This window comes from Plantactinospora sp. ZYX-F-223, from assembly GCF_039649625.1.
Lineage (GTDB): Bacteria > Actinomycetota > Actinomycetes > Mycobacteriales > Micromonosporaceae > Plantactinospora.
The window spans coordinates 1-98,645 of sequence record NZ_JBDJAV010000037.1 but is presented as its reverse complement, the minus strand read 5'-3'; the positions used below and the strand labels follow the sequence as shown (position 1 = coordinate 98,645).

Genomic DNA, 98,645 nt, shown 5'->3' with positions numbered 1-98,645 from the left:
TCAGCTCCCACCGCGACCGTGACCGTGTCGTCAGCGTCATGACAAGAGGACACGACGTTCAGATGGGCAACAACGCCACCCGAGCAGCACCCGGCGTCGGGTCGTAGCCGGATCTGCCTTCGAAGTTGAGGATGCCGTCTTGGGTCTTGCCGGCCCAGTCCCGCAGAGCCTCATGCGGGTCGCGGGCGGCGAGCAACAGCTGTTCGACGCGGGCCTGCGCCTCCAGAATCTTTTCCTTGAACCTCATGCACTCTTCCTCGAGTTCGTTGATTTTCCGAACGATCCTCTTCACATCGTTGACGAACTCTTTCAACTCGTCGGCCACGTCCCACGTCACGACGTCCCAGAGAAGCGACAACTGCCCTATCACCGGAGTCAGCCTCTTGCCAACCTTCTCTAGCAACCGGTTGAGCAGTTCCAAGATTTCCCTGAACTCTTTCGACACCACCTCATAAGCTTCGAGGTAGAGCTTCGCTATGAGATGATGTGCGTCCCCCAGCCCACCCAGCCCCATGTGCCATCGGAACATGCACAACTCGAACGCCCGGCCTGACTCACCGTTCCAGTGCGGTGCCGCATTGAGCGTGCCGGAGCGCAAGTTCCACGCGACCTCGTAGGTGCAGGTGCCGAGCTGGCTGTACGCGGACGACAGCCAGGCCAACCGGCCCGGGTCACCGAGGATCGGATGGAAGATCTTCGCCAGGACGCTCTCGCCGAAGGCGGACCGCCATAGGTCGTCGAAGGTGCCGAGCAGGCCCCCGGGGTCGATGCCGTCAGCGGTGTACTTCTCGCTACTCGTCGCGGGCAGCCCAGGACAGGTGGAGGTTACGTCGTCGTATCCATGCACCGAGCCTGGGAGGGTGGTCAGGTCCGGAAAGGGAACGGACTTCGGTACCGGAGGGAAGGCGGCGCCAATCCGCTGGGCGGCCGCGACATCCGTCTGCTCGACCAAGTCGACGGCCAGGGTGATGTCGTCGGCGGTCCGCGACAGAGCATCACGGGACCGCTTCAACACGATCATATTGACCTCGGCCACGTCCTCGGTCAGATCGGCGAAGACGGCGAGCAGGTTCTCTAGTCCGTCTGTCTCGGCGCACGCGATGCCGGCGTACGACCGGAGCACGTCCACGTGGGTGGCCGCCCGCTCCACCTGTACGGCGAAGCGCCGCAGCTGCTCGGGATGCATGTCAATCTGATTTGTCACGTTCCACCATTGCCCGTTCGTCGACACAATGACTTTGATGACGTGCGTAACTATGTACTACCGGACGGATCGACCGAGCACTGTCGGGTGAAGAACCCACATGTGCCGCAGGTGCTCGTCGGTGGGAGACGGCCGTCTGACGGCTAATCGACCTTGAAGTTGGACTCCTGCCCCGGTTGGGCTAGAGTTCATCAGGCGACGCGGGGTGGAGCAGCTCGGTAGCTCGCTGGGCTCATAACCCAGAGGCCGCAGGTTCAAATCCTGTCCCCGCTACCAGGCGAAACGGCCCCTCGGAGGATCATCCGAGGGGCCGTTTCGCGTATGGGTGCAAACAGAAACGTAACCGGCGCTGGTGTAGCTGTCCGTCGGATCGGGCCGCGTCTGTGTCGTCCGGTCGGGCAATGGCGCTGTCGAGGCATACCTGGCCGCGATGACGGAGCTGAGCGTGATACCACCGAGTCATCGTGATGACATGGTGGTATCACGCGGTCCGGGGTTGGTGGACGGGCGCGATCGGCCCGAGTGTCTGCACCGGCAAGCGCCCTGATCGGAGCGGACGGCCTGCACTGCGAATCAGCAGAGGAGGCAGCTCGCGTTGACGCGGCGTGCCGGCGTGCTTAACTGTTGAGCGATGACGCTGAGCTCGCGCGAGGTTGATCTGTTCGAGCGCTCCAGGGGCCGCTTGGAGGCGATCGCCTACCGCCTGCTGGGCTCGGCGGCCGACGCCGAGGACGCGGTCCAGGACACGTTTCTGCGTTGGCAGGCGGCGGATCGGGAACACATCGAAACGCCCGAGGCGTGGCTGACGAAGGTACTCACCAACGTGTGCCTCAACCAGCTCACGTCGGCGCGGACCAGGCGCGAGACGTATGTCGGGCAGTGGCTACCGGAGCCGGTTCTCGCCGGAGACCGGATGCTCGGTCCGGCCGAGACCGCCGAGCAGCGTGAGCTGGTCTCGATCGCGGTGCTCACCCTCATGGAGCGGCTGTCGGCCAACGAGCGCGTGGTGTACGTGCTGCGCGAGGCATTCGGCTATTCGCACGGCGAGATCGCCCAGATCCTCGACATCACCGAGACGAACTGCCAGCAGATCTACCGGCGGGCCAAGCAACACGTCGCCACCGACCGGACGCGCGTGGAGATCGACGCTGCCGCCGCAGGAAAGATCGTCGAGGAGTTCCTCGCTGCGGCCCGGAGCGGCGACACCGAGCCACTGGTCAGGCTGCTGACCGACGACGCGCTGAGCATCGCCGACGGCGGCGGCCGGGTCCCGGCCCGTGGCACGCCGATCATCGGCGCGCTCGGTATCGCGCGATTCCTGCGGGGCGTGTTCACCCCGACCGACGCCAAGCGGGCGATCTTCCGGAGCATCGTCGGCGGCAGCTTCGCCATGTACGGCGCCGTCGTCAACGGCGGCCCCGCGGTGCTGGTGGTGGCCGGTGACCGGGTGGTCGGTGTGATGTCGCTCGACCTGACGCCCGACGGCGTGGCTGCCATCCATACCCAGGCCAACCCCGACAAGCTGGAACGCATCACGCGGCACTGGGCCGCATCCGAGCACGGGGAGCCACTCGCCACCGACTGGTGACCCAGGTTACAAGCAACTCCTGTCAGGGATCGCGGCGCTGTCCGGTTCAGGAAGCGAGCAGGCCACACCAGACAGGAGGCGGAACATGAAGCACCGCATCGTCGTCCTCGGGGCCGGATATGCCGGAGCCCACGCCGCCGGGCGTCTCGCCCGGCGACTGCACTCCGACGACACCGAGATCACCCTGGTCAACGCCGAACCGGAGTTCGTCGAGCGGATCCGGATGCACCAGCTCGCGGCCGGGCAGGAACTGCGGCGGCGGCCGTTGCGGGACGTCTACGCGGGTACGGGTGTCGCGGTGCGACCGGCGTGGGTCACCGCCGTCGATGTCGACCGCAAGACCGTCGATCTCGTCGACCAGCACGGCGCCGACGGGATCGGGTACGACACCCTGGTTTACGCCCTCGGCAGTACCGCCGCCGACGACAGTGTTCCCGGGGCCGCCGAGCACGCCTACCACGTCTCCGGCGAACAGGGTGCGCTGCGGCTGCGCGAGCGGCTGCACGACCTCGCCGCGGGCGGGACCGTGCTGGTGGTCGGCGGTGGCCTCACCGGCATCGAGGCAGCCACCGAGATCGCCGAGAGCAGGCCGGACCTCGACGTCGCGATCGCCGCCCGCGGTGGTGTCGGCGACTGGCTGAGTGACAAGGCCCGGCGACACCTGCGCACGGTTTTCGACCGGCTCGGCATCACCGTCCAGGAGCACACCGACATCACGCGCGTGGACGAGACCGGCGTACTCACCGGCGCCGCCGGGCGGATCCCGGCCCAGGTGACCGTGTGGACAGCGGGCTTCGCCACGCACCCGATCGCCGCCGCCACCACCCTGGAGGTCGCCGCCACCGGGCAGATCGTCGTCGACGGCACCATGCGCTCGGTCTCGCATCCCGACGTCTACGCCGTCGGTGACGCCGGGATTGCCCAGGGAGCGGGCGGCAAGCCACTGCGGATGTCCTGTGCCTCGGGGATCCCGATGGCCTGGCAGGCCGCCGACGCCATCGCCGCACGCCTGACCGGTCGCCAGGTTCCGGAGAAGACGATCGGCTACTTCCTGCAGTGCATCAGCCTCGGCCGCCGCGACGGCATCATCCAGTTCGTGACCCCCGACGACCAGGCCAAGCCGTCCGCCGTCACTGGCCGGCCGGCTGCCCGGATCAAGGAGTTCGTCTGCGCGGGCGCGGCCTGGAGCATCGCCCACCCGACGGTCATGGTGCCGACCCGCCGTCGTCATGTCAGCGCGACCGTCGAGACCGAGGCACTCCCGGTAACTGCCCGCTGAGCCACCCTGCTCGGATCGGGCGTCTTCCCCGGCCCTCCAGCGATCATCTGGAGGGCCGGCGCCGAACGCGCCGACTCGCCGAGCGGCGCGATGCCGGCCCGGTCCGGCCGGGCACGTCGCCGGGCGGTCGAGCCGGCTGGCGGACGGTTGGCCGGGCGATGACCGTAAATTGAAAGGGTCGCCTGTTCTGCTCTTCCCACACGTCCGACCGGCGGGGAGGGGTGCGGTGCTGGGACCACCACCGGGGACGCCGGCGGAACCGACGGGAGGCGGGCGAATGTTGACCGGGCTGGTGCTGGGGGCCGCCGCGATGACCGCCGGGCTGGTGGCCGGGGTGTTCATCCTGTACGCACACACGATCATGCCCGGGCTGGGCCGTACCGACGACCGTACGTTCGTGGGCGCGTTCCAGGCCGTCGATCGGGCGATCATCAACCCGTGGTTCATGTCCTGCTTCTTCGGGGCGCTGGTCCTCACCGGTGTCTCCGCCGCCCTGCACCTGCGGGCGGACGGGCACGGCGGGCTTCCGTGGATCGCCGTCGCGTTCCTGCTCTACCTGATGGTGGTCGTGATCACGCTGACGGTGAACGTACCGCTGAACGACGCGATCAAGGCAGCCGGCGACCCGGAGCGGATCGCCGACCTCGCCCGGGTACGCCGGGACTTCGACGAGGCGAGGTGGCGGGCGTGGAACCTGGTCCGCGTCGTACTCAGCTCCACGGCGTTCGGCTGCCTGCTCGTCGCGCTCGTCATGTACGGCCGTCGGCGCTGATTCCCCGGCATCCCGGCGAGCGGGCGTCCCGATGATTGGCCGCGTTGCCGGCGGGACTTGCGAGTAGCCCCGAGGATGTAGCCATGGAGATTTTCCGGAACTGGTGGGTCCGCCTGACCGCAGTGCTCGGTACGGCGGCGTTGACAGTGTTCGTACCGGCCGTGGCCTGGGCGTCGAGCGGGCCCGGCGAGATGGTGCTGGAGGCGGCCCGGGGGCGCCGGGCCCGGGGCAGCTTCGGGATCTGGGGGCTGGTCTGCTGCCTGATCGTGGTCGGCGTGATCGTCGCCGTCCTGGTCGTCGTGATGCGCAACCGCAGGTCGGGGGGGAAGGGCTGAGCAGCCCAATCGGGTGACCCGACCTGGCGCTCCGGCTGCTCGTCGATCGCCGGGCGGGTCCCTTCCCGGCGGCTCAGCTGGTCAGCGCGGCGTTTGCCTGGCTGATGAAGGACGCCGCGGCCGTACGCGGGGAAGCCCTGCCGAACTGGACGTTCTCGGCCGCCTGGATCAGCAGTTGCTTGACCGTGGCGTGCCCCTTCGGCGGCGGCACCGGAGCCGGTCCGAACTTCTCCGTCATGGTGGTCTCGAAGGCGACCGACTGCTTCATGCTCTCGTCGGTCAGCGACGCCTCCACGGCCCGCCGTACGTCCAGGTTGGCGCTCAGCCCTCGCTCGGTGCCGAGGATCTCGCCGGCCACGGCGTCGTTGACCAGGAAGTCGATGACGTGCACGACGGTCTCCGGATGGCGGGTACCCCGGAAGGCGGCCCAGTAGAGCGAGGCCCGGGCCCACTGCGCGGCCGGCTTGCCGGGATAGCTGACCACCTTGAGCCGGTCCTTGGTGAGCTTCTGCAATTCGGGGAGTTGGTTGGACCAGACGAACGAGGTCGCCGCCTGTCCGGTGGCCACCAGTTGCTTGGTCACGTCACCGCTGTTCGCCGGTTGGATCACCTGGGCCGGCGGGGCCGCCCCGCGCTCCCGGGCATCCGCCCACAGCTCGAACCAGCGGGCCAGGTCGCTCTCGGTGAAGCCCACCTGCCGGCCCCGGTAGAGCTCCTTGTCCTGGGAGCGCAGCCAGACCCAGAGCGCCTTGTAGTCCGCGGACGGGTCCATGGTGCCGTAGACCTCGCCGTCGGTGCGCTCGGTGATCCGCTCGGCCCACTCCAGATAGTCCTCGTAGGACATCCCGATCTGCGGTTCCGGCAGGTCGTGCCGGTCGAGCAGGCTCTTGTTGTAGATCAGGCCGGGGGTGTTCTCCGCCGCCGCGGCGGCGACCGTACGACCGGTCACCTGGCTGGACTGGGCGAGACCGGTGGGCAGCTTCCGCATGTCCAGCACGTCGGCCCGGACGTAGTCGGTCAGGTCCAGCAGGATCTTCCGCTGCGCGTACTCGGTGAGGTAGTTGTCGTCGATCTGGAAGATGTCCGGGGCGTTCCCGGCGGCGGCCTCGGTGGAGAGCCGGTCGAAGTAGCCGGCGTTGCCCTGGTAGGTGAACTTGAACGTGACGTCCGGATAGCGCTTGGTGTAGATCGCCAGCGCCTGCTTGGTCAGCTCGGCCCGGCGGTCGCCGCCCCACCAGAAGACGGAGAGTTCGACCTTGTCGTCCTGTGGCGCGGCGTTCTCGGCGGTGCACCCGGAGAGCGCGGTGACGACGACGAGTAGCGCGGCACCCAGACGCCGGCCGAGTCGGCCGGCCGGCGGTCTCTGGGCCACGGGGGAGGGGAGGGGAAGAGGCACGACAACTCCTGACGACACCGGGTCAGCTGTGACGGCAACCGGATCATTTACACAGCCGACCTCGGCGGGTGTCAACGCCCGTACGGGCAAGATCGTCCCAACCGCTGCCCGGAACGGCCCGGGTGTCGGGGTCGGGCCGGCGACCCGGGCCGACTCGGGCCGCACCCGGCCCGGCCCGGCCCGGCGACCGTGATGTACTTGGGCACGTGGAACTGCTGCATTCGGGCAAGGTCAGGGACGTCTACGCCGACGGCGACGACCTGATCCTGGTCGCCTCCGACCGGGTGTCGGTCTACGACGTGGCGCTGCCGACCCCGATCCCGGACAAGGGCAAACTGCTCACCGCGCTGTCGCTCTGGTGGTTCGAGCAGCTCGCCGACCTGGTGCCCAACCACGTCATCTCGGCCACCGACGTGCCGGCCGAGTGGGCCGGGCGGGCGATCCGGGTCCGCCGGCTGGAGATGATCCCGGTCGAGTGCATCGCGCGGGGCTACCTGACCGGTTCCGGCATCAAGGAGTACGACAAGACCGGCGCCGTCTGCGGCGTACCGCTGCCGCCGGGGCTGGTGGAGGCGTCGATCCTGCCCGAGCCGATCTTCACCCCGACCACCAAGGCACCGCAGGGCGAGCACGACGAGGCGATCACCTTCGCCGACGTGGTGGCCAAGGTCGGCGCCGAGACCGCCGAGCGGCTCCGCGAGGTCACCCTCGCGGTCTACCGGCGCGGCGCCGAGCTCGCCGCCGACCGGGGCATCCTGGTCGCCGACACCAAACTGGAACTCGGCTGGGCGCCGGACGGCACCATGGTGCTCGGCGACGAGGTGCTGACCTCCGACTCGTCCCGGTTCTGGCCGGCCGCCTCCTACCAGCCCGGCCGCGACCAGCTCTCCCTGAGCAAGCAGTTCGTCCGGGACTGGGCGGTCGGCACCGGCTGGGACAAGACCGGACCGGCCCCGGAGATGCCGCCGGAGGTCGTCGAGGCCGCCCGGGCCCGCTATGTCGAGGTGTACGAGCGGCTCACCGGCCGCCGCTGGTAGCCGGCACCTCGGCCGGCTGGACGCGTACCGGAAGGTCGTGTGCGGCCAGGAAGCCCGCCACCGCCGCCGACCACGGAAAGCGTTCGGCCTGCCGGCGGGCCGCCGCCCGGCGTTCCGGGCCCGGCCGGCCCGCCAGCTCCAGCACGGCGTCGGCGTAGCCCGGTCCCTCGCCCGGTGCGGCCAGCCCGGCCGGGCCGACCACCTCCGGCAGCGCGCTCTCCGCGCTCGCCACCACCGGGGTACCGCTGGCCAGCGCCTCCAGGGCGGCCAGGCCGAACGTCTCCACCGGCCCCGGCGCCAGCACCACGTCGGCGGTGGCGAGCAGCCGGGCCAGCAGGTCGCGGTCGGCGACGTAGCGCAGGAACCGGACCGGCAGGTCGTCCCGGGCGGCGGTCGCGCGCAGCCGCTCCCGGCGCGGGCCGTCGCCGACCACCACCAGCACCGCGGGTACGCCCCGGTCCCGCAACCCGGCCAGCGCGGCGAGGGACCGCTCGGGCCGCTTCTCCGGCGACAGTCGGCCGCAGTGCAGCAGGAGCAACTCGTCCGGCTCGGCGTAGCCGGCGCGCAGCCGGGGGTCGTACCGGTCCGGCCGGAAGTGGTCGAGGTCGACGCCGAGCGGTACCTGGCGGAGGTTGCCGGCGCCGATCCGCCGGAACTCCGCCGCCGCCCACGAGGTGGTGCAGACGATCTGGTCGTGCCCGGCGACGGTACGCAGGTTGAGCCGGTCGGCCACCCGGCGGAGCTGGCCACCGGGGAGCAGCCGGAGCAGCCCGTCGAGGCTCTCGTGCGACACCATCATGCTGCGTACGCCGTGTCGGCGGGCCCAGGCGCCGGTCCAGCGCAACGTCGTACGGTCGGAGATCTCCAGCCGGTCCGGGCGCAGCTCGCGCAGCAGCCGGGACAGCCGTACCCGGTCGACGATCACCCGGTAGCCGCCCATCCCGGGTACGGGCGGACTGGCCAGTGTGATCACCCGGCCCTGCTCGGTCTGCTCGTCGGTGTCGCGCCGGCCGGGCGTCACCAGCACCGGTTCGTGCCCGGCGGCGGCGTACCCGGCGCCGAGCTGGCGCAGTGCGGTACGCAGCCCGCCCGAACTCTCGGTGATGAAGTTGGCCAGCCGTACGATCCGCACGCCGTCTCCCTGCTCTGTCCGTCGGCGGCCCGAGGTTCCACACCGAAGAGATCGATCCGCTCGCCGCCCTGCCCGGAGGTCACCGGTTTCCCCGTGGAAAGGCCCGGTCACGCGGCCGCCTGCCGCAGCCGGACCAGCAGGCCCGGCCGGGGACTGCCCACCGCCGGCGCCTCGGCGAGTACCGCCGTGTAGTGCCCGATCAGCTCGTCACCGATCGCCGCCCAGGTACGCCCGCGCACCGCGGCCCGCCCCGCCCGGCCGTACTCCGCCCGGCGGTCCGGGTCGGCGACCAGCCCGGCGATCGCGGCGGTGAACGCGTCCGGATCGTCCGGCGGGACCAGGTGACCGGTCCGGCCGTCCCGCACCAGGTCGAGCGGCCCACCGGCGGCCGGGGCCACCACGGGTAGCCCGCTGGCCATCGCCTCCTGCACCGTCTGGCCGAACGTCTCGTACGGGCCGGTGTGCGCGAAGACGTCGAGGCTGGCGTAGATCCGGGCGAGCTGCCGGCCGTGCCGAGGGCCGACGAAGAGCGCCTGTGGCAGCGCGCGGCGCAGCGCCGGCCCGGCCGGGCCGGCGCCGACCACCACCACCCGGACCCCGGGCAGCGTGCTCGCCCCGGCCAGCAGATCCACCCGCTTCTCCACGGCCAGCCGGCCCACGTAGCCGACCAGCACCTCCCCGCCGGGGGCGAGGGCACGGCGTAGCGCGGCGCTGCGCTGCTCCGGCCGGAACCGCTCGCTGTCCACGCCGCGCTGCCACAGCCAGATCCGCTGGATGCCGTGCTCGTCCAGCGCGCTCGCGGTGGCGCTGGACGGGGCCAGGGTGCGGTTCGCGGCGTTGTGCACCCGGCGCAGCCAGCGCCACGCCGCCGCCTCGGTCAGCCGTACCCGGTACGCCCGCGCGTACGCGGCGACGTCGGTCTGGTAGACGGCCACCGAGGGCAGCCCCATCGCCCGGGCCACCGCGACGCCCCGGGCGCCGAGCACGAACGGGCTGGCCAGGTGCACCACCTCGGCGTCGTGGGCGCGCAACGCCGCCGCCAGCTCCCGCCCGGGCAGGCCGAGCCGGAACTGCGGGTAGCCGGGCATGGGCACCGACGGCAGCCGTACCACCGGGTAGGGCAGCGCGTCGGTACCGTCCCGGGCGCCGGCCGCCGGCTGCGGTGCGATCACCAGGGGCCGGTGACCACGCCGTACCAGGTGCTCGGCGACCCGTACGACCGAGTTCGCCACCCCGTTGACATCCGGCGGAAAGGACTCCGTGACGATCGCGATCCGCATGCGCTCACCGTCGTGCAGGTCCCCACCGTCCAGGTCACGGCATCATGACCTGCCGGCGAACTGTCAGCGACGAAGCGTGGAGCCGGCTGCCGGGCGGCGGATCAGCTCGACCCCTCCGGACTGCCGGCGCTGGCTCAGGGCTGGCCGGCTGCCGGCACGGCGCTGGGGAGCGGTGCGGCGCTGGAGACCGGTGCGGCGGTGGGCGACGGGCGGCCGCTCAGCCCTGGTCGGACCGGTCGCCGTCGAGCAGGAACGTCCGCCGCTCGTCCGGGGTGAACGGCCGGGTGGCCCGGGCGGCCGCCGTGCCGAGCAGCTTCTCGACCGGACCGCAGACGTCACAGCTCCAGATCCGTACCGAGCCGTCGGAGTGCACGGTGGCGACCCGTTCGCCGTCCGGGGCGAACGCGAAGCCGAGCGGCCCCGGGCCGAGGGTACGCAGGGCCACCGGCTCGGTGGCCCCGCCAGCGGCCCAGAGCTGGATCCCGGTCAGCTCTTCGCCGCCGCCGAGGATCGCCAGGTGCCGCCCGTCCGGGGTGTAGCCGAGCCGGGTGGTGGCGGCGCCCTGGCCGGCGGAGGCGAGCACCACCCGGGCGGCCCCGCCGGTCGCCGGCCAGATCCGGATGGTGCTGTCCCGGCTCAGCCCGGCCACCGAACCGCCGTCGGGGCTGAACGACACCGAGCTGACCGGATCGGCCCCGCCGTGCAGGGTGGTGACCTTGTCTCCGGTGACGGTCCGGATCCGTACGCCGCCGTCCTCGGCGCCGGTCGCCACCCGGGCGCCGTCCGGGCTGAACGCCGCACCCGAGCCGGTCGGCGCGAGGTCGACGGCGACCGGTTGGCCGTCGAGCCGGTCCCAGAGCCGGATTCCGCCGCTGCCACTGGTCAACAGCCGCCGGCCGTCCGGCCCGAACGCGACCCGGGTCGCCCGGCCGGCCTCGAAGGCGACCAGTTGCCGGCCGGACGGCCAGTCCCAGAGCCGGACCGTACCGGCCGCGTCGAGGCTGGCCAGCCGCCGCCCGTCCGGCGCGAACGCGACGTCCATGGTCATCCCGGCATGCCCGGGCAGTACGACCGGGGCGGCGGCACCGGTGGCGAGGGTCGGGCCGGCCCGGTCGACCGGTACCGGCCAGATCCGGACGGTACCGTCGAAGATGCCCGCGCTGGCCAGGTGGCTGCCGTCCGGGCTGAACCGCGCGGCGTGCACCAGGCCGTCGTGCGGTTGCACGATCGTCGGGTCGAACGGGCCGCCGATGTCCCAGCGCCGGACGGTGCCGTCCTGCCCGACGCTGACCAGCCGGCCGTCCGGGGTCAGCGTGACCGCGCAGACCGTACCGGCGTGCCCGCGCAGCGGCAGCGGGTCGAAGGCACCGGTCGGGTCCCAGATCGTGATCACGCCGTACGCGTTCTTGGTGACCAGCCGGCGCCCGTCCGGGCTGAACGCGGCGGGGAAGGCGCTGCGCAGCCGGCCCAGTACCGTCGGCTGGCCACCGGAGGTCGGCCAGATCCGCAGTACGCCGCCGTCCTCGGTGGTGGCGTTGTCGACGCCGACGATCCGCTCGCCGTCCGGGCTGAACAGCAGGCCGTCGGCGGTACCGGTGGAGTCGGCGAGCAGCGTCGGCGCCCGGCCCGGCTCGGCCGTCCGCCAGATCCTCGTCGGGGCGTCGCTGGTGGCGGCGGCCAACTGCCGCCCGTCGGGTGACCAGGCCAGCGAGTGTACGGCGCCGGTGGCGGCGGGCAGCGGGCGGGCCCGGGGCGGGCCGGTCAACTCCCAGATCCGGACCACGCCGGCCCCGTCGCCGGTGGCCAGCCGCCGGCCGTCCGGGCTGAACGCGACGTCGCGGACCGGCTTGTGGTGACCGGAGAGCAGCAGCGGGGCCCGGTCGGGGTCGGCGGTGTCCCAGAGCCGCACCGACGCGGACTCGCCCGCGCTGGCGACCCGCCGCCCGTCCGGGCTGATCGCCAGGGCGGTGAGCAGCTCCGGGCCCGGCTCGGCCAGCGTCACCGGTGGCCGGTCGGGTGCGGCCGGCTGCCAGAACTGCACGGACTTCCGCTCCCCGGCGGCGACGGCGTACCGGCCGTCCGGGGTCAGCGCGGCCTGCTTGACCGGCGCGGCGAAGACCTGCCGCCCCTCGATACCGCGCCAGCTCAGCGTCGCCTGCCGCAGCACCGTCTCGGCCTCGGCGTCCGGCCGCACCTCGAAGGCCCGCCGGGCCAGCAGGAACGCCAGTTGCGGATCGCGGGACATCTGGGCCCGCGCCCCGGCGACCAGTTGCCGGTGTACGGCGAGATCCCGCTGCCCCCGCGCCTGCCGGGCCTGCACCACCGCCACCGAGGCCAGCACGGTCACCACCGAGACGACGGCCGCCAGCGCGGCCCCGAACAGCCGTCGGCGCCGCCGCCGACCGGCCGCCCAGCGGTCCTCGGCCCGCCGGCTGGCGTCGAGGTAGTCCCGTTCCGCGCTGGTCAGGCTCTCCGGGTGCGCCTGCGCCCACGCCTGGGCCCGGGACAGGGCCAGCCCCCGGTAGAGCCCGCCCGGGTCGTGGCCGAGCGACCGCCACCCCGCCGCGGCCTGGGTGAGCTGCCGGTGCACGCGTACGCCGTCGAGGTCCTCCTCCAGCCAGCGGTGCAGCCGGGGCCAGGCGTCGAGCAGCGCCTCGTGGGCCAGCCGTACCGAGCGGTCGTCCAGGGTGACCAGTCGGGCGGCGGCCAGCCGTTCCAGTACGCCCGAGGTCAGTGCGTCCGTCTCGGCCAGTTCGGCACGGTCCACCCGGCGGGCGGTCGGCAGCCCGGGCCGGTCCAGCGGTGCCGCCGGCTCGTCCCCGGTGCCGATCTCCACCATCCGGAGCAGTACGTGCCGGGCCGCCTGCCGCTGCCCGGGATCGAACTCCTGCCAGACCCGTTCGGCGGTCTGCGCCACCGCACCGTCGATCCCGCCGGCCGCCTGGTAGCCGGCCAGGGTCACCGCGCTGCCCCGGCGCCGCCGCCACGCCTCCAGCAGGACGTGCGAGGCGACCGGCAGCGCCCCGGCCCGGCCGGCGACCTGGGCCACGATGGTGGAGACCAGGGCACCCTCGACCATCGCCCCGGCCCGCTCGGCGGGGCGTACCACCGCGTCCCGGACCTGGGCGGCGGTCATCGGCCCGACCAGGACCTGGGCGTCGGCGAGCGCCGCCACCAGCTCGGGCAGCCCGGCGCAGTGACCGTAGAAGTCGGCGCGTACCCCGAGGACCACCCGCAGCCGGCTGTCCGGTGCGGTGACGGCGGCCAGCAGCGCGGCCACGAACCCGGCCCGGGCGCCGGCGTCCCGGCAGAGCGTGAAGACCTCCTCGAACTGGTCGACCACCAGCCACAGGTCGGCCTCGGCGGGGGCGTCGGCAAGCAGTTGCCGGACGGTCAGGTGTAGCCGTGCCGGGTCGGCGGCGAGGTCCGCGCGGAGCGCACCGGCCGGGATCCGGAGCAGCCGGGCGAGCTGCACCGCCAGCTCGCCGAGCGGATCCGCCCCGGGGGTCAGCACCAGCACCGGCGGCCGTTCCGGGCGGGCCGTCACGCTGGGCACCAGCCCGGCCCGGAGTACCGAGGACTTGCCGCTGCCGGAGGCGCCGAACAGCGCCACGAACCGCCGGCCGGCGAGCCGCTGCCGCAGGTCGCCGACGACGTCCTCGCGGCCGAAGAACCACTCCGCCCGCTCCGGCCCGTACGCCAGCAGGCCCTGGTAGGGGGCGTCGTCGGGATGGGGTGGGCTGGGGGTCGGCGGCTCGTCCCGGGCGATCCGGCGCCAGCGGGCCTCCCACTCGGCCGGGTCACCGCCACACGCGGTGACGTACGCCAGGGTGACGGCGAGGGTCGGCAACCGCCGCCCGCCGGCCGCCTCGGAGAGGGTGGTCGCGGAGAAGTGTGCCCGGCGGGCCAGTTCCCGGTAACCGGGGAGGCCGGCCTTCTCCCGCAGCAGGCGCAGCCCGGCGGCGAACTCCCGCACCTGGGGAGTTCCCGGCCCCAGTACGCCCTCTGGTCGCGGCACTTTCGTCCTCGCTCGTCGTCGTCCGTCGGTCGACTGTCCGGAGTTGATTGTCCGGGTCGGCGGGCCGAAGCCGGACAACGAGTCGGCGACTAGACATCTCCTCAACGGGGGTGCGACCGGCGCCCCACCAGCCAGATCACGAGGTGATCAGTAATGCGATCCATCTTCTTCCGCAGTCCGCTCCGCCAGCTCTTCGTGCGGTCGCCGGGTGCGACAGTTTCCCGGGCGCCGGGCCGGCGGATCGGGGCGGTCGCGGTCCTGCTCGGACTGACCGCGGCCCTGCTCGCCGGTACGGCATCGCCGGCCAGCGCGGCGATCATCACCGTCCAGGACGGCTTCGAGGGCAACCAGGCGGCGAACTGGAGCTTCACCCACGTCGGTGACGGCACCGGCGGGATCAGTTCGCTGCAGACCCACAACGGGGTCAAGGACGGCTTCATCTCGATGCGCAGCGCCGGCTTCTCCTCGGTCGGCCGGCGGGTCTTCCTGCCGCCGACCACGAGCTGCACGGCGGGCATCTGGGTCAACCCGGTGCTGGCCACCCAGCAGATCAACTTCGAGATCATCGAGCCGAACAGCTTCACGTACGTGGCGCTGAAGACGGTGGTGCTCAGCGGTGCCGCGCCGTACACCTTCGTCTCCACCTCGTGGAACCACGGCCCGACGGACATCCTGGTCCGGGTCTCGCTGATCGGCGTCAACGGCGTGACGCTGGGGACCTGGGTCGACGACCTGGGCATCCTCTGCCACACCTGAGCCGTCGCCGTATGACGCAATCGGGTGCCGTCCCTGCCAGGGGCGGCACCCGCCGTCGGTCGACTGTCGAGCTGCCCCGTCCGTGCGCCCAGCCGCCCGGCTCACCGTGTGGTCAGCCCGGTATCCCGGCCGCGACCCAGCGCCGGATCTGGGCGGCGGCCTGATCGGCGACGGGGTTGCCGGCAGGGCGGGTCACCAGGTCGCTGAGCGCGAACATGTCCAGGATCCGGCCCAGGTACGCCCAGTCGTCCGGCAGCGGCAGGTCGGCCGGCTGGTGACCGGCGAAGCCGGCCCGGAAGCCGTCGACGAACTCGGCCGGATAGTCGGGGCCGAACCGCAGCATGTTGCCGGCGTCGGCGTACGGGCAGCCGGCGTAGCTGAACTCCCAGTCCAGTACGGCGGCCACCCGCCAGCCTCCACCGTTGACGCTGACCAGGATGTTCTTCGGGTTGATGTCGGCGTGCACCAGTCGGGCGTGCGCGTCCACCCGGGTCAGCGCCGGGGCGTGCTCCGCGCAGAGCTTCACCCAGTCATCCCGGGTGGCCCGGTCGAGCCGACCCGCCTGAACCGCGTCCATGCAACTCGCCGCGACCTCGGGCAACTGCGCCGACCACGGGCGTTCGCCGCGTACCGTGAGCTGCCCGTCGGCGAAGAACCCCGGCCGGTCGTACGGCACCGTGCCGATGCCGGCGACCACCCGGCCCACCTCGGCGCCGAGGTCGCCCAGCGGTGGCCCGGTCGACCCGTCGGCGCCGAGCACCTGCTCCAGCGGGGTGCCCGAGACGTATTCGAGCACCATCGCGGGGCGGCCGTCCGGCTCCCCGGCGGCGGCCGGTACGACGAGCAGCACCTCGGGTACCGGGACGTGCCGACGGGCCGTCGCCATCACCGCCGCCTCGACGGCCGGGTCCGGGCCGCCCAGCCGGACGACGACCTGGCCGTCGGAGAGGGTGACCAGGCAGGTCTCGTGGGAGAAACCGCCGGCCAGCCGCCGGGTGGTCAGCACCGTGCTGCCCAGCGCATCGGCGATCGTGTGGATCTCGTCCCAGGTCTGTCGACGGCGGCTGGGCTTCCGCGCCGTCACTCGTCCTCGACCCAGTCCAGGGTGCGGGCCACCGCCTTGCGCCAGTTGCGCAGCTCGCGCTCCCGGTGCGCCGGGTCCATCGCCGGGGCCCAGTCGGCGTCCTGTCGCCACTGGGCCCGCAGCGTCGCCAGGTCCGGCCAGAAGCCGACCGCCAGGCCGGCGGCGTACGCGGCACCGAGGCAGGTGGTCTCGCTGACCTTCGGGCGGACCACCGGTACGTCGAGCACGTCGGCGAGGAACTGCATCAGCAGGTTGTTGGCGGTCATCCCGCCGTCGACCCGGAGCCGGCGCAGCGCCACGTCCGAGTCGGCGTTCATCGCGTCGACCACCTCGCGGGTCTGCCAGGCGCTCGCCTCCAGCACGGCCCGGGCGAGGTGGCCCTTGGTGACGTAGCCGGTCAGGCCGGCGATGACGCCCCGGGCATCGCTGCGCCAGTGCGGCGCGAACAGCCCGGAGAAGGCCGGTACGACGTAGCAGCCGCCGTTGTCCTGCACGGTCCGGGCCAGTTTCTCGATCTCCGGTGCGCTGGAGATCAGCCCGAGGTTGTCCCGCAGCCACTGCACCAGCGACCCGGTGACCGCGATCGCCCCTTCCAGGGCGTACGTCGCCGGCTGGTCCCCGATCCGGTAGCCGACCGTGCTGAGCAGCCCGTGCCGGGAGGTCACCGGGCTCTCGCCGGTGTTGAGCAGCAGGAAGCTCCCGGTGCCGTACGTGCACTTGGCCTCGCCGGGGTGGAAGCAGGTCTGCCCGAACAGTGCCGCCTGCTGGTCGCCGAGTGCGCTGGCCACCGGCACCCCGGCCAGCGGCCCGGTGCCGGAGGGGCCGTCGGCGGTGCCGGAGAGGCCGTCGGCGGTGCCGTAGACCTCCGCCGACGAGCGGATCTCCGGCAGCATCCCGGCCGGGATGCCGAGCACGTCGAGGATCTCCGGATCCCAGTCGAGGGTCCGCAGGTCCATCAGCAGCGTCCGGCTGGCGTTGGTCACGTCGGTGACGTGTCGTCCGGTCAACTTCCAGATCAGCCAACTGTCCATCGTGCCGAAGAGCACCTCGCCCCGGCCGGCCCGGTCCCGCAGACCGTCGACGTTGTCGAGCAGCCAGCGCAGCTTCGGCCCGGAGAAGTAGGTGGCCAGCGGCAGCCCGGTGCGATCCCGGAAGCGCTGCTCGCCGTACTCGGCGTCGAGCCGGCGCAGCAGCGGCGCGGTGCGGGTGTCCTGCCAGACGATGGCGTGGTGCACCGGCCGACCGGTGGCCCGGTCCCACACCACCGTGGTCTCCCGCTGGTTGGTGATGCCGATCGCGGCGAGCCGGTCGGCGCCGATTCCCGCCTCGGCCAGCGCCTCCGGCACCACCTGGCAGACCGCGGCCCAGATCTCCTCGGCGTCGTGCTCGACCCAGCCCGGTCGGGGAAAGATCTGCCGGTGTTCCCGCTGGGCCATCGACACGACGCCGCCCTCGGAGTCGAAGACGATGCAGCGGGACGAGGTGGTGCCCTGATCGATCGCGGCGACGAACTGACCGGTCATGCGCAGCACCGTACCCGCCGCCGGAGCCGCCGTCACCCGGCCCCGGAGCCGCCGTCACGCGCTGCTGGAGTCGCCGTCACGCGCCGCTGGAGCCGCCGTCACGCGCTGCTGGAGTCGCCGTCACGCGCTGCTGGAGCCGCCGTCACGCGCTGCTGGAGCCGGCGCCAGCCGGCCGTGCCATCGCCCGCGCCGGAGCTGGCCGCAGCTGCGGGAGGCGGGGTCACCCCGTCGGCTGTGCGGGGCCGGCGGGGCTCAGGTTGGCGCTGATCCGCACGGTGGTGCCCTCCGGACCGCTGCGCACCAGCATCTCGTCGCTGAGCTGCCGGGCCAGCCAGAGCCCCCAGCCGCCGGCGATCTCCGGGACGGGTCGCCGCCGGTCGTCGAGCCGGTCGGCCCCGATGCCGGACCCGGTGTCGGAGACGAGGCAGTAGAGAACCCCTCCGGTACGCCACAGCCGCAGCCAGCCCCGCCCGCCGCCGTGCCGTACCGCGTTGGTCATCAGTTCGTTGATGGCGAGCACGAAGTCGTCCAGCCGCGCGCCGCCCAGACCGGCTGCCTCGGCGCAGCCGGCGACAGTGTGTCGGACCTCGGTCACCCGGTCGCCGTCGAAGGTCTCGGCGAGCAGTGGCGGGGATCCGCTCGACGCGACAGCGGTGGGCGCGAGGGGATCTATGTCGCTCATGGCCGTCCCACCGCTGGTCGTCGAGTCCTTTCGTGGCTTTCCCACCCTACGTCAGGGTATGTAGCTGCGCATCCGAGCGCCGAGGTCGGCGCGGCCGGGTGTGCGGGGTCGTCCCGCCGGGGAGGCTGTGCGATGGTCGGTCGGTGCCGGACTCGTCGAGCGACGCGCCGGGCGGCCGCCGCCGCGACCCGCCGGGCAGTCTCCAGGCGCCGCTGTGGCGGTCCATCGCCGTCTACCGGTTCGCCGCCCTGGCGTACGTCGCGGTGCTGGCGGTACGGAACCTGAACGACTACACCCATCCGGTGTCGGGTGCGGTGCTGCTGCTGGCGATGACCGGCTGGACGGTGTTCAGCGGCTACGCGTACGCCGATCCGGTCTGGCGGCGCTGGCCACTGCTCCTGGCCGACCTGGCCGTGGTGCTGGCGGTGGTGGTCGCCGCTCCCCTGGTGGTCGGCCGGGACGTCATGGACGACGGCGGGATACCCCCGCCCAGCGTCGCCTGGCTGGCCGGGCCGGTACTCGCCTGGGCGGTCTCCGGCGGCCGGCGGCGCGGCGTGGTGGCGGCACTGGTGATCGGCGGTACCGACCTGGTGGCCCGGGAGCGGTTCGCCCAGGCGTCGCTGACCGGCGCCGCGCTGATGCTGCTGGCCGGGATCGCCGTCGGGCACGTCGTCCGGCTCGCCGTGGTCGCGGAGGAGCGGTTGCAGCAGGCCGTCGAGTTGGAGGCGGCGACCCGGGAGCGGGAGCGGCTGGCCCGGGGGATCCACGACTCCGTTCTCCAGGTGCTGGCGCTGGTCCAGCGCCGGGGCGCACACCTCGACGGCGAGGCCGGTGAGCTGGCCCGACTCGCCGGCGAGCAGGAGGCGGCGCTGCGGTCGCTGATCGCGAGCCGGGCCCCGACCGGGCTGGACCGGCAGGAGATCGACCTGCGCTCGCTGCTCGGCCGGTACGCCTCGGCCACGGTTTCGATCGCCGCCCCGGCGACGCCGGTGCCGCTGCCCGCCGGAGTCGCCGGCGAGATCGCGGCGGCGGTGGGCGCGGCCCTGGACAACGTGGCCCGGCACGGCGGCGGGCGGGGCTGGGTGCTGGTCGAGGACGACCCGGCGGCGGTCACCGTCTCGGTCCGCGACGACGGGCCCGGGATCCCGCCGGGGCGGCTCGACGAGGCAGCCGGTCAGGGGCGGCTCGGCGTGGTCCAGTCGATCGAGGGGCGGATCGCCGACCTCGGCGGTACGGTCCGGATCAGCACCGCCCCGGGCGAGGGGACCGAGGTCGAACTGCGGATACCCCGTGGCCGCGCGATCCCGGAGCAGCGCACGGACCGGTGACCACTCGGCCGGACGGCCCCCGAGCAGCGCACGGACCGGTGGCCGTACGGCCGGACGGTGCCGGGGCGGTGGACGGATTCGTGACGGTGCGGACAGGTCGGGCTCGTCTAGGCTCGCCGGTGTGACCGACGAGGGCGTGCCGGCAGTCCGGGTGATGGTGGTCGACGACCATCCGATGTGGAGGGAAGGGGTGGCCCGCGACCTCACCGAGGCCGGCTACCACGTCGTCGCCACCACCGGTGAGGGGAGGCAGGCGGTCCGGGTCGCCCCGGCCACCCGGCCCGACGTCGTCGTACTCGACCTGCAACTGCCGGACGTCTCCGGCGTCGAGGTGCTCCGGGCCCTGCTGGCCGAACTGCCCGGGGTGCGGGTGCTGATGCTCTCGGCCAGCGGCGAACAGCAGGACGTGCTCGACGCGGTGAAGGCCGGGGCCACCGGCTACCTGCTCAAGTCGGCCGGGCCGGTGGAGTTCCTGGACGCGGTCCGGCGTACCGCCGCCGGGGACGCGGTCTTCACGCCGGGGCTGGCCGGTCTGGTGCTCGGGGAGTACCGGCGGATCGCCGCCGCGCCGGCACCCGGCGACGACCTGCCCCGGCTGACCGAACGGGAGACCGAGGTGCTCCGGCTGGTCGCCAAGGGGTTGTCCTACAAGCGGATCGCCGACCGGCTCGGTCTGTCGCACCGCACGGTGCAGAACCACGTGCAGAACACGCTCGGCAAGCTGCAACTGCACAACCGGGTCGAACTCACCCGCTACGCCATCGAGCAGGGGCTCGACGACTGAACCTTTTCCACCTGGACCGCGCGGCGCTTACGCACCGCGTCCGGCCTTGCGGTCCGTCGGACCGCATGGGGAGGTTGAAAAAGGTTCACTGATCTGCGGGGCGAGGCCGGGCACGGCGGTCCGCGCGGGAGGCCGGGTCACGGCGGCGGCTGGGTCTCGTTGATCGCCAACTCCTCGGCGCTCGCGCCGCCGCCCGCCGCACCCCGGTCGAAGGCGACGGAGTCGGTCTCGTCGTCGTCCCGGGCGCCCTCGTCCGGTTCCACCAGCCGGCCGATCGGACCGCCGCCCGGCGCGTCGCCGAGGTTGCCGTGGTCGTAGATCGAGACCGCGGAGTGCGGGTCGGAGGTGGGACCGGGATCCAGCACATCCGCGTCGAGCTGTGCCTCGGCGGCGGCCTCGTCACTGTCCGCCTCGCCGGAGATCGCCTGGTCGACCGGGCCGGCCCGCGGATCGTCGACCGGCAGTTCGGGTTGCTCCTGGGCGAGCTTGTAGTCCAGCGGCTCGCCGTCGGCCTGCTCCTCGGCGGTGTTGCCGTACCGGTCCAGCGCCAGCGGCCGGTCGGTCGGAAGCGCGGCGGGATCCCAGCCGTCCGCCTCTCGACCGGTCGCGACGTCGTCACCGGCCGTCGAGTCGTCGTCGGCGGTGCCGGGCAGGCCCTCCGCCTCCGGGTCGGACACGGGCGTCGGAAACTCGTCATCGCGCATGACAGATCACTACCCGCTCCCGGGGTAACCGTAACCGGGCGAAGGTGGACCAGGCGCCCGGCCGACCGCTGCCGCCGCGCGCCGTTTCCCGGATCGGCGGGCGGGGATGGGATCGGCGACCGCTGGCGTCCGGCCGACGCGGACCGGGCGGGCGGGTGCGGACAGGCGGGGTGGGCCGGCGGATCCGGTGCGAGCTGATCCGGTGGGAATCGCGCGCTTCACGGTCGGCCGGCCCGGTGCGGATTAGCCGGCGACGAAACGGGAAGGACGGCGACGGCACGGTCGGTGACCGGCTCCCGCGACGCCGGCCGTCGGCGACGGGTGGCCGGGCCGGTGGGGTCGGCGGACCGGTTTGCCAGGTTTCCGCTCGGTCCGCCGTGGTTAATGGGAGCCTCTGATCGAACGGCCCTAGCCCGCCCTAGCCGTCGCTGGAGGTGACCCATGCGCGTTGGCCTCGTCTGCGCACACGCCGGCCCGCCGCAGGAGCGTCGCGGCCAGTTCGCCGGCACGCACCAGCACGTGGCCCGGGTGGCCGCCGAGCTGACCGGACGCGGCCACGACGTACGGGTGTACGAGCGGCTCGACGACCCCGACGCACCGCCGACCACCGAGATCGGCGGGTACCGGGTGGAACGGGTGCCGGTGGGTCCGTCCCGGCGTACCGCCACCGGCGAACTGGTGCCGCACGTGCCGGAACTCGGCCGCTGGCTGACCGACCGCTGGGCCGGGGACTGGGCACCCGAGGTGGTGCACGGGCACTTCTGGATCGGCGGGCTGGCGGCGGCGAGCGCCGTCCGGGACACCGTCATCCCGGTCGTGCAGACCTTCCACTCGCTCGGCGTCGAGCAGCTCCGCCACCTCGGCGAGGCGTACCGCGGGCCGGGCGAGCGGATTCCGCTGGAGCTGGCGCTGACCCGGGCGGTCGACATGGCGGTGGCGCAGTGCACCGACGAGGTCGACGAGCTGACCCGGATGGGGTTGCAGCGCGCCTCCGTGGTGGTGGTGCCGGCGGGCGTGGACACCGAACTGTTCGCCCCGGAGGGCGAGGCGGTGTCCCGGGACAGGCGACCGCGCATCCTGGCCGCCGGCGGCCTGGAGCCGGGACACGGGCAGGAGGATCTGATCCGGGCGTTGCGGCTGGTCGGGGACGTCGAGCTGGTCATCGCCGGCGGCCCGCCCGCCGACAACCTGGGCAACCACGCCGAGGCCCGGCGGCTGCGGGAACTCGCCGAGCAGAGCGGGGTCGCCGACCAGATCAGGCTGGTCGGCTCGGTGCCGCACGACCAGATGCCCGCCTGGTACCGCTCCGCCGACGTGGTGGCCTGCACTCCCCGGTACGCCTCTGCCGGCCGCATCCCGCTGGAGGCGATGGCCTGCGGGGTGCCGGTGGTGGGCTACTCGATGGGCGGCATCGTGGACACCGTCGTCGACGAGGTCACCGGCCGGCTCGTCCCGCCCGGCGACGTACGCGGGCTGGGCGTGACGCTGCGCCGGCTGCTCGCCGCCGACGCGGAGCGGTTCGCGTACGGGCACGCGGCGGTGGACCGGGTGCGGTGCAGCTACACCTGGGACCGTACGGCCGGCGCGCTGGAGCGCCTCTACGAGCGGGTGGTACGCCGCCGCCAGCCCGCGCCGAGCTGATCGACCGGCCCGGACCGTAGCCGCCGGCCGATCGGGCCGGAGGGTCGCCGCTGGCTGGCCCGCGGCGAGCCGACGGTCAGCGCCGGGGGACCGGTGCGATCGAGGTGGACCGGGGCCGGCTCGGCGCGGTCGACCTCGGCGGTCGTGCGGCGGGGAGGGCCGGCAGCGCGGCCGGGGATCGCGCGGGCAGTTCCCTGCCCCGCTGGTCGGGCAGCAGGGTGTGCTGGTGCTGCGGCTCGGCGTACCGGGTCAGGCCGAGCACCGCGACCAGGGTGATCAGGAAGCCGACCCCGGCCAGCCACTCCCGGCCCGGCCAGATCCGGTCACCGAGCAGCAGCAGGCCGACGATCGCCGCCGGTACCGCCCCGGCGGCGTCCATCGCGGCCACCGCCGCGGTGGTCGAGCCGCGCTGCATCGCCAGGCCGAGCAGCAACTGGCCGACGATCGAGTGCACGATCAGCAGGTAGAGCAGGGGATCCTGGAGGAAAGCGTCGAACGAGTGCACCGAGGCGAGCGGCCGGGCGGCGACTGCGGCGGCCGAGAACGCCAACCCGGCCAGCGCGCCGAGCGCCACCGAACCCGGCACGCCGTGCAGGCGTACGGCGGGAAAACCGAGCGCGCCGATCACGCCGAGCGCGGCGACCAGGGCGACCACCCCGGCGGTCCCGAGCTGCCGGGACGGCGCCGGTTTCGCGGCCAGCACCAGCGCGGTGATCCCGGCCAGCAGGAGCACCAGCAGCAGGACCTCGGCGGCCGGCAGCCGCCACTTGAGCACCAGCACCCCGAGCAGGGCGGTGACGCCGAGCCCGGCCGCCACGCTCGCCTGGACCAGGAAGAGCGGCAGGTCGCGCCGGGCCAGGAAGGCGAGGACGAAGCCGAGCATCTGGCAGGTCAGCCCGACCAGATAGCTGCGGTGCCCGACCAGCCGCAGCAGCAGCCCGGGGTCGAAGGTGTGGTGCAGGGCCGTCCGGGTCGCGGCCACCGACTGGAGCAGGTTGGCCACGCCGTACGCGGCGATCATGGCCGCGAGGAAGCACCAACCGGTGGACACCACCTGGCGAGGATAGAGGCTGCCGCGCCGCTTCGCTCGGCCGGCTAGCCGAGCCGGTCGAGCAGATCCTGGTGCAGTTTGCCGTTGCTGGCGATCGCGCTGCCGCCGCCCGGGCCGGGGCGTCCGGCCAGGTCGGTGAAGGTGCCGCCGGCCTCGGTCACGATCGGGATCAGTGCGGCCAGGTCCCACAGCGACAGCTCCGGCTCGGCCATCGCGTCGACCGCCCCCTCGGCGACCAGCATGTAGCCGTAGAAGTCTCCGTACGCCCGGCTCCGCCACACCGTCCGGATGATGTCGAGCATCGGGTCGAGCCGGCCGGTCTCCTCCCAGCCGTTCAGCGAGGAGTAGCAGAAGCTGGCGTCGGCGAGCCGGCCCACCCCGGAGACCCGGATCGGGGTGGCCGCCGCCTGGTGCTTGCCCGCGTACGCCCCGAGGCCGGTCGCCGCCCACCAGCGGCGACCGAGGGCCGGTGCGGAGACCAGGCCGACGACCGGGACGTCGCCGTCCATCAGCGAGATCAGGGTGGCCCAGATCGGCACTCCCCGGACGAAGTTCTTGGTGCCGTCGATCGGGTCGATCACCCACTGCCGAGGGCCGGCTCCGGCGGGTGCGGCGGAGGCGCCGTACTCCTCGCCGAGCACGCCGTCCCGGGGCCGGGTGCGGGCCAGGGTGGCCCGGACGGCCCGCTCCACGGCGGTGTCGGCGTCGGTGACCGGCGTCAGATCCGGTTTCGCCTCCACGTGCAGATCCAGGGCCCGGAACCGGGCCATCGAGATCGAGTCGGCGGTGTCGGCGAGCATGTGCGCCAGGGACAGGTCGTCCGCGTACCGGGCCATGGCGGAAACCTACTCGATCCGGTCCAGCCGGGTGCGCTAGCATCCCGCGCCGTGGCCACCGAACCGATTTCCGACGCGTCCCCCGAAATGCTGATCGGCCTGCTGGCCGAGCCGGACCGGCTGGCCGCCTTCGCCGCCGTGGTGCTCGGCGCGGGCGAGGTGGTCGAGGTGGCGGAGCGGACCGGGCTGCCCGCCCGGACCGTGCTCGCCGCGCTGCGCCGGCTGGAGTCCGGCGGCCTGGTCGAGACGGTGGACGGCCGGGCGGTCGCCCTGGTCGGGGCGTTCAAGGAGGCGGTACGCGCCCATCCGCCCGCCTCCGGTGAGCCCGACGCGGAGTTGGACCCGGACCGGGCCACCGCCACGGTGCTCCGGGCCTTCCTCCGGGACGGCCGGATCTCCCAGATGCCGGCCGCACACGGCAAGCGCCGGCTGCTGCTGGAACACGTGGTGACGACCTTCGAGCCGGGCGTGCGCTACTCCGAACGGGAGGTGAACACCCTGCTCCAAGCCTGGTACGACGACTACGCCGCGCTGCGCCGCTATCTGGTCGACGAGGTGCTGCTGACCCGCCGGGACGGCGTCTACTGGCGCAGCGGCGGCCCGGTCGACCTCGACCCGGGCCCGACCGCGAGCGACCCGGACGGGCTGCCCGGCTAGCCGCCCCGGCGGAGCCCCTCGATGTCGGCGGAACTACTCGATTTCGCCGGCCCGGGAGGCCAGCAGCCGGCGGTACGACGCCAGCCGGCGCGGGTCGGCGTTGCCGGCCGCCACCCAGGCGTCCAGCGCGCAGTCGGCCTCGTCCGGGGTGTGCTCGCAGTTCGGCGGGCACTCCACGGTCCCCTCGACCAGGTCGGGGAAGCCGTGCAGCAGGCTCTCGGCCGAGACGTGCGCCAGGCCGAAGCTGCGGATCCCCGGAGTGTCGACGATCCAGCCGGGATGCACCCGCCGGTTGCCCCGCAGCGACGGTAGGCGCAGCGCGACGGCGCTGGTGGAGGTGTGCCGGCCCCGCCCGATCGCGCTGACCGTGCCGACCGCCCGGTCCGCCTCCGGCACCAGCCGGTTCACCAGCGTCGACTTGCCCACCCCGGAGTGCCCGACCATGACCGAGATCCGCTCGGCGAGCAGCCCGCGCAGCTCGTCGAGGTCCGAGCCGGGTCCGACGAGTACGTGTCGCAGGTCCAGTTCCGTGTAGTAGCCGAGCACCTCGTCGGGCGGCGCCAGATCCGCCTTGGTCAGGCAGAGCAGCGGCTCGATGTCGGCGTCGTACGCCGCCACCAGGCACCGGTCGATGAACCCGGTCCGCGGCGGCGGGTCGGCCAGCGAGCTGACGATCACGAGCTGGTCGGCGTTGGCCACGACGACCCGTTCGAGCCGCCCCTCGGCGGTGGTCTCGTCGTCGTCGGCGGTACGCCGCAGCACGGAGGTCCGCTCGGCGATCCGGACGATCCGGGCCAGTGCTCCCGCCGCCCCGGAGGTGTCCCCGACCAGTGCGACCCGGTCGCCGACGACCACCGACTTCCGGCCCAGTTCGCGGGCCCGCATCGCGGTGACCGTCCCGCCGTCGGTCCGGTCGCCGCGCCCGGCCCCCGGGTCGTCACCGACCACGCAGGTGTAGCGGCCCCGGTCCACGGCGATCACGAAGCCGTCGACCGCGTCGGAGTGCCGGGGCCTGGTCCGGGTACGCGGGCGCGACGAACGTCCGGGTCGTACCCGTACGTCCTCCTCGTCGTACTCCCGCCGTTTGCCCGCCAGCTCCGCTCCCCGTCTCGTCTTCCGGCGGCGGCGATCAGCGAGGGGGACGGATCGGTCCCGGCTACCGGCGCCCGTCGCCGCCGGTCACCATCGTCGACCATAGTGCCGGGAACTCGGGCATGGTTTTGGAGGTACACGCCACATCGTCCAATTCGATACCCGGCACGGCGAGCCCGATCACCGCCGCCGCGTGGGCCATCCGGTGGTCGGCGTAGGTCCGGAAGGCGGCGCCGCGCAGCGGCCGGGGCCGGATCTCCAGCCCGTCGGCGGTGTCGGTGACGTCGGCACCGAGCCCGTTCAACTCCCGGGCCAGCGCAGCCAGCCGGTCGGTTTCGTGGCCCCGGATGTGTGCCACGCCACGCAGCCGGGACGGCGAGTCGGCCAGTACGGCGAGCGCGGCCAGCACCGGCGTGAACTCGCTGACGTCGGAGAGGTCGGCGTCCAGCCCCCGGATCACCCCGGTGCCGCGCACGGTGAGGCCGTCGGTGCCCAGGATCACCTCGCCGCCCATCCGGGAGAGCAGTTCGCGCAGCGTGTCGACCGGTTGCAGGCTGCTGCGCGGCCAGCCGAGCAGGGTCACCGCGCCCCCGGTGACCAGCGCGGCGGCGAAGAACGGCACCGCGCCGGAGAGGTCCGGCTCGATGTCCCAGCCGCGCCCGGAGAGCCGACCCGGCTCCACCGCCCAGACGTCCGGGCTGGCGTCGTCGACCGCGGCACCGGCGGCCCGGAGCATCTGCACGGTCATCCGCAGGTGTGGCGCGGACGGGACCGGCGGGCCGACGTGCCGGACCACGATCCCGTGCGCGAACCGGGCCCCGCCGAGCAGCAGCCCGGAGACGAACTGGCTGGACGCCGAGGCGTCGATCACCACCTCGCCGCCGCGCACCTGACCGGCGCCCTGCACGGTCAGCGGCAGGCTGGCGCCCTCGGTGGTGTCGATGCGTACCCCGATGGAGCGGAGCGCCGCGACCAGCGGGCCGAGCGGGCGGAGTCGCGCGTGCGGGTCGCCGTCGAAGGTGACCGGCCCCTCGGCCAGCCCGGCGACCGGCGGGACGAACCGCATGACCGTGCCGGAGAGGCCGACGTCGACGTGCGCCGGGCCCTGGAGCGGGTGGGGCCGGACCAGCCACCGCTCGTCGTCCACGGTGGAGACGTGCGCGCCCATCGCACGCAGCCCGCCGGCCATCAGCTCGGTGTCCCGGGCGCGCAGCGGGTGACGCAGCGTGGAGGGGCCGTCGGCCACCGCGCTGAGCACCAGCGCCCGGGCCGTCAACGACTTGGAGCCGGGCAGCCGCAGCGTCGAGGCGACCGGGTCGGTCGCGGTCGGCGCGGTCCAGGGCTCGAGCGGGCGGACCGCCGTCAGGTTCGGCACCGGTACATTCTGCCCCGACAGCGGGCGTACCGGATCGGAGCCTCGGCCCCTCCCGCCTGACGGGACGGCCGGCCGGCACCGGAGGCGGGCTGAGCGGGACGGCCGGCCGGCGCCGGAGGCGCTAGCGTGGCCACCATGTGCGGCAGGTACGCGACCACCCGCAGCGCGGCCGATCTGAGCGCTCTCTTCGAGGCGTTCGACGAGACCGGTGGCCGGCTCGCGGCCGACTACAACGTCGCGCCGACCGATCCGGTGCCGATCGTGCGCGTCTGCGCCGACTCGGGCGGTTCGCTGCTCTCCGTGGCCCGTTGGGGCCTGCTGCCGCACTGGGCCAAGGACACCCGGGGCGCCGCCCGCATGATCAATGCCCGCGCCGAGACGGTCGCCACCACCCGGGCGTACGCGCACGCGTTCGCCCGGCGTCGCTGCCTCGTCCCGGCCGACGGCTGGTACGAGTGGGTCCGCCAAGATGGCGGCAAGCAGGCGTACTTCATGACTCCGCGCGACGGCGGGGTGCTCGCCTTCGCCGGCCTCTGGTCGGTCTGGCACGGTGCCGGCGACCCGCTGCTCACCACCAGCGTGGTCACCACGGCCGCGCTCGGCGAACTGGCCCTGGTGCACGACCGGATGCCGCTGCTGCTGCCCCGGCAGCGCTGGTCCGACTGGCTCGACGGCGACGACGACCCGGCCCTGCTACTCGCACCGCCGGACGAGAAAACGCTGGCCGCGATCGAGATCCGGCCGGTCGGCAGGGCTGTCGGAGACGTCCGGAACGACGGCCCGGAACTCGTCGCCCGGGTCACCGCCGCGCCGCTGCGGGCGTTACCAGAAGAGCCGGTCGCATCGACACTGTTCTGACTCCGGAACCGGGTATTTGCCTGCACCGATTTGCCACTGTTCGGGGTGGATCGTCAGCCGGAGTTTTCCACACCTTTGCTGAGAGCCCTTGTCACGCATAGTGGTGGTGCGATAGAACACAGCGCCGGCAGTGGGTGTCGGCTCGCACCGGGCGAGCGGCACTCATCGATCTTCGTCGGTCCCACGGGGGAGGTGGGTGAATGACACGGGCGCGGATGCCACGCCCGCACGAGGTCGCCGCGGCGCGTCGAGACCCGAGGTTGCTTCGGGCACTCAGCGAGCGGCGCCTGGACGATGCCTGGCGTACCCGGGGGGTGTGCCAGAGCGTGGACCCGGAGACATTTTTCCCGGCACCCAGCGAGCCGGCCGACTCGGCCGTCGCGCTGTGCCGGACCTGTGACGTGCAGGGACCCTGCCTCGCCTGGGCGCTTGAGGTGGGTGACTGTCACGGGGTATGGGGAGCGACCACGCCGCGTGAACGCCGGGCGATGCTGGTCGCCTGGCGAGACCAGGTGGAGCGTGACCCGGATGCGGTCGTCGACGCCGGGCCACCGGTCCGGGACCGCCTGCTGACCCTCGTACCGCTCAGCTCCAGCCGCCGCTGACCCGGCCACCGACCGGGCAGCACCGGTCGCCGGCAGGTCAGGTCAGGTCGGGCCGGACCGGGTCGACACCGTCGATCGGGCGCGGGTGGTGGCACCGGACCAGCTAACCGGTGGTGGCACCGGACCGGCTACCGGCGGTGACACCGGGCGACCCGGCCGGGTTGCCATACAGTGGCGCCGTGCAGTGCGGAGACGAGATCGACACTCCACGCGGCCCCGCCCGGGTGGACGTCGACCTGCCGCGTCCCGAGCCGACCACCCTGCTGGTGCTGGGGCACGGCGCGGGCGGCAGCGTGGACGCACCGGACCTGGTCGCGCTCCGGGACGCGGCGGTCGGGGCCGGGGTCGCGGTGGCCAGGGTGACCCAGCCGTACCGGGTCGCCGGGCGGCGGGCACCGGCCCCCGCCGGCCAGCTCGACGAGGCCTGGGTGGCGGTCGTCACCGAGCTGCTGGGCCGCCACCACGCGGCACCCACCCTGGTCGTCGGCGGCCGGTCCAGCGGTGCCCGGGTCGCCTGCCGCACCGCCGGCATCCTCGGCGCGTCCGGGGTCGTCGCGCTCGCCTTTCCGCTCCATCCGCCCGGCCGGCCCGAGCGGTCCCGGGCGGCGGAGCTGCGTACCGGAGTACCGACCCTGGTGGTGAACGGCGATCGGGACCCGTTCGGCGTACCGGCCGCGGAGCCTGGGGTCCGGGTGGAGGTACGGCCGGGCGAACGGCACGACCTGCGCGTCGACCCGGCGGGAACGGCCGAGCTGGTGCTCGGCTGGCTGCGCGAGCGCGGCTGGGCGGGCTGAGGCGGTGGCCGACCGGCCGTTTCTGTCCTGCCGGCGTGATCGTTGCTCCAACTGATGCCGGACACCGCCTGCGATTCTGCGAATCGGACGTGGCGCCCGGTTTCGTCCTCCCAGGCCCTTCCTGGTCCCAGTCGTGGGTAGTCCGAACGGATTGGCCACGGCCGGGGCCAGGGATGGGCGGTGGACGGAATGCCTCGCCCGGTACGGCGGTTACAACTCCCGGAAGCAAGTGGAGCCACAAGGGGGTTTGCCCGGTGTCGACCGAGACACGGAGCCTGGAGCACGACCGCGAGGCGCGGTGGCCCGACCGGAGGCGGAACGGTCCTCCCTCCCGGTCGTCGGGTGACCGGCCCGGGGTGGGTACCGCCACCGCCCGAACCGAGTCGCCGGGCCGCGCTTTCCGCGTATCCTCGGCGGGACAGCCGAATAACGCTGCGGTGGTGGGGAAGAAGATCACCGCGCCGGTTCGGTACCGAGGCGAGGGAGACGGCCGGTTGACAGCGGAGAAGACGGACGAGCGTAGGGCCCGGTTCGAACGTGACGCGCTGCCCTTCGTCGACCAGTTGTACGCCGCCGGCCTGCGGATGACCCGCAACCCCGCCGACGCGGAGGATCTGGTCCAGGAGACCTTCCTGAAGGCGTTCGCCGCGTTCCACCAGTTCGAAGAGGGTACGAACCTCAAGGCGTGGCTCTACCGGATCCTGACCAACACCTACATCAACTCCTACCGTCGGCGGCAGCGGCAACCCGTGCAGGCGCCTACCGAGGAGATCACCGACTGGCAGCTCGCCGAGGCGGAGTCGCACACCTCCAGCGGGCTGCGCTCGGCCGAGACGGAGGCGCTGGACCGGCTTCCGGACAGCGACGTGAAAGAGGCGTTGCAGCAGCTTCCGGAGGAGTTCCGGCTCGCCGTCTACCTCACCGACGTCGAGGGGTTCTCCTACAAGGAGGTCGCCGACATCATGGGGACGCCGATCGGCACCGTGATGTCCCGGCTGCACCGTGGCCGGCGGAACCTACGGAAGCTGCTTGAGCGCTACGCTGCCGAGCGGGGCTTCTCGTCCGCCCCGTCGACCAGGTCCGCTGCCGCTGGCCGGGAGGTGTGAGCGAATGAGCTGCGGTGAACCGCACGAGACGGACTGCCGTGAGGTCCTCACCGAGGTATATCTCTACCTCGACCTCGAATGCGCGGACGAGCGGCGCAACCTGATCCGGGACCATCTCGACGAGTGCTCGCCCTGCCTGCGCGAGTACGGCATCGAGCAGGAGGTCAAGGCGCTGGTCGCGCGCTGCTGCGGCAACGAGACCGCGCCAGCCGACCTTCGGGAACGGCTGCGGGTCCGACTGGCCGAGCTGGTCTTCGAGACCGACTCCCGGGAATATCTCGCCGACTGAACCGTCCTGAACCGTGCGGCGGTTACGCACTGCGTCCGACCCTGCGATCCGCCGGACCGCAGGGGGAGGTTGAAGGGTTCACTGAGCGGGCGATCCGTCGGGGCACTGCCGCCGTGGCGGATCGCCGGGCGGGCCGGGATCTGGCGAGCGCGATGTCGCGATCGCCGACGGTCCCGTGCCCTGCCCGGCCGCCCAGGCTGGCGCCGAGCTCAGGAGTTGGGGCGCTTGCCGTGGTTGGCGGCGCTCTTCTTCCGCGCCTTCTTCTTCCGTGACTTCTTCGCCATGCTGACCTCCGTCCGTTTTCGTGGGCGGCGCCGACCACCGTCGTCGACCGCCCGTTTCCGCTCGCGCCGGGCAATCCTCCCATGGTCGCCGCGCGGCCCTGCCGAGGCGGTGTGCCCGGCACACCCCGCGGGTGCACGCCCGCCCGCGAACGCACGCCCTTTCGGTAGCGCCCGCCCCCTGGTGCTCGGCGGACCCGGCCGGCGACTGACCGCCACCGTGCCGGCCTTGGCGGCGATCAGTCGCATGATTGGATACGTCGCAGGGCAACAGTCACGACGAGGGGGAACCCATGGCCGAGGAGATCCGCGCCGAGATGGTGGCGAACGTCTGGAAGGTCGTGGCCGCGGCCGGCGATACGGTGTCCGAGGGCGACACGCTGGTGATCCTCGAATCCATGAAGATGGAGATCCCGGTGGTGGCCGAGTCGGACGGGGTGCTCCGGCAACTCGCCGTGCACGAGGGCGACGTCGTGCAGGACGGCGACCTGATCGCCGTGATCGAATGAACCTTCTTCAACTTCCCCCTGCGGTCCGTCGTGGCCGCAGGGGGAAGCCGGGGCGCACGCGCCGCGCGGTTCAGGTTGAAAAAGGTTCAATGACCGGCCGCCGGGCAGGTCGCCCGGCGGGACCCGTCCGGGGCAGCGACCCGGGCGACGGCATGACCCGACGGAGCGAGGAAGCGGCATGACCAACCTGGTGGTCCGGATCGCCGAGCCGGCCGACTTCGACGCGATCGCCCGGCTCACCGTGGCGGCGTACCGGGCGGACGGGCAACTCGACGGCGACCACACGTACGAGCAGGTGCTCACCGACGTACCGGCTCGGGCCGGCGCCGGCGAGCTGCTGGTCGCCGCCGACGAGGCCACCGGTGAGCTGCTCGGCGCCGTGCTGTTCGTGCTCCCCGGTTCGGCGTACGCCGAGCTGTCCGGGCCCGGCGAGGCGGAGTTCCGGATGCTGGCGGTGGACCCGGGCGCGCAGGGCCGGGGTGTTGGCAAGGCGCTGGTCCGGGCCTGCCTGGACCGGGCGAGGTCGCTCGGCTGTGCCCGGGTGGTGATCTGCACCCGCAGCTTCTCCACCCCCGCGCACCGGCTCTACGCGGGGTTCGGTTTCGTCCGTACGCCGGACCGGGACTGGTCGCCCGCCCCCGGGGTGGACCTGCTCGCGCTCCGCCTCGACCTGACCCCCGCGCCGACCGTGCTGCGGGAGCCGAGCCGGGGCTGAGACCCGGAGCCGGAGGTTAGCCGGCTGCGGCGGTCGGAGTGCTGTCCGCCTCGGGTTCCGGCTCGTCGGGCCGGGTGGGGTTCTCGCCGATCCGGTCGAGCAGCTCGTTGGCGATCTCCAGCGCGAGTTCCTGCCGTTCCCTGGAGCTGATCTCGCCGCGTAGCGCGAAGAGACTGCCGTGTACGGAGAAGAGCGCCAGCGTCGCCCGGAGCTGTCCGGCCGGCGACGGGTCGGCCCGGGCGAGCAGCTCGGCGATCCGCAGCATCCGGTCCCGCATCATCTGGCCGGCGGGATGGTGCTTGACCACCGTCCGGTTCTGCTCGAAGAACTGCATCACGTTGCGACCGTCGTCGCCGAAGAACTCCTCGCAGTAGCGGCGCAGCGTCGTCCGGCGGCCGACCGCGTCGACCGGCTGCTCCGCAGCCCACTCGATCAGCCGGTCCAGCCGCTCGACTCGGTCGGACACGAAGCTGTCGACGATGTCGTCCTTGCTCTTGAAGTGGTAATAGAGGGCCGCCTTGGTGACGCCCAGCCGTTCGGCGATCTCCCGTAGTGAGGTCTTCTCGTAGCCCTGCTCGGTGAAGAGTTCCAGGGCCACGGCCTGGATCCGGGACCGCGTGTCACCTGTGCTGCCGGTCACCCGGACCACCTCTCGTAATCGCTTGACGTGAACCCGGCGCCCAGCTTACCGTACGGCAGGTAGAATCACTAGCCGGTCGGCAAGTAAGCGGTTGCACCCAGGGGGAGAGCCTACCGATGACCACGATGGCGGATGCGCCGCAACGACCAGTCAACATCAGAGTCGTCCTCGGCGGCCTGATGATCGCGATGATGCTCGCGATGCTCGACAACATGATCGTCAGCACCGCGCTGCCGAGGATCGTCGGCGAGTTCGGCGGACTCAACCACTTCACCTGGGTGGTCACGGCCTACGTGCTCGGGTCGACCGTCTCCACCCCGATCTGGGGCAAACTCGGCGACCTGTACGGCCGCAAGACCGTCTTCCTCAGCTCGATCGTGCTGTTCCTGTTCGGGTCGGCGCTCTGCGGGATGGCCGGTTCGGCGATGCTCGGCGGCCCCGGCGACGGGATGATGGAGCTGATCGCCTTCCGCGCGGTGCAGGGCCTCGGCGCGGGCGGCCTGATGGTCGGCGTGATGGCGATCATCGGTGACCTGGTCCCGCCCCGGGAGCGGGGTCGCTACCAGGGCATGATCGCCGGCATCATGGCCATTGCCATGGTGGCCGGTCCGCTGGTCGGCGGCTTCATCACCGACCACCTCTCCTGGCGGTGGGCGTTCTACGTCAACCTGCCGCTCGGCGGCGTGGCGCTGATCCTGCTGGCCACCAGGATGCACCTGCCGAAGTACCGCACCGAGCACCGGATCGACTGGCTCGGCGCCGCGCTGCTCTCGGTCGGGATCACCGCGATCGTGCTGGTCACCACCTGGGGCGGCAACGAGTACGACTGGATCTCCGGCCAGATTCTCGGCCTGGCCGCCGTCGCCGCGCTCTCGCTGATCGCCTTCGCCGTGGTCGAGCGGCGGGTGCCGGAGCCGATCCTGCCGCTGAGCCTCTTCGCCAACCGCAACTTCGCGGTGATCTCGGTGATCGGCTTCCTGCTCGGCTTCGCGATGTTCGGCTCGATGAACTTCCTGCCGCTGTTCCAGCAGACCGTGCAGGGCGCCTCCGCGACCAACAGCGGGCTGCTGCTGCTGCCGCTGATGTTCGGCATGCTGGTGGTGTCGATCGTGGTCGGCCGGGCGATCACCAGGACCGGCCGCTACCGGGCCTTCCCGATCGTCGGCGGGATCGTGATGACTGCCGGGATGGCGCTGCTGGCCATGCTCGACGTCGACACCGGCAAGCTGGAGTCCTCGCTCTACATGATCGTGCTCGGTGTCGGGATGGGCTTCCTGATGCAGACCTCGATGCTGATCGCGCAGAACAGCGTGGAGCAGAAGGACCTCGGCGCGGCGAGCGGCGCGGCCACCTTCTTCCGGTCGATCGGCGGCTCGTTCGGGATCTCGCTCTTCGGGGCGGTCTTCGCCAACCGGCTGGCCGACTCGCCCGCCGGGCCGATGATGGCCGGCGGCGAGGGCGCCGGAGTCGACCCGGCCGCGTTGCGGGCGCTGCCGCCGGAGCAGCAGCACGCGGTGCTCAGCGGTCTCGCCGACGCGATCGGGGTGGTCTTCGTCTGGGCGGTACCGTTCGCGCTGGCTGTGGCCGTGCTGGCCTGGTTCGTCAAGGAGATCCCGCTGCGCGGCGGTCCCGCCTCCGCGGCCGACACTCCCGAGGAGCAGGCGGAGACCGCCCTGGCCAGCCCGCCCGTACGCTGACCTCCGCCCCGGCGCCGTTCCTGTCGACAGGGACGGCGCCGCCTTCGTCTCCCAGACCCGACCCGCCCTGCGGAACTCGGGCCCCGGCGACCGGCCGTGCGGAGTTTCAGCCGTGGGACCCGACCGGCCGTGCGGAGTTTCGGCCGCGGAACCCGGCGCGCTGTGCGGAGTTTCAGCCGTGCCGGGTGAACCGCCGCCACATCCGGTCCAGCAGCCGGCCGAACCGGCGCTGCCGGGGCGCCACCGCAGTGCCGTCCCGGCCGAGCAGCAGCCGGGCGGTGTCGACTGCGGTCGGCTCGGCGGCCGGGGTGGCCAGCACGAGCTGGGCCAGCGAACGCAGCACGGTGACCGGCCGCCGCTGTGCCACCTCGACCGCGTCACCGAACCGACCGGCGGCGACCCGGGCCACCTCGGTACGCACCGACGGGTCCACCCAGGCGGCGGTGACCAGGGCGAACAGGGCCGCCTCGGTGACCCAGTCCTCGACGCCCCAGATCAGGTCGAGCAGTACTCTGCGCCGGGTCGAGTCCGGCCACGGCTCGTCGGTGCGGTGGTGCAGCAGCCCGAGGCAGACCCAGACCTGGACACAGCGCACCCAGAGTGTCGGGTCGTGCCGGCTCAGCGTACGGCCCAGTTCGGTCGGTGGCGGTGCCGGCGGATGGGCCAGCAGGCCGAGCAGGTCGTCGAGTTCGAGCGTGGCGAGCCCGACCGCCGCGTCGTAGGCGGCCGGCGGATGCGGCCAGGCGGGGTGAGCCAACTGCTGGATCCGGCGTACCGCCGCGTCGGTCGGCTCCGGCACGGCCGGTACGGCGGTGATGCCGGCGTACCGCCAGAGCTGGTGCCCGACCGGGCGGCGTGGCTCGCGCAGATCCGGCTCCGGGGTGGCGGCGACGGTGACGACCAGGGCCGGGGCCGCCCCGTGCAGCGTACGCATCGCGCTGGGCGGCTCCAGCCCGTCCAGCGGCAGCCGGGCGCCGTCGGCCGGTTCGCCGGTGGCCAGCCGCTGCCGCAGCGCCACCGCCACCGTCTCGGTGGCTGGCGGGACCCGGCCCAGCCACGGCTGGTTCTGGCAGCACTCGGCGAGGTCACTGTGCTCGTGCGAGTCGTCCGGATGGTCCCGCTGGAAGTCGGCCAGCGCCACCAGGTGGCCGAGGTCGCCGTCCCGGCGGTAGCGCAGCCGGTGACCGGTGTGCACCGCGCAGTCGAAGGACGGGTCCCGGGCCAGCGCCCGGTCGATCCAGTCCAGCGCCTCGCCGAGCCGGCCGTGGTCGGCGAGGGTGCCGGCGATGTCGGCGTACACCGAGAGGTCGTCGGGGTCGTGGTCGACGGCCCGGCGCAGCGCGGCGAGCGCCTCGGTGGTCCGCCCGGCGCTGCGGTAGGCGTAGCCGAGCCACACCTCGGAGAGCTTCGACGGCAGTTCCCGGGCCCCCCGGCCGGCCCATTCGACGGCCTGGCCGACCGCGCCGACCCGGCGGGCCAGCGCGGATGCCGCGCCGAGCAGCAGGCCGTGCCGGGGATGTGCCGCCACGGCGTGCCGGGCCAGCCGCAGGTAGGGCCAGAGCGGTTCGCGGGCGGTCTCCGGCACCGGGTCGGAGATGCCGGCGCAGACCTGCATCAGCACCCGGGCGATCCGGTCCGGATCGAGCAGGCCGGGGAGTTCGGGGGCGCTCACCCAGGGCACGCCGGCCCAGTCGGCCGAGGGGACGTGACCGGTGGCGGCGGCGAGCAGTTCCAGCCCGTCGCCGGGGCGCCCGGCGGCGGCGAGCAGGTGCGCGCGGGCCACCACGGTACCGATGAACGGGTGCTGGTCGAGCGGGAAGAGCTCGACCCCGCCGCCGGACCGGGCGGCGAGCTGGGCGAGCGCCTCGTGCACCTCCGGCATGGTCGGGGCGTACGCGATCGCTCCGGCCAGGTGACCGGCGGCGTGCCGGAGGTCGCCCTCGTCCAGCGCCAGCCGGGCCAGCGCGAGTTCCCCCTCGGCCGAGAGCCGGGGGTCGTCCGTTCCCTCGGGCACCGAGTCGACCCTTCGTACGTGGAATTTCCCCTGGGTTGGGGAGCCTAGGGCATGGTGACGGCGGTTGGTGATCTACTGCGCAAAGCTGATCGTTAGATTGCTCTGAAGCGTCCAATCGTGCAAGGCTGAGCATGGAACGCGCGGGAAACGCGCATGAGGAGGTCATCGTGGCGCAACCGGGAGCCGGCATGGCGGCGGACATCGCCGAGCAGCCGGAAGGCTTCGCGCGACTGCTGGAACCGGCCTCGACGGCCGCGATCGCGCAGGTGGCGGCCGTGATCGCGGAACGCCGGCCGAAGCACGTGGTGTTCACCGCACGCGGCACCTCGGACCACGCGGCGCTGTACGCGGCGTACCTGACCGAGATCCGGCTCGGGCTTCCCGCCGGGCTCGCCTCGCCAAGCACCATCACCGTCTTCGGCGCCCGGCCTGACCTGTCCGAGGCTCTGGTCGTCGGGGTGAGCCAGAGCGGCGGGTCACCCGACCTGACCGAGGTGCTGCGGGTGGCCCGGGAGGCCGGTGCGCTGACCCTGGCGGTGACCAACGCGCCCGACTCCCCGCTGACCGGCGCGGCCGAACTCGCGATCGACGTGGCCGCCGGGCACGAACGGGCGGTCGCCGCGACCAAGACGTACACCGCCGAACTGCTCGCGCTGCTGCTACTGGTCGAGGGGATCCGGGCCGGGGACGGGGTGGTGCCCGCCGAGGAGCGGGCCGGGCTGGCGGCGCTGCCGGAACTGGCTGCCCGTACCCTCGCCGACCCGGCGCCGGGGCAGCTCGCCGCCCGCTACCGCTTCGCGGACCGGATGGTCACCACCGGCCGGGGGTACGCGTACCCGACCGCCCGGGAGGCGGCGCTGAAGCTGATGGAGACCTCCTACCTGCCGGCGCTCGCCTTCTCCGGCGCCGACCTGCTGCACGGCCCGCTGGCGATGACCGATCCGGACGTACCGGTGCTGGCCGTCGTCGGTGCCGGGCCCGGCGGCACCGCCATGCGCGAGGTGGTCGCCAAGGTCGGCGAACGCGGCGCGGACCTGGTGGTGGTCGGGCCGGCCGGGGTCGCCGGAGCCGCCGCCCAGCTACCCGTGCCGGAGGTCGACGAGCGGTACGCCCCGCTGCTGGACATCCTGCCGGTGCAGCGGCTCGCCCTCGCGCTGGCACTGGCCCGGGGCGAGGATCCCGACGCCCCGCGCGGACTGCACAAGGTGACCGCGACGCTCTGACCCGCTCGGCGAACCCGTGCTGCCGCCGGTCTCGGGAGCGGGTCAGGCGCGCCCGCCGGTGCGGGCATCCGGTGGTGATACCCGCACCGGGCGTGGTCGTGGCAGGCTTGCCCCGTGTCCACGCTGCGCGATCTCGCCGAGGAGCACACCGGCCTGCGACCGGTCGACATCGACCACCTGCACCGGGTGGCCGGCGACTGGCAACTCCTCTCCGACCTGTCCTTCGCCGACCTGCTGCTCTGGGTACCGGTCAGCGACACCGACGGGTTCGTCTGTGTCGCCCAGGTGCGCCCGACGACCGCGCCGACCGCGTACCAGGACGACCAGGTGGGGCGGATCGTCGGCGGACCCGAGGTGGCGCACCTGGCCATCGCGTACACCCAGGGGCGGATCTGGCGGGAGGGCGACCCGGTCTGGTATGGCGACACCCCGGCCCGGCACGAGGCGATCCCGGTCCGGCTGCGCTCCGGCGACGGCGAGTCGGGCGAGGTGATCGCCGTGGTGGGCCGGGACACCAACCTCTCCACCGCGCGTACCCCGAGCCAGCTCGAACTGAACTACCTGACCACCGCCGACGACCTGGCCCAGATGCTCTCCGACGGCACGTTTCCGCCGGTACGCCACCCCGGCGAGACCACCACGGCACCCCGGGTCGGCGACGGGCTGGTCCGGCTGGACGCCAACGGCAAGGTCACCTACGCGAGCCCGAACGCGCAGTCCGCGTACCGGCGGCTCGGGTTCGCCTCGCACCTGGTCGGCGAGGACCTGGCGGCGCTGAACGGCCGGCTGGCCGCCGATCCGCTGGAGGGCACCGAGGCGGCCAACCGGGTGCTCGCCGCGCTGCGCGGCGAGGCGCCGCCGCGCCGGGAGATCGAGGCTCGGGGCGCGACCGTGCTGACCCGGGCCCTGCCGCTGATGCCCGCCGGGGTGCCGATCGGCGCGCTGGTGCTGGTCCGGGACATGACCGAGGTACGCCGCCGCGATCGCGCCCTGATCACCAAGGACGCCACCATCCGGGAGATCCACCACCGGGTGAAGAACAACCTCCAGACCGTCGCCGCGCTGCTCCGGCTCCAAGCCCGCCGGGTCGGCATCCCGGCCGCCCGGGCCGCGCTGGAGGAGTCGGTACGCCGGGTCGCCTCGATCGCCCTGGTGCACGAGACCCTCTCGATGTCCAGCGACGAGGCGGTCGAGTTCGACGGCATCGTGGACCGGGTGGCGGCGGCCGCCGCCGAGGTGGCCGCGACCGAGGTCCCGGTACGGGTACGCCGGCAGGGCAGCTTCGGTGTGCTGCCGGCGGAGATCGCCACCTCGCTGGTGATCGTGCTGAACGAGCTGCTGCTCAACGCGGTCGAGCACGCCTTCCCGGAGCAGGGCGAGAACGGGGCGGTGCCGCCGACCGCCGTCCTGGACGGGGTCGCCCTGGACATGCCCGCCCCGGACGGAGCCGCCCCGGCGGAACAGCGGCCGGCGGGCGCCGAGGAGAAGCCGGACCGGCCAGCCGAGCCGGCCGAGGTGGTCGTCTCGGCGCACCGGTTCCGCAAGCAACTGCACGTCACGGTCGCCGACAACGGCCGGGGCCTGCCGGAGGACTTCGACGCCGACCAGGGCAGCCGGCTCGGCCTCCAGATCGTCCGCGCGCTGGCCACCGGGGAGCTGCGCGGCACCATCGAGCTGCGCAACCGGGCCGGTGCCGGCACCGAAGCGCTGCTCGTGGTCCCACTGGCCCGATAAAGCAGCTGTGCGTATCTTCGACAGATCTTGACGACTTGTTGTCGTCCCAGGCGCAAGAAGTCGTCAAGATCTACTCGTGTACGTCGGGCTAGGCCGAGCGGCGGACCAGCAGGTCCACGGTGAGACCTCGCACCGTCCAGTGCCGGTTGATCCGGAAGGCGGCGCGCAGTGGGTCCGCTCGACCGGCGGGCATCGCGGCCAGCGAATCCGCCTGTGCTCCCCAGGAGAGCAGCCAGAGTCGGTCGACTGGGGCCAGGCACTCCGCCGGCCGGGTGCACTCGGTCGCCCAGAAGTCGGCCCGGCGGATCTGGTCCTGGGCCAGCAGGACGTCCCGGGGGCGGTCAGTCCGCAGGTAGTACGCGGTGGCCAGGTCGAGGAACGCCCAGCCGTCCCGAGGCGCGTACACGATGCCGTCACCCGGTCGCTGATGTGCGGCGATGATGCGTACCGCTGCCGGGTAGTCCACCGGGGCGGTGCGCGGCCACTCGTGTGTGCGCCGTAGCGCCGCCTGCTCGGGTGCGCCAAGCAGGCCGGCGACCAGCACGATCGTCAGCCCGGCGGCCGGCCGGAGCGGGGCCAGGGTCGCGGCGGCCAGCAGGCAGGCGAACGGGACCACGAAGAGCAGGTAGCGCGGTACGAAGAGTGGGGTGACCTGCCCGGCGACGAAGAGCAGCAGCCCCGGCAGCAGGACAGTCAGGCCGAGTACGACACCCCAGCGCCCGCGGGCAGCGACGGCGACGGCGGCGAGCCCGACCAGCAGCCCGCCGACCACCCCGGCCTGCACCACACTGCCGGGCAACCCGAGCAGGTCGCCGAACCCGGGGCGGCCCACCCAGTCGAGCTGCCGGCCCTGCTGGCTCCGGCCGAGCACGGCCAGCGGCACCAGCAGCAGCCCGGCGAGACCGACCGCGAGCAGCCCGCGCAGTCGTACCGGGTCACGTCGACCGAGCAGGACGGCGAACGCGTGCCCGGCGACCAGGCTGACCGCGAACAGGTTGGCCAGGCCCAGCCCGAGCACCGCCGCCGCGTAACCAACCCAGCGCGGCCACGTCGAACGCTCCACCGCCCGGCGCAGCAGCAGGGTTGCCAGCACCGCGAGCAGCGTCGCCAGGGCGTACGGGCGGGCCTCCTGGCCGTACCGGGAGGTGCTCGGCAGTATCGCGAAGAGCAGCCCGGCGAGCAGCCCGGCCCGGCGGCCGAAGAGCCGGGCGCCGAGCACGGTGGTCAGCGCGGCGGCCCCGGCCATGGCGAGCGCGGACGGCAGCCGCAGGGCGACGACGGAGTCTCCGGCCACCGCCAGCCAGCCGTGCATCAGCAGGTAGTACGGGCCGTTGACCGCGTCGATCGTGCCGATCAGCCGGAGCAGGTCGGGCAGCGGCCGGGAGGCGGCGCTCCAGGTCGCCAGCTCGTCGCGCCAGAGCGGGGCGCGGTCGAGCTGGACGGCGGTGACGAGCAGGGTGGCCAGGCCCGGCCAGAGCCAGATCGCCCGGCGGAACCGACCCGGCAGGACGATCCGGCGAACGGGTCGAGCCGAACCGCGATCTATGGCCGATGAGATGCCATCTGTCGCATTAGTTCCAATATTCGAAATCGTAGCGTGAAGCTGACCACAGCGGGTCCGCCAGGCGGGATCAGTGGTCGCGGCGGTGGTCCGGCCGATACGGATGTGGCAGCATGACGGGTATGACCGCCGCCGTGCGCCGCTTCGCGAGGCCGGGATTCACCTCCCGCCGCCACGTGGACTACGGCCGCGTTCGCAGCGCGATCTGTCCGGCCCACTGACGCCGCCCGGACCTGTTCCGTCCCGGGCGTGCAGTGCGCCGGCTTCCCCGACACCGTCGTTTCCGACACCGTCGTCTCCGGTCCGCCCTGGGCCGAGGCCGTCGCCCTGCGCGTCCACCGAGTCACACCGAACAACGGAGGACGCCGCGATGGCGGTCAGCGACACCCCGTCCCGACCCGGCGCCACCAGCGCACCGGCGGGCAGCAGCGCACGCGCGGCCCGACCGGCCCGTCGTCCGCGAGGCGAGGGGCAGTGGGCGCTCGGGCACCGGGAGCCGCTCAACCCCAACGAGCGGACCAAGAAGGACGACAACCCGCTGAACGTACGGGCCCGGATCGAGAACATCTACGCGCACCGGGGCTTCGCCTCGATCGACCCGCAGGACCTGCGCGGGCGGTTCCGCTGGTGGGGGCTCTACACCCAGCGCAAGGCCGGCATCGACGGCGGCCGGACCGCCGTGCTGGAGCCGCACGAGCTGGAAGACGAGTACTTCATGCTCCGGGTCCGGATCGACGGCGGCCAGCTCAACCTGGAGCAGCTCCGGACGATCGCCGAGGTCTCCCAGAGGTACGCCCGGGACAGCGCCGACATCACCGACCGGCAGAACATCCAGCTGCACTGGATCCGGGTCGAGGACATGCCGGAGATCTGGCGCCGGCTGGAGGCGGTCGGCCTGCAGACCACCGAGGCGTGCGGCGACTGCCCCCGGGTGGTGCTCGGCAGCCCGGTCGCCGGCATCGCCGAGGCGGAGCTGCTCGACCCGACCCCCGCGATCGACGAGATCGTCCGGCGCTACGTCGGCGACCCGCAATACTCCAACCTGCCGCGCAAGTTCAAGTCCTCGATCTCCTGGCTGGCCGACACGCCGTACGAGGTCAACGACATCTCCTTCCTCGGCGTCGAGCACCCCGAGCACGGCCCCGGCTTCGACCTCTGGGTCGGTGGCGGGCTGAGCACCAACCCGATGCTGGCGCAGCGGCTCGGCGTCTGGGTGCCGCTGGACGAGGTGCCGGACGTCTGGGCCGGGGTGGTCGGGATCTTCCGCGACTACGGCTACCGCCGGCTGCGGCACCGCGCCCGGCTCAAGTTCCTGGTCGCCGACTGGGGCGTGGCCAAGTTCCGCGAGGTGCTGGAGAAGGAATACCTGGGCCGCAGCCTGCTCGACGGGCCGGCGCCGGAACTGCCGGCCAAGCCGATCGACCACATCGGAGTGCACCGGCAGCGGGACGGGCGCCACTACGTCGGCGCCGCCCCGGTGGTGGGGCGGATCTCCGGCACCCAGCTCGCCGAGCTGGCCGACGCCGCCGCCGAGCACGGCAGCGGCCGGGTGAGCCTCACCCCGTACCAGAAACTCCTGGTGCTGGACGTGCCGGCCGAGCGGACCGACTCGCTGGTCGCGGCGCTGCGCCGGATCGGCCTGGAGGCGTTCCCGTCGGTCTGGCGGCGCGACACCATGGCCTGCACCGGCCTCGAATACTGCAAGCTCGCCATCGTCGAGACCAAGGCCCGGGGCCAGGAACTGGTGGCCCGGTTGGAGGAGCGGCTCGCCGGCGCCGACCTCGGCGAGGGGCTGAGCATCCACCTCAACGGCTGCCCGAACGCCTGCGCCCGGACCCAGACCGCCGACATCGGCCTCAAGGGCCAGCTCGTGGTCGGGCCCGACGGGCGCCAGGTCGAGGGCTTCCAGGTGCACCTCGGCGGCGGCCTGGGCATGGCCCAGGGCCAGTCCGCCGGCTTCGGCCGCAAGCTGCGCGGCCTGAAGACCACTGCGGCGGAGCTTCCGGAGTACGTCGAGCGGCTCACCCGCCGCTACCTGGACGGTCGCACCGAGGGCGAGAGCTTCGCGAACTGGGTCGTGCGAGTCGACGAGGAGGAACTGCGATGAGTGGGGATACCCGAGCCGCACCCCTCTACTGCCCGTACTGCGGCGAGGAGGACCTGCGACCCAACGAGGCGTCGCACGGTGCCTGGGAGTGCCGGGCCTGCGCCCGGGTCTTCACGGTGAAGTTCACCGGCCTGCTCGCCACCGCGCTTTCGACCGAAGGAGAGCACCGATGAGCCCGGTTGCCGCGGCCAACCTCGGGTTGGTCAAGCTCGGTCCCGACGTGCCGGCCTCCCCGTCCCGGCGGGACCCGGCGGAGCTGCGGGCGCTGGCCGAGGAGGCGAACCGCGAACTGGACGGCGCACCGGCCCAGGAGATCGTCCGCTGGGCGGTCGGCGAGTTCGGCGACCGGTTCTGCGTCACCAGCTCGATGGCCGACGCCGTGCTGGCGCACGTGGTCTCCCGGGTGGCGCCCGGGGTGGACGTGGTCTTCCTGGACACCGGCCTGCACTTCCCGGAGACCCTTCGGGTACGCGACGCCGTGGCCCGTACCCTGCCGGTCAACGTACGCTCCGTCCGGCCCCGGCAGACCGTCGGCCAGCAGGACGGCGAGTACGGTCCCCGGCTCTTCTCCCGGGCACCCGACGAGTGCTGCGCGCTGCGCAAGGTGGAGCCGCTGGAGCGGGCTCTGGCCGACTACGACGCCTGGGCGGCCGGGCTGCGCCGGGACGAGTCGCCGACCCGGGCCAATACCCCGGTGGTGGGCTTCGACCCGCGACGCGGCAAGGTCAAGGTGAACCCGATCGCCGCCTGGAGCCAGGCCGACGTCGACGCCTACATCTCCCGGTGGAACGTGCCGGTCAACGAGCTGTTCCGGCAGGGCTACACCTCGATCGGCTGCTGGCCCTGCACCCGGCGGACCAAGGCGGGCGAGGATCCCCGGGCCGGCCGCTGGGCCATGTTCGAGAAGACCGAGTGCGGCCTGCACGTGTGACCGCCGAGGCCGCCGGAGCACCGGTGGCCGGGTCCGCCGCGACCGCCGCCGGAGTACCGGTGGCCGGGTCGGCCCCGGCCCCGGTCGTGCTGGTGGCACATGGCAGTGGCGATCCCCGGGCCGCCCGAGCCACCGAGGCGCTGACCCGGGCGGTGGCGGCGGCCCGGCCCGGTCTGCTGGTCCGGGCCAGCTATCTCGACCACGGCCCACCCCGACCCGGTGCGGTACTGGCCGAGCTGGAGGCGGCCGGGCACCGGCGGGCCGTACTGGTGCCGCTGCTGTTGACGGCCGCGTACCACGGCCGGGTCGACATCCCCGGTGCTGTCGAGGCGGCCCGGGAGGCGGGGCTGCGCATGCCGGTGCGTACCGCCGAGGTGCTCGGCCCGACCGCGCGGGGGGTCGACCCACGGCTGCTCGCCGGGCTGCTGCGCCGGCTCACCGAGGCCGTCGACCCGGGATACCCGGACGGCGTCGTCGACGCGTCCGCGCTCCGGGAGGGCGGGGTCGACGGCGTGGTGCTGGCTGCCGCCGGTACCCGGGACGCCGCCGCCCGGGACACCGTCGGAGAGGTGGCCGAGGCGCTCGGTCGCGTGACGGGGCTACCGACCCGGGTCGGCTACGCCTCCGCGGCCCCACCGACGGCCGGTACGGCGGTCTGCGCGCTCCGCGAGGCCGGCGCCCGACGGGTGGCGGTGGCCACGTACTTCCTGGCTCCGGGCCGGCTCTGCGAGACGGCCCTGGCATCGGCTCGGGAGGCCGGTGCGGTGCTCCTGGCCGCCCCGCTGGGCGACGCACCGGAACTCGTCCAGCTCGTGCTCGGGCGGCTGGACGCGGCGCTGGCCGCTGACCCTCGGTAACCGTCGCCGCTGTTGCGTGGCGACCTCGGGCGAGTGACGCAGAGTAGTTGCCCGCCGCAACGTACCGTAGTCGTCGGCGGCCGGCGCTGCCGTCCGGCGCGGCACGGGGTCCCGGCGGTGTTCCGACCGGCCGGCCCCGGCGCCGGTAATCGTCGTCGGAATCGCGGTCGACGGATGGGAATCGCCTTCGGATTCGGCGTCGGCGAATTGATCAGCGGAATGTCGTCGATCCACTATCCATCGTCACGACAACAGCAGAACGCGTTCCAGGAACAACAGAACGTGTTAACGCCGAACAGCAGAACGCCCCGGGGAACGAGCCCCAGGGCGTCCGATGCGTAGTGCGGTCGGTCAGGCAGAGTGAGCGCGCAGGACCCGAAGGCCGCCACGGCGCTTGACGGCGCGCCGCTCCTCTTCGCTCATTCCGCCCCAGACTCCGGCGTCCTGACCGGATTCGAGCGCCCACTGCAGGCACTCGTCGGTCACGGAGCAACGCCGGCAGACGGCCTTGGCCTGCTCGACCTGCAGGACGGCCGGACCGGACGTTCCGATCGGAAAGAACAGCTCCGGGTCTTCGTCGCGGCAGGCAGCATGGTGGCGCCAGTCCATGGCGGCAACACTCCTCAATCTGGGTGGGCGGCAGTGCTTCGTGGATCTTTCCTATATGCGTCCGCGGTGTCGATCGCGACGGTGTGGAACCCATCGGTTCGGCAGCGCGAGAGCAGGCTTTGTGTTGTGGGACCCGCGGGGCGGCGGTCGTTGGTCGAACGCGCCCACGCAATGTCCCGGTAACTCAAGTTCGCTTGTGAATACTTTCACGAACTCCCGCGATGTCAAGGGTAGCGCCCGGAAAAACTCTGGGCAGGTGAGACAGGTCACGGCCCATATGTCCGGATTTCCGCCCTCGCCGGCACCCGGTGCGCCACAGCCGAGAATCAATATAGTACAGTCCGCCCGACATTGCTGGCATTTCCGGCACCGCCCTCGTTGGAGGCTTCAGAGGTTCGCTACCGGTCGCAGTACCCCAGGCTCAGCAGATTACTCGCAGTGCCGCCGGGACGGACGTGAATCGGACTTTGTTTCGCTCGCCGAGGTAGTCGCCGTCTAGCTGGAACGCCTGGGGCTGCTCCGCGACCAGGGTGAACTCCTCCAGGTCGTGCAGCCGCAGGATCTGCCGGCCACGCGGATCCGGCCGCCGGGACAGGCTCTGGGTCACCATCCGGGTGGTGCTCGGTACCCGCAGCCGACGCAGCGCCAACACGTCCAGGCCCAGGTCGAACGAGGCGTCCGGATTCGGGTTGACCTCGCGGTCCCCGACGTACGTCCAGGGTGCGGTGTTCTGGATGACCACGGTGGCCAGCTCACCCTCGGTGATCTCGCCCGGCTGCTCCAGCCGGATCGCCGGGTGCCGCCGCTCCGCCCCGACGAGGTACTGGCTGACGATCGAGCGCAGGTACAGGCTCGGGGTGGAGACCCGGCCCCGCCGGCGGGCCCGCTCCACCCGGTGGATCACCGCCGCGTCCATGCCCAGCCCCGCGCAGAAGGTGAAGTACCGGTCGTCGGCGAGACCGAGACCGATGGTGCGGACCCGCCCCACCCGCAGCGCCTCCAGGATCACGCTGGTCGCCTCCGGCCACTCCCGGGGCAGCCCCAACGCCCGGGCGAAGACGTTGGTCGAGCCACCCGGTACGGCCGCGAGCGCGGGGAGTTGCCCGGCCGGTGGCCGGTCGTCGGCGGCGTGCGAGGGCCCGGCGGTCATCAGGCCGTTGACCACCTCGTTGACGGTGCCGTCGCCACCGAGCGTCACGACCAGCTCGACGCCCTGCCGGGCGGCCTCCCGGGCCAGCGTGACCGCGTGCCCGCGCCGCCGGGTGTACTCGACGGTGAGGTCCACCTCGCTGCGGAGCGCGCGGACGAGAACGTCCCGGCCCCGGCCCGTCGTGGTGGTGGCCTTGGGATTGACCACCAGGATGGCCCGCATGGGCGGCACTGTACCGCGAGCCGCCGGGGTATCGTGGCGGCCGTGACGAGGGACCCCGAACCGGCACCCGGCCCGCTGCGCTGGGCCGTGTGGCTGCTGCGCGCCGAGGGGGTCGGGCTGGCCCTGTTGACGCTCTTCCTGATCTACGAGCTGTTCACCGCTACCGCGACCGACCTGCTCTCCGCGCTCCTGGTCACTCTCTTCGCGGCGGGCGGCGCGGTGCTGCTCTGGGTGATCGGCACCGCGCTGGATCGGCGCCGACCGGCCGCCCGGGCACCGGCGATCGTGTTGCAGCTCATGTTGCTGCCGGTCGGCTACTTCATGATCCTGGGCGGGCTGGCCTGGCTGGGCGGGCCGCTGATCGCGCTCGGTCTGCTGGTCGTCGGCCTGCTGATCAGCACCGCCACCAACCGGGCGCTCGGCTTCGACACCGAACGGGCCTGACCGGGAGACCCGAACCGACCGGGTTCAGACCTCGGCGGCGCGTCGGGTCAGCAGCGTGATGGTGGCCCGGTCGCCGGTCGCGACCGCCCTGGCGGAGGTGGTCAGCGCGGTCAGCACCTTCCAGGCGAACGACGACTCCGCCGGCAGCCGCGCTCCCCGGGCGGTGGGCACCGAGACCTCGACGGTGAGCGCGTCGTCGGTGACCGAGAAGCGGCAGTCCAACTCGGCGTCCCGGGTGGTGACGGCGAGCAGCATGGCGCACGCCTCGTCGACGGCGATGCGCAGATCCTCGATCTCGTCGAGGGCGAAGTGCAGGCGGGCGGCGAGGCCGGCGGTCGCGGTCCGTAGTACCCCGAGGAAACCACCGTCGGCGGGCACGGTGAGCAGGACGACGTCGTCGCCGGTCGTCGGCGGTGTGCTCAGCGAAGTCACCAGGCCAGTCCCCCCGTCTCGGACTCTACCGGGCCGTCGCGCCGACGTGCCGGCCGGATCCGTGGATCCAGCCGGCACGTCGCCGGCACCGTCCCGCCGGGCCGGTGGCCGGCGGGGTGGTGGTACTCACGCCTGCTTGGTCTCCCAGAAGATCTTCGCGATCTCGTCGATCTTCTGCAGCAGCTCGTCGGCCTTGGACCCGTCGGTCGTGGCCTTGGTGCCCCCGCCGCCACCGGCGAGCTTGGTGGCCTCGTTGAACAGCTGGTGCAACTGCGGGTACTTCTCGAAGTGCGGGGGCTTGAAGTAGTCGGTCCAGAGCACCCACAGGTGGTGCTTGACCAGCTCGGAGCGCTGCTCCTTGATGATCAGCGCCCGGGTGCGGAACTCGGGGTCGGTGTTCGCCGCGTACTTCTCGTCGATCGCCTTGATCGACTCGGCCTCGATCCGGGCCTGCGCCGGGTCGTAGACGCCGCAGGGCAGGTCGCAGTGGGCGTGCGCGACAGTTCGTGGTGTAAGGATGCGTGGAAGTCGCATGGGACCCTCCAAGGCACGTCTGTGATGATCCAGGATGACAGTACTCCTGCGATATGTCCCCGAAGGGGTGGAGGTGAAACTCGGTGTCCACCAGCCCCTCCACCGGCCCTTCCGCGACCGGTGGCCGCTCCGGCGCGCCGGTGTTCGCCGTACTCGTGGTCGGGCCGTCGATGGTGCCGACGCTGCGGCACGGCGACGCGCTGCTGGTCCGGCGTGGCGGTCGCGCCGTCCGGCCCGGTGACGTGGTGGTCGGCGTCTTCCGCACCCGCCCGGACCTGCTGGTGGTCAAACGCGCGGTACGCCCGCTCGACGGTGGCTGGGAGCTGCACGGCGACAACCCGCTGGTGACCGACGACTCCCGGGCGTACGGCGTGGCCGACGTCCTGGGCCGGGTGGTGGCGCGCTACTGGCCGCGCCCGAAGTGGTTCTATTACCGCTCGGTATGACCCTGCGGGGCAACCGTCGTCCCGAACGCCACTATGCTCTGTAGTCCATACCCGGGTGACCCCCGCACCGCTGCCGGCGATCGCCGATCTCGCGTCCAGCCGGCCGCCTCTCGAATGGAATGCATCGTCGCGATCCTTGGAGTCACCATGTCATCCGCCGCCGCCGTGGACCCGTCCGATCCCGCCTTCCAACTGCACCGGGGCGGCAAGCTGGCGGTCGCCTCGACCGTGCCGCTGGCCACGCGGGAGGACCTCTCCCTCGCGTACACCCCGGGGGTGGCCCGGGTCTGCGAGGCGATCGCCGCCGACCCCGCCCTGGCCGACGACTACACCTGGGTCTCCCGCACCGTCGCGGTGGTCACCGACGGCTCGGCCGTGCTGGGGCTGGGCAACATCGGGCCGCGTGCGGCGATGCCGGTGATGGAGGGCAAGGCGGTGCTCTTCAAGCAGTTCGGCGGGGTGGACGCCGTGCCGATCTGTCTGGACACCCAGGACGTCGACGAGATCGTCGCGGTGGTGACGGCGCTGGCTCCGTCGTTCGGCGGCATCAACCTGGAGGACATCAGCGCGCCCCGGTGCTTCGAGATCGAGCGCCGGCTGGACGAGGCGCTGCCGATCCCCGTCTTCCACGACGACCAGCACGGCACCGCCGTCGTGGTGCTCGCCGCGCTGCGTAACGCCACGACGCTGCTCAACCGCAAGCTCGGCGACCTGCGGGTGGTGGTCAGCGGTGCCGGTGCGGCCGGCGTCGCGGTGACCAAGATGCTGGCGGCCGGCGGGGTGAACCCGGCCGAGGTGGTGGTCTGCGACTCCCGGGGCATCCTGCACGGCGACCGGCCGGACCTGACCCCGTCAAAGGCCGAGCTGGCCGAGCTGACCAACGCCGCCGGCCGGGTCGGCGGGATCACCGAGGCGTTGCGCGACGCCGACGTGCTGATCGGGGTCTCAGGTGGACAGATCCCCGAGGACGCGGTGGCGGGGATGGCGCCGGGCGGTGCCGTCTTCGCGCTGGCCAACCCGACGCCCGAGGTGCACCCCGAGGTGGCCGCCCGGTACGCGGCCGTGGTGGCGACCGGCCGCAGCGACTATCCGAACCAGATCAACAACGTGCTCGCCTTCCCGGGCATCTTCCAGGGCGCGCTGGCGGCTCGGGCGACCCGGATCACCGAGGGCATGAAGGTGGCGGCGGCGGACGCGATCGCCGCCGTCGCGGTCGAGGCGGCCTGGTCGGACGGGACGCACCAGGCCGGCTCCGAGGCCGGACAGCTCCGGGTCGACGCCATCGTGCCCTCGCCGCTCGACCCCCGGGTCGCGCCGGCGGTGGCCGAAGCGGTGGCGGAGGCGGCCCGTCGCGACGGCGTGGCCCGGGCCTGACGGGGCGACGCCGGGGGTCGGTGTCCTGCGCCGGGCCGGTGGTTCGGCGGAGAGCGGCGGTTATCGACCGGGTGTAACGTGTCGATCATGCGTGCCGCCTACGCCTCGACGTTCGATGCCGACGATCCGCTCGCCGCGTTGGTCGTCGGGGATCGGCCCGAGCCGGCCCATCCGGAGCCGGACTGGGTGACGGTGGAGGTGCGGGCCAGCTCGCTCAACCACCACGACGTCTGGTCGCTGCGCGGGGTCGGGCTGGCGGCCGACCGGCTGCCGATGATCCTCGGCTGCGACGCCGCGGGTGTCGACCCGGGCGGCAACGACGTCGTGATCTACCCGGTGATCCCGGATCCGGCCGACCCCCGTGGGCTGTCGCTGCTCTCCGAGCGGCATCCCGGCACGCTCGCCGAGCGGGTCGCGGTGCCCCGCGCCAACCTGGTGCCCAAGCCGTCCGGGCTCTCCTTCGCCGAGGCGGCCTGCCTGCCCACGGCCTGGCTGACCGCGTACCGGATGCTCACCACCCGGGGACGGGTGGACGCCGGGGAGTCGGTGCTGGTGCAGGGGGCCGGCGGCGGCGTGGCGACCGCCGCCGTGATGCTCGCGGTGGCGCTCGGCAAGCGGGTGTACGCGACCAGCCGTCACCCGGGCAAGCGGGAGCGGATCGCCGCGCTGGGCGCGACCGCGCTGGAGCCGGGGGCCCGGTTGCCGGAGCGGGTGGACGTGGTGATCGAGACGGTTGGCGCCGCGACCTTCGACCATTCGCTGAAGTCGGCCGCCCCGGGCGCCCGGATCGTCGTCTCCGGCGCGACGGCGGGGTACGAGCCGCCGGTGAACCTCCGCCGGGTCTTCGCGATGCAGTTGGAGATCCTCGGCTCGACCATGGGCACTCCGGCGGAGCTGGCCGAACTGCTCGGGCTGCTGGTGCGGCGGGGGATCCGGCCGGTGATCGACGGGACGTACCCGTTCGCCGAGGCCCGTACGGCCTTCGCCCGGCTGCTCTCCGGGGACGTCTTCGGCAAGGTGGTGCTGGAGCACACCGCGTAGCGGGGCGACCGGTGCCCGCCCTGAGCTGGCGTGATCACGACTCGAACACGCGCGGTGACAGGATTTGAAAATCCGGACGTTTTGCCCGCGCCCAAAACGGACAGCCGGGCAGGATAAGTCCAACGCAATGCACCGGAAAGTCGGGGTAAAGCCTGACTTTAGGAAAAATAAAGGTTGGGTTTTCGCCCTTTCCTTCGCGTCTCCGTCCGCTTGGGGTCGGCGGGTACAGTCGTCCCGTTCCGCCCCTCTGATCGCGGACGAATCTGTACGGCGAAGGAGTCGGATCTTGATGAGTTTCTCTGTGGCGGGTCAGCACAATCGGCAAAGACCGCCATCCCGTCGCGTCCCTGGGCGCGGCTGGCGTACCCCGCGATCTCTGGTGGTGGGTTCGGCCACGTTGGGGATCATCCTCGCCGGGATCGGCGTGGCCGTCGCCAGCAGTGGCGACGGGTCGATGACCATTACCCGGGACGGGACCATGCTGGACGGCCGCAAGATCAATGGGTACGTGCACATCAAGGCGGACAACGTCACGATCAGAAATAGCACGATCAAGTACGGCGGAGCGCACGCCGTACGGATTTTCGACGGCTTCACCGGGGCGCTGGTCGAGAACACCAGAATCCAGTGCACCCGGCCCGAGACGAATGGCCTCGTCTTCGGCAACTACACGGCCCGCAAGGTGCGCGTCTCCGGATGCAAGAACGGTTTCATGCACTCGCCGGAAGCGCCCGCGACGATCATAATGTCGACCTGGAACGGGAAGCCGGTCGCCGCCGGTGACCTGCCGTCGGCCGCCCGTCCGGAGCCGACCCCCGACCCCACGACCCCGGCGCCCGAGGACTCACCGGACGAGCCGGATCCGGCCGCCGCGGCGACCATGACCAGGGCGCCGGCCAGCCGGGCACCCTCCTCCTTCCCGGGCCCCGACAACACCGGTGTGCCGGCCGGTACCAAACTCCGGGCGTCGGGTTCGATCAAGGTCACCCAGGACGGTCAGGTGCTCAGCGGGCTGAACATCACCGGCTGCGTGACCGTCACCGCCAAGAACGTCGTCATCCGGAAATCCCGGATCACCTGTGATGGGATCTATTCGATTCGTACGATCGACGCCGTCAACCTGCTGGTGGAGGACGTCGAGATCAATGGCAAGGGAAAGAACTCGGCAGCGGTCTGTTGTGGCGAATACACGCTGCGCCGGGTCGACATCAGCAACGTCATCGACGGGCCCCGGCTCGGCAGTGACGTGGTTGTCGAGGATTCCTGGATCCACCATCTGACCCGCGGGCCCGGATCGCACAACGACACGCTCCAGACCACCGGTGCCTCGAATATCGTGGTCCGGGGCAATACGCTGGAGGCGTACAACCCGGTGACCAGAGATCCGTTCAACGCCTGCCTCATGATCGGATCGACCACCGGGCCGATCGTCTCGAATCTCGTCTTCGAGGGCAATTACTGTAACGGTGGAAACTATTCCATCGGTGTGCGTACCGATCTCAATGCCGCCAACATCCGATTGAGCGGCAATGTCTTCGGGCGAAACTACCGATATGGCGTGATAGCCCGACCCGACCAGCGCGGCATCAGTTGGGATCGGGCGACCAACCTCTACGCGGACAACCGGAGGCCGGTGGTGGGCTAGCCCCATCCCTCGCGGGTGCGGCCGGTCGGGCCAGGACCGGCCGCGCCCGGCCGGCGGTAGCGGGCACTCGGGACGAGTTCAGAGCCGCTCGTCGAGGGTGGCCAGCCCGCCCTGGGCCGCCTGGGTCGGCAGCCGCCGCAGCGCCCGACCGTCGCCGTAGAGGGTCCAGCGGAGGAACTCGATGGTGGTGCCGGCGACCACGTCGAGGGCCTGCTCGTCGCTGCCGAGCAGCGCGCCGACGTGGTCGCCGTCCGGCAGCGTCAGCATCGCCTTGGGCCAGGGGACCCGGTCGTACGCCGCCTTGCCGGCCCGGTACGACACCACGTCGTCGCGCTGCCCGTGCACGAAGAGCTGGGGCGCGGCCGTCCCAGTGAACGCGGTGCCGACGCCGAGAGCGGTGCCGGCGAGCACGATCCCGGCGTCGAGCCGGACGTCCCGCCCCGCCGTGAAGAGCCCGATGGTGGTGACGCCGCCCGCCGAGTGCCCGGCCGCGGCCACCCGGTCGACGGCGAGATGGCTACGCAGCGGGTCACCGGCCTCGCCGTCCAGCGCCAGCACCCGGGTCAGCACGTACGACGCGTCGGCCGGCTGGTTGACCACGTCGAGCACCTGGAGTTCGGACGCGCCCCGACTCGTGTGCGGATAGGCCGGCGCCACCACCACGAAGCCCGCCGCCGACCAGCGCACCAGCAGCGTCCGGTAGTCCGACGGCCGGCCGGTCAGGCCGTGGCTGAACAGCACCACCGGAAACCGTCCGTCAGCGACCCGGGCACCCCGGTCCGGGGAGCCGCCCGGCGCGCCGTCGGCCGGATACCAGACGGTGACCGGGAGCCTGCGGTCACCGCCCCGGTTGTAGCTCAGCTCCCGTACGCCGACCGCGAATCGACGGTTCGGTGCGGCGCCGACCAGCGGCGGGCTGGCCGGGGCGGTGACGCCCGGAGTCGGGCTTCCCGGCGGAGCGGGCCGTTCGGCGACCGGGCGACCGGAGCCGGCGGAGCAGCCGGCCAGGGTCGCGGCCAGAGCCGTGCTGACGGTCGCGGTGGCGAGCGCGGCACGGAGGGGATGTCGGGGCATGACATCGATTCTGCCTCGCCCGCCGACCGGTCGAGCGGTCCTCGGCCGGCGGCGCCAGGGTCGTCCACCGCCCCGGTGTACGCGGTGAGCCGCTGCAACCACCCTGCGGACCGCCGTGGCTGCCGTGGCCGCCGGGGACGCCGGGGCGGGTGTGCCGTGCTGTTCGGGTCGGGAAGGGTTCGCCTCAGTCGAGACGGTCGGCGAAGACGGTGGTGCCGGGTGCGGCGGCGCCGGTCGGGAGGTCACGCCGGGCCCGGGCGTCGCCGTAGAGCGTCCAGCGCAGGAACTCCGTCGTCGCGGTCAGGGTCTGGGTGAAGCCGCGCCGGCCCGGGACGAGGTATTCACCGTGTCCCTGGCCGCGTACCGTGAGGAACGCCTTGGGCCACGGCACCCGGCGGAAGGCGTCCCGACCCCGGGTCACGGGTACGACGCGGTCGGCGTCGCCGTGCACGAAGAGCAGCGGTGCCGGCGGCCCGCCGAAGGTGGCTCCGGGCATCCCGGCGCCGCCGATCACGATGCCGCCGCGCAGCCACTCCGAGTGCCCCGGCGCGAACAGCCCGGCGGTGGTGTAGCCACCGGCGGAGTGTCCCACCGCGCCGATCCGGGTCACCGCCAGATGACCGGAGAACCGGTCGCCGGAGACCTGATCGAGCCGGCTGACGTACTGGATCACCCGCCAGGCGTCACCCGGCTGCCGGCGGATGTCGTTGCGGTCGAACCGGCGCGCCGCGCGTTTGGTGTGCGGATAGGCCGGGGCGGCGACCACGAAGCCGGCCGAGGCCCACCGGGTGGTCAGCGGGGCGTGCAGCTCGGGCAGGCTGTGCAGGCCGTGGCTGAACAGCACGATCGGAAACCGGCCGGCCGCGACCGGGGCGTCCCGGCGGGGCACCGTCGGCTTGGCCGCGGGACTGGCGGGCCGGTCGTCCCGGGCCGGGTACCAGACGGTGATCGGGAGCGGGCGGGCGGTGCCGCGACCGAGATCGAGCGTACGCACGCCGACCGCGTACGTCCGATTCGGGGCTGAACCGGGCATTGCCGCGGGAGCCGGAGCGGCGACCACCCACCCGCTGGCGGTGAGCGCGATCGGCAGTAACAGGGCGAAGAGCCCCGCGACCTTGGGGTTCACGCGCACAGCATCGACGCTAGACGGCGGAACGCCGTACGAGGCCAGCTTTCCGGTCCTCGTACGGCGGCCACCCGGACGGTTTGTCCCGCCGTCCGCCCCCGATCCGGGTTGCCCGGCAACCCGTCCCCCCGCTTCGTCGTCTCAGCGCGCCGGCAACCCGACCGCGGTGGGCCCGCCCGGCGGCAGCCCGCCCGGCGGCAGCCCGCCCGGCGGCAGCCCGCCCGGCGGCAGCCCGCCCGGCGGGGCCTCGTCCGGCGAGAGCCGGGGCAGCCAGCCCAGCCACCGGGGCAGGTACCAGTTCCGCTCCCCGAGCAGCACCATCACCGAGGGCAGCAGTACCGCCCGGACGATGGTCGCGTCGATCAGCACCGCGATCGCCAGGCCGAAACCGAGTTCCTTCATCGACACCACCGTCCCGGTGGTGAAGAGGGCGAAGACCGCGACCATCACCACGGCGGCGCTGGTGATCACCCCGGCGGTACCCCGGATGCCCCGGGAGACCGCCAGCTTGCTCGGCCACCCCCGGTCGTGCCCCTCCCGGATCCGGCTGAGCACGAAGACGTGGTAGTCCATCGACAACCCGAACAGGATCACGAAGAGGAACAGCGGTACCCAGTTGGTGATCGAGCCCACCGACTCGAAGCCGAGCAGCGCCTCGCCCCAGCCGTGCTGGAAGACCAGCACCAGCAGCCCGTACGCGGCGGCCACCGAGAGCAGGTTGAGCACGATCGCGGTCACCGCCACCACCAGGGACCGGAACGACACCAGCATCAGCAGGAACGCCAGCCCCAGCACGAACCCGAAGACCAGCGGCACGCTGCGGCCCAGCGCCGCGTTGAAGTCGACCGAGTCGGCGGCCAGGCCGGTCACCAGTACCTCCGCACCGTCCACGCCCTGCACGGTGCGCGGGATGACCTGTTCGCGCAGGGTGCGTACCGCCCGCTCGGAGACGGCGTCGACGCCGGAGCCGGAGAGTCCCACCTTGACCACCGCGACGGTCCGGTCCGGGTTGACCTCGACGGTGACCGGCTCGTGCAGTTGGCCGGTGGCCAGCGCCCGGGTCTTCAGGTTGTCGATCGCGGCGGTCAGGGCCGGGGTGGTCACGTCGTCCGCCCTGATCGCCACCACCGCCGGTTCGGCGCCGCCGGGGAAGGCGGCCTTGACCCGGAGGAAGGTGCTCAGCGCCGGGGCCGGGTTCTTCAGCGCGGTGATGTCCTCCTCGGCGGTCCGCATCCCGAGCAGCGGCACGGCCAGGGTCAGCAGGGTGGCGGCGGCCAGCACGGCGGAGAACCCGGGCCGGCGCAGCACCACGCCCATGGTCGTGCGCCAGAACCGGCCGCTCGACTGCCGGCGGTAGAGCCCGGGTACCCGGCCCAGGTCGATCCGGTCGCCGAGCTTGCTCAGCACCGCCGGCAGTACGGTGAGCGCCCCGACGGCGGCGGTGGCCACCACCAGGATCGTGCCGGTCGCCAGGCTGATGAACGTGGTGTCCTGAGTCAGGAACATCCCGGACATTGCGATGATCACGGTCAGCGCCGAGATCAGCACCGACCGGCCAGAGGTGGCGGCGGCGATCGCGAGCGCCTGCTCCGGGTCGGCGCCCCGGGCCCGCTCCTCACGCTCCCGACGCAGGTAGAACAGGCAGTAGTCCACCCCGACCGCGAGCCCCATCAGCAGCATCAGGTGCATCGTGGTGTCGACCGCGGGAGCGAACCGGCTGGCCACGGCGAGCAGCCCGAGCGAGCCCAGGAACGCGGTCAGGGCCAGCCCCATCGGCAGTACGGCGGCGAGCAGCGCCCCGAACGCCACGATCAGGATGCCCAGCGTCACCGGGATGGAGAGCATCGACAGCCGGTGCATGTCGGCGTCCAGGGTCTTGCCGATCGCCTCGCCGATGCTGGCCCCGCCGGTCTGCGCCACGTACAGCTCGGGATGGTCGCGTTGCACGGCGGCGACCGCGTCGCGTACCGGTCCGACCCGGTCGGCGGCGTCGTCGGCCGGTCCGGTCAGCGCGAAGGTGACCAGTACGGCGTGCCGGTCGCCGGAGACCGCGTCCGACCGGACGTCCAGCACCTGGCCGGTGCCCTCGACGGCGGCGACCGTGTCGGTGACCGCGGCCCGGAAGGCGGGATCCTCCGCGACCAGGCGGTCGCTTTCGATGAGTACCATCTCGGCGGCCCGGTCGGGGAAGCCGGCGGCGGCGATGATCTCGTCTGCCCGGCGGGAGTCGCCGTGCCCGGACTCGCTGCTCTTCGCCTCGACGGTGCCGATGACGGCGCTGAGCGCGGTCGCCGCGATCACGAACAGCAGCCACCCGAGGACGGCCATGCCCCGGTGCCGGGCGCTCCAGCCGGCGATTCTCGCGGCTAGGTTGCCCTTGCGAGAGGTCGCCAGGCCGGCGTCGGAGCCGGTGGCCGGCGGCGGCAGAATGGTCGACGTGGTCATGCACCGACGCTATGAGCCGCACCGATCCGGTTCGATCCGGCGAGCACCCTGGTCCTAGGTAGGGGCGGCCCCTGGTCCTAGGTAGGGGCGGCCACGCCGCGAGGGTAGGGCGAGCCTGACCGTGCGCCGGTTCGCTATCGTGCTCGGCATGGCTGATCAGCACCCTGACCCCAGCGGCAACACCGAGGCGTTCCGGGCCTTCGTCCACTCTCCTGAATCGGCGACCGCCGAACCGCCGTCCAGGCTGCCGCTGATCATCGGGATCGCGGTCGCGGTCGTCGTGGGCGCGCTGGTCGGCTGGCTCGCGTTCGGCTGAGCTGCCCCTTGGGGCTCGCGGTCATGCGTCCGTGCCGTCGTCGGTGTTCGGCGCCCGCCGCATCAGGCAGATCCGGCTACCATCCGGCACCGGGATGGCGTGCACGGGCCGATATCCGAGGGTCCGGTAGAACTCCCGGTCGTTGCCGCGTCTGAGTACGTCGTGATCCCGGTCCTGTCGAGCCTGGCCAGGTGATGCCGCACCAGCTACCGGCCACGGTCGGCTCCCCGGCACCCGGCCGCCCGGACCGGTTGCCGCTGCTGTGCCCGTCGTGGCTCAGCGACTCGGGCTCGACGCCGGCCAGGTTCGGCCCGTTGTGGGTGCGTGATGCGGCCACGCTCCTGCTGCGGGCTTCGGCGCCGAATTGCGTCGCTACGTGATGATGGCCGAGCCATCCGATCGAGCGCAGTATGAGCCCCAATCTGAGGGCTGAGCAATCAGACCCCTACTTATTCCAGGTCCTGGATTTCCTTGGGGATGTCCTTGATGGTCTCGGGTGTGATGGATGTCTTGGTCCAGGTGGAGCCATCACTCTGCACGTAGGACGTGCCAATGTCGCTGGAGAGGATCCATAGCTGGTCCTTGGACGACAGCCAGGTCACGCCAACGCCGTGCCGGAGACTGTAGGGCGTGTCGTCGTGGAACACTTCCTTGCCTACGCTGTCGGTGATGACCACGATTCGCGTCTTCACGCCGTTCTGCTGGGGGCCGGCGATCACCGACGCGATGTACTGGCCGGACGGAGATTTGTGAGGTTTGTTTGGCAGGACGAAGCGTTCGTCGTACTCCGCCCGATCGGGGTCGCTCTGGCTGACACCGAACAGGCCACAGCCGGTCGTGGTGGTAAGTACCGTGAGAGCAACGGTGACGGCAAGGATGATCACTCGTCGGCTCACGATGCGGACAATCCCTTCATGTCCAGAACATTGCCGTTCGCGTCGATGATGACGATGGCCTGGGCGTGCCACGTGATGTGCATGTCGTACGGGTCAGCCTGATACACCACGCCAAGCTCTCCACAGTCGCCCGGGTCAATCGAGCGTGGCCGGACACGGGCGAAGATCCGCGCTTCCGAGCCGCCGACCGCTGGACGTGGTTGATCATCGCCGCCCACACCCAACTCCGCCTCGCCCGGCCCCTCGCCTTGCCCGCCAGCGCGCCGAAACCCACCCGACCCCGGCGGCCACCCGGCTCACGCAAGAGCAGACCGGCACCCAGGTACGACGTCGGAAACCATCGAGCGTGACCTGACGATCATCGCCCGCAAGCAATGCGCAGGTTTGAAGAACCAGCTTGGTAAGGATCATGGTCGAGCTGGACCCTCACTCCGGAACCAGATACCCGATGACCACTGTGGCCTCAGCCCTGGCAACGGAAGCGGCCGCTCGACGGCCGTCAGAGGTCGTCCTCGTCGTCGAGCCGGGCCAGCCAGGTGGCGAACCGCTCGACCGGCGTCTCGAAGTCGGGGTTCAGGTCGACGAAGTCGCGCAGCCGCGCGCCCAGCCACTCCAGGGTGACCGTCTCGGTACCCCGGCGCTCGACGAGTTCCTCGATGCCTCGGTCGGTGAAGTACACGACGTCCTCTCTCGACGGTGCCGGAAGGGCCCCTTCATATCGCTTTCCGTATATGGAGGGGCCCTTCCTTACCTACTTCAGGGGCGGGGCAGTGCCGCCTCGATCAGCGCGGACTGCTCGACGTCGTGCATCTTCGCCGAGCCGACCGCCGGGGCGGCCGCCGCTGGCCGGGAGATCCGGCGCAGGCGTACGCCCTCCAGGTGCTCCAGCAGGTTGAGCGCGACGAACGACCAGGCGCCCTGGTTGGCCGGCTCCTCCTGGACCCAGGCGAAGTCCTCGGCGTTCGGGTACTGCGCCAGCGTGGCCCGGACCTCCTCGACCGGCAACGGATAGAGCTGCTCCATCCGGACGATCGCGGTGTCGGTGATGCCTCGCTCGGTTCGGGCCTGGAGCAGGTCGTAGTAGACCTTGCCGGAGCAGAGCAGCACCCGCTTGACCGCCTCCGGCGCCACGCCCGAGCTGTCGGTCAGCACCGGCTGGAAGGTGCCGGTGGTGAAGTCCTGCACACTGGACACGCAGAGCTTGTGCCGGAGCAGGGACTTCGGGGTGAAGACCACCAGCGGCTTGCGCTTCGGCGAGAGCGCCTGCCGGCGCAGCAGGTGGAAGTAGTTCGCCGGGGTGCTCGGGATGGCGATCCGCATGTTGTCCTCGGCGCAGAGCTGGAGGAACCGCTCCGGCCGGCCGGAGGTGTGGTCCGGACCCTGGCCCTCGTGCCCGTGCGGCAGCAGCAGGGTCACCGCCGACTGCTGGGCCCACTTCACCTCGCCGGACGAGATGAACTCGTCGACCACGGTCTGCGCGCCGTTGGCGAAGTCGCCGAACTGCGCCTCCCAGAGCACCAGCGCCTCGGTGTTCTCCACCGAGTAGCCGTACTCGAAGCCCATCGCGGCGTACTCGCTGAGCAGGGAGTCGTGTACGAAGAACCGGGCCCGGTCCCCGGCCAGGGTGCTCAGCGGGGTGTGCTCGGCACCGGTCCGGGAGTCCACGATGACGGCGTGCCGCTGCACGAAGGTGCCACGCCGGGAGTCCTGGCCGGCGAGCCGGACGGTCACCCCGTCCTGGAGCAGCGTGCCGAACGCGATGATCTCGCCGAGGCCCCAGTCGATGTTGCCGGACTCGGTCATCTTGGCCCGCCGGTCCAGTAGTTGCTGGATCCGCTTGTGCGGGGTGAAGCCGTCGGGCAGCGAGGTGTGCGCCGTACCGACCGCGCGGAGTGCGGGGACGGTGGTGGCGGTCTCCACCTGCGGCTCGGGCTCCGGCTGGCGGCGGGGCCGGGTGGCCGGCCGGGCCGACGACGCGGCGTCCCGGGTCGCCTTGAAGACCCGCTCCAACTGGGCCTGGAAGTCGCGCAGCAGCTCCTCCGCGTCCTCCACGGTGATGTCACCGCGCCCGATCAGCTCCTCGGTGTAGAGCTTCCGGACCGACCGCTTCGAGTCAATGATCTTGTACATCAACGGGTTGGACATGGCCGGGTCGTCGCCCTCGTTGTGCCCGCGCCGCCGGTAGCAGACCATGTCGATCACGACGTCCTTGTTGAACGCCTGCCGGTATTCGAAGGCCAGCCGGGCCACCCGGACCACGGCCTCCGGGTCGTCGCCGTTGACGTGGAAGATCGGCGCCTGGATCATCCGGGCCACGTCGGTGCTGTAGAGGCTGGACCGCGAGTATTCCGGTGCGGTGGTGAAGCCGACCTGGTTGTTCACCACCACGTGCACGGTGCCGCCGGTGCGGTAGCCGCGTAGCTGAGACAGGTTGAGCGTCTCGGCGACCACGCCCTGGCCGGCGAAGGCGGCATCGCCGTGCACCGCCACCGGCAGCACGGTGTAGCCCTCCAGCTTGAGGTCGATCCGGTCCTGCTTGGCCCGGACGATCCCCTCCAGCACCGGGTCGACCGCCTCCAGGTGGGACGGGTTGGCGGTCACCGACACCTTGATCGAGTGCTCGCCGTCCGGCGTGGTGAACTTGCCGGCCTGGCCCAGGTGGTATTTCACGTCGCCGGAGCCCTGCGTCGAGCGCGGGTCGAGGTGCCCCTCGAACTCCGAGAAGATTTTCTCGTACGGCTTGCCGACGATGTTGGCCAGCACGTTCAGGCGGCCCCGGTGAGCCATTCCGATCACGACCTCGTCGAGGTCGTTCTCGGCGGCAGACTCCAGCACCTCGCCGAGCAGCGGGATCAGCGACTCGCCGCCCTCCAGCGAGAAGCGCTTCTGGCCGACGTACTTGGTCTGGAGGAAGGTCTCGAACGCCTCGGCCGCGTTGAGCCGGTTGAGCACGTGCTTCTGCTCGTCCGGCGCGGGCTTGGTGTATTGCCGCTCGATCCGCTCCTGGATCCAGCGCCGCTCCTCCGGGTCCTGGATGTGCATGTACTCCACGCCGACCCGACGGCAGTAGGAGTCCCGGAGCACCCCGAGGACCTCGCGCAGCTTCATCTTCTGCTTGCCGGCGAAGCCGCCGACCGGGAAGGTGCGGTCGAGGTCCCACAGCGTCAGGCCGTGCTGGAGTACGTCGAGGTCCGGGTGCTTACGGATCTTGAACTCCAGCGGATCGGTGTCCGCCATCAGGTGTCCACGGACCCGGTACGCGTGGATGATCTCGATCACCCGGGCGGTCTTGTCGATCTGCCCCTCGGAGCTGACCGCCACGTCCCGCATCCAGCGCACCGGCTCGTAAGGAATGCGCAGCGAGGTGAAGATCTCGTCGTAGAAGCCGTGCTCGCCGAGGACCAGCTCGTGGATGGTCTTGAGGAACTCGCCGGACTGCGCGCCCTGGATGATCCGGTGGTCGTACGTGCTGGTCAGCGTGATGATCTTGCTGACCGCCAGCTCGGCCAGGGTCTCCTCGGACATCCCCTGGTACGGCGCCGGGTATTCCATCGCGCCGACCCCGATGATGGTGCCCTGGCCGACCATCAGCCTCGGCTGGGAGTGCACGGTGCCGATCCCGCCCGGGTTGGTCAGCGAGATCGTCGTACCGCCGTAGTCCTCCATGGTCAGCTCGTTGCGCCGGGCCCGCCGGACGATGTCCTCGTACGCCTGCCAGAACTGCCGGAAGTCCATCTGCTCGCCGGCCTTGATCGACGGCACCACCAGGGTGCGCGAGCCGTCCGGCTTGGCCAGGTCGATCGCGATGCCCAGGTTGACGTGCTCCGGCTTGACCAGTGCCGGCTTGCCGTCGACCTCGGCGAAGGAGTTGTTCATCTCCGGGTGCTCGGCGAGCGCCTTGATCAGCGCCCAGCCGATCAGGTGGGTGAAGCTGACCTTGCCGCCCCGGCCCCGGGCGAGGTGGTTGTTGATGACGATCCGGTTGTCCACCAGCAGCTTGGCCGGGACCGCGCGGACGCTGGTCGCGGTCGGCACCGCCAGCGAGGCGTCCATGTTCTGCACGATCCGGGCGGCCACGCCGCGCAGCGGGGTGGTCTGGGCGCCGGCGGGCTGGGCAGCGCCCTTGCCGGCGGGGCTCGGCGCGGCGGCCTTCGGTGCACTCGCGGCCGGCTTCGCCGGGGCAGCGGCCTTGCCGTCCGGCGCCGGGGTGCTGCGCTTGGCCGGCGCCGGGGTGGCCGGCGCGGTCTCGGTCTTCGCGGAGGTGCGTGCGGTCGCGGGGGGCTGCTCGACGGCTGTGCCGGAGCGGCCCTTGGCGCCGGTCACCGTGGCGTCACCGGCGTCGCCACCGTCCGGGCCGGGCTGCCCGGCCGCGGGTCGGTAGTCGGCGAAGAAGTCGTGCCAGGCTGAATCGACGCTGGCGGGGTCGGCGAGGTAACGCTGGTACATTTCCTCGACGATCCACTCATTGGGGCCGAACCCCGCCAGTGGATTTTCCTGCGAAGTCTGCTGGGTCGACACGGCCGGTAATCGCCTCTTTCACGCGGGTTGTGTGTCACGCGGTCTCCTGCCACCCGGTCCGGGGGGCTGCGTCGAAAGACGGGTCCAAGGCTACGCCGTGCGGTAACCGACAGCATTGTCGCATCGGGCCCGTGTCGCGTTTCACAGGTTTTGCGAGTTGTCGGTCGTTCGGTAACGCCGGAACCCGGCCGGGGCCACTGACCCCGACCGGGTTCCGACGATCCGACGATCCTGTCCGCAGGGTCAGGAGACGTCCCGCTTGCGCATGATCAACGTGCCGATCGTGCCGGTCACCACGGCGTACGCGATCATGACCAGCGCACCCGCCCACCGGGGCGGGCTGCCCGGCAGGTCGGTGCCGGTCGCCATCAACTGAGAGGCGAGCGACGGGACGATCAACTGAAGGTTGTTGATCCAGTCGCCGAACCGGTCGGCCAGGATCCCCAGCACGATGATCGCCCCGATGTAACCGGCCAGGTAGACCAGCAGCGCCGTGACGGTGGCGCCGATCTGGCTGCGGATCAGCACCCCGAACCCGATCCCGAAAACGGCCCAGAGCAGGTACGCCAGCCCGTTCAGGCCGATCGCCTGCCAGATGGCGCCCTCGCCGAGCTGGCTCGACACGTCCAGGCTGCCCAGGATCAGCGGGGTGAAGATCAGGTTGAGTCCGGTGGTGATCACCCAGAAGATCAGCCCGAGGATGCCGGCGGCGACCAGCTTCGCCACCACCACGGCGGTGCGGTGCGGCGTGGTCAGGAAGGTCGTCGTGGCGGTCTGGTGGAAGAACTCGTTCGTCACCACCAGTACACCCAGCAGCATCACGATCAGTACGCCGAAGAACTGGCCGTTGGTGTAGAGGTTCGCCGCGATGTTGACGTGCTCACCGGCCGCCTGGAACTGCGCGTCCTGCGCGTCGGCCTCCGGTACCCCGACGCTGGCCGGGTCGAGCAGCGCCTGGGACTGGAAGTAGTTGATCAACAGGGTCAGGCCCCACAGGGGCAGCGTGATGAGCCCGAAGACCCACCAGGTGTTCGTCGTACGGATCTTCAGCAGCTCGGATCGGACCAGGTTCATCGGATCCCCGCCTTTCCGGCCGTCAGCTCCAGGAAGACCCCTTCGAGGTCGGGTCGCTCCGTGGTCAGCTCGTGCAGCTCGACCTTTGCCGCCAGTGCGGCCCGGCCCACCGCCGGGGCGTCCGTCCCCTCGACCAGGAGCACGCCGTCGTCGCCCCGGGTCACCCGGGCACCGTTGTCGGTCAGCGCCGTGGTCAGCTCGTCACTCTGCGGGGTCCGGACCCGGACCCGGCCCGTCTGCGCCATCGAGCCGACCACCTCGTCGACCCGGCCCTGCCGGACCAGCTTGCCGGCGGCGATGATCACCACGTCGTCGGCGAGTAGCTGCATCTCGGAGAGCAGGTGGCTGGAGACCAGCACCGTACGCCCCTCGGCGGCGAGCGCCTTGAGGAAGCCGCGCATCCACCGGATGCCCTCCGGGTCGAGCCCGTTGGCCGGCTCGTCGAGGATCAGCACCCGGGGGTCGCCGAGCATCGCGGCGGCGATGCCGAGCCGCTGCTTCATGCCGAGCGAGTAGCCCTTGAACTTCCGCTTCGCCGCCGGCGTGAGCCCCACCAGTGCCAGCGCCTCGTCGGCCCGCTGCTTCGGCAGCCCGGCTGCGGCGCAGGTCACCCGCAGGTGGTTGATCCCGGTGCGGCCCTTGTGCGCGCTCGACGCCTCCAGCACCGCGCCGACGTGCCGGATCGGCTGCGACAGGTCGGCGTAGCGGGCGCCGCCGATCGTCGCGGTGCCCGCCGTCGGAGTGACAAGGTTGAGCAGCATCCGCAGTGTGGTCGTCTTGCCGGCACCGTTGGGCCCCAGGAAGCCGGTCACCCGGCCCGGCTCGACGGTGAACGACAGATCGTCGACCGCTCGGACATTGCGATAGACCTTCGTGAGACCGGAGACCACTATCTGGCCACTTCCGGCTGTTGGGCTTAACCGCCCGTCAGACATCTCTCTCCCCTCCGTGAGGCGCCGCCGTGCCGGCCACGCCGTCACCCAGCGTCGACATTGTGGGCCGCGCGGTCAATCGGAATGATTGCGGAACCGGTTGTCATACCTGGGCAGGAGCCCGTCCTCCTACAGCACGAGCCGCGCGGCATCTGGGGAGGAGGGGCGAATCTACCAGTTCGGGCGAGCTGCCGGGGGGGGGCGGCACGCGAAGCCGGCCGTGCCGGGCTGATACCACATCCCGTTCACCGGATCGACACGCCGTCGGCCGTCGGTCGACACGTCCAGGGCAGTCCGGGGGCCTACACAGAGACCATGGCCGTTCTGCTCACCGCCCCGGCACGAACCGGGACCAGCGGATACACCCTGCTGATCGCCGACAGCGCGTCGCAGGTAGCCGCCGCACAGCGCCTCCGGCACACCGTGTTCGTCGAAGAGTTCGGCGCGAACCTCCACTCGCCGGTGACCGGGCTCGACATCGACGAGTTCGACCCGTACTGCGAGCACCTCGTCGTCCGGGAGGACGAGTCGGGTGCGGTGGTCGGCACGTACCGGATGCTGACGCCGGACCGGGCCGCCCGGGCCGGTCGCCGGTACGCCGAGGGCGAGTTCGACCTCTCCCCGCTCGCACCGCTGCGCGACGAGCTCGTCGAGATCGGCCGGTCCTGCGTCGACCCGGCGCACCGGACCGGTGCCGTGATCAACCTGATGTGGGCGGGGATCGCCCGCTACCTCCAACTGCGCGGTTTGCGCTGGCTCGCCGGCTGCACCTCGGTGCCGCTGGACGACGCCGGAGCGACGGCGGTCGGGGTCTGGTCGGAGGTCCGGCGCCGGAACCTGTCGCCGCCGCCGATGCGGGTCCGGCCACACCGGCCCTGGCTGGCCGAGCCGGCCGGCGCGGCCGCGCTGGCGGCCGCCGAGGCGGAGGTACCGTCCGGGGCGCCGGCCGCCGCCCGGGGCCGGGTGGCGATGCCGCCGCTGCTCCGCGGCTACCTGCGGCTGGGCGCCTGGGTCTGCGGGGAGCCCGCGTACGACCCGGAGTTCGACGTGGCCGACTTCTACGTCCTGCTCTCGATGGACCGGATGCCCGGCCGGTACCGCCGGCACTTCCTCGGTCCGGACCAGTGAACCTTTTTCCACCTCCCCTTGCGGTCGTCGGAGGGCGAGGTCCGACGCGGTGTGTGAGCGCCGCGCGGTTCAGGTTGGAAAAGGTTCAGTGAACACCCGCACCCGCACGGTCCCGGGCCGGTCGCTGCACACCGGTGGATCACTCTGGCGGCCGCACTCGATCTGCGGGCCGGACTGCCTGCCCGACCCGGGCCAGCTGCCGAGGGCCTCCGGGCCGCGCCAACTCGGTCGGCTGGTGGCGCTGGTCGGGGCCCTGCTCTTCGGCGTTCTGCTGCTGCCGGTACTGCCGGTGCTTCCCCGGTCCGGCCGGGAGGTCGCCGGGCGGGCCTGGGCCCGTACCGTGTTGCGGGCCGGTGGGATCCGGCTCGACGTGCGGGGCCGGCCGCCGCTGCGGCGGGCGCTGCTGGTGGCCAACCACGTCTCCTGGCTCGACGTGGTCGCGATCCTCGCGGTGACCCCGGCCCGGCTGTTGGCCAAGCACGAGGTGCGGAGCTGGCCGCTGATCGGGCCGCTGGCGGCGCTCGGCGGCACCATCTTCATCGACCGGACCCGGCCGCGCACCCTCCCGCAGACCGTGGCCGAGGTGGCGGAGGTGCTCCGCGCCGAGGGGGTCGTCGCGGTCTTTCCGGAGGGTACGACCTGGTGCGGCGTACCGCGGGCGGCCGGAAGCTGTGGCTGGACGATCCGGTTCCGCCCGGCCATGTTCCAGGCCGCCGTCGACGTGGCGGCCCCGGTGGTACCGGTGCATCTCGGCTACCGCATCGAGTTCTCCGCCGGCCGCCGCGCGACCGGTACACCGGTCGGCCCGACCGGTGCCTCGACGGTCGGCCCGACCGGTGCCTCGGCGGTCGGTGCGGCGACCGGCCAGGTCCGGGCCGTCGACACCACGGCGGCGGCCTTCCTGGCAGAGGAGAGCCTCTACACCTCGGTACGCCGGGTGCTGGCGCTGCGCGGCCTGGTGGTGACCCTGACCGTGGTCGACGAGCCGTGGTTCGACGGCCCGGCGGACCGTCGACGGCTCGCCGCGGCGGCCGAGGCGGCGGTGCGGGCGGCCGGTCCAGCCGGCCCGCCAGAGCGTCCGGCCGGCGGGGTGCCCCTGGAGCTGGCGGCCTGACAACGCTGCCGGGTCGGCCGGGCGGGCGTTCCGGAAACGCGATGTATCGCGTTATCGTGGCAGTACGCACGTCCGCCGTCCGTGCCCGCGCCTCCCGCCGGCCGGACCGGCCAGCACCAGGGGAGTCGCCATGCCGAGCTGGACCGTGGACGGGCCGCGCCGGCTGACCCTCACCGACTCGGTCGACCAGCTCGTCGTCCGAACCATGGAGACGGTCTCCGGTGAGCTGATCCTGGCCGACGGGACCGCCGAACGGGTCCGGGCCAGTACGGTCTCCGGGGCGATCACCTGCGACCTGGGCAACCCCGGCCGGAGCGAGATCGAGCTCGGCGCCACCTCGGGCAGCGTGACGGTACGGATACCCGAGGAGAGCGACCTCGACGTGCACCTGCACACCACCTCGGGGCGGATCACCACGGACTTCACCCAGCTTGAGGTGGGCATCGCGCCGCGCTTGTCCAGCGACCGCCGGGGGACCCTCGGCGCCGGGGGCGGTAGTCTCCGCGCCACCACTATGTCCGGGAGCACCGTGTTGCTGACCCGGCGGTCGGCGGAGTGAGGGCGAGATGACGACGGTGTTCGGCCACGGCCGGCTCCGGCTCTATCTGCTCAAGCTCCTGGACGACGGGCCGAGGCACGGCTACGAGCTGATCCGGCTGCTGGAGGAGCGCTTCCTCGGCCTGTACGCGCCGAGCGCCGGCACCATCTATCCCCGCCTCGCCCGGTTGGAGGCGGAGGGATTGGTCACGCACGACGCCGTCGGCGGCCGGAAGGTCTACCAGATCACCGAGGCGGGCCGGGCCGAACTGCGGCAGCGCGCCGACGAGGTGGCCAGTCTGGAGTCGGAGATCCGCGCCTCGGTCTCCGACCTGGCGAAACTGGCCGGTGAGATCCGTTCCGAGGTACGCGGCTCGGTGCGCGACCTGAAGCAGGAGCTTCGGGCGGCCGCCCGGGAGAGCCGCCGGGGTGACCGGCGGTCCGCCCCGGGTGCGGCGTACCCGGGCGCGGCGTCGGGTGCCGCGGCGGCCGGCGGTGACTGGTCGGCGGGGCAGCATGCCGAGGAGTGGATCCCGGGCGGCTGGTCGGCGGGGGCGCGTGCCGGGGAGCAGCCGCCGGGCGGCTGGTCGGCGGCACAGGGGGACGACCCGGGCGCCGAGTTCGACCGGCAGTTGCTGCTCTTCGTCACCGAGGTGCGGGCGCTGGCCCGCAGCGGCAGGTTCACCGAGACCCAGTTGCGTACGGCGGCCCGGGTATTGCACGGCGCGCTGGACGGGCTGCGCCGGCTGCTCCGCTGATCCCGGCAACCGCTCCGCCGGTTGCTCGGCTGGCGCTGCTGGCCGCTCCGCCGGTTGCTCGGCTGGCGCTGCTCCGTGGCGAGCGGAGGCTGTTCGGGCGCTCTCAGAAAGTTTTCAGGGGATGCTCAGCCGAGCCGCAGCGGAGGCGCGGATGATGGCCAGATGGCAGCGACAACGCAGAGCGAGGCACGGCTACTCGTCGTGGAGGACGACCCGAACATTCTCGAGCTGCTCTCCGCCAGTCTGCGATTCGCCGGCTTCGACGTGGCCACCGCCACCAGTGGGAGCGCGGCGGTCAGCGCGGCGAAGGAGCGGCGACCCGACCTGGTCGTGCTCGACGTCATGCTGCCCGACCTCGACGGCTTCGAGGTGATCCGGCTGCTCCGCGAGGGCGGTACCCGTACCCCGGTGGTCTTCCTCACCGCCCGGGACGCGACCGACGACAAGATCCGTGGGCTGACCCTGGGCGGCGACGACTACGTCACCAAGCCGTTCAGCCTGGAGGAGCTGACCGCCCGGATCCGGGCGGTGCTGCGGCGTACCGCCACCGGCGAGCACGCGCCCTCCCGGCTCACCTTCGCCGACCTGGAACTGGACGAGGAGACCCACGAGGTGCACCGGGCCGGCAAGCGGGTGCAGCTCTCGCCGACCGAGTTCAAGCTGCTGCGCTACCTGATGCTCAACGCCAACCGGGTGCTCTCCAAGGCACAGATCCTGGACCACGTCTGGAACTACGACTTCCGGGGCGACGACAACATCGTGGAGTCCTACATCTCCTACCTGCGGCGCAAGATCGACACTACCCAGCCCCGGCTGATCCACACCCTGCGCGGGGTCGGGTACGTGCTCCGCAAGCCGGCGGCGTGAATGTCGCCCTGCCGCTGAAGGGGCGGCTCCGCGCCACGCCGCTACGGGTCAAGCTGGTCGCCGCCGTACTCGTCCTGGTCGCCGCCGCGCTGGTGGTGATCAGCGTGATGACCGCCTTCTTCCTGCGCAGCTACCTGGTCGGCCGGATCGACGACGAACTGGCGAGCTTCGCCCGCGACGCGAACGCGCAGGAGGTCCAGCGGCTCTACGACGACGTGGCGGCCGGCCGCGGCGCGCTGCCGACCGACTACCTGATCGTGCGGGCCGACCGGGAGGTCGGCATCTTCAATCCGCTCTACGACCGGACCCTGAACGAGAACAACCTGCCCGCCCTCGACGACGCCACCTGGTACGAGCGGCACGCCGGGGGCGACTTCTTCACCGTCTCGTCGATCGACCACAGGTTCCGCTGGCGGATGATGGTGGTGCAGTGGCCGAGCGGCACCTACCTGGCGGTCGGGCAGCACCTCACCGACGTCGATCTGGCGGTCAAGGAACTGATCTGGATCGACGTACTGGTCGGCGGCTCGGTGTTGATCACGCTCGCCGCGGCGGGGGCGGCGATCGTGCGTACCAGCCTGAAACCACTCGTGGAGATCGAGCGGACCACGGCGGCCATCGCCGGCGGAGACCTGTCCAGACGGGTACCCGATCCGGAACCGGGTGAGGTCGAGGCGAAAACCGAACTCGGCCGGCTGTCCCGGGCGCTGAACACGATGCTCAGCCAGATCGAGGTGGCCTTCACCGCGCGGGCGGCCTCGGAGTCGGCCGCCCGGGCGGCCGAGGCGAACGCCCGCAGCGCGGCGACCGCGGCCCGCAACGCCGCGATCGCCGCCCAGGCGTCGGAGTCCCGGGCACTGCGCTCCGAGGAGCGGATGCGGCAGTTCATCGCGGACGCCTCGCACGAACTGCGTACCCCGCTGACCACCATCCGGGGCTTCGCCGAGCTGTACCGGCAGGGCGCCGCCGGCTCGCCCGAGGACACCGCCCGGCTGATCCGCCGGATCGAGGACGAGGCGGCCCGGATGGGCCTGCTCGTCGAGGACCTGCTGCTGCTGGCCCGGCTCGACCGGGAACGGCCGCTCACCCTGGCGCCGGTGGAGCTTCCGGTGCTGGCCAGCGACGCGGTGCAGGCCGCCAAGGTGGTCGCGCCGGACCGCTCCATCAGCCTGGAGATCGAGCCGGGGGCCGGCTCGCTGGTGGTGCTCGGCGACGACGCCCGGCTGCGGCAGGTGCTCGGCAACCTGATGACCAACGCGCTCACCCACACCCCGCCGGAGGCGGCGGTGACGCTGCGGTTACGAGCCGAGCGGGAGGATGCGGTGATCGAGGTCGCCGACACCGGCCCGGGGCTCTCGGCGGAGCAGGCCGAGCGGGTCTTCGAGCGGTTCTACCGGGCGGACGCCGCGCGGACCCGCCAGGCGGGCGGTGGGGTCAGCACGGGGCTCGGCCTGGCCATCGTGGCGGCCCTGGTGGCGGGGCATAACGGCAGCGTCGAGGTGGTTGACACCCCGGGCGGCGGCGCGACCTTCCGGGTCCGGCTGCCGCGCGCACCGGAGGTCACCGAGGAACCGGAGGCCGCCGAGGAACCGGAAATCGCCGAATCAATCGACGTAGAGTAATTCTCAGCCAATATCCAGGCGGGCTCCAGGTACGTCGCAGAGCGAGGGGGCAAGGTAAGGACATGAGCGACTTCGAGACCGACCCGCAGCGGCGGCCGGTGACCGCCGACCGCGAGCACTCGCACCCCACCGCCGAGCTGCCGCGCGACGACCGCGGGCAGTCCGACTCCGGCGCCTCCACCGCCGACGCGGCCACCCCGGCCGCCGCCAGCCCCGCCGGCTCGACCGACTCGACCGCCAGCTTCGCCGCGACCGGTGCCTCGGACGGCACCCCGTCCGGCGACCGGTCCGAGCCGGCGACCGCCGTACAGCCCGCCGCCGACCCCTACGGCGCCGGGGCGTACGGAGCGACGAGGCCGACCGCCGAGCAGCCCCACAGCGGGGTGCCGGCCTCCGGCCAGCCGTACGCGGGCGCGCCGGCCGCGGGCCAGCCCTACGGTGGCGCCCCAGCCTCCGGACAGCCCTACGGCGGCAACCCCTACGCCGCCGCGCCCGCCTCCGGCCAGCCCTACGGCACCGGCCCGTACGGCACGGCGCCCGCCTCTGGCCAGCCGTACAGCTTCCCCCCGACCGGTCGGACCGGTGGCGTTCCGGCGCAGGCCGGCGGCAGCCCGTGGCAGGCGCCGACCACCGGCCAGCCCCACTCGGCATGGTCGCCGGGTCACCCCGGAGCCGGGGCGCCGCCCCAGCCGCCGCACCTCGGCGGCCCGGTGCCGCCGCCCTGGGCCACCCCGGGCAGTCCCGCACCGGCCTCCTCCGGTGGCCGGGTCGGTAAGGCGGTGGCGGTCGGAGTTGCCGCGCTGGCCCTGATGGTCGGCTCCGGGCTCGCCGGCGGGGCCATCGCGACGGCGCTGGACGACTCGCCGTCGGTGACCAACCGGACCTACACGGCGGCCCCGGTGATCAACGCGGCCGACCTGCCGAAGATCGCCGCGCAGGTGCAGGACAGCGTGGTGTCGATCAGCACCAAGAACACCGAGGGCTCGGGCGTGGTGATGAGCGCCGACGGCTTCGTGCTGACCAACAACCACGTGGTGGCCAGCGCCAACGGCGGCACCGTCAAGGTGTTCTTCGCCGACGGCAAGACCGCCGACGCCAAGGTGATGGGCACCGACCCGAAGACCGACCTGGCCGTGGTGAAGGCCGAGGGTGTCTCGGGGCTGTCCCCCGCGAAGTTCGGCGACAGCGACGCGATGCAGATCGGCGACCAGGTGCTGGCGCTGGGCAGCCCGCTCGGCCTGCAGGGGTCGGTGACCGCCGGCATCATCAGCGCCCGGGACCGGACCATCCGGTCCGGTGGCGAGGGCGAGCAGCCGCAGAACCCGTTCGAGCAGCCGCAGCAGCAGGGCGCCGCCAGCTCGATCTCCGGCCTGTTGCAGACCGACGCCCCGATCAACCCGGGCAACTCCGGCGGCGCGCTGGTCAACACCAGGGCGGAGGTGATCGGCATCAACACCGCGATCCTCACCGCCGGCCAGGGCAGCGGCAACATCGGCGTCGGTTTCGCCATCCCGAGCAACAAGGCCACGGCGGTCGCAGGCGCGCTCCAGCGCGGCGAGAAGGTCAGCCACCCGTCGCTCGGGGTCCAGGTCACCCCGGCGGAGAACGGCGGGGCACTGATCAGCGGTGTCGTGCCGGACAGCCCGGCCGCCCAGGCCGGCCTCCAGCAGGGCGACGTGGTCACCCAGTTCGGCGACACGAAGATCGGCGACGCCGACGATCTGGTCGGTGCCGTACAGGCCGGCAAGGTGGGTGACCAGGTGCAGGTGACGTACACCCGAAACGGAGTCGAAAAGACGGCAACCGTGACGCTCGCCGAAACGTCGTAAGGAAAGAGCGACCGTACGCTTTCGGGGCAGACCCTTCCGCAGGACGGAAGTCAAGCCTCCTCCCCAGAGCGGCGGGCGACGTGACCAAGGGGGTTGGTCAGGTCGCCCGCCGCTCCCCCTTGTCCCCGGCACCCGCCGCTCCGCCGCTCCCGCCCCGGCCCCGGCCCCGGCCCCGGCTCGGATCCTCGCCCCGCTTCACCTGCTCCAGGTGAGCCCGGCTCACCCGGAGCGGGGCGAATATCGGGGTTGGTCTGGCAGGCACGGACTCGGGTCTCGACCGTGGGTCGGTGACCGCGAGGACCCGGGGAGGAGCGGCGATGAGTACCGCGACCATGGCGCGCAGCGACACTGACATCCAGCGTGACGTGCTGGCCGAGCTCGCCTGGGACGCCCGGGTACGGGCCAGCGAGGTGGGTGTGTCGGTCTCCAGCGGCATCGTGACCCTGACCGGCTGGGTGGACAGCTACGCCAAGAAGTGGGCCGCGGAGCGGATCGCGCACCGGATCCGGGGCAACCGGGCGGTCGCCAACGACATCGAGGTACGCCTGCCGGGCACGGCCGAGCGCACCGACACCGACATCGCGACCGCGGCGAGCCGGGCCCTGGAGTGGGACGCCTTCGTGCCGGTCGACCGGATCCAGGTGACCGCCGCCAACGGTTGGCTGACGCTGCGCGGCGAGGTCGAGCGGGGCTACCAGAAGCGCGCCGCCGAGCGGGCGGTACGCCGGCTGACCGGGGTACGCGGGGTGACGAACCTGATCGCCGTGGCGCCGGCCGGCGACCTGAACGAGGAGGACCTCAAACGGGACCTCCGCAGCGCTCTCGCCCGGCGGATCGACATCGACGCCGACCTGATCGAGATCGATGTCGACGAGGGGACCGTGGTGCTCACCGGCGAGGTGCGGTCGTGGTTGGAGCGGGAGGAGGCGGAGCGGGTGGCCTGGGCCGCGCCCGGGGTGGGCGAGGTCGAGATGCGGCTCCGCCTCGCGACCTGACCCGTGTCGGCCTCCTCGCGACCTGATCCGGGTCGGCCCGGGCCGACCGCGGGCAGAAGAAGCTTCCACGTCGATCCGCGGCGCCGGACGGCGACCATCCGACCGGCCGGCCCCGAGGGGAGGACCCCTCCGTGAGCACGAACCCGTCCGAGCGGGCACAGCCGGAACGCCGGCTGCGCATCGCGATGATCGTCCCGCCCTGGTACGAGCTGCCGCCGCCCGGCTACGGCGGCCTGGAGCAGGTCTGCTCGGCCCTGGTCGACGGGCTGGCGGCAAAGGGGCACGAGGTGACCCTCTTCGGCGCGGGGACCGGGACGGGTACCGCGGCGCACTTCGTCGGGACCGTCCCGGAGTTGCAGCATCACCGGCTGGGCCAGACCCTGCCGGAGCTGGCCCACCTGACCCGGGTCAACCGGATGATTTCGCCGGAGTCGTTCGACATCGTGCACGACCACACCACCGTCGGCCCGTACGCCGCCGACCGGTCGGTGCCGACGATCGCCACCGTGCACGGCAAGCCGACCGGCGAGTTGCGGGAGGTGCTCGCCGACGTCGACCCGAAGGTCGGGCTGGTGGCGATCTCGCACACCCAGCGCCGGCTGGCTCCGGAACTGCCCTGGGTCGCCACCGTGCACAACGGAATCTCGACCGGCAACCTGGTGACCAAGTCGGCGCCGGGGATGGGCCCGGTGCTCTGGCTCGCCCGGTTCAGCGCCGACAAGGGCCCGGACCTGGCCATCGAGGCGTGCCGGGCCGCCGGCCTGCCGCTGGTGCTGGCCGGCAAGTGCGACGAGCGGTCCGAGCGCCGCTATCTCGAACAGGTCGTCGAGCCGATGCTCGGCCCGGACGTGACGGTGCTGCGCAACCCGGACCGGGACGCCACGGTGCGGCTGCTGCTCGCCGCCCGCTGCCTGATCATGCCGATCCGCTGGGAGGAGCCGTTCGGCATGGTGATGGTGGAGGCGATGGCCACCGGTACCCCGGTGGTCGCGCTCGACCGCGGAGCCGTGCCGGAGCTGATCCGGCACGGTGAGACCGGGCTGATCTGCGAAGACCCGTCCGAGCTGGGGCCGGCGCTGCGGGAGGTGTCCCGGCTGGATCCGGGGGCCTGCGTGGCGCACGTCCGCCGGGAGTTCTCCGCCGAGCGGATGGCCGGGGACTACGAGCGGGTCTACCGGGCCGTCGTCGAGCCGGGCCTCGAACCGCCGGTCCGGCCGGCGTCGGCACCGACCGTCGCCTGGTGACACCGCCGGGTCCGGCCGCCGTCGCCGTGGCCACCGCTTGATTTCGGGTACGACCTGAGCCACGCTCTGCGTCGGGTAGTGGACGCAGGCGCGTCAGGGTGGCATCGAACGCCTTACTCTGCATGCCGCAGCGGGACGCGGAGGGCAGGGGTCGGTGGCTGTCGTCGAGAGCCGGGTGAGCGTCTGGGAGGCCCTGGCCGGCCGTGCCCCGGGCAGACCGCTGGGACCGGCCGACTCGGGGCTGTGGACCGCCGTCGTCGAGCGGCTGAACCCGGCCCGGGCCCGTCCGGTACTGCGCCCCGGCATCGAGCGCGCCGAGCTGGTCTCGGTACGCGGGGTCGCGTACGTGATGCTCCGCTCGCCGGATTCCCGGGGCGACGCCTGCTATCTGCGACTCTCCCCTGAGGAGTGGCGGCTGGCCGAGCTGATGGACGGGTCCCGTACGGTCGCCCGGCTGGTCGCCGAGTTCGCCCGGATCGCCGGCCGGCTCGCCCCGGACCAGGTCACCCGGGTCGTCGCCGACCTGGCCGGCAACCGGATGCTGGCCGAGCTGCCGGTGGACGCGTTCCGGCCGCTGGATCGGGTGCACCGTCGGCCCTGGCCGCTGCGGCTGGGCCGGGGGCTGGTCGCCGCCGCCAAGGGACAGCGCACGGTGGTGGCCGACATCGACTGGCTGGTCGATCTCGCCTACCGGGCCGGTGGGCGGCTGCTCTTCACCCGGGTCGCCGCCGGGCTGCTCGGCGCGGTGGCGGTGACCGGGCTGCTGCTGTTCGGCTGGACGTGGTGGGCCGGCGACCAGTCGCTGTTCCTCACCGACGGCTCGTACGCGGCCGGCGCGGCGGTGCTGGTCGGGTTGAACGTACTCGCGCTGGCCTGCCACGAGCTGGGTCACGCGCTCGCCACCAAGCACGCCGGACGCCGGGTACCGGCCGCCGGCTTCCTGGTCTACTTCGGCATCCCGTCTGTCTTCGTCGACACCACCGACGTCTGGATGGCCGGTCGTCGGGCCCGGATGCTCACCACGGCGGCGGGCCCGGCGGCCGGGCTGATCCTGGCCGGTCTCGCCCAGCTCGCCGGCCTGTTGGTGCCGGAGTGGGCGCCGTGGACGTTCAAGCTCGCCTTCGCCTGGTATCTGAACGCGCTGTTCAACCTCAACCCGTTCCTCGCGCTGGACGGCTACTACCTGCTGATGGACTGGTTGGAGATTCCCAACCTGCGCGCCCGTGGCCTGTCCCATGTGCTGGCCCGGCTGCGCCGCCGGCCGCCGAGCTGGGCGCAACTGGACCGGGAGGGCCGGATCGTCGCCCTGTACGGCACCCTGGCCGTGCTCTGGGTGGTCATCGCGGTCAACCTCGGCTGGCGGATCTGGACCGACCGGGTCGCCGGGTTGGTGCTCGGGCTGTGGCGGTCCGGCTGGCCAGCCCGGCTGCTGCTGGCCGCCGTGATCGCCGGCCTGGCCGCCCCGCTGGTCTACCTGGCCGCCGGCTGGCTCGCCCGGCGGGTCCGGCGGGTACGCGCCGGTCTGGCGGAGCGGCGGCAGCGGCTGGACCTGCCCCGGCGACTGGACGCGCTGCGGAACTCGCCGCTGGGCCGGCTGCCCGAGGCGACCCTGACCGAGCTGGCCCAGCGGTCCCGTTGGGTACGGCCGCGGAGCGGATCGCAGCTCGTCTTCGCCGGTGCCGCGCAGTCGACGGTCTTCCTGGTGGTCGACGGCGCGATGGAGGGCCGGCGACCCGGCGACCCGGGTGGCCTGGTCCGGCAGCGGCTCGGCCCGGGTGGGGTGATCGGGCTGGCCAGCGCGCTCACCGGGACGCCGGCGGCCCTCGACTGGCACACCGCCGGGACCGTGCTGCTCGGACTGCCCACCTCGGCGGTGGTCGCCGGGGTCGGGCCGCTGCCCGGCCCGCCACCCGCCGACCGGGCCGAGGCCGAGGCGCTGTTCGCCGAGGCGCCGGCGCTGCGCGGGCTGAGTCACGAGGACCGGCTGGGCCTGGTCGCCGGAGCCCGGGTGTCGGCGGTCGCCGCCGGTGACCCGATCGTGCTCGCCGGGCCGAACGACGCGGTGGTGGTCGAGTCCGGGGTGATCGAGCTGCCGGACGGGACGCAGCTCCGCCGGGGGACCCTGATCGGCCCCGCCGGGGAGGGCGAGCCGGGCACGGTGGCCACCGCCCGTACGCCGGTCCGGGTCTGGGCGCTGCCGGCCGTCACCGGCCTGCCGCTGCTCTTCGGCACCCCGGGCACGACGCCTCCGCCGGCCGAGCCCGGTACGCCGGGCAGCGCGCCCCGGGCCGGCGTACATCCCGACGGGGGCTATCCGCCGCTGGCCGCGCCACCCGGACCGCCGCCGCCCGACGCGGACCCCGACGTGGACCGCCGGTTCGAGCGGAAACTCTGGTGGCTGGTCCTGCTCCTCCTGCTGCTGGCCCTGCTCAGCGCGGCGAGCAACCTGATCCCCGGCCCGGCCTGGGCGGAGATGCCCAGCGACCGGGCGCTGCTGCACGCCGACCAGGGTCGGGTCGACGCGACCGTGGACGGCCAGACCGTGCGGCTGGCCGAGGGGGACCGGCGCTACGTCTCCGAGGGCGACCAGATCCGGGTACCGGCCCGGTCCCGCGCCGTACTCACCTTCCGGGGCGGCGCCACGGCGGTGTTCTGCGCCGGCTCCCGGGCGGTACTCGGTCCACTCTGGAGCGACGGGGTGCGTACCGTCACCCCGCACGGCCGGCTGACCCTGGACACCGGCCGGATGCTCGCCGACACCGAGAGCCCGAGCAGCGCCTTCGCCCCGCTGTCGCTGCTGGTGGACCGGACCGGCGGTGGGATCGGCAACCGCGGAGCGGCCCGGTACGCGGCCTGGACCCGGGGCATCGAGGTCTCCACCGGCGAGGTACGGGTCACCGGGGTACGCCAGCCGGAGAACCGACGCCCGCTGACCTGCGGTGCCGGTACGACACCGGACGGCACCGGGTCCTCCCCGACCGGTACTCCGGGCGACCCCGGGTCGACGACGCCCGCTACGCCGGTCCCGACCCCCTCGCCGACGCCGTCTCCGTCCGCGTCGCCGGGCACTCCCGGGCCGACCCCGACCACTCGGGGCAGCACCCCGACCGAGACCGCCAGCACCCCGGGCAGTACCCCGACCACCACCGGCCCGCCGCGGACCCCACCCCGCACCACGCCACCACCCACCACGGCCGCACCGACCACGCCACCCGCCAACCGTCCACCTGTGATCAGTTGGCAGCGCGACCCGGGCGGGACGCTGAGCCAGCAGACCGCGACGGGCGGCTGCACCGAACACCCGACCACCACCACGGCCGTGGTGAACGTCTCGGACGACCGGGACTCGGGCCGGTCCCTGGTGGTCACCGTGCACTGGAGCGGCTTCGCCAGCGGCTCGGCCCGGATGTCCCCGGACGGCGCCTACTACGGCACCATCGGTCCGGTGCCGTTCTCCGGGCAGGACAATCGGGGCGGCACGCTCGACGTGTGGGTCACGGCGTCGGACAGTCAAAAGGCGGAGTCCACTGTGCAGGGCAGCCCGATCACCGTGGCCGGCTGCACCCAGGTGACCATCAGGTGAGGAGTCGCAGTGCTCTGTTGGTTCTGTCCGAAGGCGGCGCGGGGTGGGTGTCGGTTCTGCGGGCGCGGCGTCTGCGAGGACCATGCCCGGTTCGGCCCGTACCTGTTGCAGGTGCACCGTTCGGAGGCGCGTGGCCGGGCCGAGGGGCTGGTGGTGGAGGACGCCCTCCAGTGCGGCACCTGCCGACCCCGTCCGCAACCGGTGCCCATGCCCGAGTTGGACTGACCGTCCTGACCCGCCCACCTGGGCGATGTCCGTCGGTGGCGGAGTACGGCTAGCCTGAGGAACCCGGCGTGCTGAGGAGGCGACCGTGAGTGACTTCGACGAGGTGCTGGAACGCCTGGTCACCGATCCGGCGTTCGCCGCCGCGCTCGGTGCGGATCCGGTCAACGCCCTGGCCGGTTACCGGCTCGACGCCGACGAGCTGGCGCTGCTCCAGCTCCAGCTCGGCGGCGGCGCGGGCGGTCAGCACGGCGTCGAGACCCGGGCCAACCAGTCGAGCCTGTTCGGCATGTTCACCCCGCTCGCCGGGCTGGCCGGCGCGCTGCCCGGAGTCGGGGAAATCGGCACTGCCGGCCCCGGGCCGGCCGGGAGTTCCGGTGCCGCCGGATCGGGCCTGACCCAGGGTTTCGGAGCGGCGGCCAACGCCGGCCCCGGAGTATCCCCGTTCGCCGAGGCGCCGGGCTGTGCCGCGCCGGTCGGGCAGCGCGGTGCCGGCGTACCGGTGGGTGGGCTGACCGGCCTCGGCGACGAGATCGGCCGGGAGATCGGGTCGGCCACCGACGGGGCGCTGGCGCAGCCGGCGGGCGGGCTGGCCGGCGCGCTCGCCGACCCGGACGACGGGCTGGCCGCCGCGCTGGCCGGTGCCGAGGTCGGGTTCGGGCCGGCGGCCGAGGTCGGGTTCGGGGCCGCCCCCGAGGCGGGACCGCCGGCCGAGGTGGGGTTCGGACCGGCCGGACCACTACCCGGTACGGACGCCGAGCCGGCCGTACCGGAGGGCTACCGGACCCGGGTCGACGTCGACGGTGACGGGGACTGGGACCGGCACACGTTGCAGGGCCGGGCCGACGGCGGGGTGGACATCCTGGTCGACCTCGACCGGGACGGCCGTACCGACTTCGTCGGGCACGACCTGGACGCCGACGGGCTGGTCGAGATCAGCGAGTACGACAAGAACCGCGACGGCTTCTTCGAGAAGCGGATGTACGACGACGACGGCGACGGCTGGATGGACCGGACGGTACGGGCCGATCCGCCGCCCACCGACAGCACCTACTGACCCGCCACCACAGCGCCCCGGTCCGGAAGCCGGTCCCCGACCCACGTCGGAAACCGACTCCGGTCCGGTCCCGGGAGCCGGTCCCCGATTACCTCGGGAGCCGGGACAGCACGCCCTGCGGTGCCGTGGCATTATGCCGTCCGGCGCATCGGGTCCGGCCGTCCGGCGCACCGCGCGTGGCCGTCCGGCGCACCGGGACTGGCGCGTACCCCGCCGGCCCCGGACGATGGCGACAGGAGGTGGTCGCCGTGGTCAGCATCGCCACCGACCGGCTGACGAAGGTGTTCCCCGACGGCACGGTCGCGGTGGACGACGTGAGCATCGAGGTCGGGTCCGGGGAGTTCGTCACCCTGCTCGGTCCGACCGGCTGCGGCAAGTCGACGATCCTGCGGCTGGTGGCCGGGCTGGAGGAGCCGACCAGCGGCCGGGTGCTGATCGACGGGGAGCCGGTGACCGCCGGGCCCGGCCCCAACCGGCAACTGTCGATGGTCTTCCAGGACTACGCGCTCTATCCGCATCTGACGGTCGCCGAGAACATCCGCTTCCCGTTGAGCCTCGGCCCGGACTCCCCGGCCGGCGTGTCAGCCCGGGTCGCCGAGATCGCCGACCAGCTCGGCATAACCGGTCTGCTCGACAAGAGGCCGGGGCAGCTCTCCGGCGGGCAGCGGCAACGGGTGGCGATGGCGCGGGCGATGGCGGGGGAGTCCCGGGCCTTCCTGCTCGACGAGCCGCTCTCCAATGTGGACGCCGGGCTCCGCGCCGAGCTGCGTACCGAGGTGGCCGCCCTCGCCCGGCGACTGGAGATGACCACCCTCTACGTGACACACGACCAGGTCGAGGCGATGACCATGGCCGACCGGGTCGCGGTGCTGCGCCGGGGCAGACTCCAGCAGATCGGGCCGCCGGGCGAGGTCTACCGGGATCCGCACACCCTCTTCGTCGCGGCCTTCCTCGGTACGCCCCGGGCGAACCTGTTGCAGGCCGCCGTCTATGCGCCCGACGGCGGCGTGCTGCTCGACCTCGGATCGCAACTGATCGAGCTGCCGCCCGAGGATCCCCGGGTACGCCCGCTGCGCGAACGGCATACCGAGCGGGTCACCCTGGCACTGCGGGCCGACGCGCTCAGCCCGGTGCCGGACCCGTCCAGCCCGGCGCCGGTACTGCGGGGCGTGGTCCGGGCGGTCGAGAACCTCGGTCACGAGGCGCTGGTGCACGTGACGACCGACACGGTGTCGACCCCGTCGGCACAGGCCAGCCTGGACCATCCGACCAGCGGCCAGCACCTGTCCGAGCTGCTCGCGGACGAGCTGCCGACCGGGCACCCGGTGCGGGAGCGGCTGGCCCGGATGATCCCGCACCCTCGACCCGAGCAGCCGCCCGCCACCGCCCGCACCGAGTACGGCTTCTATCCCGTGTACGACCCGGAGCTTCGGGGCGAACCGGTTGACGCCGGTGAGGTGGTGGTCCGGGTACCCATGCCGGTGCTGCCCCGGGTCGGAGAGTCGATCACGCTCGCGGTCGACCTGGACCAACTGTTGCTCTTCGACAGCTCTGGCGACCGGATCCGGCTGGGTTGACCGTGAGCATGGCGGTGTCGGTGCGGCCGGTCCGGGCGGTGCCGTTCAGCCCGGCGGTGCCGGCGCGGTCGCGGCCGCGAGCTGGTGCCGGGCCCACATCAGCGCGAATCCGAGCAGGTTGAGCCCGCGCCACCGGTCCGGGTCACCGGCCCGGGGATCGTCGGCGGTGAGCCCGATCCCCCAGATCCGGTCGATCGGGCTGGCCTCGACGAGGATCCGGTCGCCGCTGCCGAGCAGATAGTCGCGAAGGTCGGAGTGCTGGCCGAACTTCGCCACGTTGCCCGCCACGACCAGGTCGAACCGGCACTCGTCCCACCGCGCCTGGTCGAAGCCGCGCACCCGCTGGCCGAGCGCCTTGGCCGCGCCCGGGGTCGGTGCCCGGAGGATCTGGTCGGCCATCGCGGTGTCGCCGAACAGCCGGGCCTTGCCGGCCATCATGAAGTGCTCGGCGGTGGCGTACCGGACGCCGTCGACCAGGAACGGGGAGGGCCACCACTGGCTCAGACAGCCGGATCCGGTCGCGCCGACGCGCCCCGGTTGGTGCCCCCAGAAGAAGTGGTACTTCGGCCGCGCGCCGCCGGAGAGCAGCGCACGGAGTTCGTCGACGGTGCGGGGCGGTGTCGTAGGGGCGACCATGGTTGGCAGCGTGCCAGACCGTCGGGTCGGCGTACCACAGGTTTCGGTGGCGCGACCGCCGGCTGCCGGGGCCCGCCCGGCTCACACCGCCCTGGCCAGCCGGAGCAGGGCGGCGTCGAGCAGTTCGGCGTACTCGGGTGAGATCGAGCCCTCGTCACGGCGGACCGTGACCTTGTCGCGCAGCACCGACACCTGACCGGCCAGATCCGCCGTCGCGCCCCCGGAGTCGGCCCGGAGGTTGCGGAGCTGGTTGCGCAGGTCCACTCCCGCGTGGTCCCGGATCTCGTTCGTCGCCACCCCGTCGTCGACGATCCGGTAGAGCTGGGCCATGACCTCGCTGATCGGCGGCGGCGGGATGTTGGGATTGTCCCCCGCACCCGGTTGCCCGCCCGTGGCCACCGTGGACGCTGGCCCGGCCGTCGACACCCCGGGCGCCGGAGTGCCGGCCGGGGTCGGCGACGGCGTCCCGTCCGGTCCGGGGGTCGTCGCCCCGGTCGTAGGCCGCGGCCCCGGCTCGTCCCCGAGTACGGAGACGAGCACGACGGTTGCGGTGAGCGCGACCAGTACGGCGGCGGCGACCAGCAGGACCCGGCCGGGCCGGGGTGGTTCGGTTGCCGGACCCGCCCTGCCGGGCGGTGACGCCGGCTGCTGCGGATCCGTCGCGGGTCGATCCTCCGGCGCCGCGTGCGGTCCGGCCGGGTGGACCGGCGAACGCGAGTCCGGCGGAGCCGCCGGAGTGTCCTGCCGGATCCCCGGACCGGCCTGCTGCGCCGCCGCATCGTCCTGCCGCGCCGCCGCCCCGTCTCGTTGGGCAGCCGCAGCCGCAGCCGCAGCCGCAGCCGCAGCGGTCGGCGGGCCCGCCGACCGCGTCACCACCGGAGCCGGATGCGCCGTCCCGTCCACCGGCGTCGGGTGCACCGCCGCGTCCGCAGGTGTCCCGGCGGCCGTCACATCCACGGCCGTCCCGGGCGCCGTCACCTGCGCAGGCGCGCCGGGCGCTGTCTCATCCACGGGCGTGCCGAGTGCTGTCGCGTCCACCGGTGGCGTCGCGTCCGCAGCCACCCGTGTCGCCTCCGCCGCCATCGGCGTCGCGTGCGCCACCGTCGCGTCGACCGCCGTCGCGTGCGCTGCCGCATCCGGCGGCGTCGCTCGCACCGGCCTGGGTGGCGCCGTCGGTGCGGGGATCGGCACCGCCCGCACACCGGCGGCCGGCGACGGCACGGGCATCGCCGCCGGCACCGTGCCGGGCCGGGTGTGGCTCAGCACCGCACGTCGCGGATCGGCGGCCAGCAGTTGCTGGCGCAGCAACTCGCCGACCTGTGCGGCCGTCGGCCGCTCGACCGGATCGCGGGCCAGGCAGCGCAGGCAGACGTCCGCCACCGCCGGCGGCAGATCGGGTACGCCGGCCAGCGTCGGCTCCGTCCCCGCCTCCAGTACCCGGGTCAGTTCCTCCCAGGTGTCGGCCGGGAAAGGCACCCGGCCGGTCAGGGTCTCGTGGAGCAGCACGCCCAGCGAGTACGTGTCGGTCGCCGGCTGGGCCGGAAGCCCGTCCAGCCGCTCCGGCGCGACGTACGCCGGGGTGCCGAACGTCTCGCCGTCCTCGTCCTCGTCCGGGGCGCCGACCTGGGTGGCGATGCCGAAGTCGAGCACCTTGGCGCCGGTGGCGGTCATCATGATGTTGGCCGGGGTGATGTCCCGGTGCACGATGCCCAGCCGGTGGGCGGCGGCCAGCGCCTCGGCCACCTGGGCGCAGATCTCCACCGCCGTCTGCCAGGGCAACGGGCCGGCGGTGAGTTCGGCCTTCAACTCCTCGCCGGTCAGCAGTTCCATCACCACGAAGGCGGTGATCCCGCCGTCCGGTCCCAGGGTCTCGCCGTAGTCGTGCACGGCCGTGACGTGCGGATGCACGAGCTGCGCGGCGGCCCGGGCCTCCTCGCGGACCATCTCCCGGAACTTCGCGTCGGCGGCGAGTGACGCGGCGAGCACCTTCACCGCCACCACCCGGTCGAGTACCTCGTCCCGGGCGCGCCAGATCACCGACATACCGCCGGCGCCGATTCGGTCGATGAGTCGATACCTGCGGGCGAGCAGGCCGCCCGCCTGCAACGCTGCCATTGTTGGTCGCACCTGCCTGCAAGAGTCGGGGGTCGCATCAGGCTGTGTGTGGGTGGGGTCGTATCAGGCTGTGTGGGGGGTCGTATCAGGCTCCGTGACTGGCTACCTCCTGTCAACGACGGACCAACAGTGCGGTCCGAGCCAGAAATCCCCCGGCTTCCAGCCCAGGGGGAGCGTTAAGACATGCCAACCGCGAAACGCCACGGGTGACCGCTACCACCGACGGCCGGCCGCACGCATCGACGGACGGTACCCCCGGTGCGCCGAACGGTCGTCGAGGCAGGTGGGGTCCGGGCCGGCCCGGCGCGTCCGGGTGGGCGGCCCGTGCCAGGATGAACGGCATGGTCGGCGGTCCGGTGGCTTTCGTGCTCGGCGGGGGTGGGGTGCTCGGCGCAGTCGAGGTCGGCATGTTGCGGGCGCTGTTCCGGGCCGGCATCCACCCCGATCTGGTGCTCGGCACCTCGATCGGGGCGGTGAACGGCGCACTGGTCGCGGCCGACCCGTCCGAGGCGGTCACCGACCGGCTGGTCCGGCTCTGGGCCTCGCCCGAGGCGAGCGAGGTGTACGGCGACTCGATCGCCCGGCAACTGCGCCGCTTCGCCGCCCGGACCCACCTGCACTCGCCGCGCCCGCTGCGCCGGCTGCTGGAGGCCGAACTCGGCGAGCACACCACCTTCGCGGACCTCAAGGTGCCGTTCCGGTGCTGCGCGGCGAGCATCGAGCGGGCCGCCGAGCACTGGTTCGGCACCGGCCCACTGGTGCCGGCCGTGCTCGCCTCGGCTTCCGTACCCGGGCTGCTGCCGCCGGCCCGGATCGACGGTGAGCACTTCGTCGACGGTGGCATCGTCAACTCGATCCCGATCGGCGAGGCCGTGCAGTCGGGTGCCAAGCAGATCTTCGTGCTCCAGGTCGGCCGGATCGAGCGGCCGTTGAGCCCGCCCCGCCGGCCGTGGGAGATCGCCCAGGTGGCCTTCGAAATAGCCCGGCGGCACCGGTTCGCCCGGGAGATGGCGGCGCTGCCGGACGACGTGGACGTACACGTGCTGCCGACCGGGGGGCTGGGGCCCCGGGACGACACCCCGTGGGCGTACCGGGACATGGCGGCGGTGGGCCGGCGGATCAGCCGGGCGTACACGGCGTCCCGGCGCTATCTCACCGAACACCTGGACCCCGGCTGATGCCGCTGCCGCCGAGGTGGGTCCGGCGAGTCGTGCTCGCTCCCGGTACGGTGCTGCTCGCCGTACTGGTGGTGACGACGCTGCCGGTGTGGCTGATCATCGCCGCGGCGGCCTCGCCGCTGGTCCCCGGCTACCTGCGCCCGCTTCGGGTGCTCTGGGTCGGGATCGTCTACCTGGTCTGGGACGCCACCGCGCTGGTCGCGATGTTCGGGCTCTGGGTCGGCTCGGGCTTCGGCTGGTACAAGCGGTCTCCGGGCTTCCAGCGGGCGCACTACGTACTCGCCGGGTGGTTCCTCACCGTGCTGTTCTGGCAGGCCCGGTGGACCCTGCGGCTGCGCATCGACGTCGTCGGCACCGATCCGGACACGGCGTTGCCCGGCCGCCCCGAGCTGGTGCTCTGCCGGCACGCCGGGCCGGGCGACTCGTTCATCCTGATCCACGCGCTGGTCAACTGGTTCAAGCGGGAACCGAGGATCGTGCTGAAGGACACCCTCCAGTGGGATCCGGCGGTCGACGTACTGCTCAACCGGCTGCCCAACCGGTTCATCGCGCCCCGGCACCGCCGGCAGACCCGGGTCGGCCCGACCGAGCAGGTCGGCCCACCGAGGGAGAGCCTGGTCGAGCAGATCGGCCACCTCGCCCGGAACCTCGACGAGAACGACGCTTTCGTGATCTTTCCCGAGGGCGGCAACTTCACGCCCCGGCGGCGGCTCCGCGCCATCGACCTGCTCCGGGCCCGCGGCCTGGACGAGATGGCGGACCGGGCCGAGGCGATGCGGCACGTCCTCGCGCCGCAGCCCGGCGGGGTGCTGGCCGCGCTGGACGCCGCACCCGACGCCGGAGTCATCTTCGTCGCGCACACCGGGCTGGACCGGATGCTCACGGTGGCCGACGTGTGGCGGGAACTGCCGATGGACAAGCGGATCGTGATGCGGTTCTGGTCCGTACCGCCGGACGAGGTGCCGAAGGAGCGCCAGGAGCGGATCGACTGGCTCTTCGACTGGTGGGCCCGGATCGACGAATGGGTCGATGCGCATCGGGGCGACACCGATCCGGCGTAGGGTGCCCGGCGTGGACCAGATCTGCATCGTGACGACGGTGGTGGACGCGCGGGCCGTCGCGGATGTGCTCGCCGCCGCTGCGGTCGCCGGCCGGCTGGCGGCGTGCGCGCAGGTGACCGGGCCGGTGGACAGCACCTACTGGTGGGAGTCGCGGATGGAGACCACCCGGGAGTGGACGGTGGTCTTCAAGACCGCCCCGGACCGGGTGGCGGCCCTCATCGACCAGGTACGGGCCGCGCACCCGTACGAGGTGCCGGAGGTGCTGGTGACCTGGGTGGAGGGCGGCAACCCGGACTACTCGACCTGGCTGCACGAGCAGACCCGCCCCTGACCGGGGACGGACCGACCGGCCGACCGGTCGGGATACCCGGGCCGGGATAGGTACGCGCACTCTGTGAACCGGCTCGGCGGGGGCCGATCATGGCAGGCGTGACCGCTTCCGCGAACGCGTACCCGTGCCCGGTCTGCGGGGCCGGTGCCGACCTGGCGACCGGATGTCCGGGCTGCGGCCGGGCACCGGATCCGACCGCCGCCGAGGTGGTCCGGCTCGGCGCCGAGATCGCCGCGCTCGGCGGCCGGGTGGAGCGGGCGCGGCAGGCGTACCTCGGTCTCGACGCCGCGCTGTGGCAGCTCCGGCGGCGCCGCGACGCGCTGGCCGAGCAGGTCCGGGCGGCGGCGGCCGCGTCCGCCCGGGTCCCGGCGGCCGGCGGTCCCGGCGCACCGGCCGCCGTCGCCGCCTCCCGGCTGGCGGCACCGCCGGCTCCCGCACCGGTACGCCCGGAAGCCTCCACCCGGACCGTGCAGAACGTGCTCTTCATCCTCGGCGGGCTGCTGGTCGGCACGGCGGCGATCGTCTTCACGGTGGTGGCCTGGGCCACGGTCGGGGTCGGCGGCCGGGCGCTGATCCTCGGCACGCTGACCGGGCTGGCCCTGGCCGCGCCGCTGCTCGCCCAGCGGCGCGGGCTGACCGCCACCGCCGAGACCTTCGCGGCGATCGGCCTGCTCCTGGTGGTGCTCGACGGGTACGCCGGATGGACCGTGGACCTGTTCGGCGTGGCCGGCTGGCCGGCGGTCCGGTACGCGGCGCTGGTGCTCGCGGTCGGCGTGGTGGTGGCGGGGGGTTACCACCGACTGACCCGGCTCGCCGCGCCCGCGTTCGCCGGCCTGCTGCTGGCCCAGCCGGTGATCCCGCTGCTCGCCTACGACGCCGGATTCGGCGCCGCCGGCTGGACGCTGGCGTTCGCCGGGCTGGCGGCGGTCAACCTCAGCTTGACCCGGGGATGGGGTGGCAACGGACCGGCGGACCCGAGCAGCGGTGTCCGCCGGTCCGTCGCCTGGGTCGGGTACGGGGTGGCGGGGCTCGCCTCGGTGCTCTGCGGGACGCTGGCGGTGGTCACCACGGACGGCCCGCTGGCGGTACTCGCCGGTGGCCCGTTGCTGGTGGCCGCCCTGCTGCCGATCGCCGGAGCCGTCCGGTTGCGCAGCACCGCCGCCGGAGCCGGTGCGGCGGTCGTCCTCGTGGTGGTGCTCGCGGTGGCGCTGGTCCGGGCCGCCGCCGAGACGTCGTGGCCGTTGCTCGGCGCGGCCGCCGGGATCGTCGTGCTGCTCGCCGCCGCGATCGCGGCCACCGCCCGGTGGCTGCCGGCCGGAATCCGGGTCGGCCCGCGGGCCGGCGGGCTGGTGGTGGCCGGCGCCCTGGCGGTGCTGACCGGCTCGATGGCGCTGGTGGTCGCGGCGGCCGTGGCCCTGCGCTCGCAGCCGGCGTGGCGGGCGGAGCTGGCCGCGCGGTCGGGGCCGTTCGACTGGCAGCTTCCGGTGGCGCTGGTGCTGGTCGCGGTGGCGCTCGTCCTGCTCGGCCGGCGGCGGGACCGGTCGCTGATCCTGCTGGCCGGTGCGGTGTGCACGCTGCTGGCGACGCCGGCCGCGCTGGCCCTGCCCTGGTGGCTCGTCTCCGCCCTGGACCTGGTGCTGGCGGGCGCCCTCGCGCTGGCCGCCGCAGGGCCGGGCCGGCCGTTGCGCTCGGCGCTGCCGATGGCGGTCGCCGCCGTGCCGCTGGCTGGGCACGCGGTACTGGTCGGCCTGGCCCGACCGGCCGGTGCCGCTGCGGTCTTCGGCGGCCTCGTCCTGTGCGGCGGGGCGGTCGCGCTGACCGCACTGGGTCGGGCCACCGGCCCCGCTCCGGGACCGGAGGGTGCTGCCACGCCGCCCGTCCCGGCGTTCCAGCGGGTGGTGGGCGGCACCGGGCTCGCGGTGGGGGTACTCGCCGCTCCGGCGACCGTCCTACTCGGACTCTTCGCCGCCGGCGTGCCGCCGTGGTGGCAGGCGCGGGCGGTACTGGCCAGCGCCGTACTGCTCGCCGCCGGGCTGGTGCCGGTGCGCCGGGCGGTCCCGCACTACCAGCCGTACGCCAACGCGGCGCTGGCGACCGTCGCGCTGGCGGTCGGCCTGGCACCCGGCCTGCCCGGCGTCGGCGAGCCAGCCGGCCCGTACGCCGCCGGGGCGCTGCTGCTCAGCCTCGGGGTGTGGCTGTCGGGCCGGGGCCGGCCGGCGGACTCGACCAGCGGGGCCGGACGGCCGATCGGGGGCGTACCGGCACTGGTCTCCGGGACGGTCCTGCTCGTCCGGGCCGCCGTGGTGGCGGTGCCGGCGGTGCTGACCGTGCTCATCGCCCCGTACGACTGGCTGGGCCAGATCTGGTCGGGCCCGCCGGCCGGGGTGGGGCTTCATCCGGCCGGGATCGGCATCGAGCCGGCCGACTGGCGGCTGGACGCCGCCGCCACGCTGACCCTGCTGCTGCTCACCGTGGCGGCGGCGGTCGCCGGCTGGGCCCGGCGGCGGACGGTCCGCGCCGCCGCGCTGGTCGCGGCGCCGCTCGCGGTCAGCACGGCGCTGGTCGGGCTGGTGGCCGCCGGGGCACCCTGGCCGGCCGTGCCCGTGGCGAGCCTGGTCGCCGGAGTTGCCGGCCCGCTCGCCGTGGCGCTCCGGCGTGGCGCCGGCCGCCGGCAACCTGGTCCGGGCGGCCCGGGCCGGTCGGGGGTCTGGCTGGTGCCGGTGGGGGTGGCGTTCGGGGCGGCGGGCCTGGCCGGGCTGTTGCCGAGCAGGCCCAGCACGCTCGCCGGGCTGGCCCTGGTCGGTGCGGCGGGGCTGACCGCCGGGGCGCTCGGTCGCACTCCGGCGGCCCGGGTGGCGGGCTGGCTGACCGGTGTCGCCGGCGCGGCGGCGCTGGCCGGCACCGCCACGGTCGCCGCCGACCTGCCGTTGCGGGTCACCGCCCTGGTGGTGCTCGGCGTCGCCGCGCTGGCCCTGGCGGGCAGCGCAGTCCTGGCCGGCAGCGCAGTCCTGGCCGGCTGGCGACCACTCCGGGCCGGGACGGTCGCAGAGGGGCCGCTCGCGGCCGGTTCCGTGCGCGAGGAGGCGCCCGGGGCCAGGTTGGTCGCGGAGGGGCCGCTCGCGGCCGGTTCGGTGCGCGAGGGGGTGCCCGGGGCCGGGGCGCCCGGGGCCGGGTGGGTCGGCGAGGAGTCGTCGGGGGCCGGGTCGGTCGGGGTGGGGGCGCCCGGGGCCGGGGCGCGTGCGGCGGGGCCGGGCCGGCGGGCCGAGGCGGTCGCCGTCGAGGCGGCCAGCCACACGACTGCTGGAATCGCCCTGCTGCTGGCGGCCGTCGAGATCCGGTACGCGGCGGCGGTCTGCACGCTCTGGGGCGTGGCGCTGGGGCTGCGTGCCCTGCGTCCGGCCGAGCCGGTGGCGCGCCGTTGGGCCCGGGCCGCGGCGGCGGGTGGTGCCGAACTGGTCGCCACCTGGCTGCTGCTCGTCTCGGCCCGGGTGGCGCTGGTCGAGGCGTACACCCTGCCGGCGGCGGTGCTCGGGTTGCTGGCCGGCTGGCTGGCGCTGCGGGCCCGGCCGGCGCTGAACAGTTGGCTGGCGTACGGGCCGGGGCTGGGTGCCGCGCTGCTGCCGAGCCTGGTCTCGGTCCTCGTCGCCGCCGACCAGCCGTGGCGGCGGCTGCTGCTCGGTGCCGGTGCGCTGCTGGCGGTCCTGGCCGGTGCCCGCTGGCGGCGCCAGGCGCCGGTGCTGCTCGGCGGTGCCGTCCTCGCCGTACTGGCCCTGCGGGAGATGGTCGACGTGTGGGACCGGCTGCCCCGGTGGATCTTCCTAGCCGCGGGCGGTTTCGCCCTGATCGGACTGGCTATGACGTACGAGCGGAGGCGCCGAGATCTCCGTAGGCTACGCTCTGCCGTCAACCGGATGAGCTGACCACCCCAGAGGGGCCGGCCGGCCTTCCGTGGTGGTGCTACCACTACCCCGGATACGGGGGTTTTCGGGGTTACTCAGCGCAAGCATCACCCGGAGACTGGAGATCAGCGCTCCGCCGACCGGCGTGGCGAGAAGCGACGTTGGGAGCTTGCAAATGGCGGTCCTCGCTGCCGCGCCCGAACCGGAGACGCGTCGAGGAAGTGATTACTCACGGTTATCTCGGCGGATCAGTGCGGCCGGCCTGATGGAACGCCGCACCGGCTGGTACGTGGCCCGGATCGCGCTCACCGTCGGGCTCTTCGTCGCCGGCTGGGTCGCCTTCGCCGTCGTCGGCGACTCGTGGTGGCAGGTCCTGGTGGCCGTGTTCCTGGCCGGTGCCACCACCCAGGTCGCCTTCCTGGGGCACGACGCCGGGCACCGGCAGATGTTCCGGCACCGGCGGGCCAGCGAGGTGGCTGGGCTGCTGGCCGGCAACCTGGCGGTCGGGCTCAGCTACGGCTGGTGGATCGACAAGCACAACCGGCACCACGCCAACCCGAACCACGAGGACGACGATCCGGACGTCGGGGCGGGCGCCCTGGTCTGGACCGACGAGCAGGCCCAGGCCACCCGGGGCTTCGGCCGGTGGCTGGCGCAGCGGCAGGCGTACCTCTTCTTCCCGATGCTGTTGCTGGAGGGATTGGCCCTGCACGTCTCCAGCGTCCGGGCGCTGACCGACGGTACGCCGATCCGGCACCGCCGGGCCGAGGCGCTGCTGCTGGCCCTGCACGCGGTCGGCTACCTGGGTGCGCTCTTCACCGTGCTCTCGCCGGGGAAGGCACTGGTCTTCCTCGCCGTCCACCAGGGGCTGTGGGGCCTTTACATGGGCTGCTCGTTCGCGCCGAACCACAAGGGCATGCCGGTGGTGACCGCCGAAGACGACCTCGACTTCCTGCGTAAGCAGGTGCTCACCTCGCGCAACGTCCGGGGCGGGGTACTGGTCGACTTCGCGCTGGGCGGCCTCAACTACCAGATCGAGCACCACCTGTTTCCGAGCATGCCCCGGGTGAACCTGCGCCGGGCCCAGCCGATCGTCGCGCAGTACTGCGCCGAGCAGGGCATCCCGTACGAGGAGACCGGGCTCTTCGACTCGTACCGGCAGGCGTTGCGGCACCTGCACTCGGTCGGTGCCCCGCTGCGGGCCGAGGTGGCGGCGGCGCGGAGCAGCGCCGGATAGACGACGGTGACCGGGGGATCGTGGGGCGGCCCTGGGCGGGGCTGCCCCACGCCGCCGTCGTACCCCCGCCTCAGCCGTTCAGCACCGCGAGCCGGTCGTCCGGCATCTCGACGACCTCCGCCGGCTCCGGCGCGGTGACCTCGATTGGCTTGCCGAACGCGGTCCCTTGACCGTGGCCGGACGCCGGACAGCATAGCGACCGTCCACGATTCGGACCGACCGGAGATCGGGCACACCCACCGTCAGCTCGCATCCGTTCAGCGGGTCGGTGACGGGGTCGGGCGAGCGGTTGTATCCCACGGCCACCGGCCTCGGCGGTAAGGTCTGGCCATGGCAGAGGTGCTGGACGCGGAGGCGGTGCGGACCGAGCTGGCCGGGCTGGAGGGCTGGGCCGGCGATCCGGCCGGCATCGCCCGTACCGTCGAACTGCCCGCGTTCCGTGACGCGATCGGTGTGGTGGACCGGGTGGCGGTGGTCGCCGAGGAAATCGACCACCATCCCGACATCGACATCCGGTGGCGCACGGTGACCTTCCGCTGCGCGACCCATTCGGTGGGTGGGGTGACCCGACGTGACGTCGAACTGGCGCGGCGTATCGACGAGATAGTCCGGGGAGCGGCGTGAGATTCGAGATAAGTAAGGTCCTCGACGCGATCGAGGACCGGGTCAGCACCGACCCGTCCCTGGTGCGGGCGGTGCTGGACCTGGCCGAGGTGGTCCGCTACCAGGACCTCGACGGCGGCCGGCCGGCCAGCACCATGCGACTGGGCATGGTCATCGACGCACTCGGGCGGCACCTGGAGGAGGACAACGTCCCGGTGTACGCGGTGGTGCACCGCGCGCTGCTCAGCGACGCCGACCTCACCTCCAACGAGCGGATGGTGCTCCGGCGCTGGGCCGACAACGGCCTGGTCGAGGTGCTCGTCAACCCCGGCGACCGGGTGCTGGAGGTGGCCGATCTGCTCGGCCTGCCGGTGCTGAGCCGGGGCCGCTTCGACGGCATGTCGGGGCGCTTCCCGTGGGTGACCAGCGCGCCGGGCCGACTGCTCGCCCCGCTGCCCGGGGCCGGTGGCCCGGTACTGGCGCAGCGGGTGAAGGGCAACGTGGCGGCCACCGGGCCGTCGCCGACCGGCCGGAAACTGCTCGCCCGCACCTGGCGGTGCAAGGAGCCCGGCTGCGTACTGTTCGGCGGTGGCGGCGGGGGTGGCGCCTTCGCCGACCTCGCCGAGATCGACCGCAAGCCGAGCGGCCAGCCGCCGCCGACGCTGCGTACCGGGATGCCGACCTGTCCCCGGCACGACCAGCGGCTCAGCGACGCCGGGCCGAGGCCGAACGAGGAGGTGCTGTCGATCCGGATCGGCGGCATGGTCCGGCGCCGGTTCGTGGTGACCGCCGAGCGGCCGGTGGTGGTCGGCCGGGCGCCGGACGACTCCGGCGGGATCCGGCTCGGCCAGTGGCTCAACGACGAGGCGCGGCGCTGGATCAGCCGCAGCCACGTCCGGTTCGAGCTGCGCGGCGGGGACCTGGTCGCGCAGGACGTCAGCACCAACGGCTCCGGGGTACGGCCGGGTGGGTCGATGGACGAGGCCGAGCGGGTCGCGCTGGCTCGCCAGCAGTCCCGGGTGATGCGCAGCGGCGACATCGTGGAGCTCTATCCCGGGGTGCAGGTGGGACGGTCGAGCACCTGGAACTCCGGCGGCATGACGAACCCGACCTCGGTGATGGCCGAGGCGCCGACCATGGCGATCCGGCTCCCCGACCGGGGCTGACGACCGACCGGGCCGGCCCGTCCGGATGCGGGACGGGCCAGCCCGGGGCGGCCGGTTCAGCGCAGTACGGCGGCGAGTTGCTCCAGCACGTGGTCCAGCTCGTGCGCCTCGACGACGAGCGGCGGCGCGAGCCGGATCGTCGAGCCGTGGGTGTCCTTGGCCAGTACGCCGCGTTCGGCCAGCCGCTCGCACGCCTGCCGCCCGGTCATCAGCGCCGGGTCGATGTCGATGCCGGCCCAGAGCCCTCGGCCGCGTACCGCGACCAGGCCCTCGCCGACCAGCCCGCGCAACCCGGCGTGCAGCCGCGCGCCCAGCTCCGCCGAGCGGCGCTGGAACTCGCCGGTGGCGAGCAGCCGGACCACCTCGGTGGCGACCGCGCAGGCCAGGGGGTTGCCGCCGAACGTCGAGCCGTGCTCGCCCGGCCGCAGTACGCCGAGGACGTCCGCGTCGGCGGCGACCGCCGAGACCGGCACGATGCCGCCACCCAGCGCCTTGCCGAGGACGTACATGTCCGGCTTGACGCCCTCGTGGTCGCAGGCGAAGGTCTCGCCGGTGCGGCCCAGCCCGGACTGGATCTCGTCGGCCACGAAGAGCACGTTCCGTTCGGTGCAGAGCCGGCGTACCCCGGGCAGGTAGCCGGGTGGCGGCACCACGACACCCTGCTCGCCCTGGATCGGCTCCAGCAGTACGGCCACGGTGGTGTCGTCGACCGCCTCGGCCAGCGCGGCCAGGTCGCCGTACGGGACGATCCGGAACCCCGGGGTGTACGGCCCGAAGTCGTCCCGGGCCTCCCGGTCGGTGGAGAAGCTGACGATCGTGGTGGTACGCCCGTGGAAGTTGCCGTCCGCGACCACGATGGTGGCCTGCCCGTCCGGTACGCCCTTGACCCGGTAGCCCCACTTCCGGGACACCTTGATCGCGGTCTCCACCGCCTCGGCCCCGGTGTTCATCGGCAGCACCAGGTCCTTGCCGCAGAGCTGGGCCAGTTCCCGGCAGAAGTCGGCGAACTGGTCGTGGATGAACGCCCGGCTGGTCAGGGTGAGCCGGTCGAGCTGGGCGTGCGCGGCGGCGACCAGCGTCGGGTGCCGGTGCCCGAAGTTCAGTGCCGAGTAGCCGGCCAGGCAGTCGAGGTAGCGCCGGCCGTCGACGTCGGTGACCCAGGCGCCCTCGGCCGAGGAGATCACCACCGGCAGCGGGTGGTAGTTGTGCGCGGTCCAGCGCTCCGCCTCGCGTACCGCCTCCGGCGTCCGCGGCGCGCCGCCCGCGTCCTGGGTCTGCGGCGCGCCGTCCGCCCCCGGTGTCTGCGGCACGCCGATCGCCGCCGGGGTGCGGGGCATGTCGTCCGCCTCCTGCGGGCGCAGCACGTCGTCCACGATCACTTGGTCGCCTCTCGTTCCCGCAGCACCAGGGTGCAGCACTTCGGTCCGCCGCCGGCCTTGCGCAGCTCGGACAAATCAACACCAATTGTGTCGTACCCGCGTTCGCGCAGCGCCGCCGACAGTCCGGTGGCCTGGGCCGGAAGTACGACGTGCCGGCCGTCGCTGACCGCGTTCAGGCCGAGCACCTCGGCGTCGGCCATGCGCGCCAGCACCGCGTCGGGGAAGAGCCGGCGCAGCACCGCCCGGCTGCCGGGCGAGAACGCCTCCGGCAGGTACGCCACGGTCTCGTCGTCGAGCACGCAGAGCGCGGTGTCCAGGTGGTAGAAGCGCGGGTCGACCAGTTGCAGAGTGATCACCGGGCGCCCGAAGACCTCCTGGAGGTGGGCGTGCGCGGCGTGCGAGGTCCGGAACCCGGTCCCGGCGAGCAGCAGCCCGCCGACCGGCAGGATGTCCCCCTCGCCCTCGTTGACGTGCTTCGCCTCGTGCACCTCGAAGCCGGCCCGGTCCAGCCAGCCGGCGTACGCCGGGGCCTCGTCGGCGCGCTGCGGGTCGCGGAACTGCACCGCCAGCGCCCGGCCGTCGAGCACGGTCGCGCCGTTCGCCGCGAAGACCATGTCGGGCAGCCCGGGCAGCGGCGCGATCTCGTCGACCGTGTGCCCGAGATCCAGGTACGTCTGCCGCAGCGTCTCCCACTGTCGCAGCGCGAGTGTGGTGTCGATCGGCGCGGCCGGGTCCATCCAGGGGTTGATCGCGTACTCGACGGTGAAGTACGTCGGCCGGCACATCAGGTAGTGCCGGGTCTGCGCCGGGCCGGCCGGGGTACGCCCGCTGGTGGCGATGGCGTCCAACGTCATGGTCCTGCTCCTGGGGTCGGGCGCGCCCGGCCTCCGTACGGCTCACAGGCTGGCGCCTCACCCAACGCTATGCGGGCCCGACCGACGGGAACCACCGCCGAGGGTTGCTTGTCGCGGCTGATCGTTGCGTGTCGGAGGGGAGGCAACGGCGAACCGTTGCGTGCCACCCCGTACCCGGCTCCGGACGCACTTCGGGGGCGGCGTCGTCGCCGCCCCCGAACATGTGCGCTCAGGTGGTGAACCACCACCGGCTGGCGGGGCCAGAGCGGTGCACCACCGCTCCGCGCAGGTCCTTACCCGATCAGAACCGGTCGACAAACTGTGAATCAAGCCACTCGCGGAACCGGACGACGGTGTCGCCGTCGGTGTTGGGCCAGTCGAACTGGCCGGTCATCGCCAGCACGGCGACGACGACGGCGCCGACCCCGAGGACGATCCCGATCAGCGCGTCGGTCCGGCCGGCGACGTGCCGGCGGGCGGTCGCGGAGACGCCGCCGACGCCGAGCAGCAGGGCGAGGGTGCCGAGCACGATGCCGTACCCGGCGAGGGCGCCGGCCAGCACGAACGCGGCGGCGGCCACCCCGAGGACCAGGCTCAGCGTGGCGAGCATGCTGGCCCGGGGACGCGGACCCCGGTCGACCACGACCGGCTCGGTCTCCGGCGTACGCTCGCCGAGCCCGCGCTCCGGTTCGGTCGTGCGGTCGGTCTCGCGCCGGGTCTCGGTCTTCGTCGCGACCGGGGGAGTCGGGGCGACCGGCGGAGCCTTCTGGGGCGCCGTGTCGGGCTCGGTGACCGTGGCCCCGGCCCGGTGCCTCGCCGTGTCGCCGGTCCGGGCGGGGTCACTGCGCTCCTCGGTCCGGCTGGCCGATCCGGTACGCGTTCGCGCGGAGTCGGCCACCGTGGCGGTGCCGGTCGGCCGCTCGTCGCGGCCGTCGACACGACCGTCGCGGTTCTCGTCCCGCGCCGGCGCCGGCTCCGATTGGCGCATCAGTGATGGAATCCTGACCACAACACACCTCCTGATCCATGCGTGGAGCCTCGTCGATGGCGTCTACGCAGCATTGGGATCGGTGTACCCCGATGGCCGATCCACCACACCTGGCGGCGACGGGGGCCGGGCGGTGACGCGGGGGCGGGACGCGGCCGCACCAGCACCGCGCACCCGGTCCTCAGTCGTCGTCGAGCTGGCTGAGGGTGACTTTGTCGGAGAGGTAACCGGGCACGGCGAGGGTGATGACGGCGACGTCGTCTACCGCGTCGGCGTCCTGAGTGCTGTAGCCGGAGTACGACTTCGGCGTACTCCAGTCGGTCGGGGTGAACGTGATCAGCATCGGTGGGAAGGCCCAGACCCCGGTACCGTCGATCGTCATCCGGACGTAGACCGACTCGGTGGGCGGGTGGCTCAGTCGTACTGTGAACGAGGCGCTGCCGCCCTCGGCCACCGTCCGCTCGGCCGGGTCGGCGAGCACGGCCGGCGGCTGGCCCGGCACCGAACAGGTCGCCCCGTTGACCCGCCAGTTGCTCGGCGGCTGGTAGGTCCCGGTGTAGCGGGCGACGAAGCCGAACGCCGTCGTCCCGCCGGCCGGCACCGGGGCGACTCCGGACATGCTCTGCGCCCGCACGTTCTGCCCGAGTACCTGCACGGTGTAGTTCCAGCTCGACATGAGCTGGTGGTTGTCCGGGAGGGTGAACTCCACCAGGACGCTGTTCCAGGGGAGGTCACCGAGGTTGCGGATCCGCGCGTTGCCGAGGGAACCGCCGGTCCAGGTCGTCGCGGTGAAGTCGACCTCGCAGGCGACCGCGGCCCGGGCCGGGGTGGCCGGGGCGACCAGCCCGGCGGTGACGGCCAGCGCCAGGGCGGCGACGGCGGTGGAGCAGCGGCGTACGGAGCTGGGAATCA

85 protein-coding genes, 1 tRNA gene and 1 pseudogene are annotated in these 98,645 nt (G+C 72.9%); 51 read left to right on the top strand and 36 right to left on the bottom strand.

Annotation, left to right across the window (positions count from 1 at the left end):
* Nucleotides 1–58 precede the first annotated feature (58 nt).
* Entirely contained in the window at nucleotides 59–1,204 is a 1,146-nt protein-coding gene (locus tag AAH979_RS31165) for a hypothetical protein (protein WP_346261705.1), read from the bottom strand.
* A gap of 199 nt (nucleotides 1,205–1,403) precedes the next feature.
* Here AAH979_RS31165 and AAH979_RS31160 point away from each other — a divergent pair.
* The 5 genes from AAH979_RS31160 (at nucleotide 1,404) to AAH979_RS31140 (ending at nucleotide 5,178) form a co-directional block, all read left to right on the top strand.
* Nucleotides 1,404–1,480 (top strand) — tRNA-Met (locus AAH979_RS31160).
* Nucleotides 1,481–1,835: 355 nt separating this feature from the next.
* A complete protein-coding gene (gene sigJ, locus AAH979_RS31155; protein ID WP_346261704.1) occupies nucleotides 1,836–2,792 on the top strand; it encodes an RNA polymerase sigma factor SigJ in 957 nt (318 codons plus the stop codon).
* 85 nt (nucleotides 2,793–2,877) lie between these two features.
* A complete protein-coding gene (locus tag AAH979_RS31150) occupies nucleotides 2,878–4,071 on the top strand; it encodes an FAD-dependent oxidoreductase (protein ID WP_346261703.1) in 1,194 nt (397 codons plus the stop codon).
* Between the two features lie 277 nt (nucleotides 4,072–4,348).
* Nucleotides 4,349–4,843, top strand: a complete 495-nt coding sequence (locus AAH979_RS31145; protein WP_346261702.1) for an anthrone oxygenase family protein — start codon at nucleotides 4,349–4,351, stop codon at nucleotides 4,841–4,843.
* An 83-nt stretch (nucleotides 4,844–4,926) separates the two neighbouring features.
* Nucleotides 4,927–5,178, top strand: a complete 252-nt coding sequence (locus tag AAH979_RS31140; RefSeq protein WP_346261701.1) for a hypothetical protein — start codon at nucleotides 4,927–4,929, stop codon at nucleotides 5,176–5,178.
* A 73-nt stretch (nucleotides 5,179–5,251) separates the two neighbouring features.
* Here AAH979_RS31140 and AAH979_RS31135 read toward each other — a convergent pair whose 3' ends face one another.
* The gene (locus tag AAH979_RS31135) at nucleotides 5,252–6,550 is read right to left on the bottom strand and encodes an ABC transporter substrate-binding protein (RefSeq protein ID WP_346261700.1); all 1,299 of its coding nucleotides are present in this window, start codon (nucleotides 6,548–6,550) and stop codon (nucleotides 5,252–5,254) included.
* A 230-nt stretch (nucleotides 6,551–6,780) separates the two neighbouring features.
* Here AAH979_RS31135 and AAH979_RS31130 point away from each other — a divergent pair, with 230 nt between their 5' ends.
* Entirely contained in the window at nucleotides 6,781–7,611 is an 831-nt protein-coding gene (locus AAH979_RS31130) for a phosphoribosylaminoimidazolesuccinocarboxamide synthase (RefSeq protein WP_346261699.1), read from the top strand.
* Here the strand turns inward: AAH979_RS31130 and AAH979_RS31125 are convergent.
* The 3 genes from AAH979_RS31125 to AAH979_RS31115 all read right to left on the bottom strand — a co-directional run bounded on the left by AAH979_RS31125 (nucleotide 7,592) and on the right by AAH979_RS31115 (nucleotide 14,041).
* A complete protein-coding gene (locus tag AAH979_RS31125) occupies nucleotides 7,592–8,743 on the bottom strand; it encodes a glycosyltransferase (RefSeq protein WP_346261698.1) in 1,152 nt (383 codons plus the stop codon). The genes AAH979_RS31130 and AAH979_RS31125 overlap by 20 nt on opposite strands.
* A gap of 107 nt (nucleotides 8,744–8,850) precedes the next feature.
* Nucleotides 8,851–10,023, bottom strand: coding sequence for a glycosyltransferase family 1 protein (locus AAH979_RS31120; protein WP_346261697.1), 1,173 nt, complete (start codon nucleotides 10,021–10,023; stop codon nucleotides 8,851–8,853).
* 217 nt (nucleotides 10,024–10,240) lie between these two features.
* The gene (locus tag AAH979_RS31115; RefSeq protein ID WP_346261696.1) at nucleotides 10,241–14,041 is read right to left on the bottom strand and encodes a hypothetical protein; all 3,801 of its coding nucleotides are present in this window, start codon (nucleotides 14,039–14,041) and stop codon (nucleotides 10,241–10,243) included.
* Between the two features lie 153 nt (nucleotides 14,042–14,194).
* On the opposite strand from AAH979_RS31115, the gene AAH979_RS31110 reads away from it, so the two are divergent.
* Complete coding sequence (locus tag AAH979_RS31110) at nucleotides 14,195–14,797, top strand: hypothetical protein (RefSeq protein WP_346261695.1); 603 nt, start codon at nucleotides 14,195–14,197, stop codon at nucleotides 14,795–14,797.
* A gap of 112 nt (nucleotides 14,798–14,909) precedes the next feature.
* Here the strand turns inward: AAH979_RS31110 and AAH979_RS31105 are convergent, their stop codons facing one another.
* The 3 genes from AAH979_RS31105 to AAH979_RS31095 all read right to left on the bottom strand — a co-directional run bounded on the left by AAH979_RS31105 (nucleotide 14,910) and on the right by AAH979_RS31095 (nucleotide 18,086).
* Nucleotides 14,910–15,881: a phosphotransferase gene (locus tag AAH979_RS31105; protein WP_346261694.1), complete on the bottom strand. Its 972-nt coding sequence runs from the start codon at nucleotides 15,879–15,881 to the stop codon at nucleotides 14,910–14,912.
* Nucleotides 15,878–17,404 (bottom strand): glycerol kinase GlpK, encoded by a 1,527-nt coding sequence (gene glpK / locus AAH979_RS31100; protein ID WP_346261693.1) that lies wholly within the window; start codon nucleotides 17,402–17,404, stop codon nucleotides 15,878–15,880. Before glpK ends, AAH979_RS31105 begins: the two co-directional genes overlap by 4 nt.
* 220 nt (nucleotides 17,405–17,624) lie before the next feature.
* Entirely contained in the window at nucleotides 17,625–18,086 is a 462-nt protein-coding gene (locus tag AAH979_RS31095; RefSeq protein ID WP_346261692.1) for an ATP-binding protein, read from the bottom strand.
* 143 nt (nucleotides 18,087–18,229) lie between these two features.
* On the opposite strand from AAH979_RS31095, the gene AAH979_RS31090 reads away from it, so the two are divergent.
* Together AAH979_RS31090 and AAH979_RS31085 are read left to right on the top strand one after the other, a co-directional pair.
* Nucleotides 18,230–19,414 carry a DUF5931 domain-containing protein gene (locus AAH979_RS31090; RefSeq protein ID WP_346261691.1) on the top strand — a complete coding sequence of 395 codons (1,185 nt, stop codon included), beginning with the start codon at nucleotides 18,230–18,232 and terminating at the stop codon, nucleotides 19,412–19,414.
* A 154-nt stretch (nucleotides 19,415–19,568) separates the two neighbouring features.
* Nucleotides 19,569–20,198 carry a response regulator transcription factor gene (locus tag AAH979_RS31085; RefSeq protein ID WP_346261713.1) on the top strand — a complete coding sequence of 210 codons (630 nt, stop codon included), beginning with the start codon at nucleotides 19,569–19,571 and terminating at the stop codon, nucleotides 20,196–20,198.
* Between the two features lie 137 nt (nucleotides 20,199–20,335).
* Here the strand turns inward: AAH979_RS31085 and AAH979_RS31080 are convergent, their stop codons facing one another.
* Nucleotides 20,336–20,902, bottom strand: a complete 567-nt coding sequence (locus AAH979_RS31080) for a DUF5709 domain-containing protein (protein WP_346261690.1) — start codon at nucleotides 20,900–20,902, stop codon at nucleotides 20,336–20,338.
* Nucleotides 20,903–21,343: 441 nt separating this feature from the next.
* On the opposite strand from AAH979_RS31080, the gene AAH979_RS31075 reads away from it, so the two are divergent.
* Nucleotides 21,344–22,543, top strand: a complete 1,200-nt coding sequence (locus AAH979_RS31075; protein WP_346261689.1) for a glycosyltransferase — start codon at nucleotides 21,344–21,346, stop codon at nucleotides 22,541–22,543.
* A gap of 76 nt (nucleotides 22,544–22,619) precedes the next feature.
* Here AAH979_RS31075 and AAH979_RS31070 read toward each other — a convergent pair whose 3' ends face one another.
* Together AAH979_RS31070 and hisN are read right to left on the bottom strand one after the other, a co-directional pair.
* Entirely contained in the window at nucleotides 22,620–23,564 is a 945-nt protein-coding gene (locus AAH979_RS31070) for a hypothetical protein (protein ID WP_346261712.1), read from the bottom strand.
* 74 nt (nucleotides 23,565–23,638) lie between these two features.
* Complete coding sequence (hisN, locus tag AAH979_RS31065) at nucleotides 23,639–24,430, bottom strand: histidinol-phosphatase (RefSeq protein WP_346261688.1); 792 nt, start codon at nucleotides 24,428–24,430, stop codon at nucleotides 23,639–23,641.
* Nucleotides 24,431–24,481: 51 nt separating this feature from the next.
* On the opposite strand from hisN, the gene AAH979_RS31060 reads away from it, so the two are divergent.
* Nucleotides 24,482–25,087, top strand: a complete 606-nt coding sequence (locus AAH979_RS31060) for a DUF2087 domain-containing protein (protein ID WP_346261687.1) — start codon at nucleotides 24,482–24,484, stop codon at nucleotides 25,085–25,087.
* Between the two features lie 33 nt (nucleotides 25,088–25,120).
* On the opposite strand, the gene rsgA is transcribed toward AAH979_RS31060, so the two are convergent.
* The gene (gene rsgA, locus AAH979_RS31055; RefSeq protein ID WP_346261686.1) at nucleotides 25,121–26,068 is read right to left on the bottom strand and encodes a ribosome small subunit-dependent GTPase A; all 948 of its coding nucleotides are present in this window, start codon (nucleotides 26,066–26,068) and stop codon (nucleotides 25,121–25,123) included.
* A 175-nt stretch (nucleotides 26,069–26,243) separates the two neighbouring features.
* Nucleotides 26,244–27,554 (bottom strand): 3-phosphoshikimate 1-carboxyvinyltransferase, encoded by a 1,311-nt coding sequence (gene aroA / locus AAH979_RS31050; protein WP_346261685.1) that lies wholly within the window; start codon nucleotides 27,552–27,554, stop codon nucleotides 26,244–26,246.
* Nucleotides 27,555–27,689: 135 nt separating this feature from the next.
* On the opposite strand from aroA, the gene AAH979_RS31045 reads away from it, so the two are divergent.
* The 7 genes from AAH979_RS31045 (at nucleotide 27,690) to AAH979_RS31015 (ending at nucleotide 32,711) form a co-directional block, all read left to right on the top strand.
* Complete coding sequence (locus AAH979_RS31045; RefSeq protein WP_346261684.1) at nucleotides 27,690–28,412, top strand: SOS response-associated peptidase; 723 nt, start codon at nucleotides 27,690–27,692, stop codon at nucleotides 28,410–28,412.
* Between the two features lie 200 nt (nucleotides 28,413–28,612).
* Complete coding sequence (locus tag AAH979_RS31040; RefSeq protein ID WP_346261683.1) at nucleotides 28,613–29,017, top strand: WhiB family transcriptional regulator; 405 nt, start codon at nucleotides 28,613–28,615, stop codon at nucleotides 29,015–29,017.
* Between the two features lie 179 nt (nucleotides 29,018–29,196).
* Nucleotides 29,197–29,811 (top strand): alpha/beta family hydrolase, encoded by a 615-nt coding sequence (locus AAH979_RS31035; protein ID WP_346261682.1) that lies wholly within the window; start codon nucleotides 29,197–29,199, stop codon nucleotides 29,809–29,811.
* A gap of 254 nt (nucleotides 29,812–30,065) precedes the next feature.
* Complete coding sequence (locus AAH979_RS31030) at nucleotides 30,066–30,917, top strand: sigma-70 family RNA polymerase sigma factor (protein ID WP_346261681.1); 852 nt, start codon at nucleotides 30,066–30,068, stop codon at nucleotides 30,915–30,917.
* 4 nt (nucleotides 30,918–30,921) lie between these two features.
* A complete protein-coding gene (gene rsrA / locus AAH979_RS31025) occupies nucleotides 30,922–31,206 on the top strand; it encodes a mycothiol system anti-sigma-R factor (protein WP_318402708.1) in 285 nt (94 codons plus the stop codon).
* A 574-nt stretch (nucleotides 31,207–31,780) separates the two neighbouring features.
* Entirely contained in the window at nucleotides 31,781–31,996 is a 216-nt protein-coding gene (locus AAH979_RS31020) for a biotin/lipoyl-binding carrier protein (RefSeq protein ID WP_318402703.1), read from the top strand.
* Between the two features lie 178 nt (nucleotides 31,997–32,174).
* A complete protein-coding gene (locus AAH979_RS31015; protein ID WP_346261680.1) occupies nucleotides 32,175–32,711 on the top strand; it encodes a GNAT family N-acetyltransferase in 537 nt (178 codons plus the stop codon).
* Between the two features lie 16 nt (nucleotides 32,712–32,727).
* On the opposite strand, the gene AAH979_RS31010 is transcribed toward AAH979_RS31015, so the two are convergent.
* Nucleotides 32,728–33,351: a TetR/AcrR family transcriptional regulator gene (locus AAH979_RS31010; protein WP_346261679.1), complete on the bottom strand. Its 624-nt coding sequence runs from the start codon at nucleotides 33,349–33,351 to the stop codon at nucleotides 32,728–32,730.
* A 125-nt stretch (nucleotides 33,352–33,476) separates the two neighbouring features.
* Here AAH979_RS31010 and AAH979_RS31005 point away from each other — a divergent pair, with 125 nt between their 5' ends.
* On the top strand, nucleotides 33,477–35,048 hold the full coding sequence (locus AAH979_RS31005; RefSeq protein ID WP_346261711.1) for an MDR family MFS transporter: 1,572 nt from the start codon (nucleotides 33,477–33,479) through the stop codon (nucleotides 35,046–35,048).
* Nucleotides 35,049–35,220: 172 nt separating this feature from the next.
* Here the strand turns inward: AAH979_RS31005 and AAH979_RS31000 are convergent, their stop codons facing one another.
* Nucleotides 35,221–37,062 (bottom strand): tetratricopeptide repeat protein, encoded by a 1,842-nt coding sequence (locus AAH979_RS31000; RefSeq protein ID WP_346261678.1) that lies wholly within the window; start codon nucleotides 37,060–37,062, stop codon nucleotides 35,221–35,223.
* Nucleotides 37,063–37,250: 188 nt separating this feature from the next.
* On the opposite strand from AAH979_RS31000, the gene AAH979_RS30995 reads away from it, so the two are divergent.
* Nucleotides 37,251–38,285 carry an SIS domain-containing protein gene (locus AAH979_RS30995; protein WP_346261710.1) on the top strand — a complete coding sequence of 345 codons (1,035 nt, stop codon included), beginning with the start codon at nucleotides 37,251–37,253 and terminating at the stop codon, nucleotides 38,283–38,285.
* Between the two features lie 114 nt (nucleotides 38,286–38,399).
* On the top strand, nucleotides 38,400–40,019 hold the full coding sequence (locus tag AAH979_RS30990) for a histidine kinase N-terminal domain-containing protein (RefSeq protein ID WP_346261677.1): 1,620 nt from the start codon (nucleotides 38,400–38,402) through the stop codon (nucleotides 40,017–40,019).
* A gap of 88 nt (nucleotides 40,020–40,107) precedes the next feature.
* On the opposite strand, the gene AAH979_RS30985 is transcribed toward AAH979_RS30990, so the two are convergent.
* Nucleotides 40,108–41,502 (bottom strand): glycosyltransferase family 39 protein, encoded by a 1,395-nt coding sequence (locus tag AAH979_RS30985; protein WP_346261709.1) that lies wholly within the window; start codon nucleotides 41,500–41,502, stop codon nucleotides 40,108–40,110.
* A gap of 448 nt (nucleotides 41,503–41,950) precedes the next feature.
* Here AAH979_RS30985 and AAH979_RS30980 point away from each other — a divergent pair, with 448 nt between their 5' ends.
* The 4 genes from AAH979_RS30980 to AAH979_RS30965 are packed head-to-tail and all read left to right on the top strand — an operon-like array spanning nucleotide 41,951 to nucleotide 45,475.
* Nucleotides 41,951–43,687, top strand: a complete 1,737-nt coding sequence (locus AAH979_RS30980) for a nitrite/sulfite reductase (protein ID WP_346261676.1) — start codon at nucleotides 41,951–41,953, stop codon at nucleotides 43,685–43,687.
* Nucleotides 43,684–43,860: a hypothetical protein gene (locus AAH979_RS30975; protein ID WP_346261675.1), complete on the top strand. Its 177-nt coding sequence runs from the start codon at nucleotides 43,684–43,686 to the stop codon at nucleotides 43,858–43,860. Before AAH979_RS30980 ends, AAH979_RS30975 begins: the two co-directional genes overlap by 4 nt.
* Complete coding sequence (locus tag AAH979_RS30970; RefSeq protein WP_346261674.1) at nucleotides 43,857–44,618, top strand: phosphoadenylyl-sulfate reductase; 762 nt, start codon at nucleotides 43,857–43,859, stop codon at nucleotides 44,616–44,618. The genes AAH979_RS30975 and AAH979_RS30970 overlap by 4 nt, the downstream gene beginning before the upstream one ends.
* Before the next feature lie 59 nt (nucleotides 44,619–44,677).
* On the top strand, nucleotides 44,678–45,475 hold the full coding sequence (locus AAH979_RS30965) for a CbiX/SirB N-terminal domain-containing protein (RefSeq protein WP_346261708.1): 798 nt from the start codon (nucleotides 44,678–44,680) through the stop codon (nucleotides 45,473–45,475).
* Nucleotides 45,476–45,826: 351 nt separating this feature from the next.
* Here AAH979_RS30965 and AAH979_RS30960 read toward each other — a convergent pair whose 3' ends face one another.
* Together AAH979_RS30960 and AAH979_RS30955 are read right to left on the bottom strand one after the other, a co-directional pair.
* Nucleotides 45,827–46,084 (bottom strand): WhiB family transcriptional regulator, encoded by a 258-nt coding sequence (locus tag AAH979_RS30960; RefSeq protein ID WP_130464821.1) that lies wholly within the window; start codon nucleotides 46,082–46,084, stop codon nucleotides 45,827–45,829.
* A gap of 421 nt (nucleotides 46,085–46,505) precedes the next feature.
* Nucleotides 46,506–47,456, bottom strand: a complete 951-nt coding sequence (locus AAH979_RS30955; protein WP_346261673.1) for a diacylglycerol kinase family protein — start codon at nucleotides 47,454–47,456, stop codon at nucleotides 46,506–46,508.
* A gap of 42 nt (nucleotides 47,457–47,498) precedes the next feature.
* Between AAH979_RS30955 and AAH979_RS30950 the strand changes: the two genes are divergently transcribed.
* Nucleotides 47,499–47,900 carry a hypothetical protein gene (locus tag AAH979_RS30950; protein WP_346261672.1) on the top strand — a complete coding sequence of 134 codons (402 nt, stop codon included), beginning with the start codon at nucleotides 47,499–47,501 and terminating at the stop codon, nucleotides 47,898–47,900.
* Between the two features lie 24 nt (nucleotides 47,901–47,924).
* Here AAH979_RS30950 and AAH979_RS30945 read toward each other — a convergent pair whose 3' ends face one another.
* A complete protein-coding gene (locus AAH979_RS30945; protein WP_346261671.1) occupies nucleotides 47,925–48,332 on the bottom strand; it encodes an anti-sigma regulatory factor in 408 nt (135 codons plus the stop codon).
* A 126-nt stretch (nucleotides 48,333–48,458) separates the two neighbouring features.
* Nucleotides 48,459–48,866, bottom strand: coding sequence for a superoxide dismutase, Ni (gene sodN, locus AAH979_RS30940; RefSeq protein ID WP_318402676.1), 408 nt, complete (start codon nucleotides 48,864–48,866; stop codon nucleotides 48,459–48,461).
* A gap of 170 nt (nucleotides 48,867–49,036) precedes the next feature.
* Here sodN and AAH979_RS30935 point away from each other — a divergent pair, with 170 nt between their 5' ends.
* From AAH979_RS30935 to AAH979_RS30920, 4 genes are all read left to right on the top strand, one after another.
* Complete coding sequence (locus tag AAH979_RS30935; RefSeq protein ID WP_346261707.1) at nucleotides 49,037–49,312, top strand: S24/S26 family peptidase; 276 nt, start codon at nucleotides 49,037–49,039, stop codon at nucleotides 49,310–49,312.
* Between the two features lie 147 nt (nucleotides 49,313–49,459).
* A complete protein-coding gene (locus AAH979_RS30930; RefSeq protein WP_346261670.1) occupies nucleotides 49,460–50,686 on the top strand; it encodes an NADP-dependent malic enzyme in 1,227 nt (408 codons plus the stop codon).
* Between the two features lie 78 nt (nucleotides 50,687–50,764).
* Nucleotides 50,765–51,727 (top strand): zinc-binding dehydrogenase, encoded by a 963-nt coding sequence (locus tag AAH979_RS30925; RefSeq protein WP_346261669.1) that lies wholly within the window; start codon nucleotides 50,765–50,767, stop codon nucleotides 51,725–51,727.
* A 397-nt stretch (nucleotides 51,728–52,124) separates the two neighbouring features.
* Nucleotides 52,125–53,372: a hypothetical protein gene (locus AAH979_RS30920; RefSeq protein WP_346261668.1), complete on the top strand. Its 1,248-nt coding sequence runs from the start codon at nucleotides 52,125–52,127 to the stop codon at nucleotides 53,370–53,372.
* A gap of 78 nt (nucleotides 53,373–53,450) precedes the next feature.
* Here AAH979_RS30920 and AAH979_RS30915 read toward each other — a convergent pair whose 3' ends face one another.
* The 3 genes from AAH979_RS30915 to AAH979_RS30905 form a co-directional block, all read right to left on the bottom strand.
* Nucleotides 53,451–54,446, bottom strand: coding sequence for a chlorophyllase (locus AAH979_RS30915; RefSeq protein ID WP_346261667.1), 996 nt, complete (start codon nucleotides 54,444–54,446; stop codon nucleotides 53,451–53,453).
* 184 nt (nucleotides 54,447–54,630) lie between these two features.
* Nucleotides 54,631–55,578: an alpha/beta hydrolase gene (locus AAH979_RS30910; protein WP_346261666.1), complete on the bottom strand. Its 948-nt coding sequence runs from the start codon at nucleotides 55,576–55,578 to the stop codon at nucleotides 54,631–54,633.
* A 135-nt stretch (nucleotides 55,579–55,713) separates the two neighbouring features.
* Entirely contained in the window at nucleotides 55,714–58,017 is a 2,304-nt protein-coding gene (locus AAH979_RS30905) for an MMPL family transporter (RefSeq protein WP_346261665.1), read from the bottom strand.
* A 148-nt stretch (nucleotides 58,018–58,165) separates the two neighbouring features.
* Between AAH979_RS30905 and AAH979_RS30900 the strand changes: the two genes are divergently transcribed.
* Complete coding sequence (locus tag AAH979_RS30900; protein WP_346261664.1) at nucleotides 58,166–58,333, top strand: hypothetical protein; 168 nt, start codon at nucleotides 58,166–58,168, stop codon at nucleotides 58,331–58,333.
* Nucleotides 58,334–58,782: 449 nt separating this feature from the next.
* Here AAH979_RS30900 and AAH979_RS30895 read toward each other — a convergent pair whose 3' ends face one another.
* Nucleotides 58,783–59,229, bottom strand: coding sequence for a hypothetical protein (locus tag AAH979_RS30895; protein ID WP_346261663.1), 447 nt, complete (start codon nucleotides 59,227–59,229; stop codon nucleotides 58,783–58,785).
* Entirely contained in the window at nucleotides 59,226–59,447 is a 222-nt protein-coding gene (locus AAH979_RS30890) for a hypothetical protein (protein ID WP_346261714.1), read from the bottom strand. The genes AAH979_RS30895 and AAH979_RS30890 overlap by 4 nt, the downstream gene beginning before the upstream one ends.
* Between AAH979_RS30890 and AAH979_RS30885 the strand changes: the two are divergent.
* A pseudogene (locus AAH979_RS30885) lies at nucleotides 59,409–59,561 on the top strand (transposase); the annotation flags it as partial. The gene AAH979_RS30890 and the pseudogene AAH979_RS30885 overlap by 39 nt on opposite strands.
* A 167-nt stretch (nucleotides 59,562–59,728) precedes the next feature.
* Here AAH979_RS30885 and AAH979_RS30880 read toward each other — a convergent pair.
* From AAH979_RS30880 to AAH979_RS30865, 4 genes are all read right to left on the bottom strand, one after another.
* Nucleotides 59,729–59,908, bottom strand: coding sequence for a DUF6104 family protein (locus tag AAH979_RS30880; protein WP_203859024.1), 180 nt, complete (start codon nucleotides 59,906–59,908; stop codon nucleotides 59,729–59,731).
* A gap of 77 nt (nucleotides 59,909–59,985) precedes the next feature.
* Nucleotides 59,986–63,747, bottom strand: a complete 3,762-nt coding sequence (locus tag AAH979_RS30875) for a multifunctional oxoglutarate decarboxylase/oxoglutarate dehydrogenase thiamine pyrophosphate-binding subunit/dihydrolipoyllysine-residue succinyltransferase subunit (RefSeq protein WP_346261662.1) — start codon at nucleotides 63,745–63,747, stop codon at nucleotides 59,986–59,988.
* A gap of 243 nt (nucleotides 63,748–63,990) precedes the next feature.
* The gene (locus AAH979_RS30870; RefSeq protein WP_346261661.1) at nucleotides 63,991–64,821 is read right to left on the bottom strand and encodes an ABC transporter permease subunit; all 831 of its coding nucleotides are present in this window, start codon (nucleotides 64,819–64,821) and stop codon (nucleotides 63,991–63,993) included.
* Complete coding sequence (locus tag AAH979_RS30865; RefSeq protein WP_346261660.1) at nucleotides 64,818–65,756, bottom strand: ATP-binding cassette domain-containing protein; 939 nt, start codon at nucleotides 65,754–65,756, stop codon at nucleotides 64,818–64,820. Before AAH979_RS30865 ends, AAH979_RS30870 begins: the two co-directional genes overlap by 4 nt.
* A gap of 312 nt (nucleotides 65,757–66,068) precedes the next feature.
* Here AAH979_RS30865 and AAH979_RS30860 point away from each other — a divergent pair, with 312 nt between their 5' ends.
* The 7 genes from AAH979_RS30860 (at nucleotide 66,069) to AAH979_RS30830 (ending at nucleotide 73,608) form a co-directional block, all read left to right on the top strand.
* Nucleotides 66,069–66,881, top strand: coding sequence for a GNAT family N-acyltransferase (locus tag AAH979_RS30860; RefSeq protein WP_346261659.1), 813 nt, complete (start codon nucleotides 66,069–66,071; stop codon nucleotides 66,879–66,881).
* A gap of 88 nt (nucleotides 66,882–66,969) precedes the next feature.
* A complete protein-coding gene (locus tag AAH979_RS30855; protein WP_346261658.1) occupies nucleotides 66,970–67,995 on the top strand; it encodes a lysophospholipid acyltransferase family protein in 1,026 nt (341 codons plus the stop codon).
* 130 nt (nucleotides 67,996–68,125) lie between these two features.
* Nucleotides 68,126–68,554 (top strand): DUF4097 family beta strand repeat-containing protein, encoded by a 429-nt coding sequence (locus AAH979_RS30850; RefSeq protein WP_346261657.1) that lies wholly within the window; start codon nucleotides 68,126–68,128, stop codon nucleotides 68,552–68,554.
* A gap of 7 nt (nucleotides 68,555–68,561) precedes the next feature.
* Nucleotides 68,562–69,290 carry a PadR family transcriptional regulator gene (locus AAH979_RS30845; RefSeq protein ID WP_346261656.1) on the top strand — a complete coding sequence of 243 codons (729 nt, stop codon included), beginning with the start codon at nucleotides 68,562–68,564 and terminating at the stop codon, nucleotides 69,288–69,290.
* A gap of 162 nt (nucleotides 69,291–69,452) precedes the next feature.
* Nucleotides 69,453–70,157: a response regulator transcription factor gene (locus AAH979_RS30840; protein ID WP_101369786.1), complete on the top strand. Its 705-nt coding sequence runs from the start codon at nucleotides 69,453–69,455 to the stop codon at nucleotides 70,155–70,157.
* Complete coding sequence (locus tag AAH979_RS30835; RefSeq protein ID WP_346261655.1) at nucleotides 70,154–71,779, top strand: ATP-binding protein; 1,626 nt, start codon at nucleotides 70,154–70,156, stop codon at nucleotides 71,777–71,779. The genes AAH979_RS30840 and AAH979_RS30835 overlap by 4 nt, the downstream gene beginning before the upstream one ends.
* 62 nt (nucleotides 71,780–71,841) lie before the next feature.
* Nucleotides 71,842–73,608, top strand: a complete 1,767-nt coding sequence (locus AAH979_RS30830) for a trypsin-like peptidase domain-containing protein (RefSeq protein WP_346261654.1) — start codon at nucleotides 71,842–71,844, stop codon at nucleotides 73,606–73,608.
* Between the two features lie 97 nt (nucleotides 73,609–73,705).
* On the opposite strand, the gene AAH979_RS30825 is transcribed toward AAH979_RS30830, so the two are convergent.
* Nucleotides 73,706–73,831, bottom strand: coding sequence for a hypothetical protein (locus AAH979_RS30825; protein ID WP_346261653.1), 126 nt, complete (start codon nucleotides 73,829–73,831; stop codon nucleotides 73,706–73,708).
* 94 nt (nucleotides 73,832–73,925) lie between these two features.
* On the opposite strand from AAH979_RS30825, the gene AAH979_RS30820 reads away from it, so the two are divergent.
* The 5 genes from AAH979_RS30820 (at nucleotide 73,926) to AAH979_RS30800 (ending at nucleotide 82,286) form a co-directional block, all read left to right on the top strand.
* Nucleotides 73,926–74,603: a BON domain-containing protein gene (locus tag AAH979_RS30820; protein WP_346261652.1), complete on the top strand. Its 678-nt coding sequence runs from the start codon at nucleotides 73,926–73,928 to the stop codon at nucleotides 74,601–74,603.
* A gap of 185 nt (nucleotides 74,604–74,788) precedes the next feature.
* Nucleotides 74,789–75,847: a glycosyltransferase family 4 protein gene (locus tag AAH979_RS30815; RefSeq protein ID WP_346261706.1), complete on the top strand. Its 1,059-nt coding sequence runs from the start codon at nucleotides 74,789–74,791 to the stop codon at nucleotides 75,845–75,847.
* A gap of 154 nt (nucleotides 75,848–76,001) precedes the next feature.
* Nucleotides 76,002–79,430, top strand: coding sequence for a cyclic nucleotide-binding protein (locus tag AAH979_RS30810; RefSeq protein ID WP_346261651.1), 3,429 nt, complete (start codon nucleotides 76,002–76,004; stop codon nucleotides 79,428–79,430).
* 310 nt (nucleotides 79,431–79,740) lie between these two features.
* On the top strand, nucleotides 79,741–80,709 hold the full coding sequence (locus AAH979_RS30805; RefSeq protein ID WP_346261650.1) for a hypothetical protein: 969 nt from the start codon (nucleotides 79,741–79,743) through the stop codon (nucleotides 80,707–80,709).
* A gap of 248 nt (nucleotides 80,710–80,957) precedes the next feature.
* A complete protein-coding gene (locus AAH979_RS30800; protein WP_346261649.1) occupies nucleotides 80,958–82,286 on the top strand; it encodes an ABC transporter ATP-binding protein in 1,329 nt (442 codons plus the stop codon).
* Nucleotides 82,287–82,331: 45 nt separating this feature from the next.
* Here AAH979_RS30800 and AAH979_RS30795 read toward each other — a convergent pair whose 3' ends face one another.
* Both AAH979_RS30795 and AAH979_RS30790 read right to left on the bottom strand, forming a co-directional pair.
* Nucleotides 82,332–82,922: an NADAR family protein gene (locus AAH979_RS30795; RefSeq protein WP_346261648.1), complete on the bottom strand. Its 591-nt coding sequence runs from the start codon at nucleotides 82,920–82,922 to the stop codon at nucleotides 82,332–82,334.
* An 81-nt stretch (nucleotides 82,923–83,003) separates the two neighbouring features.
* Entirely contained in the window at nucleotides 83,004–85,037 is a 2,034-nt protein-coding gene (locus tag AAH979_RS30790) for a protein kinase (RefSeq protein ID WP_346261647.1), read from the bottom strand.
* Nucleotides 85,038–85,378: 341 nt separating this feature from the next.
* On the opposite strand from AAH979_RS30790, the gene AAH979_RS30785 reads away from it, so the two are divergent.
* The 7 genes from AAH979_RS30785 to AAH979_RS30755 all read left to right on the top strand — a co-directional run bounded on the left by AAH979_RS30785 (nucleotide 85,379) and on the right by AAH979_RS30755 (nucleotide 94,512).
* Complete coding sequence (locus AAH979_RS30785) at nucleotides 85,379–86,215, top strand: patatin-like phospholipase family protein (protein ID WP_346261646.1); 837 nt, start codon at nucleotides 85,379–85,381, stop codon at nucleotides 86,213–86,215.
* A complete protein-coding gene (locus AAH979_RS30780; protein ID WP_346261645.1) occupies nucleotides 86,215–87,276 on the top strand; it encodes a 1-acyl-sn-glycerol-3-phosphate acyltransferase in 1,062 nt (353 codons plus the stop codon). Before AAH979_RS30785 ends, AAH979_RS30780 begins: the two co-directional genes overlap by 1 nt.
* A 10-nt stretch (nucleotides 87,277–87,286) precedes the next feature.
* The gene (cutA, locus tag AAH979_RS30775) at nucleotides 87,287–87,607 is read left to right on the top strand and encodes a divalent-cation tolerance protein CutA (RefSeq protein ID WP_346261644.1); all 321 of its coding nucleotides are present in this window, start codon (nucleotides 87,287–87,289) and stop codon (nucleotides 87,605–87,607) included.
* A 98-nt stretch (nucleotides 87,608–87,705) separates the two neighbouring features.
* The gene (locus AAH979_RS30770; RefSeq protein WP_346261643.1) at nucleotides 87,706–91,527 is read left to right on the top strand and encodes a hypothetical protein; all 3,822 of its coding nucleotides are present in this window, start codon (nucleotides 87,706–87,708) and stop codon (nucleotides 91,525–91,527) included.
* Between the two features lie 154 nt (nucleotides 91,528–91,681).
* Nucleotides 91,682–92,743, top strand: coding sequence for an acyl-CoA desaturase (locus AAH979_RS30765; protein WP_346261642.1), 1,062 nt, complete (start codon nucleotides 91,682–91,684; stop codon nucleotides 92,741–92,743).
* Between the two features lie 330 nt (nucleotides 92,744–93,073).
* Complete coding sequence (locus tag AAH979_RS30760) at nucleotides 93,074–93,367, top strand: 4a-hydroxytetrahydrobiopterin dehydratase (protein ID WP_346261641.1); 294 nt, start codon at nucleotides 93,074–93,076, stop codon at nucleotides 93,365–93,367.
* The gene (locus tag AAH979_RS30755; RefSeq protein ID WP_346261640.1) at nucleotides 93,364–94,512 is read left to right on the top strand and encodes an FHA domain-containing protein; all 1,149 of its coding nucleotides are present in this window, start codon (nucleotides 93,364–93,366) and stop codon (nucleotides 94,510–94,512) included. Before AAH979_RS30760 ends, AAH979_RS30755 begins: the two co-directional genes overlap by 4 nt.
* A 56-nt stretch (nucleotides 94,513–94,568) precedes the next feature.
* Here AAH979_RS30755 and rocD read toward each other — a convergent pair whose 3' ends face one another.
* The 4 genes from rocD to AAH979_RS30735 form a co-directional block, all read right to left on the bottom strand.
* Complete coding sequence (gene rocD / locus AAH979_RS30750; RefSeq protein ID WP_346261639.1) at nucleotides 94,569–95,891, bottom strand: ornithine--oxo-acid transaminase; 1,323 nt, start codon at nucleotides 95,889–95,891, stop codon at nucleotides 94,569–94,571.
* On the bottom strand, nucleotides 95,888–96,745 hold the full coding sequence (ddaH, locus tag AAH979_RS30745) for a dimethylargininase (protein ID WP_346261638.1): 858 nt from the start codon (nucleotides 96,743–96,745) through the stop codon (nucleotides 95,888–95,890). Before ddaH ends, rocD begins: the two co-directional genes overlap by 4 nt.
* Before the next feature lie 301 nt (nucleotides 96,746–97,046).
* Complete coding sequence (locus AAH979_RS30740; RefSeq protein ID WP_346261637.1) at nucleotides 97,047–97,733, bottom strand: hypothetical protein; 687 nt, start codon at nucleotides 97,731–97,733, stop codon at nucleotides 97,047–97,049.
* Between the two features lie 181 nt (nucleotides 97,734–97,914).
* Nucleotides 97,915–98,645, bottom strand: a 731-nt coding sequence (locus AAH979_RS30735; RefSeq protein ID WP_346261636.1) for a cellulose binding domain-containing protein, incomplete at its 5' end; no start/stop codon positions are given.

Excerpts from the sequence above, each read along its gene's own strand:
- AAH979_RS31140 (WP_346261701.1), top strand. The coding sequence starts at position 4,927 with ATGGAGATTTTCCGGAACTGGTGGGTCCGCCTGACCGCAGTGCTCGGT.
- AAH979_RS30935 (WP_346261707.1), top strand. The coding sequence starts at position 49,037 with ATGGTGCCGACGCTGCGGCACGGCGACGCGCTGCTGGTCCGGCGTGGC.
- AAH979_RS30930 (WP_346261670.1), top strand. The coding sequence starts at position 49,460 with ATGTCATCCGCCGCCGCCGTGGACCCGTCCGATCCCGCCTTCCAACTG.
- sodN (WP_318402676.1), bottom strand. The coding sequence starts at position 48,866 with ATGCGACTTCCACGCATCCTTACACCACGAACTGTCGCGCACGCCCAC.
- AAH979_RS30960 (WP_130464821.1), bottom strand. The coding sequence starts at position 46,084 with ATGGACTGGCGCCACCATGCTGCCTGCCGCGACGAAGACCCGGAGCTG.
- AAH979_RS30915 (WP_346261667.1), bottom strand. The coding sequence starts at position 54,446 with ATGCCCCGACATCCCCTCCGTGCCGCGCTCGCCACCGCGACCGTCAGC.
- ddaH (WP_346261638.1), bottom strand. The coding sequence starts at position 96,745 with ATGACGTTGGACGCCATCGCCACCAGCGGGCGTACCCCGGCCGGCCCG.
- AAH979_RS30955 (WP_346261673.1), bottom strand. The coding sequence starts at position 47,456 with ATGCGGGCCATCCTGGTGGTCAATCCCAAGGCCACCACCACGACGGGC.
- AAH979_RS30980 (WP_346261676.1), top strand. The coding sequence starts at position 41,951 with ATGGCGGTCAGCGACACCCCGTCCCGACCCGGCGCCACCAGCGCACCG.
- AAH979_RS30995 (WP_346261710.1), top strand. The coding sequence starts at position 37,251 with ATGGCGGCGGACATCGCCGAGCAGCCGGAAGGCTTCGCGCGACTGCTG.
- AAH979_RS31005 (WP_346261711.1), top strand. The coding sequence starts at position 33,477 with ATGGCGGATGCGCCGCAACGACCAGTCAACATCAGAGTCGTCCTCGGC.
- AAH979_RS30820 (WP_346261652.1), top strand. The coding sequence starts at position 73,926 with ATGAGTACCGCGACCATGGCGCGCAGCGACACTGACATCCAGCGTGAC.
- AAH979_RS30785 (WP_346261646.1), top strand. The coding sequence starts at position 85,379 with ATGGTCGGCGGTCCGGTGGCTTTCGTGCTCGGCGGGGGTGGGGTGCTC.
- rsrA (WP_318402708.1), top strand. The coding sequence starts at position 30,922 with ATGAGCTGCGGTGAACCGCACGAGACGGACTGCCGTGAGGTCCTCACC.
- AAH979_RS31080 (WP_346261690.1), bottom strand. The coding sequence starts at position 20,902 with ATGCGCGATGACGAGTTTCCGACGCCCGTGTCCGACCCGGAGGCGGAG.
- AAH979_RS30975 (WP_346261675.1), top strand. The coding sequence starts at position 43,684 with ATGAGTGGGGATACCCGAGCCGCACCCCTCTACTGCCCGTACTGCGGC.
- AAH979_RS31145 (WP_346261702.1), top strand. The coding sequence starts at position 4,349 with ATGTTGACCGGGCTGGTGCTGGGGGCCGCCGCGATGACCGCCGGGCTG.
- AAH979_RS30765 (WP_346261642.1), top strand. The coding sequence starts at position 91,682 with ATGGCGGTCCTCGCTGCCGCGCCCGAACCGGAGACGCGTCGAGGAAGT.
- AAH979_RS30740 (WP_346261637.1), bottom strand. The coding sequence starts at position 97,733 with ATGCGCCAATCGGAGCCGGCGCCGGCGCGGGACGAGAACCGCGACGGT.
- AAH979_RS30905 (WP_346261665.1), bottom strand. The coding sequence starts at position 58,017 with ATGACCACGTCGACCATTCTGCCGCCGCCGGCCACCGGCTCCGACGCC.
- AAH979_RS31020 (WP_318402703.1), top strand. The coding sequence starts at position 31,781 with ATGGCCGAGGAGATCCGCGCCGAGATGGTGGCGAACGTCTGGAAGGTC.
- AAH979_RS30870 (WP_346261661.1), bottom strand. The coding sequence starts at position 64,821 with ATGAACCTGGTCCGATCCGAGCTGCTGAAGATCCGTACGACGAACACC.
- AAH979_RS31110 (WP_346261695.1), top strand. The coding sequence starts at position 14,195 with ATGCGATCCATCTTCTTCCGCAGTCCGCTCCGCCAGCTCTTCGTGCGG.
- hisN (WP_346261688.1), bottom strand. The coding sequence starts at position 24,430 with ATGGCCCGGTACGCGGACGACCTGTCCCTGGCGCACATGCTCGCCGAC.
- AAH979_RS30900 (WP_346261664.1), top strand. The coding sequence starts at position 58,166 with ATGGCTGATCAGCACCCTGACCCCAGCGGCAACACCGAGGCGTTCCGG.
- AAH979_RS31015 (WP_346261680.1), top strand. The coding sequence starts at position 32,175 with ATGACCAACCTGGTGGTCCGGATCGCCGAGCCGGCCGACTTCGACGCG.
- AAH979_RS30860 (WP_346261659.1), top strand. The coding sequence starts at position 66,069 with ATGGCCGTTCTGCTCACCGCCCCGGCACGAACCGGGACCAGCGGATAC.
- AAH979_RS30865 (WP_346261660.1), bottom strand. The coding sequence starts at position 65,756 with ATGTCTGACGGGCGGTTAAGCCCAACAGCCGGAAGTGGCCAGATAGTG.
- AAH979_RS31045 (WP_346261684.1), top strand. The coding sequence starts at position 27,690 with ATGTGCGGCAGGTACGCGACCACCCGCAGCGCGGCCGATCTGAGCGCT.
- AAH979_RS30815 (WP_346261706.1), top strand. The coding sequence starts at position 74,789 with ATGATCGTCCCGCCCTGGTACGAGCTGCCGCCGCCCGGCTACGGCGGC.
- AAH979_RS31070 (WP_346261712.1), bottom strand. The coding sequence starts at position 23,564 with ATGATCGCCGCGTACGGCGTGGCCAACCTGCTCCAGTCGGTGGCCGCG.
- AAH979_RS31075 (WP_346261689.1), top strand. The coding sequence starts at position 21,344 with ATGCGCGTTGGCCTCGTCTGCGCACACGCCGGCCCGCCGCAGGAGCGT.
- AAH979_RS30780 (WP_346261645.1), top strand. The coding sequence starts at position 86,215 with ATGCCGCTGCCGCCGAGGTGGGTCCGGCGAGTCGTGCTCGCTCCCGGT.
- AAH979_RS31085 (WP_346261713.1), top strand. The coding sequence starts at position 19,569 with ATGGTGGTCGACGACCATCCGATGTGGAGGGAAGGGGTGGCCCGCGAC.
- AAH979_RS30795 (WP_346261648.1), bottom strand. The coding sequence starts at position 82,922 with ATGGTCGCCCCTACGACACCGCCCCGCACCGTCGACGAACTCCGTGCG.
- AAH979_RS30760 (WP_346261641.1), top strand. The coding sequence starts at position 93,074 with ATGGCAGAGGTGCTGGACGCGGAGGCGGTGCGGACCGAGCTGGCCGGG.
- AAH979_RS30850 (WP_346261657.1), top strand. The coding sequence starts at position 68,126 with ATGCCGAGCTGGACCGTGGACGGGCCGCGCCGGCTGACCCTCACCGAC.
- AAH979_RS31120 (WP_346261697.1), bottom strand. The coding sequence starts at position 10,023 with ATGCGGATCGCGATCGTCACGGAGTCCTTTCCGCCGGATGTCAACGGG.
- AAH979_RS31040 (WP_346261683.1), top strand. The coding sequence starts at position 28,613 with ATGACACGGGCGCGGATGCCACGCCCGCACGAGGTCGCCGCGGCGCGT.
- AAH979_RS31095 (WP_346261692.1), bottom strand. The coding sequence starts at position 18,086 with ATGAGCGACATAGATCCCCTCGCGCCCACCGCTGTCGCGTCGAGCGGA.
- AAH979_RS30830 (WP_346261654.1), top strand. The coding sequence starts at position 71,842 with ATGAGCGACTTCGAGACCGACCCGCAGCGGCGGCCGGTGACCGCCGAC.
- AAH979_RS30970 (WP_346261674.1), top strand. The coding sequence starts at position 43,857 with ATGAGCCCGGTTGCCGCGGCCAACCTCGGGTTGGTCAAGCTCGGTCCC.
- glpK (WP_346261693.1), bottom strand. The coding sequence starts at position 17,404 with ATGACCGGTCAGTTCGTCGCCGCGATCGATCAGGGCACCACCTCGTCC.
- AAH979_RS30790 (WP_346261647.1), bottom strand. The coding sequence starts at position 85,037 with ATGGCAGCGTTGCAGGCGGGCGGCCTGCTCGCCCGCAGGTATCGACTC.
- sigJ (WP_346261704.1), top strand. The coding sequence starts at position 1,836 with ATGACGCTGAGCTCGCGCGAGGTTGATCTGTTCGAGCGCTCCAGGGGC.
- AAH979_RS30840 (WP_101369786.1), top strand. The coding sequence starts at position 69,453 with ATGGCAGCGACAACGCAGAGCGAGGCACGGCTACTCGTCGTGGAGGAC.
- AAH979_RS31150 (WP_346261703.1), top strand. The coding sequence starts at position 2,878 with ATGAAGCACCGCATCGTCGTCCTCGGGGCCGGATATGCCGGAGCCCAC.
- AAH979_RS30845 (WP_346261656.1), top strand. The coding sequence starts at position 68,562 with ATGACGACGGTGTTCGGCCACGGCCGGCTCCGGCTCTATCTGCTCAAG.